109 protein-coding genes and 4 pseudogenes (1 of these 113 cut by a window edge) are annotated in these 112357 nt (G+C 70.2%); 49 read left to right on the forward strand and 64 right to left on the reverse strand.

Features of this window, described 5'->3' with window-relative positions; genetic code table 11:
• The 8 genes from ABGB18_RS05795 to ABGB18_RS05830 form a co-directional block, all read right to left on the reverse strand.
• Nucleotides 1–107, reverse strand: a 107-nt coding sequence (locus ABGB18_RS05795; RefSeq protein WP_347694877.1) for a pseudouridine-5'-phosphate glycosidase, incomplete at its 3' end; no start/stop codon positions are given.
• 14 nt (nt 108–121) lie between these two features.
• Entirely contained in the window at nt 122–352 is a 231-nt protein-coding gene (locus ABGB18_RS05800) for a tautomerase family protein (RefSeq protein ID WP_347694308.1), read from the reverse strand.
• 1 nt (nt 353) lies between these two features.
• Nucleotides 354–4214 carry an amino acid adenylation domain-containing protein gene (locus tag ABGB18_RS05805; protein WP_347694309.1) on the reverse strand — a complete coding sequence of 1287 codons (3861 nt, stop codon included), beginning with the start codon at nt 4212–4214 and terminating at the stop codon, nt 354–356.
• Nucleotides 4211–4861: a uracil phosphoribosyltransferase gene (gene upp / locus ABGB18_RS05810; protein WP_347694310.1), complete on the reverse strand. Its 651-nt coding sequence runs from the start codon at nt 4859–4861 to the stop codon at nt 4211–4213. The genes ABGB18_RS05805 and upp overlap by 4 nt, the downstream gene beginning before the upstream one ends.
• Before the next feature lie 13 nt (nt 4862–4874).
• A complete protein-coding gene (locus ABGB18_RS05815; RefSeq protein ID WP_347694311.1) occupies nt 4875–6044 on the reverse strand; it encodes a questin oxidase family protein in 1170 nt (389 codons plus the stop codon).
• On the reverse strand, nt 6026–6484 hold the full coding sequence (locus tag ABGB18_RS05820) for a DMT family transporter (protein ID WP_347694312.1): 459 nt from the start codon (nt 6482–6484) through the stop codon (nt 6026–6028). The genes ABGB18_RS05815 and ABGB18_RS05820 overlap by 19 nt, the downstream gene beginning before the upstream one ends.
• Nucleotides 6485–6488: 4 nt before the next feature.
• Nucleotides 6489–6977 (reverse strand): DMT family transporter, encoded by a 489-nt coding sequence (locus tag ABGB18_RS05825; RefSeq protein ID WP_347694313.1) that lies wholly within the window; start codon nt 6975–6977, stop codon nt 6489–6491.
• Nucleotides 6974–7723, reverse strand: coding sequence for an HAD family hydrolase (locus tag ABGB18_RS05830; protein ID WP_347694314.1), 750 nt, complete (start codon nt 7721–7723; stop codon nt 6974–6976). The genes ABGB18_RS05825 and ABGB18_RS05830 overlap by 4 nt, the downstream gene beginning before the upstream one ends.
• Nucleotides 7724–7925: 202 nt before the next feature.
• On the opposite strand from ABGB18_RS05830, the gene holA reads away from it, so the two are divergent.
• The gene (holA, locus tag ABGB18_RS05835) at nt 7926–8897 is read left to right on the forward strand and encodes a DNA polymerase III subunit delta (RefSeq protein ID WP_347694315.1); all 972 of its coding nucleotides are present in this window, start codon (nt 7926–7928) and stop codon (nt 8895–8897) included.
• Nucleotides 8898–8911: 14 nt separating this feature from the next.
• Here the strand turns inward: holA and ABGB18_RS05840 are convergent, their stop codons facing one another.
• Complete coding sequence (locus ABGB18_RS05840; protein ID WP_347694316.1) at nt 8912–9457, reverse strand: MarR family transcriptional regulator; 546 nt, start codon at nt 9455–9457, stop codon at nt 8912–8914.
• Between the two features lie 71 nt (nt 9458–9528).
• On the opposite strand from ABGB18_RS05840, the gene ABGB18_RS05845 reads away from it, so the two are divergent.
• A complete protein-coding gene (locus ABGB18_RS05845) occupies nt 9529–10743 on the forward strand; it encodes an MFS transporter (protein ID WP_347694878.1) in 1215 nt (404 codons plus the stop codon).
• On the opposite strand, the gene ABGB18_RS05850 is transcribed toward ABGB18_RS05845, so the two are convergent.
• The 6 genes from ABGB18_RS05850 to ABGB18_RS05875 form a co-directional block, all read right to left on the reverse strand.
• Nucleotides 10703–11398, reverse strand: coding sequence for an ABC transporter ATP-binding protein (locus tag ABGB18_RS05850; protein ID WP_347694317.1), 696 nt, complete (start codon nt 11396–11398; stop codon nt 10703–10705). The genes ABGB18_RS05845 and ABGB18_RS05850 overlap by 41 nt on opposite strands.
• Nucleotides 11391–12311, reverse strand: coding sequence for an ABC transporter ATP-binding protein (locus ABGB18_RS05855; protein ID WP_347694318.1), 921 nt, complete (start codon nt 12309–12311; stop codon nt 11391–11393). The genes ABGB18_RS05850 and ABGB18_RS05855 overlap by 8 nt, the downstream gene beginning before the upstream one ends.
• Nucleotides 12308–14884, reverse strand: a complete 2577-nt coding sequence (locus ABGB18_RS05860) for an FtsX-like permease family protein (protein WP_347694319.1) — start codon at nt 14882–14884, stop codon at nt 12308–12310. The genes ABGB18_RS05855 and ABGB18_RS05860 overlap by 4 nt, the downstream gene beginning before the upstream one ends.
• On the reverse strand, nt 14881–17940 hold the full coding sequence (locus ABGB18_RS05865; RefSeq protein ID WP_347694320.1) for an ABC transporter permease: 3060 nt from the start codon (nt 17938–17940) through the stop codon (nt 14881–14883). The genes ABGB18_RS05860 and ABGB18_RS05865 overlap by 4 nt, the downstream gene beginning before the upstream one ends.
• Nucleotides 17941–18122: 182 nt before the next feature.
• On the reverse strand, nt 18123–18392 hold the full coding sequence (gene rpsT / locus ABGB18_RS05870; RefSeq protein WP_347694321.1) for a 30S ribosomal protein S20: 270 nt from the start codon (nt 18390–18392) through the stop codon (nt 18123–18125).
• A gap of 110 nt (nt 18393–18502) precedes the next feature.
• Nucleotides 18503–19489 carry a hypothetical protein gene (locus ABGB18_RS05875; protein ID WP_347694322.1) on the reverse strand — a complete coding sequence of 329 codons (987 nt, stop codon included), beginning with the start codon at nt 19487–19489 and terminating at the stop codon, nt 18503–18505.
• A gap of 14 nt (nt 19490–19503) precedes the next feature.
• On the opposite strand from ABGB18_RS05875, the gene lepA reads away from it, so the two are divergent.
• From lepA to ABGB18_RS05890, 3 genes are all read left to right on the forward strand, one after another.
• On the forward strand, nt 19504–21375 hold the full coding sequence (gene lepA / locus ABGB18_RS05880; RefSeq protein WP_347694323.1) for a translation elongation factor 4: 1872 nt from the start codon (nt 19504–19506) through the stop codon (nt 21373–21375).
• 64 nt (nt 21376–21439) lie between these two features.
• Nucleotides 21440–21931 carry a GNAT family N-acetyltransferase gene (locus ABGB18_RS05885; protein WP_347694324.1) on the forward strand — a complete coding sequence of 164 codons (492 nt, stop codon included), beginning with the start codon at nt 21440–21442 and terminating at the stop codon, nt 21929–21931.
• Between the two features lie 127 nt (nt 21932–22058).
• Entirely contained in the window at nt 22059–22349 is a 291-nt protein-coding gene (locus ABGB18_RS05890; RefSeq protein ID WP_347694325.1) for a hypothetical protein, read from the forward strand.
• A 61-nt stretch (nt 22350–22410) separates the two neighbouring features.
• Here ABGB18_RS05890 and ABGB18_RS05895 read toward each other — a convergent pair whose 3' ends face one another.
• Both ABGB18_RS05895 and ABGB18_RS05900 read right to left on the reverse strand, forming a co-directional pair.
• A complete protein-coding gene (locus tag ABGB18_RS05895; RefSeq protein WP_347694326.1) occupies nt 22411–23637 on the reverse strand; it encodes a sensor histidine kinase in 1227 nt (408 codons plus the stop codon).
• Entirely contained in the window at nt 23634–24134 is a 501-nt protein-coding gene (locus ABGB18_RS05900) for a hypothetical protein (RefSeq protein ID WP_347694327.1), read from the reverse strand. The genes ABGB18_RS05895 and ABGB18_RS05900 overlap by 4 nt, the downstream gene beginning before the upstream one ends.
• A 182-nt stretch (nt 24135–24316) precedes the next feature.
• Here ABGB18_RS05900 and ABGB18_RS05905 point away from each other — a divergent pair, with 182 nt between their 5' ends.
• Nucleotides 24317–24628, forward strand: a complete 312-nt coding sequence (locus tag ABGB18_RS05905) for an MOSC domain-containing protein (RefSeq protein ID WP_347694328.1) — start codon at nt 24317–24319, stop codon at nt 24626–24628.
• Between the two features lie 54 nt (nt 24629–24682).
• Here ABGB18_RS05905 and ABGB18_RS05910 read toward each other — a convergent pair whose 3' ends face one another.
• Nucleotides 24683–25930 (reverse strand): glycoside hydrolase family 18 protein, encoded by a 1248-nt coding sequence (locus tag ABGB18_RS05910; RefSeq protein ID WP_347694329.1) that lies wholly within the window; start codon nt 25928–25930, stop codon nt 24683–24685.
• Between the two features lie 357 nt (nt 25931–26287).
• Here ABGB18_RS05910 and hemW point away from each other — a divergent pair, with 357 nt between their 5' ends.
• Nucleotides 26288–27508 (forward strand): radical SAM family heme chaperone HemW, encoded by a 1221-nt coding sequence (hemW, locus tag ABGB18_RS05915; RefSeq protein WP_347694330.1) that lies wholly within the window; start codon nt 26288–26290, stop codon nt 27506–27508.
• Here the strand turns inward: hemW and ABGB18_RS05920 are convergent.
• From ABGB18_RS05920 to ABGB18_RS05930, 3 genes are read right to left on the reverse strand one after another with little or no spacing between them, the layout of a single operon-like run.
• Nucleotides 27505–28299 (reverse strand): DUF4870 domain-containing protein, encoded by a 795-nt coding sequence (locus tag ABGB18_RS05920; RefSeq protein WP_347694331.1) that lies wholly within the window; start codon nt 28297–28299, stop codon nt 27505–27507. The two genes, hemW and ABGB18_RS05920, sit on opposite strands and share 4 nt — an antisense overlap.
• Complete coding sequence (locus tag ABGB18_RS05925) at nt 28296–29102, reverse strand: DUF3097 domain-containing protein (RefSeq protein WP_347694332.1); 807 nt, start codon at nt 29100–29102, stop codon at nt 28296–28298. Before ABGB18_RS05925 ends, ABGB18_RS05920 begins: the two co-directional genes overlap by 4 nt.
• A 17-nt stretch (nt 29103–29119) precedes the next feature.
• Nucleotides 29120–29605, reverse strand: coding sequence for a hypothetical protein (locus tag ABGB18_RS05930; RefSeq protein WP_347694333.1), 486 nt, complete (start codon nt 29603–29605; stop codon nt 29120–29122).
• A gap of 499 nt (nt 29606–30104) precedes the next feature.
• Here ABGB18_RS05930 and hrcA point away from each other — a divergent pair, with 499 nt between their 5' ends.
• Genes hrcA through ABGB18_RS05945 form a run of 3 tightly spaced genes read left to right on the forward strand, consistent with a single transcriptional unit; the run spans nt 30105 to nt 32996 of the window.
• On the forward strand, nt 30105–31118 hold the full coding sequence (gene hrcA / locus ABGB18_RS05935; protein ID WP_347694334.1) for a heat-inducible transcriptional repressor HrcA: 1014 nt from the start codon (nt 30105–30107) through the stop codon (nt 31116–31118).
• An 11-nt stretch (nt 31119–31129) separates the two neighbouring features.
• Complete coding sequence (gene dnaJ / locus ABGB18_RS05940; protein ID WP_347694335.1) at nt 31130–32269, forward strand: molecular chaperone DnaJ; 1140 nt, start codon at nt 31130–31132, stop codon at nt 32267–32269.
• A gap of 1 nt (nt 32270) precedes the next feature.
• Nucleotides 32271–32996, forward strand: a complete 726-nt coding sequence (locus ABGB18_RS05945) for a 16S rRNA (uracil(1498)-N(3))-methyltransferase (RefSeq protein ID WP_347694336.1) — start codon at nt 32271–32273, stop codon at nt 32994–32996.
• Between the two features lie 98 nt (nt 32997–33094).
• On the opposite strand, the gene ABGB18_RS05950 is transcribed toward ABGB18_RS05945, so the two are convergent.
• Nucleotides 33095–33775, reverse strand: a complete 681-nt coding sequence (locus ABGB18_RS05950; protein ID WP_347694337.1) for a hypothetical protein — start codon at nt 33773–33775, stop codon at nt 33095–33097.
• Nucleotides 33772–34284, reverse strand: coding sequence for a SigE family RNA polymerase sigma factor (locus ABGB18_RS05955; RefSeq protein WP_080047132.1), 513 nt, complete (start codon nt 34282–34284; stop codon nt 33772–33774). Before ABGB18_RS05955 ends, ABGB18_RS05950 begins: the two co-directional genes overlap by 4 nt.
• Before the next feature lie 281 nt (nt 34285–34565).
• Between ABGB18_RS05955 and ABGB18_RS05960 the strand changes: the two genes are divergently transcribed.
• From ABGB18_RS05960 to era, 10 genes and pseudogenes are all read left to right on the forward strand, one after another.
• On the forward strand, nt 34566–34910 hold the full coding sequence (locus tag ABGB18_RS05960; protein ID WP_347694338.1) for a histidine triad nucleotide-binding protein: 345 nt from the start codon (nt 34566–34568) through the stop codon (nt 34908–34910).
• Nucleotides 34911–35029: 119 nt separating this feature from the next.
• Nucleotides 35030–35734 (forward strand): annotated as a pseudogene (locus ABGB18_RS05965) (PhoH family protein); the annotation flags it as partial.
• A gap of 567 nt (nt 35735–36301) precedes the next feature.
• A pseudogene (locus tag ABGB18_RS05970) lies at nt 36302–36550 on the forward strand (LAGLIDADG family homing endonuclease); the annotation flags it as partial.
• A 261-nt stretch (nt 36551–36811) separates the two neighbouring features.
• Nucleotides 36812–37156: pseudogene (locus ABGB18_RS05975) on the forward strand (PhoH family protein); the annotation flags it as partial.
• Nucleotides 37146–37622, forward strand: coding sequence for an rRNA maturation RNase YbeY (ybeY, locus tag ABGB18_RS05980; RefSeq protein ID WP_347694339.1), 477 nt, complete (start codon nt 37146–37148; stop codon nt 37620–37622). The pseudogene ABGB18_RS05975 and the gene ybeY, both read left to right, overlap by 11 nt.
• The gene (locus ABGB18_RS05985; protein WP_347694340.1) at nt 37619–38914 is read left to right on the forward strand and encodes a hemolysin family protein; all 1296 of its coding nucleotides are present in this window, start codon (nt 37619–37621) and stop codon (nt 38912–38914) included. The genes ybeY and ABGB18_RS05985 overlap by 4 nt, the downstream gene beginning before the upstream one ends.
• A gap of 336 nt (nt 38915–39250) precedes the next feature.
• Entirely contained in the window at nt 39251–39877 is a 627-nt protein-coding gene (locus ABGB18_RS05990) for a hypothetical protein (protein WP_347694341.1), read from the forward strand.
• A gap of 10 nt (nt 39878–39887) precedes the next feature.
• Entirely contained in the window at nt 39888–40208 is a 321-nt protein-coding gene (locus ABGB18_RS05995; RefSeq protein WP_347694342.1) for a cytidine deaminase, read from the forward strand.
• 7 nt (nt 40209–40215) lie between these two features.
• Nucleotides 40216–40686, forward strand: coding sequence for an NUDIX domain-containing protein (locus tag ABGB18_RS06000; protein WP_347694343.1), 471 nt, complete (start codon nt 40216–40218; stop codon nt 40684–40686).
• A gap of 9 nt (nt 40687–40695) precedes the next feature.
• Complete coding sequence (era, locus tag ABGB18_RS06005) at nt 40696–41613, forward strand: GTPase Era (protein ID WP_347694344.1); 918 nt, start codon at nt 40696–40698, stop codon at nt 41611–41613.
• 17 nt (nt 41614–41630) lie between these two features.
• On the opposite strand, the gene ABGB18_RS06010 is transcribed toward era, so the two are convergent.
• The 7 genes from ABGB18_RS06010 to ABGB18_RS06040 are packed head-to-tail and all read right to left on the reverse strand — an operon-like array spanning nt 41631 to nt 46748.
• The gene (locus tag ABGB18_RS06010) at nt 41631–42098 is read right to left on the reverse strand and encodes a hypothetical protein (RefSeq protein WP_347694345.1); all 468 of its coding nucleotides are present in this window, start codon (nt 42096–42098) and stop codon (nt 41631–41633) included.
• Nucleotides 42099–42102: 4 nt separating this feature from the next.
• On the reverse strand, nt 42103–42858 hold the full coding sequence (locus ABGB18_RS06015; RefSeq protein ID WP_347694346.1) for an urease accessory protein UreD: 756 nt from the start codon (nt 42856–42858) through the stop codon (nt 42103–42105).
• A gap of 44 nt (nt 42859–42902) precedes the next feature.
• Nucleotides 42903–43571 (reverse strand): urease accessory protein UreG, encoded by a 669-nt coding sequence (gene ureG, locus ABGB18_RS06020; protein ID WP_347694347.1) that lies wholly within the window; start codon nt 43569–43571, stop codon nt 42903–42905.
• Between the two features lie 16 nt (nt 43572–43587).
• Nucleotides 43588–44427 carry an urease accessory UreF family protein gene (locus ABGB18_RS06025; protein WP_347694348.1) on the reverse strand — a complete coding sequence of 280 codons (840 nt, stop codon included), beginning with the start codon at nt 44425–44427 and terminating at the stop codon, nt 43588–43590.
• The gene (locus tag ABGB18_RS06030) at nt 44427–46145 is read right to left on the reverse strand and encodes an urease subunit alpha (protein ID WP_347694349.1); all 1719 of its coding nucleotides are present in this window, start codon (nt 46143–46145) and stop codon (nt 44427–44429) included. The genes ABGB18_RS06025 and ABGB18_RS06030 overlap by 1 nt, the downstream gene beginning before the upstream one ends.
• Nucleotides 46138–46449 carry an urease subunit beta gene (locus tag ABGB18_RS06035; protein WP_347694350.1) on the reverse strand — a complete coding sequence of 104 codons (312 nt, stop codon included), beginning with the start codon at nt 46447–46449 and terminating at the stop codon, nt 46138–46140. The genes ABGB18_RS06030 and ABGB18_RS06035 overlap by 8 nt, the downstream gene beginning before the upstream one ends.
• Nucleotides 46446–46748: an urease subunit gamma gene (locus tag ABGB18_RS06040; protein ID WP_347694351.1), complete on the reverse strand. Its 303-nt coding sequence runs from the start codon at nt 46746–46748 to the stop codon at nt 46446–46448. Before ABGB18_RS06040 ends, ABGB18_RS06035 begins: the two co-directional genes overlap by 4 nt.
• A 199-nt stretch (nt 46749–46947) precedes the next feature.
• Here ABGB18_RS06040 and urtA point away from each other — a divergent pair, with 199 nt between their 5' ends.
• From urtA to urtE, 5 genes are read left to right on the forward strand one after another with little or no spacing between them, the layout of a single operon-like run.
• Nucleotides 46948–48153 (forward strand): urea ABC transporter substrate-binding protein, encoded by a 1206-nt coding sequence (urtA, locus tag ABGB18_RS06045; RefSeq protein ID WP_347694352.1) that lies wholly within the window; start codon nt 46948–46950, stop codon nt 48151–48153.
• On the forward strand, nt 48153–49001 hold the full coding sequence (urtB, locus tag ABGB18_RS06050; protein ID WP_347694353.1) for an urea ABC transporter permease subunit UrtB: 849 nt from the start codon (nt 48153–48155) through the stop codon (nt 48999–49001). Before urtA ends, urtB begins: the two co-directional genes overlap by 1 nt.
• On the forward strand, nt 48998–50014 hold the full coding sequence (gene urtC / locus ABGB18_RS06055; protein ID WP_347694354.1) for an urea ABC transporter permease subunit UrtC: 1017 nt from the start codon (nt 48998–49000) through the stop codon (nt 50012–50014). The genes urtB and urtC overlap by 4 nt, the downstream gene beginning before the upstream one ends.
• The gene (gene urtD, locus ABGB18_RS06060; RefSeq protein ID WP_347694355.1) at nt 49998–50747 is read left to right on the forward strand and encodes an urea ABC transporter ATP-binding protein UrtD; all 750 of its coding nucleotides are present in this window, start codon (nt 49998–50000) and stop codon (nt 50745–50747) included. Before urtC ends, urtD begins: the two co-directional genes overlap by 17 nt.
• Nucleotides 50725–51414, forward strand: a complete 690-nt coding sequence (urtE, locus tag ABGB18_RS06065; protein WP_347694356.1) for an urea ABC transporter ATP-binding subunit UrtE — start codon at nt 50725–50727, stop codon at nt 51412–51414. The genes urtD and urtE overlap by 23 nt, the downstream gene beginning before the upstream one ends.
• A 155-nt stretch (nt 51415–51569) precedes the next feature.
• Here the strand turns inward: urtE and ABGB18_RS06070 are convergent, their stop codons facing one another.
• Nucleotides 51570–52286, reverse strand: coding sequence for a Mut7-C RNAse domain-containing protein (locus tag ABGB18_RS06070; RefSeq protein ID WP_347694357.1), 717 nt, complete (start codon nt 52284–52286; stop codon nt 51570–51572).
• 26 nt (nt 52287–52312) lie between these two features.
• On the opposite strand from ABGB18_RS06070, the gene ABGB18_RS06075 reads away from it, so the two are divergent.
• Nucleotides 52313–53218: a TAXI family TRAP transporter solute-binding subunit gene (locus ABGB18_RS06075; protein WP_347694358.1), complete on the forward strand. Its 906-nt coding sequence runs from the start codon at nt 52313–52315 to the stop codon at nt 53216–53218.
• Here the strand turns inward: ABGB18_RS06075 and ABGB18_RS06080 are convergent.
• The 5 genes from ABGB18_RS06080 to ABGB18_RS06100 form a co-directional block, all read right to left on the reverse strand.
• A complete protein-coding gene (locus ABGB18_RS06080) occupies nt 53209–54549 on the reverse strand; it encodes a HAMP domain-containing sensor histidine kinase (protein WP_347694359.1) in 1341 nt (446 codons plus the stop codon). The genes ABGB18_RS06075 and ABGB18_RS06080 overlap by 10 nt on opposite strands.
• Nucleotides 54546–55211 carry a response regulator transcription factor gene (locus ABGB18_RS06085; protein WP_347694360.1) on the reverse strand — a complete coding sequence of 222 codons (666 nt, stop codon included), beginning with the start codon at nt 55209–55211 and terminating at the stop codon, nt 54546–54548. The genes ABGB18_RS06080 and ABGB18_RS06085 overlap by 4 nt, the downstream gene beginning before the upstream one ends.
• 9 nt (nt 55212–55220) lie before the next feature.
• Complete coding sequence (locus tag ABGB18_RS06090; protein WP_347694361.1) at nt 55221–56534, reverse strand: MFS transporter; 1314 nt, start codon at nt 56532–56534, stop codon at nt 55221–55223.
• 186 nt (nt 56535–56720) lie between these two features.
• Nucleotides 56721–57797: a GNAT family N-acetyltransferase gene (locus tag ABGB18_RS06095; protein WP_347694362.1), complete on the reverse strand. Its 1077-nt coding sequence runs from the start codon at nt 57795–57797 to the stop codon at nt 56721–56723.
• 48 nt (nt 57798–57845) lie between these two features.
• Nucleotides 57846–58091, reverse strand: coding sequence for a DUF2630 family protein (locus tag ABGB18_RS06100; protein ID WP_347694363.1), 246 nt, complete (start codon nt 58089–58091; stop codon nt 57846–57848).
• Between the two features lie 38 nt (nt 58092–58129).
• On the opposite strand from ABGB18_RS06100, the gene ddaH (ABGB18_RS06105) reads away from it, so the two are divergent.
• From ddaH (ABGB18_RS06105) to ABGB18_RS06115, 3 genes are all read left to right on the forward strand, one after another.
• On the forward strand, nt 58130–58876 hold the full coding sequence (gene ddaH, locus ABGB18_RS06105) for a dimethylargininase (RefSeq protein ID WP_347694364.1): 747 nt from the start codon (nt 58130–58132) through the stop codon (nt 58874–58876).
• A 296-nt stretch (nt 58877–59172) separates the two neighbouring features.
• The gene (leuA, locus tag ABGB18_RS06110) at nt 59173–60879 is read left to right on the forward strand and encodes a 2-isopropylmalate synthase (RefSeq protein ID WP_347694365.1); all 1707 of its coding nucleotides are present in this window, start codon (nt 59173–59175) and stop codon (nt 60877–60879) included.
• A gap of 395 nt (nt 60880–61274) precedes the next feature.
• Complete coding sequence (locus ABGB18_RS06115; protein WP_347694366.1) at nt 61275–61721, forward strand: hypothetical protein; 447 nt, start codon at nt 61275–61277, stop codon at nt 61719–61721.
• A 144-nt stretch (nt 61722–61865) separates the two neighbouring features.
• Here ABGB18_RS06115 and ABGB18_RS06120 read toward each other — a convergent pair whose 3' ends face one another.
• The 3 genes from ABGB18_RS06120 to ABGB18_RS06130 are packed head-to-tail and all read right to left on the reverse strand — an operon-like array spanning nt 61866 to nt 64899.
• Nucleotides 61866–62456 carry a hypothetical protein gene (locus ABGB18_RS06120; RefSeq protein ID WP_347694367.1) on the reverse strand — a complete coding sequence of 197 codons (591 nt, stop codon included), beginning with the start codon at nt 62454–62456 and terminating at the stop codon, nt 61866–61868.
• Entirely contained in the window at nt 62453–64660 is a 2208-nt protein-coding gene (locus tag ABGB18_RS06125; protein WP_347694368.1) for a hypothetical protein, read from the reverse strand. The genes ABGB18_RS06120 and ABGB18_RS06125 overlap by 4 nt, the downstream gene beginning before the upstream one ends.
• Entirely contained in the window at nt 64657–64899 is a 243-nt protein-coding gene (locus tag ABGB18_RS06130; protein WP_347694369.1) for a hypothetical protein, read from the reverse strand. The genes ABGB18_RS06125 and ABGB18_RS06130 overlap by 4 nt, the downstream gene beginning before the upstream one ends.
• Nucleotides 64900–65589: 690 nt before the next feature.
• Here ABGB18_RS06130 and ABGB18_RS06135 point away from each other — a divergent pair.
• Nucleotides 65590–66138 carry an N-acetyltransferase gene (locus tag ABGB18_RS06135; RefSeq protein ID WP_347694370.1) on the forward strand — a complete coding sequence of 183 codons (549 nt, stop codon included), beginning with the start codon at nt 65590–65592 and terminating at the stop codon, nt 66136–66138.
• Between the two features lie 354 nt (nt 66139–66492).
• Here ABGB18_RS06135 and ABGB18_RS06140 read toward each other — a convergent pair whose 3' ends face one another.
• Both ABGB18_RS06140 and ABGB18_RS06145 read right to left on the reverse strand, forming a co-directional pair.
• The gene (locus ABGB18_RS06140; RefSeq protein WP_347694371.1) at nt 66493–66705 is read right to left on the reverse strand and encodes a DUF397 domain-containing protein; all 213 of its coding nucleotides are present in this window, start codon (nt 66703–66705) and stop codon (nt 66493–66495) included.
• A complete protein-coding gene (locus tag ABGB18_RS06145) occupies nt 66693–67520 on the reverse strand; it encodes a helix-turn-helix transcriptional regulator (RefSeq protein WP_347694372.1) in 828 nt (275 codons plus the stop codon). The genes ABGB18_RS06140 and ABGB18_RS06145 overlap by 13 nt, the downstream gene beginning before the upstream one ends.
• Nucleotides 67521–67667: 147 nt before the next feature.
• On the opposite strand from ABGB18_RS06145, the gene ABGB18_RS06150 reads away from it, so the two are divergent.
• Nucleotides 67668–68168 carry an ATP-binding protein gene (locus tag ABGB18_RS06150; RefSeq protein ID WP_347694373.1) on the forward strand — a complete coding sequence of 167 codons (501 nt, stop codon included), beginning with the start codon at nt 67668–67670 and terminating at the stop codon, nt 68166–68168.
• 315 nt (nt 68169–68483) lie between these two features.
• On the opposite strand, the gene ABGB18_RS06155 is transcribed toward ABGB18_RS06150, so the two are convergent.
• The gene (locus ABGB18_RS06155) at nt 68484–69107 is read right to left on the reverse strand and encodes a Uma2 family endonuclease (RefSeq protein ID WP_347694879.1); all 624 of its coding nucleotides are present in this window, start codon (nt 69105–69107) and stop codon (nt 68484–68486) included.
• Nucleotides 69108–69424: 317 nt separating this feature from the next.
• Nucleotides 69425–70117, reverse strand: a complete 693-nt coding sequence (locus tag ABGB18_RS06160; protein ID WP_347694374.1) for a TetR/AcrR family transcriptional regulator — start codon at nt 70115–70117, stop codon at nt 69425–69427.
• 168 nt (nt 70118–70285) lie between these two features.
• Here ABGB18_RS06160 and ABGB18_RS06165 point away from each other — a divergent pair, with 168 nt between their 5' ends.
• Together ABGB18_RS06165 and ABGB18_RS06170 are read left to right on the forward strand one after the other, a co-directional pair.
• A complete protein-coding gene (locus ABGB18_RS06165; RefSeq protein ID WP_347694375.1) occupies nt 70286–71197 on the forward strand; it encodes an NAD-dependent epimerase/dehydratase family protein in 912 nt (303 codons plus the stop codon).
• The gene (locus ABGB18_RS06170; RefSeq protein WP_347694376.1) at nt 71194–72081 is read left to right on the forward strand and encodes a Gfo/Idh/MocA family oxidoreductase; all 888 of its coding nucleotides are present in this window, start codon (nt 71194–71196) and stop codon (nt 72079–72081) included. The genes ABGB18_RS06165 and ABGB18_RS06170 overlap by 4 nt, the downstream gene beginning before the upstream one ends.
• Nucleotides 72082–72117: 36 nt before the next feature.
• On the opposite strand, the gene ABGB18_RS06175 is transcribed toward ABGB18_RS06170, so the two are convergent.
• From ABGB18_RS06175 to ABGB18_RS06190, 4 genes are read right to left on the reverse strand one after another with little or no spacing between them, the layout of a single operon-like run.
• Complete coding sequence (locus ABGB18_RS06175; protein ID WP_347694377.1) at nt 72118–73005, reverse strand: hypothetical protein; 888 nt, start codon at nt 73003–73005, stop codon at nt 72118–72120.
• Between the two features lie 56 nt (nt 73006–73061).
• Nucleotides 73062–74084 carry an acetamidase/formamidase family protein gene (locus tag ABGB18_RS06180; RefSeq protein WP_347694378.1) on the reverse strand — a complete coding sequence of 341 codons (1023 nt, stop codon included), beginning with the start codon at nt 74082–74084 and terminating at the stop codon, nt 73062–73064.
• Nucleotides 74081–75448 carry an APC family permease gene (locus ABGB18_RS06185; protein WP_347694379.1) on the reverse strand — a complete coding sequence of 456 codons (1368 nt, stop codon included), beginning with the start codon at nt 75446–75448 and terminating at the stop codon, nt 74081–74083. The genes ABGB18_RS06180 and ABGB18_RS06185 overlap by 4 nt, the downstream gene beginning before the upstream one ends.
• Nucleotides 75449–75502: 54 nt before the next feature.
• Entirely contained in the window at nt 75503–76582 is a 1080-nt protein-coding gene (locus tag ABGB18_RS06190; RefSeq protein WP_347694380.1) for a substrate-binding domain-containing protein, read from the reverse strand.
• 46 nt (nt 76583–76628) lie between these two features.
• On the opposite strand from ABGB18_RS06190, the gene ABGB18_RS06195 reads away from it, so the two are divergent.
• Nucleotides 76629–77075, forward strand: coding sequence for a MarR family transcriptional regulator (locus ABGB18_RS06195; protein ID WP_347694381.1), 447 nt, complete (start codon nt 76629–76631; stop codon nt 77073–77075).
• 157 nt (nt 77076–77232) lie between these two features.
• On the opposite strand, the gene ABGB18_RS06200 is transcribed toward ABGB18_RS06195, so the two are convergent.
• Nucleotides 77233–78498, reverse strand: a complete 1266-nt coding sequence (locus tag ABGB18_RS06200; protein ID WP_347694382.1) for a Glu/Leu/Phe/Val dehydrogenase — start codon at nt 78496–78498, stop codon at nt 77233–77235.
• A 239-nt stretch (nt 78499–78737) separates the two neighbouring features.
• Here ABGB18_RS06200 and ABGB18_RS06205 point away from each other — a divergent pair, with 239 nt between their 5' ends.
• The 4 genes from ABGB18_RS06205 to ABGB18_RS06220 all read left to right on the forward strand — a co-directional run bounded on the left by ABGB18_RS06205 (nt 78738) and on the right by ABGB18_RS06220 (nt 82939).
• Entirely contained in the window at nt 78738–80261 is a 1524-nt protein-coding gene (locus ABGB18_RS06205) for an alkaline phosphatase D family protein (protein WP_347694383.1), read from the forward strand.
• Nucleotides 80262–80266: 5 nt separating this feature from the next.
• On the forward strand, nt 80267–80992 hold the full coding sequence (locus ABGB18_RS06210) for a class I SAM-dependent methyltransferase (protein WP_347694384.1): 726 nt from the start codon (nt 80267–80269) through the stop codon (nt 80990–80992).
• A gap of 80 nt (nt 80993–81072) precedes the next feature.
• A complete protein-coding gene (locus tag ABGB18_RS06215; protein WP_347694385.1) occupies nt 81073–81648 on the forward strand; it encodes an RNA polymerase sigma factor in 576 nt (191 codons plus the stop codon).
• On the forward strand, nt 81641–82939 hold the full coding sequence (locus ABGB18_RS06220; RefSeq protein ID WP_347694386.1) for a CU044_5270 family protein: 1299 nt from the start codon (nt 81641–81643) through the stop codon (nt 82937–82939). Before ABGB18_RS06215 ends, ABGB18_RS06220 begins: the two co-directional genes overlap by 8 nt.
• A gap of 127 nt (nt 82940–83066) precedes the next feature.
• Here ABGB18_RS06220 and rocD read toward each other — a convergent pair whose 3' ends face one another.
• The 3 genes and pseudogenes from rocD to ABGB18_RS06235 all read right to left on the reverse strand — a co-directional run.
• Nucleotides 83067–84281 carry an ornithine--oxo-acid transaminase gene (rocD, locus tag ABGB18_RS06225; protein ID WP_347694387.1) on the reverse strand — a complete coding sequence of 405 codons (1215 nt, stop codon included), beginning with the start codon at nt 84279–84281 and terminating at the stop codon, nt 83067–83069.
• 2 nt (nt 84282–84283) lie between these two features.
• Entirely contained in the window at nt 84284–85081 is a 798-nt protein-coding gene (ddaH, locus tag ABGB18_RS06230) for a dimethylargininase (RefSeq protein WP_347694388.1), read from the reverse strand.
• Between the two features lie 232 nt (nt 85082–85313).
• Nucleotides 85314–85748 (reverse strand): annotated as a pseudogene (locus ABGB18_RS06235) (Lrp/AsnC family transcriptional regulator); the annotation flags it as partial.
• A gap of 93 nt (nt 85749–85841) precedes the next feature.
• Between ABGB18_RS06235 and ABGB18_RS06240 the strand changes: the two are divergent.
• Nucleotides 85842–88190, forward strand: coding sequence for a GH1 family beta-glucosidase (locus tag ABGB18_RS06240; protein WP_347694389.1), 2349 nt, complete (start codon nt 85842–85844; stop codon nt 88188–88190).
• A gap of 170 nt (nt 88191–88360) precedes the next feature.
• Here the strand turns inward: ABGB18_RS06240 and ABGB18_RS06245 are convergent, their stop codons facing one another.
• The 3 genes from ABGB18_RS06245 to ABGB18_RS06255 all read right to left on the reverse strand — a co-directional run bounded on the left by ABGB18_RS06245 (nt 88361) and on the right by ABGB18_RS06255 (nt 92784).
• Nucleotides 88361–89776: a glycoside hydrolase family 16 protein gene (locus ABGB18_RS06245; protein WP_347694390.1), complete on the reverse strand. Its 1416-nt coding sequence runs from the start codon at nt 89774–89776 to the stop codon at nt 88361–88363.
• A gap of 753 nt (nt 89777–90529) precedes the next feature.
• Nucleotides 90530–91249: a DUF5941 domain-containing protein gene (locus tag ABGB18_RS06250; RefSeq protein WP_347694391.1), complete on the reverse strand. Its 720-nt coding sequence runs from the start codon at nt 91247–91249 to the stop codon at nt 90530–90532.
• Entirely contained in the window at nt 91246–92784 is a 1539-nt protein-coding gene (locus tag ABGB18_RS06255; protein ID WP_347694392.1) for a CDP-alcohol phosphatidyltransferase family protein, read from the reverse strand. The genes ABGB18_RS06250 and ABGB18_RS06255 overlap by 4 nt, the downstream gene beginning before the upstream one ends.
• A 151-nt stretch (nt 92785–92935) precedes the next feature.
• On the opposite strand from ABGB18_RS06255, the gene recO reads away from it, so the two are divergent.
• Both recO and ABGB18_RS06265 read left to right on the forward strand, forming a co-directional pair.
• On the forward strand, nt 92936–93727 hold the full coding sequence (gene recO / locus ABGB18_RS06260) for a DNA repair protein RecO (RefSeq protein ID WP_347694393.1): 792 nt from the start codon (nt 92936–92938) through the stop codon (nt 93725–93727).
• The gene (locus tag ABGB18_RS06265; RefSeq protein WP_347694394.1) at nt 93648–94442 is read left to right on the forward strand and encodes an isoprenyl transferase; all 795 of its coding nucleotides are present in this window, start codon (nt 93648–93650) and stop codon (nt 94440–94442) included. The genes recO and ABGB18_RS06265 overlap by 80 nt, the downstream gene beginning before the upstream one ends.
• A gap of 281 nt (nt 94443–94723) precedes the next feature.
• On the opposite strand, the gene ABGB18_RS06270 is transcribed toward ABGB18_RS06265, so the two are convergent.
• Nucleotides 94724–95272 carry a CGNR zinc finger domain-containing protein gene (locus ABGB18_RS06270; protein WP_347694395.1) on the reverse strand — a complete coding sequence of 183 codons (549 nt, stop codon included), beginning with the start codon at nt 95270–95272 and terminating at the stop codon, nt 94724–94726.
• Between the two features lie 71 nt (nt 95273–95343).
• Here ABGB18_RS06270 and ABGB18_RS06275 point away from each other — a divergent pair, with 71 nt between their 5' ends.
• Nucleotides 95344–96249: a DMT family transporter gene (locus tag ABGB18_RS06275; protein ID WP_347694396.1), complete on the forward strand. Its 906-nt coding sequence runs from the start codon at nt 95344–95346 to the stop codon at nt 96247–96249.
• Nucleotides 96250–96342: 93 nt separating this feature from the next.
• Here ABGB18_RS06275 and ABGB18_RS06280 read toward each other — a convergent pair whose 3' ends face one another.
• From ABGB18_RS06280 to ABGB18_RS06305, 6 genes are all read right to left on the reverse strand, one after another.
• The gene (locus tag ABGB18_RS06280; RefSeq protein ID WP_347694397.1) at nt 96343–96732 is read right to left on the reverse strand and encodes a transcriptional repressor; all 390 of its coding nucleotides are present in this window, start codon (nt 96730–96732) and stop codon (nt 96343–96345) included.
• Nucleotides 96729–97601: a metal ABC transporter permease gene (locus ABGB18_RS06285; protein WP_347694880.1), complete on the reverse strand. Its 873-nt coding sequence runs from the start codon at nt 97599–97601 to the stop codon at nt 96729–96731. Before ABGB18_RS06285 ends, ABGB18_RS06280 begins: the two co-directional genes overlap by 4 nt.
• Nucleotides 97602–97603: 2 nt before the next feature.
• Nucleotides 97604–98380 (reverse strand): metal ABC transporter ATP-binding protein, encoded by a 777-nt coding sequence (locus ABGB18_RS06290; protein WP_347694398.1) that lies wholly within the window; start codon nt 98378–98380, stop codon nt 97604–97606.
• Complete coding sequence (locus tag ABGB18_RS06295) at nt 98377–99291, reverse strand: metal ABC transporter substrate-binding protein (RefSeq protein WP_347694399.1); 915 nt, start codon at nt 99289–99291, stop codon at nt 98377–98379. The genes ABGB18_RS06290 and ABGB18_RS06295 overlap by 4 nt, the downstream gene beginning before the upstream one ends.
• Nucleotides 99292–99409: 118 nt before the next feature.
• Nucleotides 99410–100348 carry a formate dehydrogenase accessory sulfurtransferase FdhD gene (gene fdhD / locus ABGB18_RS06300; protein WP_347694400.1) on the reverse strand — a complete coding sequence of 313 codons (939 nt, stop codon included), beginning with the start codon at nt 100346–100348 and terminating at the stop codon, nt 99410–99412.
• 105 nt (nt 100349–100453) lie between these two features.
• A complete protein-coding gene (locus tag ABGB18_RS06305) occupies nt 100454–101431 on the reverse strand; it encodes a 2-dehydropantoate 2-reductase (RefSeq protein WP_347694401.1) in 978 nt (325 codons plus the stop codon).
• Between the two features lie 174 nt (nt 101432–101605).
• On the opposite strand from ABGB18_RS06305, the gene ABGB18_RS06310 reads away from it, so the two are divergent.
• From ABGB18_RS06310 to ABGB18_RS06340, 7 genes are all read left to right on the forward strand, one after another.
• A complete protein-coding gene (locus ABGB18_RS06310; RefSeq protein WP_347694881.1) occupies nt 101606–102889 on the forward strand; it encodes a molybdopterin molybdotransferase MoeA in 1284 nt (427 codons plus the stop codon).
• An 88-nt stretch (nt 102890–102977) separates the two neighbouring features.
• On the forward strand, nt 102978–104651 hold the full coding sequence (locus tag ABGB18_RS06315) for a thiamine pyrophosphate-binding protein (protein ID WP_347694402.1): 1674 nt from the start codon (nt 102978–102980) through the stop codon (nt 104649–104651).
• 3 nt (nt 104652–104654) lie between these two features.
• Nucleotides 104655–105887 carry a formyl-CoA transferase gene (gene frc, locus ABGB18_RS06320; protein ID WP_347694882.1) on the forward strand — a complete coding sequence of 411 codons (1233 nt, stop codon included), beginning with the start codon at nt 104655–104657 and terminating at the stop codon, nt 105885–105887.
• A complete protein-coding gene (locus ABGB18_RS06325) occupies nt 105888–108002 on the forward strand; it encodes an acetate--CoA ligase family protein (protein WP_347694403.1) in 2115 nt (704 codons plus the stop codon).
• 163 nt (nt 108003–108165) lie between these two features.
• Nucleotides 108166–109572 carry an Nramp family divalent metal transporter gene (locus ABGB18_RS06330; protein ID WP_347694404.1) on the forward strand — a complete coding sequence of 469 codons (1407 nt, stop codon included), beginning with the start codon at nt 108166–108168 and terminating at the stop codon, nt 109570–109572.
• A complete protein-coding gene (locus tag ABGB18_RS06335; RefSeq protein WP_347694405.1) occupies nt 109572–110063 on the forward strand; it encodes a hypothetical protein in 492 nt (163 codons plus the stop codon). Before ABGB18_RS06330 ends, ABGB18_RS06335 begins: the two co-directional genes overlap by 1 nt.
• Nucleotides 110060–111040 carry a TerC family protein gene (locus ABGB18_RS06340; RefSeq protein WP_347694406.1) on the forward strand — a complete coding sequence of 327 codons (981 nt, stop codon included), beginning with the start codon at nt 110060–110062 and terminating at the stop codon, nt 111038–111040. The genes ABGB18_RS06335 and ABGB18_RS06340 overlap by 4 nt, the downstream gene beginning before the upstream one ends.
• Nucleotides 111041–111142: 102 nt before the next feature.
• Here ABGB18_RS06340 and ABGB18_RS06345 read toward each other — a convergent pair whose 3' ends face one another.
• From ABGB18_RS06345 to ABGB18_RS06355, 3 genes are all read right to left on the reverse strand, one after another.
• Nucleotides 111143–111319, reverse strand: coding sequence for a hypothetical protein (locus ABGB18_RS06345; protein ID WP_347694407.1), 177 nt, complete (start codon nt 111317–111319; stop codon nt 111143–111145).
• Between the two features lie 89 nt (nt 111320–111408).
• The gene (locus tag ABGB18_RS06350) at nt 111409–112152 is read right to left on the reverse strand and encodes a GntR family transcriptional regulator (RefSeq protein ID WP_347694408.1); all 744 of its coding nucleotides are present in this window, start codon (nt 112150–112152) and stop codon (nt 111409–111411) included.
• Nucleotides 112153–112239: 87 nt separating this feature from the next.
• Nucleotides 112240–112357, reverse strand: the 3' end of a protein-coding gene (locus tag ABGB18_RS06355; RefSeq protein ID WP_347694409.1) for an MFS transporter. It continues 1187 nt past the right edge of the window; the window shows 118 of its 1305 coding nt (coding positions 1188–1305); the start codon falls outside the window, past its right edge — the gene reads right to left on this strand; the stop codon is at nt 112240–112242.

Raw genomic sequence — 112357 nt, forward strand, 5'->3', positions numbered from 1 at the left:
GTGGCGGCGTTGTCCGGGTAGGGCAGGCCGTGCGTGATGACGTTCGATTCCAGGGCCACCACCGGTCGTCCCTCGGCCAGGGCCTGGGCGACCTCCTCGGCGACCACCAGGGGGATGCCGCTCAACTGCGATACTCCGGAGCCTTGATCAGCCGGTTGGCGCGGCCGGCGATCAGCGGCTCGTAGACGGAGGTGGTCCAGTCGGCGGCCTCCACCGGTTCGAGTGCGATTGACACGGCCCCCTCGTAGGTGCCGAAACTCTCCACGACGAGGGTGGTGAGCGCGTCGGTCAGGCGTTGCCGCTGCTCGGGAGTGAGGTCGACGGGGAAGTGCTGGATGGTGACGTGGGGCATCTCAGAATTCCTCTACGGTGGTTCGGATGGCTTGGGCCAGGTCGGTGACGCCGTGCTCTCTGAGCACTCCGTAGTGGTCGGCGTCGAGATGGATGACGGTGGCCGGGATGTCGTCGGCGATCGCGTAGTCGTCGCCCGCGGCCTTGATGACGGTGACCTGGGTGTCCAGGGTGCGGAAGGCGTACTCGAAGGCGTACGTCCTGGCGACCAGGCGGGTGATCCGGCGGATCAGTGCCCCGTCCAGCTCCGGGAGCAGTTCGCGGACGAAGTCTGCGAACGTGTCCTCGTCGCGGGCCCGTTCCAGACAGCGTTCGACGTCGGGGCCGGTGACGGAGCCGGTGAAGACCGACAGCAGGATCGTCACGTACTCGGGATTGGCGAACGATGCCTCGCGGGGGCGGTGGTTCCCCCGGACCTTCGGGTTGCCCGGGCAGACCAGGACCAGCCCCTCCACCCGCTCGCCGGCCGCCTCCAACTGCCGCGCCGCCTCGTAGGCGACGCGCGCGCCGAAGGAGTATCCCCACAGCGTGTACGGCCCCTCCGCCTGGACACGTCGGATCTCGGCGAGGTCGGCGGCGGCCATCTCCCGGATCGTCGGGTAGGGGATCTCGCCGGGATTGAGGCCGTACGCCTGAATCCCGTAGAACGGGCGGCGGCCCTGGCGGGCGAGCAGGCGCAGGTTCATCGGATAACCGCCGAGCCCCGGCCAGCAGAAGACCGGCCGCCCCCGCGTGCCGCTCCCCAGCGCCACGAGCCGCGATGCCGGGCCGGGCGGGCCGTCGTCGATGCGGGCCGCCAGGTCCGCGAGCCGGGGCGACTCGAACAGCGCCTGGAACGGCAGCCGCGTGCCGTACTCCCGGTTGATCCGGGTCACCAGCGCCACGGCGATGAGCGAGTTGCCCCCGCAGGCGAAGAAGTCGTCCGTGGCCGACACTTCCTCGTACTTCAGCGCCTGCCCCCACGCCCGCGCGAGCCACTGCTCGGTCCTGGTCGCGGGCGCCGTGTACGGACCCACCGGCCGCACGCTCGCCAGGGCCCGCAACGCCGCGGCGTCCACCTTGCCGTTCGCGGTCAGCGGCAGCGCGTCCACGACCAGGACCCGGCCGGGCAGCATGTAGTCGGGCAGCAGCCGGGCCAGCCCGTCTCTGATGAGCTCCGCGGGCCCCTTCATGTGCACCGCGTCCTCGCGCATGTCCTCGCCGAGGATCTGGTCGGCGCTGACCTTGCCGCCGAGCGCGAAGTACACGGCCTCGGCGGGGCCGAGCCCGGCGCCGGCCAGGATGGCCCCCACGCGGCGCGCGGCCGGCATCGGGTGACCGCTCTTCGAGCTGTAACCGGACGACATGAGCCCGATGCCCAGGCCGTTGCGCTGCAGGCGGTGCAACCGGGCGCCGAGCACGACGTACGCCAGCCAGGGTCGCACCCCCCGGCCGACCAGCGCCAGGCCGAAGGCGGCCCGGTCGTGCACCTGCTGGTTGATGGCCACGACGTCGCGGCGCAGCACGATCTCGTCCGAGACCCGCTCCAGCTCGCCGTCCCGCAGGCGATGCCAGCCGGCCGCCAGGTCCGCCACCCGCCCTGGATGCGTCTGCACGTACACCTCGACGCCGGGATCCGGTACGGCCTCCTGCGGGCAGATCTCGAACGTACCCACATAATGATCATCGGCGGCGACCTCCAGCCGCTCCGGCATGGAGGCGATCCGGTCCACCGGCCGGAGGCCGAGACCGTACGCGGGCAGCACCTCGTCGAAGACGCCCACCATGTGACCGGCCTCGAACTCCAGCACCTCGTGAACGTTCTCCCGGTACACCGGCTGGATCGCCGCCCGCCTGCCCGACAGGTGCACCAGCAGCCGCGCCTCCCGGGCCGGGCCGATGCGGACCAGGGTGTGGTCAGCGGGGTGGTAGTAGTACAGGCCGGGGTCGAGGCCGCGTACGGCGCCGTCGGTCTCGAGGTAGAGCTGGGTGGCGTACAGGGCACCGGGGGAGGCATAGGCGTATTTGGGCAGCAGCCGCTGGTCGCTCTGGAACTGACCGAACCAGCGCAGGATCTTCCCGAGCCGCTCCAGGTCCAGGTCCAGGTCCAGGTCCAGGTTCGGGTTCGGGTTCGGGTTCGAGTCCTGGTATGGGCCCGCGGACGGAGATAGGGACGGGGATGGGGATGGGGGCGGGCAAAGGTCCGGGTCGGCGGCGGTGGGTGGCGGGTCGGTGAGGAGTTCGCGTAGGTCCGCGCGCGTGACCGGCCCGCCCTCGAAGAACCGGTAGGACTTGCGGGCGAAGACCGCGCGCCGCTGCCGCGCGCTCTCGTGCCGCCCCGGCAGGGCCACCGCCCCACGCCCCGCCAGGTCCGGTCTGAGGCCCGCGCCGGCGAGCTGCGCCCGCACCTGCAGCCGGTCGGCCTTGGACATGTGATGGGCCGAGCGGTGGCTCTGGTCCATCAGCGTCGCCTCCTGCGGGTCCAGCTCCGCGCAGGCGACGAGCTGCGGTGAGCCGGTACGCTCGTCGGTCACGACCACGGCCGCCGCCCGGCGTACCCAGACGTGCCGCTCCACCGCCCGGGCCACCTCGCCCAGCTCGATCCGGTGGCCGCGCAGCTTGATCTGGTCGTCCGCGCGGCCGGCGAACTGCAGAGTGCCGTCGGGGTTCCAGTACGCCAGGTCGCCCGTCCGGTAGAGCCGCTGGCCGGGCACGAACGGCGAGGGGATGAACCGCTCCCGGGTCTGCTCCGGCCGGCCGAGGTAGCCGCGGGCGAGCTGGGCGCCGCCGATGTACAGCTCGCCGGTCTCCCCGGCGTCCACCGGAGCCAGGTCCCGGTTGAGGACGAAGCAGTGGGTGTTGTCCACGGGTACGCCGATCGGGACCGTTCCAATCCCGTCGCGAGTGGTGCCGGGATCGATGACCTGAGCGGTGGCGTTGATGGTGCACTCGGTGGGCCCGTACAGGTTGATCAGGGAGGCGCCGGGCATCACGGCGAAGAACTCGCGCGCCACCCGTCTGCTCAGCGCCTCGCCGCCGGAGAACACGCGGGTGAGCGTGCTGCAGCGGGACAGGTCCCCGCCGTCGATCAGGGCTTCGAGCAGCGTCGGTACGCACTGCAGCGTGGTGACCCCATACGTGAGGATCGATTCGGTCAGCGCATCCGGATCGCGGTGGGCGCCCGGCGGGGCGGCCACGATCCGGCCGCCGAACGCGGGGGCGAGGATCTCCCATTGGGCGGCGTCGAAGCTCATCGGGGTCTTCTGCAGGATCGTGGTGTGCGTCCCGACATGTCCGTATGTGTGCAGCCAGCGCATCTGAGAGGCGATGCTGTGGTGCTCGATCATCACGCCCTTCGGCCGCCCGGTGCTGCCGGAGGTGTAGATCACGTACGCGAGCGACCGGGGCCGCCAGGGGGTCTGGTCGGGTTGCCAGTCTCCGCCGGAGCCGGCCACGCCGAGGATCCGCGTGCCCTCGGGAGCCAGCCGGGCCAGGTCGCCGGCGAGGTGCTCCTGGGTGACGACGGCCTTCGCCCGGCCGTCTTCGATCATGAAGCGGACGCGGTCACTCGGGTAGTCGGGGGACAGTGGCAGGTAGGCGGCCCCGGCCAGCAGGATCCCCCAGACCCCGGTCACCAGTTCGGCCGAGGACTCGGCGAACAGGCCGACGCAGTCGTCCGGGCCGATCGACAGGTCGCGGAGCCGGGTCGCCAGCCGCCCGGCGTCGCGTACGAGCTCACGGTAGGTGAGCTCGTAGCCGGCGCCCGTGACCGCCACGGCGTCGGGCCGGCTCTCGGCCTGCTGGAGCAGGAGGTCAGGCAGGCAGGCCCCGAGGCCGGCGGGCATCCGGAGCGGGGCGGGGCGGACGGAAGACTTGCTGATCATCGTGCCCCCGTAACGGTGGTGCCGAAGTAGCGGTCCCCGAAGTCGCCGATGCCGGGGACCATGAAGGCGTTCTCGTTCAGCCGCTCCTCGATCGAGGAGACGACGACCTTGATGCGCGGATGGGCTTCGCTGACGGCGCGGAGGCCCTCGGGCGCGGCGATGAAGTCGATGAGGATGATGTTCTCCTCACGCACGCCGGCCTTGAGCAGTACGTCGATGGCGGCGTTCGCCGACCCGCCGGTGGCCAGCATCGGCTCCAGCAGCAGGACGTGGCTGTCGGCGATGCCGGGGGGCAGGTGCGAGTAGTACAGGTGCGGCAGCTTGGTCTTCTTGTCCCGTTGGATGAGGATCTTGCCGATCCGGATGCCGGGGAGGAGCTCGCGCAGCTCTGCCTCCATGCTCTCGCCGGCCCTGACCACCGCGACCGCGCAGACGTCCACGGAGTGTCTGAGGCCCCGGTAGGTGGCGCCCACCGGCGTGGTGACGTCGTGCTCGGCGAAGGGGAGTTGGTCGAGCCCGGCTTCCAGGAGGAGGCGGATGATGCGGCGGGAGTGCAGGACGAAGGAGTCGAGCCCGGCGTGCCGGTCGCGGACGACCGTGTGCAGGGCGCGGAGCTGGCGGGTCTGGGGCAGCAGGTGCACGTTCACGGTGGCGCTCCCGTCACGCGGCAGGCGGCTCGTCGAAGGTGGGTGGCAGCTCCGGCGTGGCGGTGAACTGGGCCGCCGCCACCCGGTAGATCGAGCGCCGGCCGCTGCGCTCCCAGACCTGGCGCAGCACGTATACCAGCTTGGGGTTGTGCTCCTCCCTCTCCAGCACGGCCCGGCCGACGATCACGCGCCACCCCTGTTCCTGCTCGTCGTCCACGTCCGCCGCGAAGAGCCGGTTCAGGGCGGCGAGCTTGGCGCGGGAGGGGAAGTCGCCGCCGGAGAAGACCGTGCCGAGCAGGCCGATCCAGAAGCAGACGATGGCCTGCCGCCGCTGGTCGGCGGGCAGCCGCAGAGCGATCTGCTCCACGGCGTGCAGCGAGGTGACCAGGTGCAGCAGTACGAAGTCGCCCGGACGCGACAGGTAGAGCAGGGAGACCGCGTAATACAGGGGCTCCCAGTCGTTGTCCTCGATCCAGGCCGGCGTGTCGTAGAAGAGGGGGTGACCCTCGCCGAGCGTGCGGGCGATGCGGAACTGCAGGCCCGAGCGGACCAGCTCCGGGTGGATCTCGCCGCGCTCGACGGGTGAGGTGTCGGCGAGGATCCCGCTCACCCAGTGCGCGAGCCCGTCGCGGTCCTCGTCCCACGCCCCGGCCAGCCGCAGCAGCGAGTCCATGGGCGTCGGGTCGGCGGCTCCCGGGGTGACCGCCCGCTCGGGGTGGCAGGTGGCGTAGGAGTAGGCCATGTACGCCAGGCCCTCGATGGCCATCCACCGATGCCCGGCGTCGAGCGCCCAGCCGAGGTGGATGGTGGCGTGCGTGAACGATCCCGTCCAGCCGGGCAGCAGCGCGGGCCCGTAGCGGGCCAGGAGCTCGTCGAGGCCGAGCTCCCGTTCGCGCCGGTCGAAGAAGTCGCAGTAGGACCAGAAGCTGGTACGGCCGCCCAGGTGCGTGTGCCAGTTGTGCTCGTTGATGTGGTGCAGGTCGGGTTTGGGCGGCTCCAGGCCGAACCCGTAGGAGGTCAGCTTGGCGTACGCGTCGTAATAGGCCCTGACCTCGGCGGCCGGAACGCCCAGCCCGGCCAGGGCGATGACCGCGTGCTTGGCGTGATTGGTCAGGTGGCCGTTGAACTCGATGTGGTACGTGCGATCGTCGAGGAGCTCGTCGATCACGTGTCGGTCTTGCACTGCTGGTTCTCCTTCGGACGGAGACGGGCCTTGAGACGGGGGAGGCAGAGTCCCGCGACCACGAGCACCACGCCGGCGAGCCGTACCGGCGCGGGCGGCGACCCCTGCAGCACGCAGTCGATCACCACGGCGGAGAGCACCTGCCCGCTGATCACGAGCACGGAGGCGCTCAGCGCGCCGAGCCGCGGGAACACGTAGCTGTTGACCGCCACAAACAGAGCGCCGAACACCCCGCCCACGTACGCCGCCAGCGGAACGTCCGTAATGTCTGGCCACACGCGCACCACGAGGAGGACCGCGGTCAGGAAGGCAAGCCCCACCACGTGGTTCCAGACGGAGGCCGTGAACGCGCCCGAATGGGTGCTGAGCTGGCCGTTGATCGTCCGGCTGGTGCCGATGAGCAGGCCGTTGAGCAGCGCCAGGGCGATGAAGAAGAGCACGATGTCACGCCCCGCCGAGAACGATCAGCACGCTGCCCGCCAGCACGCATCCGGCGACCGCGAGGTCCGTGCTCGTGACGCGGCGTCTGGGGGTGTGCAGCAGGCCCAGGTGGTCGGCGACGGTGCCGAAGACCACCTGGCCGGTGAGCATCAGGGCGATGGTGCCGGCCAGGGCCAGCTCGCTGTTCACCGCGACCGCGGACAGCACGACGACGAGCGCGCCGGGGATGCCGCCCAGGTAGTACCAGCGGGGGGTGGTGTCCTTCTCGCTCGCGGGCCGCCGGTTGCGCTCCCCCTCGATCGTGGGTGGTCGGGTGCGGCGGCGGAGGGCCAGCATCAGGATCAGCGCGACCACCGCCCCGAGCCCGTGCGCGGCCCAGGAGGCGTAGAGCGCGTCGGTGTGGCGGGCGAGCACGGCGTTGGACAGCGTCATCAGCGTGAGCAGCACGCCGCCCGCGAGCGCGAGCAGCCAGTCGAGGGCGCGCCCGGTCATCCGGCCAGCTCCCCGGTCACGTCACGCAGGTCCGCGCCCTGGAGGTCTGTGTGCCCCAGGTCCTTGTCCCGGGGCCTCACGTCTCGCAGGTGCGCGCCGAGCAGGGCGACGACCTCGCCGAAGGTGTCGGCGAACCACGTGGGCGTGGCGGAGGCCAGCTCCAGACGGTCGTGGATGCCGTACGTCACGGCGACCGAGCGCATTCCGGCGGCATGAGCCATGTGGAGGTCGTGGACGGTGTCGCCCACCATCACCGCGCGCTCGGCCGGTACGCCGAGCGTGCGCATCACCAGCAGCCCGGACTCGGGATGCGGCTTGGGATGCGAGACTCGGTCGGCGCCCACGACGAGGGCGAAGCGGTCGTGGAGTCCGGCGGCCCGCAGGAGCGCGTCCGCGTTGACCTGGAACTTGCTGGTCGCGACGGCCAGGCCGATCCCCTGGGCGCGCAGCTCGTCCAGCCCTTCGGTGACGCCGGGGAAGACCAGCTCCCGCGCACGCGGCAGGATGAGCTCCTTGAACAGGCGTTGGTAGTGTCCTACCCCGCCGGCCACCAGCTCGTCGTCCGCCGGCCTGTTCAGCAGGCCGGCGAAGGCGCGTTCGAGCGGCAGCCCGATGGTGGCGCGGATGGCCGCGGGCGGCGGGGCGGTCACGCCCAAGGCGCCGAACGCCGCGGTGAAGCTTTCCACGATCGCGCGCGGGGTGTCCACCAGTGTGCCATCGAGGTCGAAGACGGTCAGGGAGCGCATGACATCCTCTCCGGCTCCTGGCAGGGGGCCGCGGGGTCGCGGTTACTGGGAGTATCACGGTAGGCAGCTCTCTGTTACGGGTCAACGGATTTTGGAAGTCCCTGATCTTGGTGCGGGCCCGCGGAGATCATCGCCCCGGGAGACGGGGCGGCTCTCGTCGTCGAGTACCGGGTTGTCGGTGGGGCATGGCATGCTGCCTGGTATGGCGGGAACCGATCCAGCACCTGTGACCCTCGTCGTCGGCGAGGAGGAGCTGCTGGCCGAGCGGGCAGTCAGTGGCGTCGTCGCGGTGGCGCGGGGCACCGACTCCGGGGCCGAGGTGCATGACCTCGTGGGCGGGAAGGTCACGGTCGGTGAGCTGACGCAGCTGACCTCGCCGTCGCTCTTCGGCGATCGCTCCATCGTCGTGATCAGGTCTGCGCAGGATCTGGTGAAGGACGTCATCGCCGAGGTCGTGGCCTACGCCAAGCAGCCCTCGGACGAGACCGTGCTGGTGCTGGCCCACCCGGGTGGGGTGAAGGGCAAGGCGCTGGTCGACGGGGTGAAGAAGGCCGGGGCCGCGGTGGTCACGGTGGCCAAGGTCACCAAGGCCGGGGAGCGGCTCGACTTCATCAAGGGGGAGTTCAAGCGGGCCGGGCGCGGGATCGCGGCGGACGCGGCTCAGGCGTTGCTGGACGCCGTGGGCAATGATCTGCGGGAGCTGGCGGCGGCCTGCGGCCAGTTGATGTTCGACACGGAGGAGAAGACCGTCAGCGCGGCCGCGGTGGCTCGCTATCACAAGGGGCGAGCCGAGGTCACCGGGTTCAACGTGGCGGACTCCGCGATCGAGGGACGGCTGGCGGAGGCGCTGGAGCAGGTGCGGTGGGCGCTCGGCACCGGGGTCGCGCCCGTGCTGCTGGTGAGCGCCCTGGCCGGGGGGTTGCGGTCGCTGGCCAAGGTGGGCAGCGCGCCGCGCAACCTGCGGGGCGGGCAGTTGGCGAGCCATCTGGGCATGCCGCCGTGGAAGGTCGATCGGGTGAAACGGCAGCTCAACGGCTGGGGGCCGGAGGGGCTGTCGCGGGCGATCCAGGCCGTGGCCAGCGCGGACGAGCAGGTCAAGGGGGGCGGAGCGGATCCCGCCTACGCCCTGGAGCACACCCTGCAGGTCATCGTGGCCAGCCGCACGGGACGCTAGGCGAGAAGAGGCGGTCACGGGTGGTGGGCTCGGTGGCGGTGGGCTCGGTGGCGGTGGGTTTCTGGTCTGGGTTTCGTGGTGGTGGATTCGGCTCTGAGCAGGAGTTGTTTGAGGAGGCCGTCCAGTAGGGGCTGGTCGGTGGTGGACAGTGCGTCCACCAGGTGGGACTCGACCTCCGCCCGGATCGTCATCGCCTCCGTCCACAGCTCGTGACCCTTGGAGGTCAGCTCCACGTCCACCCGGCGGCGGTCCTGCGTGCTGCGCACCCGCCGTACCAGATCGGATCTTTCCAGGGTGTCCAGCCTGCCGGTCATCCCGGCGGGGGACAGGAGCAGGTCCGCGGCGAGTTCGGACGGCGTCGCGGTGCCGCCGCGGGCCACCAGGCGGTGCAGCGTCTCAAACTCGAAGTCCTGCATGCCCACCTCCGCCAGCGCGGCCTCCTTGGTGTGGGCCAGGTGTTTGACGAGGAACTGCAGGCGCGTGACGATCGCCTCCACCTGCTCGTCGAAGGGCGCCCTGCCGCGCCAGCGGGCCAGGTGGCGATCGACCGAATCCTCCATTTCACGGATCCTACGGTAGCAAGTATTTTGTTGACGAAACATTCGATGGCGAAATACTCTCCCGCATCGTGATGACTCGACTGCTGATCGGGCGAAGTGTCTCCGCGCTCGCCACCGCGCTGATCCCCACGATGCTGACGCTGGCCGTGCTACGCGTGACCGGGGACGCCGCGGCGCTCGGCACCGTCCTGGCCGGCGAGATGGTGCCGATGCTCCTGCTGCTTCCTGTGGGCGGGGTGCTGGCCGACCGGATCCGGCCCGGGCGGGTGCTGCTGATCGCCGATCTGACCCGGTGCCTGTCGCAGGCCGCCATCGCCGCCGAACTCCTGCTCGGCGTGCACCGCCTGCTCGACCTGACCCTGCTGGCGGCCCTGGCCGGGGCGGCCGTCGCGTTCGGCAGTCCGGCGGTGCCGAGGCTGGTGGCCGCGGTGGTGCCCGGGCCCGAGCGGCTGCGGATGAACGCGCGCATCGGCGTGGCGACGAGCCTGTCCTCCGTGGTCGCGCCCTCGATCGCGGGCGGGATCACGCTGGCCGCCGGTCCCGGATGGGCGGCGGCGCTCACGGCGGTGCTGTTCGCGGGTTCGGCGCTGACCCTCGGCGGGGTTCGCGGGGGCTCGCCCTCCGTGGCGGAACGCCGGTCGTTCCGTGACGATCTGGTCGCGGGGTGGCGGGAGGTCAAGGGGCGGCCGTGGTTCCTGGCCTGCGTGCTCGGCCACGGCGTGTGGCATTTCATGGCCGGGCTGTTCCTCACCCTCGGGCCCGTGGCCGCCGTACGGGATCTGGGCGGCGAGGCGAGCTGGATGGTGATCGTGCAGAGCGGGACGGTGGGCTTGGTACTGGGGGTGTTCGCGGTGCCGCGGTTGCCCGTCCGGCGGCCGCTGGTCGCGATCCAGGCGGGGGCGGCGTGCTACCTGCTGCCCCTGGTCGCTCTGGCGCTGCCGGTGCCCGTCGCCGTCGTGGCGGCGGCCTATTTCGTGGCGATGTTCGGGCTGGGGCTGCTCAGCCCGCTGTGGGAGACGGTCGTGGCCGAGGAGATCCCGGCGGCGGCGCTGGGGCGGGTGCGGGCGTTCGACCAGCTCATCTCGTTCGCGTCGCGGCCGTTCGGGCTGGCGGTGGCGGCGCCGCTGGCCGGGGTGACGGGCGTGACGGCGCTGCTGCTGAGCGGGGCCGTGCTGGTCGCCGCCGCCAACCTCGTCGCTCTCCTGCCCCGGTTCGCCACGACGGGCCCCTCGAAGGAGGCGGCGATCACACCAGCGTCGCCTCCTCCCCTACCACGCCGTCCGTGATCTCCAGGACCCGGTCCGCCAGCGTGATCAGGCTCGGGTCGTGGGTGGCGACCAGGGCCGCGACCCCCTCACTCCGTACGAGGGCCCGCAACAGCTCCATGATCTGCCGCCCGGTCTGCGAGTCGAGCTGCCCGGTCGGCTCGTCGGCCACCAGCAATCGGGGCCGGTTCGCCAGCGACCGGGCGATGGCCACCCGCTGCCGCTGCCCGCCGGACAGCTCGTACGGCCGCTGGTTGACGTGCTGCTCCAGCCCGACGAGGGCGAGCAGCATCCGCACACGCTCCTCCCGCTCCGCCACCGGCATCCGCACCAGCCGCATCGGCACCCCCACGTTCTCGGCCGCCGACAACACCGGGATCAGCCCGAACGACTGGAACACGAACCCCACCACGTCCCTGCGCAGCTCCAGTAGGCCCTCCTCGGACATGGCGGTGACCTCGTGCCCGTCCACCACCACCCGCCCGCCGTCCGGTTTGTCCAGGCCGCCGATCTGGTTGAGCAGGGTCGTCTTGCCCGACCCCGACCGGCCCCGGACCGCCACGAGCTCGCCGGGGTGCACCAAGAACGACACGTCCCGCAGCGCCACCACCTCCTTGGGCCCGGTCCGGTAGACCTTGCGCAGCCCCTCCACCACGACCAGCGGCGAATCAGTCACTTGACGGCTCCTCTCGGGCGGGCCACACGCCGATGTGGTCGGTTTCGAGTTCGAGGCGCACCCGGCGCTCCAGGTGCAGGGCGCTCATGAAGTCGCGCGGCAGTTGCAGCCGGCCCACCCGGTCCAGCACGGCGTACTCCTCGGCGATGATCTGCCCCTCGGCGTCCTCGCGCCGCAACGTCTCGCTGCTGGTACGCCCGTCGCGAATGCCCACCGTACGGTCCACCTGCTCCGACACCAGCGGGTCGTGTGTCACGATGACCACGGTCACCCCGAGCTCCCTGTTGGCCCGGCGCATCGCGTCGAACACCTGCTCCGACGTCTCGCTGTCCAGCTCACCGGTGGGCTCGTCGGCCAGGATGAGCTGCGGGGAGTTGGCGAGCGCGACGGCGATGGCCACCCGCTGCTGCTCGCCGCCCGACATCTCGGCGGTCTTCCGGTTCGCGCAGTAGCCGACGCCCAGCAGGTCGAGCAGCTCGGCGGCGCGCCGCTCCCGCCGCCGGCCGGCCAGCTTCATCGGCAGCTCGACGTTCTCCGCGGCCGACAGGTACGGCAGCAGGTTCCTGGCCGTCTGCTGCCAGATGAAGCCCACCACGGACCGCCGGTACCGCAGCCGGTCGCGGGCGCTCATGGACAGCAGGTCCAGGCCCGCCACCCTGGCCACCCCCGCGGTCGGCACGTCCAGCCCGGACAGCACGTTGAGCAGCGTCGACTTCCCGGAACCCGACGCGCCCACGATGGCGACCAGCTCGCCCTTGTCGATCACGAGGTCGAGGCCCTGCAACGCGACGACCTCGACGCCCTCGGTCTTGTAGATGCGCACCAGGTTGTCGCACACGATGTGCGCGTCGCCGCCGAACGCGGCCTTCTGCCGCGTGGCCCTGGCTTCCAGCTCCGACAGGGTCGGGTTCATGAGACGTCTCCCACTCGTAGGACCGCGCCGAGGTTGCGACGGCGGCCGATGGCGGTGTGCGTGTACGCCCCGAGCACGGCGACGGCGGCCAGCCCCGCCGCGAGCGCGCTCGGTGTGAGCAGGTCAAGGGAGTAGTCGCCGACGGGCAGGCCACCGGCGTACGACGACAGGTCCACGCCGGGCCCGAGCGCGACCGGCAGGAGGAGCCCCAGGCCGAGCCCGACCAGCGCGGTGACCAGGATCATGGGCAGGATCTCCAGCACGGTCAGCCGCTGCGCCTGCCGCTCCGACAGCCCGAGCGTCCGCAGGAACGACACCGCCCTGGCCCGCTCCGCGGCCCCGACCACCAGCGCCAGCACGACGGCGACCAGCGCGTACCCGGCCAGCGCGGCCGTCACCACCAGCAGCGTCCAGCGCACCGTGGAGGTCATCGGATCGTCGCGGATGGCGTCGAAGATCTCCGCCTGGGAGGCCACCATGGCGCCCGGGACCAGCCGCCGCAGCTCGGCGGTCGAGGCGTCGCCGCTGATCAGCAACGTGTTCACGTACGGGCGCACCTGGACGCGCAGGGGCAGGACCACGAACTTGCCCTGGGTGTAGAAACCGGGCACCGAGTCGATCACGCCCCGGGTCGGGAGCCGCAGGCGGGACTGCCAGCCGAGCTCCAGCGTGCCCCGCCCCCGCAGCTCCGGCGAGACCAGGACGCCGTCGGACAGCGGCGGCAGGCCGACCGGGGCACCGCCCAGGATCTCCCGCCACTGCCCGACGTCCACGGCGATGGCCTCGGCCCGCTCGGCACCGTACCCGAGCTGCACCTGGCCCGTCTGGGCGGGCAGCACCCGCTCCACCCCGGCGGCCCTGCGCACCTGCTCGATCCGGGCGGCCGGGATCTCCATCTCCGACGTGATCCGGATCGGCGCCCCGACCTGTTCCCAGGCGGCCAGCCGCTGCGTGCCCGCGATCCCGTCGGTGACCACCGCCGCGAACACCGCGACGGCCAGTGCGGGCAGCAGGATCAGCACCGGCAGCACATTCGTGGAACGCGCCCGGGCCGCCCTGGTCAGCCCCAGGAACGGCACGGCCGCCCGGCCGCGCGTCGTCAGCCGTACGAGCAGCCGCAACGGGTAGGGATAGCACCGCAGCGTGACCACCGCGGCCGCCAGTGTCAGCGCGACCGGCACCACCAGCAGGAACGGATCCTGCCCCGCGGTCTCGGCCAGCCCGCGGGCCCGCAGCAGGTACGCCCCGCCCAGCGCCAGCACCACGACCAGCACCTCCAGCGTCACCCGCGGGGCGGAGGGCCGGGTGGCGACCACGTCGTCGCGCCGCTCGTGCAGCGGCGTGCGGTGCGTGACGGCCTGCCGGGCGGCGGCGAACCCGACGGAGGCGCCGACCACGAGCACCGGCCCGGCGTGCACGATCGGCAGCACGGGCCCCGGCACGAGGAACGACAGCGCGTATCCGGCGAGGGCGGCGGGCGCCACCGCGAGCGCGGTCAGCGCCGCCGCGGTGCCCGCCACCTGCCGCAACGACCCGCCGCGCGCCCGCGCCAGGGTGAGCGTGTGGTCCATCCGGTCGGCCAGCAGCCGCACGGCCAGCACGATCACCCCCAGCGCCACCGCCAGCAGCCCGCCCAGCACCAGGTACATCACGGTCTGCGCGGTGGCCAGCGCGGCCAGGAAGTCGCCGAGCAGCTTGGGCAGCCCGGTCTCCAGGTGGTAGGGGGTGCCCGTCGACTGCAGCGTCACCACCCGGCCGAAGTCGGCGACGGCGGTGCCGAGGTCGATGGTGTCCTGCGCGCTCGCCGCCGCGCCGTTCACCGGCAGGACCCAGCGGTAGGTCAGGTTGCGCCCGCTGCCGCTGAGCGCGGTCAGGCCCGCGTCGGACATCAGCGTCGTGGCGTGGATCTCGAGGTCTCCGCCGTTCGGCGGCTGGATCTCGGTGTAGTGGAGGATGTCGGTGTTGTGGCTCCAGTAGCGGTCCCCGGGGTCCTTGGCCTCGAACACGCCGACGATCTTCACGGCGACCTGGTCGTTCTCGCCGAGCACGACCGTCCGGCCCGGCCGCAGCTCCATCTTGGCCGCGGACTCGGCCACGACGCCGACCTCGATCAGCGGGATCGTCGCGCCCTCGTACCGCATGGTCGTGGGCGCGCCGGGCGCGCGGCCCTGGACCCAGCCGACGCGCCGGTCGGCGTCGGACAGCCAGCCGAGGTTGACGTACTGCCCGCCGTTCGAGCCGGTGACCGGCGTGAGCGTGGTCTTGGCGCTCATGTGGCCGCCGGGGGCCACCATCGGCCGCAGGGTGGGCGGCAGGATCTCGCGCCAGCGCCGGTCGCGGGTGACGAACTGGGCGCGCTCGTGCAGGTCCTCCTCCGGCGAGCGCGACTCCACGGTCACCACCAGATCCGACTGCACGGCGGGGGCGCCGGTCAGCGCGCGTCGCAGCGCCTCGTCGAACGACGCCTGCATCACCCTGGGCAGGCCCGCGACCAGCACGCACGCGGTCAGCGCGAGCACGAAGAGCACCGCCATCGGGCCCAGGTGCAGGCGGGCGAGCCGCAGGATCCTCACTGTTCCTCCCGGAGGGCGAGCCCTTGCCTGCGCAGGTTACGTGCCAGCCCGGCGACGATGGCGAACAGCACCGCCGCCACCAGGGCCAGCATCGCCGCCGTGGCTCCCCACGGGATGTCCAGCAGCACGCCGGGGGTGACGGCCGCGGCCTGCCCGGTCAGTACGATGTGCGGCACCACCAGAACGCCCACGACCAGGGCGAGCCCGGTCCCGGCCGCCAGCGACAGCCCGATGACGAACGCCTGCTCGATCGCCAGCAGCCCGAACACCTGCCGGGAGCTCACCCCGAGCGCACGCAGGATCGCGAACTCGGCCGTCCGCTCGCGTGCCGCGACCGCCGCGTTCACCAGGAACCCGAGCGCCGCGAAGATCAGCGCCGCCAGAAAGCCCAGCATCAGCGCCCCCTGCAGCCCGCTGGCCAGCGGGTCGTCCCGCAACGTGGCCGCCAGCTCGCGCTCGTCGAGCGCGGTGACGTCCCACTCCGGCCGGCCCGCGAGCGCCCGCACCGCGGGCCCGGTGTCCGCCGCCGCCAGCCACCACTCCGTGGCGGGCCGCGGCAGCTCCGCGACGCTCAGCCCGTACGCCTGCAGCGTCCCCCAGTCGGCCAGCACGGCCGGCTGCCCCGCGCTGGTCGTCGGCATCGTGTCCACCACGGCCACCACCTTGACCTGGAGGACCTTGCGGTCGATGCTGGCCGGCCCGACCTGCCCGACGCCAAGCTTGACCGAGGCGGCGAGGTCGGCGGTCAGCACGACGGGCAGTGGCCCGGGCGCGGACGGCGGGGCGAAGGCGGCCACGGCGGGGCTCGTCCCGGTCACCTTCATCGTGAGCGCGGGCGCCGCCAGCTCCCGGCCGTCGGCGCTCAGGCCGGTCAGGGTCAGGTTCGCGGGGCCCGGCGAGGTGATGGCGACCAGGCCGCGCAACGACAGCGGGTAGGTGATCTTCCCACTGCGCCCGGCCAGCGGTCGCAGGTCGAGGTCGATCCGGTTGTCACCGGCGCGCAGCACGCCGAGCGGCAGGTCGCGCCAGACCCCGAGCCCGTCGGAGAGCACCAGCCGCAGCGGCAGGTCCGCGTCCACCCGGGCCCGCAGGGTGAGCGTGGCAGGCCGCCCGGGCAGCTCCAGCCTGCCCGCCCGGCCTCCGGCCAGCGCGTGCGACATCTGCCCGACCGACTGCGCCGACAGGTCGGGCCGCAACCGGAACAGCTCGCCCAGCTTGCCCGCCTCGACACCGAGCAGGGCCGCGCTCTCGCCGCTCAGCTCGGTCTGCCCGCGGAAGGCGGGGGAGGCCGCCGAGACGCCCGGCAGCGCGGTGAACGCCGTGCCGCGCCCGAGCGGGCCCAGCTCCCGCCCGTCCGGCGGCCCTGTCAGCCGCAGGTCGGCCCCGGCCTGGTGGCGGGCCTGGTCGGCCTGCGAAGCCCGCCAGGTGGCGGCGGTGGCCAGGGACACGATGCCGATCGCGACGGCCATGGTCAGCAGCAGCGCGGGACCGGCGTACTTGAGCGGGCGCCTGCTGACCTGCCACGCGCCGAGTGCGGGGGCGAGGGTGGGTCTGCGCGAGGTCAGCCGCTCGGCGAGCTTCGAAATGCGCGGCACCAGCCGCAGGCCCAGCATGCCGCCCGTGAGCAGGGCCAGCGCGGGCCCGGAGATGATGAGCGGGTCGATGCCGAGATCACCGGCCGCCGTGGCGGTCACCGGCGCGCCATAGTGCTGTAACTGCCAGATCGCCAGCCCGGCCACGACCAGCAGCGCCACGTCCGCGCCCGCCCGCTGGACCAGCCCGCGCCCGCCGCCGCGGCCGCGCGCGGTCTGCTCCTCCACATATGTGCGCCGCGCGCCCGCCAGCGCGGGCAGCATCAGCAGCACGGCCGCCGCCAGGGCCACGCCGAACGACACGAGGAACGTGCCCAGATCGGCCACGGGCGAAAGGCGGACCCCGGAGGCCCTGATCCACGGCCACTGGTTGACCAGCGTGAGCAGTGGGGGGCCCAGGAACGGCGCCACGATCGCGCAGGGCAGCGCCACCATCAGCGCCTCGCCGCCCGCCAGCGCCGCCAGCCGCAGGGTGCCCGCGCCACGCGAGCGCAGCAGCGCCACCTCCATACGGCGGTGGTCGGCCAGCAGCCGCGCCGTCAGCATGAGCGCGTACGCGGCCAGCAGCAGCAGTTGCAGCACCGGGATGAGCATGGTGGAGCGGGCCACCAGGGACGCGGTGTCGAGCTGGGTGAGCATCTCGGGCAGCCGGCTGGCGGCCACGCAGTTGGCGCAGCCGCCGGCCTTCAGCCGCTCCTGCACCTGGTCGACCGCGGCGGCCAGCGGCCGGAGCTGGGCGGGGGCCAGTGCGCGCAGGTCCGGCTCGGCGGTCCAGGTGGCGTTGACGCTGGTCGCGAAGCGGCTGACGAAGGTCTCGCGCGCCACCATGAGCGGCCCGTACGTGGTGAACTCGCCACGCTCCACGCCCCGGCTCAGCAGTTGCTCGCCGGCCCAGCGCTCGCCGAAGGGGTCGGCGAGCTGGAAGACGCCGACGACGCGGACCTCGACGGGTCGCGGGTCGAGCCGTCCCGTGGTGGTGAACTCCCGGCCGACCTCGAACCCGGTCGCCGCGGCCGCCGACAGCGAGATCGCGACCTCGACCCGGTCGCCGCCCGCGCGCGGCCAGGTGCCGGAGACGAGCTTGGCGTGCCGGTCGAGGCCGTCGTAGCTGCCGAACCTGAGCAGCTCGGGCCGCTCCCGCCGCTCCTGACCGGGCATGGTGTAGGAGTCCGAGCGGAAGCTGGTGGTGATGGCGGGCGGCCTGGTGTAGGCCCTGGCGAGCTCGGCGCGTACGGACCGGTCGAAGCCCGGGAACGTGTCCGCCGTCACGGGGGCGCTGATGGTGGCGGCGGTCTGCTGGTACGAGGCCGTCTCCATCGTCCTGCGGACACCGGCGTCGGCGATGGAGGAGGCGTACATCGTCAGGGCCACCAGCGTGGTGGTCGCCAGCAGGATGGAGCCGAACGCGGCCAGCAGGAGCAACGGCTCGCCGAACGCCCTTTTGACGATCAGCGGCCCCCGCATGTTGTCCCCCTTGCCCTGGTTAGTGCACTTTCGTGCAGGGAGAAGATCGAGGGCAAGGTGATCTTTGCAACGGTGACGGACCCGATATGCCGGTGTGATATCGAAACCGTGACAAAAGGGCGCGCAAACGAGAACGCCGCACCCCTCGGAGGAGTGCGGCGCCTACCCGCCGTGGGCGGATGTTACTTGGCGGCGAGCGCCGCGGCCTGCTTGGCGATCGCGGACTTGCGGTTGGCGGCCTGGTTCTTGTGGATGACGCCCTTGCTGACGGCCTTGTCGAGCTGGCGGGCGGCGGCCTGCTGCAGCGCGGCGGCCTGCGCGACGTCGCCCTGCTCGGCGGCCTCGCGGAACTTGCGGACAGCCGTCTTCAGGGACGACTTGACAGCCTTGTTGCGCAGACGAGCCTTCTCGTTCTGCTTGTTGCGCTTGATCTGGGACTTGATGTTCGCCACGAAGAAGCCTCGGTGAAAGTCTGAGTGATGGATGGGGCGCGCGGGCTCGAGAGAGGGCGCGCCACACACGCAGTTGAACAGGTTACCAATAACTCAGGCGGCTGCTCAAATCAACGCCACCGCGTCATGTATTCTCGCCAGTCCTCTTCGGTGGCGGCGAAGTCCACGTAGAGGGCCAGGCCGAAGCGCTCGCGGCGGCCGTGGTCCGACAGTGCCAGGCGGGCGCCCTCGGCGGCCATCGCGACGCTCTCCGCGTAGTCGCCCCAGGCCGATCCGTGGTCATGGTACGCCGGGGCGCCGACGAAGAGGGACTTGCCGTCGGGGACCAGGTCCAGCGCCAGCTCGGCCTGGCGGACCACGTAACCGCCGTAGAGGGACGGCAGCGGGGTGAAGGAGTCGTAGGTCATGACGGCGACCTGGTCCACCCGGTCCACGACCTGCCTGAAGTAGTCCCCGGACCAGTATTTGTCGTGGGAGAGGACGGCCCGGGCCGCCAGGCGCATGCCGGGGTACGGCTCGATCTGCGGGGTCGAGGTGGACAGCAGGCTGGTGTGCTGCCGGGTCCGCCGCAGCAGGTCGAGGAAGTCGGTGTCGCCGTCGCCGATCGGCTCGAAGTTGTAGTGGATGCCGTCGTAGCCCTGCTTCATGATGGCGGCCACGCCGGCCAGCACGTTCTCACGGGAGGTGGGGTCGTCGAGGTCGAGGCCGTTCTTGACGGTCTGGCCCAGCCAGGCGGAGATGCGGATGGTGGGGAGGTGTTGGTGCATCCATTTCACGAAATTTCGGGCGTTGGGGTATTTAGCGGGATCAAGGCGGCCGTCGTACTCGAAGGGGCCGGAATGTACGAACACGTCCTTGATGCCGGTCGTGCGCAGCCGTACCGCCAACCGTTCGACGTCCTGCTCCGTGCGGCGGCCGTCCACCCACGCGTGTCCCAGCCACAGTGCGTCGTTGCCCGTGCTCTTCGCCCAGGCCGCCGGTGCACCGGTAAACTGGAGACGGAGCGTGGCGGCGAGGAGGCCGACCAGCGCGACCACGATGGCCAAGGCAAGCGCGACCAGGCGCAGGCCGCGGCGGATGACGGTTCGGGTAATCACCCGGGCATGTCACCATGGAAGACTGCCTGTCCTCAACCTTGTCGAAACGGACTTCGGTGCGCACTCAGCCTGGCCAGACCGACCCCGCGTTGATTCGCAACTTCTGCATCATCGCGCATATCGACCATGGCAAGTCGACGCTTGCCGACCGGATGCTGCAGATCACCGGCGTGGTCGACGAACGTTCCATGCGGGCCCAATACCTCGACAGGATGGACATCGAGCGCGAGCGAGGCATCACGATCAAGTCGCAGGCCGTGCGGCTGCCGTGGGACGGCCACGTGCTCAACATGATCGACACTCCCGGGCACGTCGACTTCACCTATGAGGTGTCCCGGTCGCTGCAGGCGTGCGAGGGCGCGATCCTGCTGGTCGACGCGGCCCAGGGCATCGAGGCGCAGACGCTGGCCAACCTCTACCTGGCCATGAACGCCGACCTGCACATCATCCCCGTGCTCAACAAGATCGACCTGCCCGCGGCGCAGCCGGAGAAGTTCGCCGAGGAGCTGGCCGGGCTGATCGGCTGCGACCCGTCCGACGTGCTCAAGGTGTCGGGCAAGACCGGCGAGGGCGTGCGCGAGCTGCTCGACCACGTGGTCCAGACGGTGCCCGCGCCGGTGGGCGAGGCCGGCAAGGCCGCCCGGGCGCTGATCTTCGACTCGGTCTACGACACCTACCGGGGCGTGGTCACCTATGTGCGGGTGGTGGACGGCCACCTGGGCAAGCGCGAGCGCATTCTCATGATGTCCACCAACGCCACCCACGAGACCCTGGAGATCGGCGTCATCTCGCCCGAGCCCAAGCCGGCCGAGCTGGGGTTGGGCGTCGGCGAGGTGGGCTACCTCATCACCGGCGTCAAGGACGTGCGCCAGTCGCGTGTGGGTGACACGGTCACCTCGGTGACCAAGCCCGCCAAGGAGATGCTGGCGGGCTACGAGCATCCGAAGCCGATGGTGTTCTCCGGGCTCTATCCGATCGACGGCGACGAATACCCCGAGCTGCGCGAGGCGCTCGACAAGCTGCAGCTCAACGATGCCGCGCTGGTCTACGAGCCGGAGACGTCGGCCGCGCTCGGGTTCGGGTTCCGGGTCGGGTTCCTCGGGCTGCTGCACATGGAGATCGTGCGGGAGCGGCTGGAGCGGGAGTTCGGGCTGTCGCTGATCTCGACGGCGCCCAACGTGGTCTACCGCGTGATCATGGAGGACGGCACCGAGCACACCGTCACCAACCCGTCGGAGTTCCCGTCGGGCGGGAAGATCTCCCAGGTGTTCGAGCCGGTGACGAAGTCGACGATCCTGGCCCCGGCCGAGTTCATCGGGGCGATCATGGAGATCTGCCAGGGCCGGCGCGGGCAGTTGCTCGGCATGGACTACCTGTCGGAGGATCGGGTCGAGATCCGCTACACGCTGCCGCTCGGCGAGATCATTTTCGACTTCTTCGACCAGCTCAAGTCGCGCACCCGGGGCTACGCCTCGCTCGACTACGAGCCGGCCGGCGAGCAGGAGGCCGACCTGGTCAAGGTCGACATCCTGCTGCAGGGGGAGGCGGTCGACGCCTTCAGCGCGATCGTGCACAAGGACAAGGCCTACGCCTACGGCGTCGACATGGCCAAGAAGCTGCGCGAGCTGATCCCGCGGCAGCAGTTCGAGGTGCCGATCCAGGCCGCCATCGGGGCCCGGGTCATCGCCCGCGAGAACATCCGGGCCATGCGAAAGGACGTGCTGGCCAAGTGTTACGGCGGTGACATCTCCCGTAAACGCAAACTGCTGGAGAAGCAGAAGGAAGGTAAGAAGCGGATGAAGATGGTCGGCCGGGTCGAGGTGCCCCAGGAGGCCTTCGTCGCCGCGCTGTCCACCGATTCCAGCGCCGACAAAGCCAAGAAGTAGGGGTCGGCACCACCCCGGGCATGTCCGTGACGCTCTGTTTTGAGTAGCTATTACGCTGAAAAGCATGGAAGTGGTGCAGACGGCGCGAATGCTCCTTTCGCGGGTCACGGCCGATGATCTCCTTGCCGTTCACGAAATCCACTCCGATCCGCGTACGAGTGTGTACAACCCGGGCGGGCCCAGCCCCGACCTGGAGTCCAGCCGCGCGATGCTGGACCTCTGGCTGGCCGACTGGTCGGAGCGCGGCCTCGGCTACTGGGCCGCGCGGCCGGCGGGCGAGTCGCACGTGATCGGCTTCGGCGGCCTGCGTCGCGCGGTCATGGCAGGCGACGAGGTCCTGAACCTCTACTACCGATTCCGCCCCTCGGCCTGGGGACACGGGTACGCGGTGGAGCTCGCGGAGGCCGCACTCCGGGTGGGCAAGGACCTCGGGACCGTCGTGGCGGTGATCCGCGACATCAACACCCCGTCACGGAAGGTGGCCGAGCGGGCGGGCATGCACAAGGAACGCACGATCCCGTACGGGGGCGTGCCCAACGACGTCTACGTCGCCTGAGCCCCGTAGACCCGGGCTGTTGTGCCCGCGTGCTCTGCCGCGCGGGCGCCTGGGTACTGGTGATCGGTTTCTGTCGGTGGCGGCGGCTACCGTGCTGTTCCGAACACCAGTGCGGCTGGAGGGTGACATGAGTGCTGCTGAGCAATTCGAGCGTGCTGCTGTGCTGGGGGTGGCCGTGGCCGAGGAGACCCGGCGGCTGCTGAAACTCCACATGGTCGCGGACGAGGCCGGGGAGGACGGCATGGTGCTCGTGGACGTGCCCTACCCCGACGCGGCCGTGGTGACGGCGTTGCTGGACGTGGCGGCCGAGTGCTTCGGGGAGCGGGGTGAGTCGGTCGAGGAGACCAGGCAGGCGGCGCTGGAGACGCTGTTGGACCTGGCGGGCTTCGACGGCGAGTCGCAGCTCCGATCGGGCTGAGCCTTGGTCGAGGATCGCGGTGCGGCGGTGCTTCGGGTCGGTGGTGCTGGGGCGGTCGTGGTCAGGCCGGGACCTTCAGGTGCACCAGGAAATGGCCGGCGTGCTCGCCTGCCGACAGCGTTCCGCCCAGTAGTTCGGCGCGTTCGCGCATGCCCACCAGGCCGTAGCCGCCCCCGGGCGAGCCCTCCTGGGCGGAGGCGGGGTTGGTGATGCGCAGGTCGCACCAGGACGGGTCGAAGTCGAGCTCGACCGTGGCCGGGCTGCCGGGCGCGTGGCGGCGTACGTTGGTGAGAGCCTCCTGGGCGGTGCGGACCAGGGCGAGCTCCGTCTCCGGGGAGAGGCGATGCTTGGAGCCGGAGATGCGTACCGTGCAGGTCTGCTGGGTGGTGTTCTCGAAGTCCTCCGCCAGCGTGCGCAGGGCCTCGGGGAGCGCCGGTGGGTCCTCGCGCAGCGCCGACACCGCCCGTCTGGCCTCCTCCAGCCCCGACTTGGCCAGGTCGCGGGCGTGGGTGACCCGGTCGAGGGCCTCGGCCGTGCGCTCCGCGCGGAGCAGCAGCTTGGCGCCCTCCAGATGGACGAGCTGGGCTGACAGCGAGTGCGCCAGGATGTCGTGGATCTCCCTGGCGATCCTGGCGCGCTCGGCGAGCACGGCTTCGCGGGCCTGGGCGGCCCTGGTGGCCTTGCGCTGCTTGGCCGCATAGCTGAGCAGGAAGATCAGGGCGATGCCGAGGATGAGGGTGAAGTCCTCGGTCATGGTGCCTGACAGCAGGTCCGCCACCAGCAGGCCCACCACGGCCAGCACCCCGATGGGCAACGACTGGCGCAGGGGGAAGCGGGTCGCCGCCACGCTGATGGAGATGAGCAGGGCCCCGATCGCCGCGCCGTCCCGAGTGAGCGTGCTGAGGGCGATGGAGAGGAGCACGGTCAGGCTGAGGGTGATCAGCATGGCGCGCTGGTGCGGCGGACCGGGCGGCTGGAGCGGCCTCCACCACGACCGGCCCGACGCCGGTTGCGGGTGGTCGGTGGAGGGTTGGGGTGAGGTCGGTTGCCGGGGGCGGTGGGAGTGCCCGCGGAGGATCAGGCGGTCGGGCTGCCGGAGTGGGGTTCGCAGGGACAGGAACACGTACCCGAGCAGGGTGAGGGCCAGCATGGCGGTCAGGACGGTGATGATGAGGGCGGTGCCGGTGAGGCCCGGCGCGGGAGCCGCCCTCACCTGAGCCACGGTCAGCAAGCCGATCGCCCCCAGCCGCAATGCGGTGGGGACGATTCTGGACGGCGCACGTCTCACCCCACGACGGTATCCGCTCGCCTGCCCGTGCCGGCGAGCGCACGGCCCCGGCGGGCGACGAGGTATGACTGGACGCCGATGGTGATGCCCACGAACAGCAGGATGCTGCCGGCGGTGGGGGCCAGACCGAGGAGGGTTCCAACGTAGAGCAGGGCGAAGCGGGCCGCGATCGAGGCCAGCCAGCCCAGCAGGGTCCAGCCGGTGGCCTTCGACCAGGGGACGCCGGAGCCGTCCAGCCACACGCGTACGGTCGAGGCGCGCCACACGCCGAACGCGGCGGAGACGGCGGCCTCCACGAGGAGCAGGGTCACGCTGGCCGCGAGGTGCCGGGAGTCGATGAGCCCGCCCGGGAGGAGACCCGGGATGAGACCCGCGACGATCATGATGCCTGGGGCGATGAAGACGGCCGGCCGGCCCGTGGGGCGGGCCTGCAACTGGCGGTAGATGACGAAGACGACGGCGAGGAGGACGAGAAGCGAGATTTGTAGGGATTCCACGGGAATGACCGTAGGGAGGCGGGGCTCGCGGCGGATCGGCCCAGGGGTTGACCCGCGCGGATCTCCACCCTGGGGTGGAGACCCCCGGCTGGCGGAACAGGGTCGCGAGAAACGGGTTAGCTGATTACCGTCGCGACTATGCGCATCCTTTCCGTGAATGTGGGCACTCCGGTCGACGCCGAGTGGGCGGGGAAACCAGGGCGGACGGCCATCGACAAGCGGCGGCCACCGGCCGGGTAAGTGTGCTGGCCAACGGGCTGGCCGGGGACGAGCGAGCCGACAAGGAGCACCATGGGGCGCTCAGTCACGCCGTCTACGCCTACGCCGGGGAAGACTACTTCTGGTGGGAGGGCGAGCTGGGGCGGGAGCTGTGCGCGGGGCTGTTCGGGGAGAATCTCACGACCTTCGGTCTCGACGTCAACGGCGCGCTGATCGGCGAGCGGTGGCGGGTGGGCAGCGCGGTGCTGGAGGTGCCGCGCCCGGCCCGGCCTTGATTTCCGCGTGGGACGGTGTGCGGGGGCCGGATCTCGGTGTCGGACGCCCTGATCTCAGCGCAGGACGGCGTACAGGGCCGAGGTGAGGGAGGCGCGTGAGTCGTCCTGGTCGATGGACCAGAGCATCGACCCGCCCAGACCCTTGAGCCGGATGTAGGCGGCCTTCTCCAGCAGCATCGCCGGGTCGTCGTAGGACCAGAACTCGTTGCCGTCGTACAACCACATGGCGCCCGTCCGCAGGTCCCGGTGGCGCTTGCCGGGCTTGGACACCAGGTCCTTGTAGTCCTCCGTGCCCGGAGCCCACTTGCCCGGAGCCGGTCCCGTGGCGGGCTGGTAGAGGCCGTTGCCGCCGCCTGTGACGCCGGTCCAGCCCTGCCCGTACGCGGGCACGCCGACGACGATCTTGCGACCGGGCGCGCCGCGCGACAGGTAGTCGCGCACGGTCTGGTCCACGCTGTACTTCACCGGGTTCGGATCCCGCCGGTCCGTGAACAGGTTGCCGTTGTGGCCGGTCTGCGGCTCCCAGGTGCCGTGCAGGTCGTACCCCTGGATGGTGGCGAAGTCGAGCAGCTTGAACACCTCACGCACCTCGAACCCGGCGTCGATCTTCGCCGCCGCCGCGGGCAGGAAGGCCGAGAGCTGCGCGGCCCGCGAGTACGCGCGCAACTGCGAGCGCAGCTCCGCCACGAACAGTGTGAAGTTCCTCCTGTCCTCGGGCCGGACGATGTTGTCCTCGGCGCCCGCCGAGCCCGGCCACTCCCAGTCCAGGTCGATGCCGTCGAACACGCCGGCCCCCGCGCCCGCCTCCAGCCCCGGCAGGTTGCCGCGCAGCCACAGGTCGATGCACGAGCGCGCCAGCGCGGCCCGGGACTCGGCGGTGAGCACGGCGTCGGAGAAGAACTTGGACCCGGTCCAGCCGCCCAGCGAGATCAGCACCTTGAGCCCGGGGTGCTTGGCCTTGAGCTTGCGGAGCTGGTTGAGGTTGCCGTTCAGGGCCTGCCCGGGCGCGTCGGCGACCCCGTCCACGCTCTGCTCCGCGGGCACCGGCCGCTGCCAGTCCGCCCACGGGTCGGACGAGTAGCAGGCGCCCTCGGCGTTGACGAAGCCGAAGGCGTAGTTGAGGTGCGTGAGCTTGGCCGCGGCGCCCGTGACGTCCACGTCCCTGACGTGGTAATCGCGCCCGTAGACGCCCCACTGGACGAAGTAGGCGACCCGCTTGAAGCCGGTGCGGGCCTCGGCGGGCACGGAGACCGCCGAGAAGCCGAGTAAGAGCGCGAGCGTGATCAGGATCCTCTTCTTCACGGGCGTCTCCCGGGGAACTGAACTTATAGGAAACTTTCCTATAAGTTAGACGCGATCGTAGGTGTGCGGTGCCCCGCCGTCAACGATCCGCGCGACCTCTTCCGGACTCGACACCACCGCCCAGGCGTACGCGGGGGCGGAGAACATCGACAGCACCGCCTCCGCCACCCGCGGGCTGGACGCGGCGGCTGCTGCAGGCGCAGCGCCAGGGTCAGTCCCGAGATCCCCGCGCCGACGATGCCGATGCCCGCCATGTACGCCCCCTCCGCCGTGTGGCACCAGTGGATCACAGGAGGCCCGCAGTTGGGACCCCAAGTCTGGATCGGAGCACTGCCGGGGGACGGGCAAACTGGAGACGTGCCATCCACCCTGCCCGACGGCGATCCCGCGCCCACCTCGGGCGAGCTGCCCGACAGCGCGCTGAGCGGCCTCGGCGAGCGCCCGTTCGGCTTCTACGTGCACGTGCCGTTCTGCGTGACCCGCTGCGGCTACTGCGACTTCAACACCTACACCGCCGCCGAGCTGGGCCCCGGCGCCTCACAGCGGGACTACGCGGACACCGTCGTGGCGGAGGTGCGGCTCGCCCGCCGCGTCCTGGGAGAGGCCGACCTGCCGGTGGAGACGGTGTTCTTCGGCGGTGGCACGCCCACCCTGCTGCCGCCCGAGGACCTGGCCAGGATCCTGGCCGCGATCGACTCGGAGTTCGGGCTGCGGCCGGACGCCGAGGTCACCACCGAGGCCAACCCCGAATCCGTCGACCCCGGCTACCTGGAGAAGCTCCGCCAGGGCGGCTTCAACCGGGTCAGCTTCGGCATGCAGAGCGCCCGCGAGCACGTGCTGCGCGTGCTCGACCGCCGGCACACCCCGGGCCGGGCGGCGACGGCCGTACGCGAGGCGAGGGCGGCCGGGTTCGAGCACGTCAACCTGGACCTGATCTACAGCACGCCCGGCGAGTCCGACGACGACTGGCGGGCCTCGCTGGCCGCGGCGATCGAGGCCGGGCCCGACCACGTGTCGGCATACTCGCTGATCGTCGAGGACGGCACCCGGCTGGCCGCCCGGATCAGGCGCGGCGAGCTGCCGGTGCCCGACGACGACGTGGCGGCCGACCGTTACGAGATCGCCGAGGAGATGCTGGCCGAGGCCGGCTTCCACTGGTACGAGGTGTCCAACTGGGCCGTCTCCGAGGCCGCCCGCTGCCGGCACAACCTGCTCTACTGGACCGGCGGCGACTGGTGGGCGGCCGGACCCGGCGCGCACAGCCACGTCGGCGGCACCCGGTGGTGGAACGTCAAGCACCCCGCCGCCTACGCCCAGCGCCTGGCCGCGGGCGCCTCGCCCGCCCACGCCCGCGAGGTGCTCTCCGGCGACGACCGTGCCGCCGAGCGGCTGATGCTGGAGCTGCGGCTGTCGTCCGGCTACCCGCTCGCCGAGGTGGCGCCCGCCGCGCGTACGCCGGTGGCGAGCGCCCTGGCCCGCGGGCTGCTGGAGCCCGGGGCGTTCAGGTCGGGGCTGATGGTGCTCACGCTGCGCGGCCGGCTGCTGGCCGACGCCCTCATCAGGGACCTGCTGGTCTAGGTGATCATGCGGATGGCGAAGGGATAGCGGTAGTTCTGGCCCTTGGTGGTGGCCATCGCGGCCTGGATGTGGAAGATCAGGGACAGGATCCAGATGATCGGGAACAGCAGGAAACCGATGAAGACCACCATCAGGATGGCCGAGACGACGTAGCCGATGAACATCGTCAGCTGGAAGTTGAGCGCCTCCGCCGCCTGGTCCCTGACGTAGGGGGCCTCGTCCTTCTTCATCAGGTAGATGATCAGCGGGCCGATCCAGGAGACGAGCAGGCCCGAGAGGTGGGACAGCATCGCCATCGTGGTGTCGTCCGTGCCGGGGCGGGGGCCGAAGCGGCCGGGGACGTACGGCTCGCCGTGGCCGTAGCCGGGCGGCTGCGGCCCGGGGCCGTACGCGGGCGGCGGCCCGTAACCGGGCTGGCCGTAGCCCGGCTGCCCATAGTTCTGCTGTCCGTACCCAGGCTGGAGGCCCGGTTGTCCGTATCCGGGCTGGGGGCCCGGCTGTCCGTACCCGGGTTGTCCGTATCCGGGCTGGGGGCCTGACTGTCCATACCCGGGCTGGCCCTGACTTGGTGGTTGCTGCCCATAGCCGTACTCCTGGCCATAGCCAGGAGCGGAGCCGGGTTGCTGACCGTAGCCGGGCGCGGAGCCGGGTTGCCGGCCGTAGGGCTGCTGGCCGGAGCCGGGTTGAGGGCCGGAGCCGTGGTTCGGCGGGGGCAGGTCAGCCGGGGTCACCCGGCGGGTACGGTCGTCGTCCTCGTAGCCGTCGGACGGCTGGGGCGGGTCCTGGCTCATGGTGTCTCCGTAACGAAGTCGATCAGTTCCTCGACCCGGCCGAGCAGCTCCGGCTCCAGGTCCGTGTAGGTCGAGACGGCGCCGAGGATCCGCCGCCACGCGTCCGCGGGCTCCATCCGCCAGCCCAGGGCGGCGATCACGCCCTCCTTCCATGGCACCCCGCGCGGCACATCCGGCCAGCCGGGAATGCGCAGCACGGAAGGTTTGACGGCCTGCCAGATGTCGATGTACGGGTGCCCGACCACGAGCACGTCCGGCGAGGTGATCTCGGCGGCGATCCTGCTCTCCTTGGAACCGGGCACGAGATGGTCGACCAGCACCCCCAGGCGGCGCCCCGGCTCCGGGGCGAACTCCGCCACGATGGCGGGCAGATGGTCCACGCCCTCCAGATATTCGACCACGACGCCCTCGACCCGAAGGTCGTGGCCCCAGATCTTCTCCACCAGGGCGGCGTCGTGCACGCCCTCGACGTAGATCCGGCTCTCCTTGGCCACCCGTGCCCGCAGGCCCTCCACGGCGATCGACCCCGATGCGCTGCGCCGGGGTCCCGCGGGCGCCGCCGCCGGGCGTACCAGGGTCACGGGCTTGCCCTCCAGCAGGAAGGCGGCGGGCGCGAGCGGGAACAGGCGGCGGTTGCCGAACCGGTCCTCCAGCGTGACGGCCTCCTTGTCACAGCCCACCACCGCGCCGCAGAAGCCGCTGTCGGCGTCCTCCACGACCAGATCCTGCTCGGCGGGCACTTTCGGGATCTTGCCCTTGCCCGGCCGACGCCAATTCCCCGCCAGTACATCGCCCTCGTACACACGGGGACCGTAGCAAATCACCCGCCGACCGCAAGGCGCTTGCGGGAGCCGTTCCTGCGTACCAGGACGGCGATCGTGCCGCCGATCGCCACGAGCAGTCCGGCGCCCGGGATCAGGACCAGCGCCGCCAGCCCGCCGAAGACGCCGCCCAGGGCGGCGATCGCCTCGGGGCCGATGCCGTAACGCACATTGGCCTGCTCCTGGTTGGCGCACGTGAGCCGGTAGTCGCCCGCGGCGGGCGCGTTGATCACGAGGATCTGCTCCCACACGTTGCCGCCCTCGGTGAGGGTCTGGGTCCCGGTGGTCTTGGCGAGCCTGGCCTGGCCGGGGCCGCCGGAGATCGAGCACTCGTAGGTGACGGGCGTGTCGCTGGCGAGGTAGATCGCGGGCTTGTCCGCCGGGTCGATCGGCACCGTGACGGTCTCTCCGGAGGCGAACGCCCGGATCGGCGCCAGGCCGGTCACGCTGCCGGTGAACATGACCACGCCCACGACCGTGCACACGAGGGCGACACCCCAGACGAGTGCGATCCACCACAGGCGTGGCCTGACGGCTTTGGGGTCGATTCTTGGGGGAAATTGAGGTAGTTGGCCGTATTGTCCGTACTGAGGTTGCGGGCCGTACCGGGCCGGCGGACCGTATGGAGGCGCGTGCTGCGGGCCGAACTGAGGTTGCGGGCCGTGGCCCGGCTGGGACCCCGGTCGGGGGCCGTACCCGGGCTGGGATCCTGGTTGCGGGGCGTCGCCGGGTTCGGGCTGTTGCTGAGGAGGTTGCTGTTGACCGTGGTCGGGTCCCTGTCCGGGCGGCGGGCCGTACGACGGGGTCTGGGAATCGTCGGTCATGTGCGCAAGTGTGAGGCCTGTCGGTTCTGTGAAGCTAGAAGCAGGATGCCGACCTTGTGTTATCGCACCTTGTGAGTGAGAGCCGTACACTTGGCACTCGGGAACACCGAGTGCTAGTCGACTCGTTTTCCCGAAAGGGACAGAGGCTGGAGGTGAGCACGTGCTCGACGATCGGAAGCTGGCGGTGCTCCGCGCCATTGTCGAAGACTACGTGTCCACCAACGAACCGGTGGGCTCCAAGGCGCTCGCCGAGCGTCACAACCTGAAGGTTTCCCCCGCCACCGTCAGAAACGACATGGCCGCGCTGGAGGAGGAGGGTTACATCACCCAGCCGCACACCAGCGCCGGCCGGGTGCCGACCGACAAGGGCTATCGCCTGTTCGTCGACCGGCTCTCGCAGGTCAAGCCGCTGTCGGCGGCCGAGCGCAGGGCCATCGAGACGTTCCTCGCCGGCGCGGTCGACCTCGACGACGTGGTCACCCGCACGGTCCGGCTGCTCGCGCAGCTCACCAGGCAGGTGGCGGTCGTGCAGTATCCGACGCTCACGCGTTCGACGGTCAGGCACGTCGAGCTCGTGCCGCTCAACGACCGGCGGGTCATGCTCGTGCTGATCACCAACACCGGCCGGGTCGAGCAGCGCGTGATCGAGCTGCCCGAGGTGGTGGAGGACACCCGCATCGCCCACCTGCGCGCGGTGCTCAACGCCTGCCTCGACGGCTGCGGCCTCAGCAACGTGCCCGAGCTGGTCGCCGACCTGCCCGAGCGACTGCCCCTCGAAGACCGGCCCGTGGTGGCCACCATCCTGTCGGTGCTGCTGGAGACGCTGGTGGAGCGGCACGACGAGAAGATCGTCTTCGCCGGCGCGGCCAACCTGGCGGGCGCCGACTTCTCCACCGGACTGCGCGACGTGCTCGAGGCACTGGAGGAGCAGGTCGTGCTCATGCGGCTGCTCGGCGAGACTTCCACCGACACCCCGTCAGCGCTCACCGTGCGCATCGGCTCGGAAAACCCCTATCTGCGCGGCACGTCCATCGTCGCGACGGGATACGGTTCTGGCGACAACCAACTGGCCCGGCTGGGCGTACTGGGGCCCACCAGGATGGACTATCCCGTGACGATGGGCGCCGTGCGCGCGGTGGCACGATACGTCAGCCAGATCCTGGCTGCTTCATAAGAGGTCGATAAGTGGCAAACAGTGACTACTACGCCACCCTCGGGGTGCGCCGTGACGCCAGTCAGGACGAGATCAAGAAGGCCTATCGCCGACTCGCCCGCGAGCTGCACCCCGACGTGAACCCCGATCCCGAGACCCAGGAGCGGTTCAAGGAGATCACGCAGGCCTACGAGGTCCTGTCCGACTCCAACAAGCGCCAGATGTACGACCTGGGTGGCGACCCCTTCGGTGGCGCGGGAGCGGCCGCCGGCGCCGGCGGCTTCGGCGCGGGCTTCCCCTTCAGCGACATCATGGACGCCTTCTTCGGCACGGCGGGCGCCAGCCGAGGGCCGCGCTCGCGCGCCCGCAGGGGCCGCAACGCCACCATCCGGGTCGAGCTCGACCTGCGCGAGACGGCGTTCGGCACGACCCGCGAGCTGGTCGTCGACACGGCCGTGCTGTGCGAGGTCTGCCACGGCGCCGGCACCGCGCCCGGCACCCACCCCGACACGTGTGACATGTGCAACGGGCGCGGCGAGATCTCCCAGGTCACCCGCTCGTTCCTGGGCCAGGTCATGACCTCGCGGCCCTGCCCTCAGTGCGGCGGGTTCGGCAGCGTCATCCGCCACCCGTGCCAGGAGTGCTCCGGCGACGGCCGGGTGCGCACCCGCCGCACGATCAAGGTCCGCATCCCCGCGGGCGTCGAGGACGGCACCCACATCCAGCTCGCCGGCGAGGGTGAGGTCGGCCCCGGCGGCGGCCCGCCCGGAGACCTGTTCCTGGAGATCGTCGAGCGGCCCCACGAGATCTTCGAACGGCGCGGCGACGACCTCCACTGCACCGTCCAGCTCCCGATGACGGCCGCCGCGCTCGGCACCGTGCTGGCGGTGGAGACGCTCGACGGCTCCGAGGAGGTGGACGTCCGCCCGGGCACCCAGGCGGGCCAGGTCATCACCATGTACGGGCGGGGCGTCCAGCGGCTCAACGAGTCCGGCCGCGGAGACCTGCTGATCCACGTCAACGTCGAGACCCCGACCCGCCTCGACACCGCGCAGGAGGAGCTGCTGCGCGAGCTGTCCAGGCAGCGGGGCGAGGAGCGGCCGCCGGGCAAGTTCGCCCCGGGGCAGCAGGGTTTCTTCTCCAGGCTGCGCGACGCCTTCAACGGCAGGTGACGTGACCGTACCGGTGTTCCTGAGCCCCGAGCTGGGCGGCACCGAGCTGACGCTCGGCGGCCCCGAGGGGCGGCACGCGGCCTCCGTGCGCCGCCTGCGGGCCGGCGAGCGGGTCGATCTGACCGACGGGGCGGGGACCGTCGCCGAGTGCGTCGTCCGCGAGGTGCTGAAGGACGCGCTCCGGCTCGACGTGCTCGGCCGCTACGAGGTCACGCCGCCCGCGCCCCGGCTGGTCGTGGTCCAGGGGCTGCCCAAGGGCGACCGGGGCGAGCTGGCCGTCGAGATGATGACCGAGGCCGGCGTGGACGTGATCGTGCCCTGGGCGGCCGCGCGCAGCATCACGCAGTGGCGGGGCGACAAGGTCGCCAAGGCGCTGGGCCGGTGGCGGTCCACGGCGCGCGAGGCGGGCAAGCAGGCCCGCAGGTTCCACCTGCCGCAGGTGACGGAGCCCGCCTCCACCGCCCGGGTCGAGGAGCTGCTCGCGGGCGCGGCGCTGGGGCTGGTGCTGCACGAGGAGGCGGCCGAGCCGCTGTCCGGCCGGCCGTTGCCGCCGGGCGGCGACATCGTGGTGGTCGTGGGGCCCGAGGGCGGCGTCTCGGAGGAGGAGCTGACCCGGTTCAAGGCGGCCAAGGCGGTGCCGGTGCTGCTGGGGGACACGGTGCTGCGGACTTCCACGGCGGGGGTGGCGGCGGCGGCCGTGCTGCTCACCCGTACCGGACGCTGGTGAGTCTCTGAGGCCGTGCTTTCCGAGTTCTGAGCCGTCATGCTGCCGGAGCCTTGAGGTCGTGCCTTCTGAGGCTTAGCGGCGGTTTCCCGGCGGGCTCGTCAGGGGGTCGTGCTGGCGATGTCCATGAGCGGGGAGGCCGCGGGGGCGGGCGAGTCGGTCGGGTGCTCAGGCGGGCAGTCGTCGGGTGGGCAGGACGGCGGCTGCGTGGTCGGCTCAAGGGCCGTCGGTGACGACGAGGGCGTGGGTGAGACCCAGTCCGTGGGACAGTCCTCCGGCGGCTCGACCGGCTCGGTCGGCTCGACCATGGGCGTCGGGCACTCGGTGGGTGTGGGTGTGGGCGTGGGTGTGGGCGACGGCGACGGCCTGTTCGTCGACTCCGCCTTCTTGGTGGGCCGCGGCGACTGTGTTCTCGACACCGGCGGGACGCCGACGTGGGACGGCTCGGGCTGCGGGTGCTCCGGCGGCCGCTGCTGGGAACGGGTGGTGGAGGAGTTGGACGGCACCTTGGAGGTCGTCTCGTTGCCGACTCTCGCGGCGTCGGGTGCCTGGTCGATGATCTGGGAACGCAACTCGGGAACGGCCATCACGATCGTTCCCGCCACCAGTACGGCACTGGCCGCGGCCGCCCCCGCCCGCCACCAGAACAGATTGCGGATGCCGCGCCGCTCGATACGGGCACGGATGATCTCCAGTCCGTCCGGCGAGGGCACGACCGTGTCCGCCTCCGCGCGGAGCGCACGGCGCAGTACGTCGCCGTACTCGTCGGGGGGCTGGGTCATGACATTTTCTCCAGGACGGATCGCAAGGCGGCCATACCGCGTGCCGTGTGGCTCTTGACCGCGCCCTTGCTGATGCCCATGGCATGGGCGATCTCGGCTTCGGACAGATCACCGTAGTAACGCAGAACCAGTGCTTCTCTCTGTCGGGTGGGCAGGGCGCGTAACGCCTCGATGACGGCAGAGCGTTCCAGCTCACCGATCGCCCCATTCTCGGCGCTCGGGGCGTCCGGCAGACCCTTGGGAGCGTACTTCTCGACGACCGCGCGGTGACGCAGCACCGAACGGGACCGGTTGACAACGGATTGACGCAGGTAGGCAAGTGCTTTGTCGGGGTCGCGCAATCGCCGCCAGGCGCCGTGGATGGCGACGAACGCATCCTGCACGACTTCCTCAGCGGTCGCTATATCGCGCACCAGCAACACAGCGAGACGCACCAACGACCGGAAATGCGCACTATAGAGCGCAGTCACGGCCATGTCGGCATCCCACCCGACCGGCACCGCCCCCATTGACCTGTCGGCCAGGAGGGTTTCGGTGGTCACATCAGTGGGACGCGCGGCCTTCCCAGAGGGTTTACGCTGTTCCGGTTCTTGAGGTTTCCCCGGTTCCTTAGGGTGCATTACCCAGTCGTGTCCTCGCCAGGTGGCCCTCGCCCGACCCTGAATCGTCTGTTTTTTTGCTGAAGTGTCGCACACTCACCCTAACCGCGTGGATCTTCCCACGCACGACACAGAGGATTACCGATTCGCAACGGACTGCCGATGTCACCGTGGTAGATAGGGTGCCAGTTGTGAGCGACTGTCTCTTCTGCAAAATCGTGGCCAAGGAAGTGCCCGCGGAGGTCGTCTACGAGACCGACAGGGCGCTGGCGTTCCGCGACATCAACCCACAGGCCCCCACCCACGTACTGGTCATTCCCAAGGAGCACCACGCCGACGCCGCCGCGCTGGCCCGGGCCGACCAGGGGCTCGCCGACGCGGTGCTGCTGGCCGCGCACGCCGTGGCCGAGCAGGAAGGCGTGGCCGACGGCGGCTACCGGGTCGTCCTCAACACCGGCCCCGGGGCCGGCCAGACCGTGTTCCACGTGCACGCCCACGTGCTGGGCGGGCGCCCCCTGACCTGGCCGCCCGGCTAGCCGTGCCCGTGCGGGCCGCACGGGTGATATTGGCGCGAGCAATCAGCCTGGTCCCGGCTACGATGGGCTGAGAAGTACACCGAAAGAGACCCGGGAGGCATCAGGCCGCTGGCCTGCCCATGTCCGAACTACACGAATCCCGACGCTCAGCACCTCCCTCGCGCACTCAAGCCAAGGTGCTGATCCCGGACGAATACCCGATGGTCAGCCTCCTGGGCTCCCGTGACGAGCTGCTGCGCGTCATCGAGGGGGCCTTCAGGGCCGACATCCATGTACGGGGCAACGAGATCACCGTCACCGGCTCCCCCGACGAGAGCGGCACCGTGGTGCGCCTGTTCGAGGAACTGGTCGAAGTGCTGCGCAGCGGTGGCGAGCTCACCCCCGACGCGGTCGAGCGCAGCATCGCCATGCTCCGCATGACCTCCGACCGTCCCGCCGAGGTGCTGTCGCTCGACATCCTCTCCTCACGCGGGCGGACCATCCGGCCGAAGACCGTCAACCAGAAGCGCTACGTCGACGCGATCGACAAGCACACGATCGTGTTCGGCATCGGACCGGCGGGCACCGGCAAGACCTACCTCGCGATGGCCAAGGCCGTGCGCGCGCTGCAGGAGAAGCGGGTCAACCGGATCATCCTGACCCGCCCGGCCGTCGAGGCCGGCGAGCGGCTCGGCTTCCTGCCCGGCACCCTCTACGAGAAGATCGACCCCTACCTGCGGCCGCTCTACGACGCGCTGCACGACATGATCGACCCCGACTCCATCCCCAAGCTGATGGCCGCCGGCACCATCGAGGTCGCCCCCCTCGCCTATATGCGTGGTAGAGCCCTCCCAAATGGGACAGGTGTGCTCACACCGGACGGGTTCCGCTCCATCGGAGAGTTGGAAGTCGGTGACCTCGTCATCGGGTCCAACGGCGAGCCGACTCCTGTGCTCGGGGTTTATCCGCAGGGCGAAAAGAAGATCTACCGGCTCTACAGCCAGGACGGCGCCTCGGTGCTCGCCTCCGAAGACCATCTCTGGGCTGTGCGCACTCGCGACGACGCCAATCGGGGAAAGCCGTGGCGGGTGCTGGAGACGAAGGAGATGATCGGTGACCTGCGGACGGCGCACTACCGCAAGTGGGAGTTGCCGCTGCTGAGCGCGCCGGTCCGCTTCCCGGAGCAGGCGGTCCCCATGGATCCCTATGCGCTCGGCCTGCTCTTGGGCGACGGCTGCGTCACCGGGACGACCACACCGAGTTTCGCCACCAACGACCCGGAGCTCGTCGAGGCGCTTGAGCGTTCTCTCCCTGGCGTGCGGGCGAGGTGGAGAGGCGGGCCCGACTATGTGCTCAACCGGGTGAGACAGCCCGGTGACAGCATGACGATCGCCAATCCGATCACTGACGTCATGCGGCGGCTGCAGCTTTCCGGGTGCGGATCGCACACGAAATTCGTTCCCGAGGTCTATCTCCGCAATACGCCGGAGGTGAGACTCGCGGTGCTGCAGGGTCTGCTCGACGCCGACGGGGGTCCTGTCGCCCAGCAGGACCGCACATGCAGGATCCAGTTCGCCACGGTGTCGCCACGGCTTCGTGACGATGTCGTCTTCCTGGTCCAGTCCCTCGGCGGTGTGGTCTACTGGCGCACGCGTCCGGCGGGAGGGCGTAAGCCGGGCCTGGCGAGGGGGAGGCAGGTCCGCCACCGCCATGACGCACATGTTCTCGACATCCGGCTGCCGGAGGGCATCGAGCCGTTCCGGTTGTCGCGGAAGGCGGAGATCTACAAGGCGTACGGGGGCGGTCGTCCCATGCGCTTCGTGGACCGCATCGAGTCGCGTGGCACGGCGGAGTGTGTCTGCATCCAGGTGGCGGCGGAGGACTCGCTCTATGTCACCGAGGACTTCCTGCTGACGCACAACACGCTCAATGACGCTTTCATCATCCTCGACGAGGCGCAAAACTCCTCGGCCGAGCAGATGAAGATGTTCCTGACCAGGCTCGGGTTCAACTCCAAGATCGTGGTGACCGGTGACGTGACGCAGGTCGACCTGCCTGCGGGGACGCTGAGCGGGTTGCGGGTGGTGCAGGAGATTCTCGACGGCATTCCCGACATTCACTTCGCGCGCCTGTCCAGTGCCGATGTGGTGCGGCACAAGCTGGTCAGCGACATCGTCGACGCCTACGGGCGCTACGACGCGCTGCAGGAGCCCAAGCGTCTCCAGCAGCAACGGGGGAAACGACGGGTGAGCGAACATGAGCATTGAGATCAACAACGAGTCGGGGGTCGGGGTCGACGAGGAGCGGCTCGGCGCGCTGGCGGCTCATGTGCTCCGTGAGATGGGCATCAATCCGCTGGCCGAGCTGTCCGTCGTCGTGGTCGACGAGGACGCCATGGCCGAGTTGCACGAGAAGTGGATGGGCGAGCCGGGCCCGACCGACGTGCTGGCGTTCCCGATGGACGAGTTGCGTCCGGGCGGGGGCGCGCGCGGCGACGCGGAGAGCCCGGCCGATCCGGCGCTGCTCGGTGACGTCGTGCTCTGCCCGCAGGTGGCCGCCAGGCAGGCGGAGGAGGCGGGGCACAGCGCCACGGACGAGTTGGAGTTGCTGTGCACGCACGGCATCCTCCACCTGCTCGGCTACGACCATGCCGAGCCCGAGGAGCACAAGGAGATGTTCGGACTACAGGCCCGGCTCCTGGAGTCGTGGCAGGGGGTGCGCGACCCGCGGTGAACGCCTGGTTGCTGCTGGCCATCGTCCTCGTGATCATCGGTGGCCTGATCGCCGGGGCGGAGACGGCACTGACGCGCATCTCCAGGGTGCGCGCCGAGGAATACGTGCGCGACTCCAGGCGGGGGGCGGCGCGGCTGCGGGCCATCGTGACCGATCCGCCCCGCTACCTCAACCTGCTGTTGCTGCTCAGGCTGAGCTGCGAGCTGGTGGCCACGGTGATCGCGACGCTGCTGTTCATCGACCTGCTCAACGACCAGGGCTGGGCCTATGTGTGGGCGGCCGTCGTGATGATCGTGATCAGCTATGTCGTGGTCGGGGTCATGCCGCGTACGCTGGGCCGTCAGCACGCCGAGCCGGTGGCGCTGGCCAGCGCCCCGATCGTCTACGGCCTGACCCGGATCTTCGGCCCGCTGCCCAAGCTGCTCATCCTGCTGGGCAACGCCCTGACGCCTGGCAAGGGGTTCCGCGACGGGCCGTTCACCTCTGAGGCCGAGTTGCGTGACCTGGTCGACCTGGCCGAGGAGCGCAGGGTCATCGAGCCAGACGAGCGCGAGATGATCCATTCGGTCTTCGAGCTGGGTGACACACTGGTGCGCGAGGTCATGGTGCCGCGCACCGACATGGTCTACATCGAGCGGGGCAAGACCATCAGCCAGGCCCTGTCCCTGGCGCTGCGCAGCGGGTTCTCCCGCATTCCGGTGGTGGGCGAGAACGAGGACGACGTCATCGGCATCGCCTACCTCAAGGACATCGCCCGCAAGATCCATGAGACGGGGGAGGGCGGCGGCAAGGAGACGGTCGAGTCGATCATGCGTTCGGCGGCTTACGTGCCGGAGAGCAAGCCCATCGACCAGCTCATGCGTGAGATGCAGGCGCGCCAGATCCACATGGCCATCGTCATCGACGAATATGGCGGCACCGCCGGCCTGGTCACCATCGAGGACGTGCTGGAGGAGATCGTCGGCGAGATCACCGACGAATACGACCAGGAGGCGCCGCGGGTGGAGTCCATGCCGGACGGCGCCCTGCGGGTGACGGCCCGGATGCCGGTGGACGAGCTGGCCGAGTTGTTCCACGCGGAGATCGAGGTGGACGACGTGGAGACCGTGGGCGGGCTGCTGGCCCACGCGCTCGGGCGGGTGCCGATCGCGGGTTCGCACGCGGAGGTGGCCGGGCTCACACTCACCGCGGAGAGCCTGGCGGGGCGCCGCAACCGCATCAGCACCGTGGTGGTCCGCCGGATCATTCCGCCCGAGGACGAAGTCGTGCCGGCGGCCGCCGAACGCGAGTGAACCGCCGGGCGGTCGCTTGCGGGTGGATCGTTGGGTGGACAAATGAGGCAGGTGCCCGCAAGCGTTCTACAAGCGATCTGCAACCCGGGTCCGGCACTCTCTAATCACGACATCCAGTGCGGTGGGTGTCACAAAGGAGCGACCGAAGGCCGGGTGGGGTTCGCGGCGGACGGTCGCTCCTGGGGGGAACGAACAGCGTCCCGGCCGGGGCGTTGGTCGGCGTAAAGGGTGTTCTCGTCCGGATAACCGGGTGAGAGCACCCTTTTTGCGTATTGGTGGGAACCTCGGTGGATTTCCACATTCGTCGGCGGGGGAGGCTGCGATCCAGGGGGGATCATGAATCGCGAGATCATCGCCTGCGGGATGCTGGCCTGCGCCCTGACCGGATGTGGTGGCGGGGAGACGGCGAGCGTGCTCGACGCGCACGCCACGGCTCAGTTGCGCGCCGTGCTGAGCAGGGAGCCCCGGCTGCCCGACGGTTTCACGGTCAGGCCGGATCAGGCGTGGCGGGTGCCGTTCGGGCAGGCGGACCGCAACTGCCGGGCCATGCTGGAGCCGGCCGGCGGCCAGGCGCCCGGCCGGGAGCTCACCGCCCAGGCGGCGGTCACCTACCGCGGCGATGGGCTGGGGGAGCAGGCCGGGGTGGGGCTGGCACGCTACGCGGGCGACGCGGCCGAGGACCGGCTCGACGACCTGGCCGAGGCGCTGGAGTCGTGCCGGATGGTACGCGGCCCGGACGGCACCGACCTGCGGCCCCAGGAGCTGGAGATCGAGGGCACCTGGGACGAGGCGGTGGCCGCGCGGCTGCAGGGCCGGCTGAACGGCTACCCGTACACCATGGACGTCGTGCTGTCCCGGGTGGACGACACCCTGGTGTCCGTGGTGCACACGGGCATGGACGCCGTGGATACCGGCCGCACCCGCGACGTGGTCGAGGCGGTCATTTCGATGGCCACCGCTTAACCTATGAGCCGTGACGACACTCGATCCTGAAGACAGCAAGATCATCACTCTGGCCCGGTCGACCCGGGCCCGCAACGGCTCCGCGGAGGGGGCCGCTGTCCGCGACGAGACCGGACGCACATATGCGGCCGCGAACGTCGCGCTGGAGTCGCTGACCCTGTCGGCGGTGCAGGTGGCGGTGGCCATGGCGGTCTCCAGCGGGGCGCGCTCCCTGGAGGGCGTGGCACTGGTGACCGAGGGCGAGCCGAGCCCCGCCGACACGGCCGTGGCCGCGGAGCTGGGCGTCAAGACGCTGCTCGTGGCCGGCCCCGACGGCACCTTGCGGGGCTGACATGCCGATGTCGCCGTTTCTGGCGAAATTGCGGGAGAAGGTCGGTTCTGAGCTGATCATGCTGCCGTCCGTGTCGGGGTTCGTGTTCGACGGGGACGGCCGGGTCCTGATGGCCTCGCACGGTGACGTGCACCGCTGGGCGGCCCCCGGCGGCGGCGTGGACCCGGACGAGCGGCCCGAGGACGCCGTGGTCAGGGAGCTGCAGGAGGAGCTCGGCATCGACGTCGAGGTACGCGGCCTGATCGGCGTCTACGGCGGCCCCGCCTTCCGCACGGTCTACCCGAACGGTCACCAGGTGGGCTACGTCATCGCGGCCTACGGTTGCGTGATCGTCGCGGGCGAACCGAAGCCGGACGGCGTGGAGATCAACGACTATCGATGGGTGTCGGAGGAGGAGCTCGCGGGCCTGCGTACGACGGCGTGGACGCCGCTGGTGGCGCCCCAGGCGTTCGCGTGGTGGCGTGCCCATGCCGGTTGATGGGCCAGAATGCAGTATGTGACTTCGCCAGACAGCCATCGCGCCGGATTCGCCTGCTTCGTGGGAAGGCCGAACGTCGGCAAGTCCACGCTGATGAACGCTTTGGTCGGCACGAAGGTGGCGATCACCTCCTCCAAGCCGCAGACGACCAGACGCGCCATCAGGGGCATCGTGCACCGGCCCGACGCCCAGCTCGTCATCGTGGACACGCCGGGGCTGCACCGCCCGCGCACGCTGCTCGGCGAGCGGCTCGACAGCCTGGTGCTGTCCACGCTGACCGAGGTGGACGTGATCGGTTTCTGCGTGCCCGCCAACGAGCCGATCGGCAAGGGCGACCGGTTCATCGCCGACAAGCTGTCGGCGGTCAAGAAGACCCCCGTCGTCGCGGTCGTGACCAAGTGCGACCTGGCGAGCAGGGAGCAGATCGCGGCGCAGTTGCTCGCGGTTTCCGAGGTGGCGGAGTTCGCGGCGGTGGTGCCGGTGTCCGCGCAGTCGGGTGAGCAGCTCGACGTGCTGGCCGACATACTGATCCGGCACCTGCCGGAGTCGCCGCCGCTCTATGAGGACGGGCAGCTCACCGACGAGCCCGAGCAGGTGCTGGTGGGTGAGCTGATCCGGGAGGCGGCGCTGGAGGGCGTCCGCGACGAGCTCCCGCACTCGATCGCCGTGGTCGTGGACGAGATGCTGCCCCGGGAGGGGCGCGACGACCTGCTGGACATCTACGCGCACATGTTCGTGGAGCGGCCCTCACAGAAGGCGATCGTCATCGGGCACAAGGGAGGGCGGCTGCGTGAGGTGGGCACCAAGGCCCGCCAGCAGATCGAGGCGCTGCTGGGCACCCGCGTCTACCTGGACCTGCGCATCAGCGTGGCCAAGGACTGGCAGCGCGACCCCAAGCAGCTTCGCCGCCTGGGCTTCTACGACTGATCGGCCCCGCCGCCCTTCTAGCGTCTGAAGAGGGCCAGGAGCGAGAGCACGACCACCGCCAGCGCGCTGGCCAGCGCGGCGAACCAGCCGAACCTGATCACCGGCTCGATCGACAGCAGATCGCCCAGGTGGAAGGAGACCCGGTCGCCCAGACCGCTGCCACTGCTGACGAACATCACCAGCGCCGGCACCGCCAGCGCCCCGGGAAGGACGGCCAGGGCGGCGATCCTCGGGCGGGTGAGCGCGCCTGCCAGGCCGCACGCCAGCGCCGCCAGCCCGGCCACCAGCGTGTAGACGCCGAGGGTGTCGTCGATGCCGCGCACGTCGTCGGCCACCCCGCCGCCGAGCAGCTCGCTCCTGGCCTCCATGCCGGCCCACGGCAGGACCGCGCAGCACACCAGGAGCGCTCCGGCGACGACCACGGCCAGCGCGTAGCCGCGGCGGGCGCGCGGCCTGGCGGGCGTGGACTGGAGGTAATCGGCCACACGATCACTGTAAGCCGGGGGAGGGCCTCCCACCACCGTACGCAACGGTGTCGTCACCATCGACGGCGGCGCGCTCGCCCCATTCGAGGCGCGAGCGCAACCCGACCGCGTCGGCGGCCAGGGCGGACACCAGCGTGCCGGGGCCGGCCAGCGGCAGCACGGCGACCCCGTCGGCCACCCGTGGCTCCTTGGTGACGGCCGTCAGGAACGTGGTGCCGACGCAGCGGGCCGTCCCGTAGACGGCGGGGGAGGTGTCCAGCGCCGGGTCGCCGACGGTGAACTCCTGTCTGAGCAGCGGCAGGCCGTCGAGGGTGGCGTCGAAGCGGGCGTGGCAGCGGCCCGCGCTCTCGCCGTACCGGCCGAGGACGATCTCCTCCCGCCACAGCACGTTCGCGTCCGGTTCCAGCGTGAGGCGTACCAGGAGGCGGTGCTCGCACCCGGTGGCGAGCACCGTCGGCTCCGGGGTGAAGCGCAGTGTGGCGCCCGTGCCCACCCGGGCGGTGATCAGCAGCTCCGACTCGCCGTCACCGGGCAGGACGAGTGTGCTCGCGACCGAGCCCAGCTCCAGCGTCGTACGCGGGGCGACGTCCACCTCCAGCGCCAGCCGGTCGCCGCCGAGCGGGCCCGCCGCCGTGGAGACGAGGTGCACGGTGTACGGGCCCGTCTGGCGCAACGTCAGCGGGGGCGCCGAGGCCAGGCGCCGGACGACGGTACGGCCGCCGGATGACAGGGCGGTCGCCACGGCGGCACGGGCCCGCATCGCCCGGCGTGATGCCGGGGCCGGTGGTGTGGAGGGCGCGGGCATCAGGAGACGGGGGCAGGGTGGGACCAGGCCGACACCTCGCCGGAGACCCAGGTGGCGACCGTGGTGGCCGTGGGGTCCCGCCTGATCGAGGTGAACATGACCGGCCTGTCGCCGCGCACGGCCGCCGCGTCCCTGGCCATCACGTCCAGGTCGGCGCCGACCATGGCGGCGAGGTCGGTCTTGTTGATGACCAGGAGGTCGGCCGTGGTGACGCCGGGGCCACCCTTGCGCGGCACCTTGTCGCCGCCCGACACGTCCAGCACGAAGATCTGCCGGTCGGCCAGGCCCCGGCTGAACGTGGCCGTCAGGTTGTCACCGCCGCTCTCCACGATCACCAGGTCCAGCGGGCCGAAGCGGTGTTCCAGGGTCTCCACGGCGTCGAGGTTCGCGGCGATGTCGTCGCGGATGGCGGTGTGCGGGCAGCAGCCGGTCTCGACGGCGAGGATGCGCTCCTGGTCGAGCACGCCCGCCCGGCGCAGGAAGTCGGCGTCCTCGGTGGTGTAGATGTCGTTGGTCACCACGCCGAGCGACAACGACCGGCCCAGCGTCCGGCACAGGGCCGCCACCAGGGCCGTCTTGCCGCTGCCGACCGGGCCGCCCACTCCGAGCCGCAGCGCCCGGTCGCGGCCGTCGGGGGCGTGGTGATGGTCCTCGTGGTTGGCGCCCATGTCGCGTGTGTCCTTCCTATGAGACGAACAGCCTGACGTCGGCCGTGGCGTGCCGCTCGGCCAGCAGGTCCAGCGCCGGCGCCGAGTAGGCGGGCAACACCGCCCAGCACGAGCCCTGGCCGCAGTCCTGGTGTGCCGGGCAGGACGTTTGGTGTGTGGTGCGGCGGCTCGCCTGGGCGGTCACCGCGGCGAGGTCGGGAGCGAGGGACGCCAGGAGGCCGTGGACGGCGACCGGGTCCAGGCCCAGGAGCCGGACCGCCGCCGTGGCCGGGCCGCTGACCGCGTGGTAGGCCGCCGCCAGGGCGGCCTCCTCCGGGGTGGCGCCCGCCGCGTGTGCCGCCGCGCCGAGCGCGATCGGGTGGTGCGGGTTGGGTGAATCGGCCGCCAGCCCGTCCAGCACCGGCGACGGCCACACGCGGCGGGCCACCCGCAGCAGCAACCGGCCCTGCGTCCTGGAGACGTCCCGCTGGGCGGGACTGGCGGTCCTGGCATCCACCTCGGCATCCAGCAGCCCCCATCCCGAGGCACCGGAGGGCTCTCCCGAGTCCGGCGCTTCAGGTGGCTCGGCGCTGAGCGTCTCCCGGATGGGTGGCGGTTCGGTGGCGGGGGTCGAGCGCGCCGGTGTGGCGGTGGTGGCGGCCTGAGCGAGGGTGGCCGTGGCGGCGTGGGTGCAGGCGGCGGCCGTGAGGGCGGCTGTGACCGTGCCCGTGGTGTGCAGGCGGCCCCTCAGGAAGGCCGCCAACGTGGGGACGTCGTGGACGGCTCCCGAGGCGATGGCCTGTTCGGTGCCGCCGGAGTGGGCGTGGCCGCCGGCCGGGAGGCGGGAGTCGGTGAGGAGCAGCAGGGCCGGGTGCATCAGAACAGGAAGTAACGCTGGGCCATGGGCAGGCTGGTGGCGGGGGCGGGCTCGATGAGGTCGCCGTCGATGCGGACCTCGAACGTGTCGGGTGCCACCTCGATCCGGGGTGTCGCGTCGTTGAGGGGCATCGTGGACTTCCCGCGTTCGCGTACGTCCTGCACCACGGCCAGCCGGCGGCGTACGGCGAGCCGGTCGGCGAGACCGGACTCCAGCGCCAGGGGAGAGACGAAGTGCAGGGAGGTGGCCGCGGCGGTGACCGGCGTGGCGCCGAACATGGGACGGGGGAGCACCGGCTGGGGCGTGGGGATGGAGGCGTTGGCGTCGCCCATCTGGGCCCAGGCCACCACGCCGCCCTTGAGCACGAGGTCCGGCTTGACCCCGAAGAAGGCCGGGTCCCACAGGACGAGGTCGGCGAGCTTGCCGTGCTCGACGGAGCCGATCTCGGCATCCAGCCCATGGGCGATAGCCGGACATATCGTATATTTCGCGATATATCGCTGGGCGCGCAGGTTATCCGCGGGCCCGTCCCCCAGCACCCCCCGCCGCGCCTTCATGACGTGCGCCGTCTGCCACGTACGGATGATCGTCTCGCCGATCCGCCCCATCGCCTGCGAGTCCGACCCGATGATCGAGATCGCCCCCAGGTCGTGCAGCACGTCCTCGGCGGCCATCGTGGCGGGCCTGATGCGGGACTCGGCGAAGGCCAGGTCCTCGGGGATCGACGGGTTGAGGTGGTGGCAGACCATCAGCATGTCGAGGTGCTCGTCGAGCGTGTTGACGGTGTGCGGCCGGGTCGGGTTGGTGGAGGAGGGCAGGACGTTGGGGTAGGAGGCCACCCGGATGATGTCCGGCGCGTGCCCGCCACCCGCCCCTTCCGTGTGATAGGCGTGGATCGTCCGGTCCCCGATGGCCTTCAGCGTCGACTCGAGAAACCCGGCCTCGTTCAGCGTGTCGGTGTGGATGGTGACCTGCACCCCGGACGTTTCGGCCACGCTCAGGCAGGCGTCGATGGCGGCCGGCGTGGTCCCCCAGTCCTCGTGCAGCTTGAACCCCGAGGCCCCGGCCCGCAACTGCTCCAGCAGCCCGTCGGCGCTGACGGTGTTGCCCTTGCCGAGCAGCGCGAAGTTCAGCGGGTACGCGTCCAGCGACTCCAGCATCCGGCCCAGATACCAGGCCCCGGTGACGGTCGTGGCCTTGGTGCCCTCGACCGGCCCGGTGCCGCCCCCCACGATCGTGGTGACGCCGGACCCGATGGCCTCCTCCAGCAGTTGCGGGCAGATGAGGTGGACGTGGGAGTCGACGCCCCCGGCGGTGAGGATCTTGCCGTTGCCCGCGAGCACCTCCGTGGACGGGCCGATGACCACGTCCACGCCGTCCATGGTGTCGGGGTTGCCGGCCTTGCCGACGGCCTGGATGCGGCCGTCGCGGACGCCGACGTCGGCCTTGACCACCCCCCAGTGGTCGAGGATCACCGCGCCGGTGATGACCAGGTCGGCCGCGCCCTCCGCGCGGGTGGTCCTGGCCTGCCCCATGGACTCGCGTATCACCTTGCCGCCGCCGAACACCGCCTCGTCGCCGGGCCCCGCCGCCCCCATCGACCGGTCCTCGGTGACCTCCACGAACAGGTCGGTGTCGGCCAGCCGGATCCGGTCGCCGACGGTGGGCCCGTAGAGCGCCGCGTATCGGGCGCGCGAGATCCGAGCTCCGTCATACATCGAGCGGCCCCGCCCACTCCGGCCGCAGGCCCGGCACCACCCGGTGACCCGCGATCGGCACCAGGGTCACGTCCCGTTCGACGCCCGGCTCGAACCTGACCGCCGTCCCGGCCGGCACGTCCAGCCGCATCCCCCAGGCCGCCTTCCGGTCGAACTCCAGCCCCGGGTTGACAGCCGCGAAGTGGTAGTGCGACCCCACCTGCACCGGCCGGTCGGCCGTGTTGACCACCCGCACCGTCACCCGCTCGCGCCCGGGGTTGAGCGCCAGGGTGCCCTCGGGGTGCAGGTATTCGCCGGGGATCACGGGATCGGCCTGTGCACGGTGACCAGCTTGGTGCCGTCCGGGAACGTGGCCTCGATCTGCACGGTGTCCAGCATCTCCGGCACTCCCTCCATGACGTCCTCCCGGCCGAGCACGGACCGGCCGGCCTCCATCAACTCGGCCACGGTGCGCCCGTCCCTGGCTCCCTCCATCAGGAACGACGCGATGACGGCGGTGGCCTCGGGGTGGTTGAGCCGCAAGCCCCTGGCCCGCCGCTCGCGCGCCACCCCGGCGGCGACGTGGATGAGCAGCCGCTCCTGCTCGTGTGAGGTAAGCCGCATGGCCGGACCATAGGAACCGGCCGTTTCCACGCTGTTGCCGGGCGATGTCGTGTTCGTTTCGCGCTGCGGCGAACCGCCGTATGTCGGGTTTTGTGCGTTTGTGAATAGTTGGCAATGGCCAATTAACATCCGGGATCTCCCCGGGAAATTTCGCGGAGTCACCTTTCTCGCAGTACCGGTCGGCAGGAAGGAACCCGCCGTGCGCATCCCCCGCCCGATTCTCTCCGTACTGCTCGCCTTACCCCTCGTGGCCTGCGGGTCCGGCGCCGGGACCGCCGCCGACCCCAACGCGATCAAGGTCGGGCTCCTGCACTCGCTCAGCGGCACCATGGCGATCAGCGAGGTCACCGTGCGCGACGCCGAGCTGCTGGCGATCGAGGAGATCAACAAGGCCGGCGGCGTGCTGGGCAAGAAGCTCGTCCCCGTGGTGGAGGACGGCGCCTCCGACTGGCCCACGTTCGCGGAGAAGGCCACCAAGCTCATCCGCCAGGACAAGGTCGCCACCGTCTTCGGCGGCTGGACCTCGGCCAGCAGGAAGGCGATGCTGCCGGTCTTCGAACGCCACAAGGCGCTGCTGTGGTATCCGGTGCAGTACGAGGGCCTGGAGAGCTCCCCGTACATCTTCTACACCGGCGCCACCACCAACCAGCAGATCATCCCCGGCCTGGACTACCTGAGGGAGCAGGGCGAGAAGTCGCTGTTCCTGGTCGGCAGCGACTACGTCTTCCCGCGTACCGCCAACAAGATCATCAAAGCGTACGCGGCCGCGAACGGGATGACGATCCTCGGCGAGGAGTACACGCCGCTCGGCCACACCGAATACTCCACCCTGGTCAACAAGGTCATGGGGGCCAGGCCGGACGCCGTCTTCAACACGCTCAACGGAGACAGCAACGTCGCCTTCTTCAAACAACTCAAGAGCGCCGGGGCCACGGCGGAGAGCATGCCGGTGCTGTCGGTGAGCATCGCCGAGGAGGAGGTCACCGGCATCGGCGTGGACAACATCGCCGGCCAGCCGGTCGCCTGGAACTACTACCAGACCACCGACACCCCGGCCAACGCCGCCTTCGTCAAGGCGTACAAGGCCAGGTACGGCGCCGCCAAGGTCACGAGCGACCCCATGGAGGCCGGCTACAACGCCGTCTACCTGTGGGCCGAGGCCGTCAAGAAGGCGGGCACCACCGAGGTCGAGGCGGTCAGGAAGGCCGCGCCCGGCATCGCGCTGGAACGGCCCGAGGGCCTGGTCACCATCGACGGCGAGACCCAGCACATGTACAAGACCGCGCGCATCGGCGTCGTCCAGCCGGACGGCCTGATCAAGCAGGTGTGGGACTCGGGCGAGCCGATCAAGCCCGATCCCTACCTCAAGGGCTACCCATGGGCGGCCGGGCTGGCGGGCCAGTGATGACGGCCTTCCTCAACCAGCTCCCCATCGGGCTGTCCATCGGGGCGGTGCTGCTGCTCATCGCGCTCGGGCTGACGTTCACGTTCGGGCAGATGGGCGTGATCAACATGGCGCACGGCGAGTTCATCATGGCGGGCGCCTACACCGCGTTCCTGATGGGGGATCTCGTGCCGGCGCTGCCGGTGGCGTTCCTGGTGGCCGGGGTGATGGGGCTGGTCCTGGAGCGGGCCGCCATCCGGCACTTCTACGGGCGGCCGCTGGACACGCTGCTGCTCACCTGGGGCGTCAGCCTGGTGCTGCAGCAGCTCGCCCGCGACCTGTTCGGCGCGCCCAACGTGCAGGTGCCGGCGCCCGCCTGGCTGGCCGGAGGGGTGGGGATCCTGCCCTACAACCGGCTGTTCATCATGGGGCTCGCGGTCGCGGGCGTGGTCGCCGTCTGGGTCTACCTCACCCGCACCCGGCTCGGCCGCCGGACCCAGGCCGTGGTGCAGAACCGGCGGCTCGCCGCCACCAGCGGCATCGACACCGGCCGGGTGGACATGCTGACGTTCTTCATCGGGTCGGGGCTGGCGGGCGTGGCCGGGGTGGCGCTGACGCTCATCGGGCCGGTGGGGCCGGCGCTCGGCACGTACTACATCGTCGACGCGTTCCTGGTCGTCGTCGCGGGTGGGCTGGGGCAGTTGCGCGGCGCGGTGCTGGCGGCGGCCGGGCTCGGGCTGCTCAACTCCTACGCCGAGTTCTGGTCCGACGCCTCGCTCGCCAAGGTGCTGGTCTTCGCCGTGGTCATCGCGTTCCTGCAGGTGCGGCCGCAGGGCCTGTTCGTGCTCAGGTCGAGGGTGCTCACATGATCAGACGACATCTGCCCTTCGCGACGGTGGCCGTGATCGCGCTGGTGGCCGCCCCGCTGCTGCTGGAGCCGTTCCGGCTGGGGCTGCTGGCGAAATACCTGTGCTACGCGATCGTCGCGCTCGGGATCGGGCTGGCCTGGGGGCAGGGCGGCATGCTCACCCTCGGGCAGGGCGTGTTCTTCGGGCTCGGCGGCTATTCCATGGCGATGTACCTCAAGCTCGCCGAGGGCGGCGGGCTGCCGGACTTCATGGTGTGGAGCGGGGTGGAGGAGCTGCCGGCGTTGTGGGTGCCGTTCGCCAACCCGGTCTTCGCCGTCGGCATGGCGATCCTGGGGCCCGTGGCGCTCGCGCTGGTCCTGGGCACACTGGTGTTCCGGCAGCGGGTACGCGGCGCGTACTTCGCCATCCTCACCCAGGCCCTGGCCGCCGCCATGGTCATCCTGCTCGTCGGCCAGCAGGGCCTGACCGGCGGCACCAACGGCATGACGAACTTCTTCGAGCTGTTCGGCCAGGACCTGGCCGAGGACTCCACGCAGCGCGGGCTCTACCTGGTGGTCGCCGGCGTGCTGGGCGTCCTCTACCTGGCCACCCGGCAGCTCGTACGGAGCCGGTACGGCCGGCTGCTCGTCGCGGTCCGGGACGGCGAGGACCGGGTGCGCTTCCTCGGCTACGACCCGGCCCTGGTCAAGACCGTCACCTTCGCCCTCTCGGCGGGCATGGCGGGGCTGGCGGGCGCGCTGTTCGTGCCGGTCGTCGGCATCATCTCGCCCGCCCTGCTCGGCGTGGTGCCCTCGCTGGAGCTGGTCGTCGCGGTGGCCGTGGGCGGGCGGCACGCGCTGGCCGGGGCCGTGCTCGGCGCGGTCGTCATGGGTTACGCCAAGACCGCGTTCAGCGAGCAGTTCGCCGACGGCTGGCTGTACCTGCAGGGCGCGCTGTTCATCCTGGTCATGACTTTGGCCCCGAAGGGCGTCGTGGGGCTGGCGGGGAGGTTGCGCCGTGCTCGAACTACGTGACGTGCACGTGGTGTTCGACGGGTTCCGCGCGCTCGACGGCGTGAACCTGACCGTGCCGGAGGGCGAGCTGCGCTTCCTCATCGGCCCCAACGGCGCGGGCAAGACCACGCTGATCGACGTGATCACCGGCCTGACCAGGCCCGCGGCGGGCAGCGTCCGGTTCGACGGGCACGACCTGGTGGGCCGCAAGGAGCACCGGATCGTGCGGCTCGGCGTGGGCCGCACCTTCCAGACCTCGGTCGTGTTCGAGGAGCTCACCGTGGTGGAGAACCTCGACCTGGCTGCCAGTTTCCGCAGGCCGCTGTGGTCGCTGGCCAGGCGGCGCCGGGGCGTGTCGGAGGCGGTCGCCGAGGCTCTGGCCAGGACCGGCCTCGAAGAGCTCGCCGAACGTTCAGCGGGCGTTCTCTCCCACGGTCAGCGGCAGTGGCTGGAGATCGGGATGCTGCTGGCGCAGCGGCCCCGGCTGCTGCTGCTGGACGAGCCGGTGGCGGGCATGTCCAGCGACGAACGCGAGCGCACCGGTGAGCTGCTCACCGAGATCGCCGACGACCACACGGTGATCGTGGTGGAGCACGACATGGACTTCCTGCGGCGGCACGCATCGACCGTGACCGTGCTGCACGAGGGCCGGGTGCTCGTGGAGGGATCGGTGCAGCAGGTCAGCGCCGATCCCCGGGTGCAGGAGGTCTATCTGGGGAGGAGGCCCACCGATGCTGTCGGTAACCGGCCTTGAGTCGGGATACGGGAGGGCCCGGGTGCTGTTCGGGGTCTCGCTGGAGGTCGAGCCGGGGCAGCTCGTGTGCGTCATGGGACGCAACGGCGTCGGCAAGACCACGTTGCTCAACACCGTCATGGGCGTGCTGCCCGCGACGGCCGGCACGGTCACGTTCGACGGCCGCGACATCACCCGGCTCAAGCCGCACGAGCGGGTGCGGCTCGGCATGGCGTACGTGCCGCAGGGCCATCAGTGTTTTCCCACACTGTCGGTGCTCGGCAACCTGATGGTGACCGCGGAGGCGGCCAGGCAGCCGCGCGCGGCCATCGACGCGGCCCTGGACGTCTTCCCCGCGCTGCGGCCGCTGCTCAAGCGCAGCGCCGGGCACCTGTCGGGCGGCCAGCAGCAGCAGCTCGCCATGGCCCGCGCGCTGGTGACCAAGCCCCGGATGCTCATCCTGGACGAGCCGACCGAGGGCATCCAGCCGTCGATCATCCTGGAGATCGAGGCGGCCATCGAGCGGCTGCACGCCGAGGGGCTGGCGGTGCTGATCGTGGAGCAGTACCTGGACATCGCGCTGCGGCTGGCCGACAGGTTCGTCATCCTGGACGGCGGCCAGGTCGTGCGCACCGGCGCCGCCGAGGACCTGCACGGCGAGGAGGTGCGCCGCCTGCTCGCCGTGTAGGGACGGCAACCTGCTCGCCGTTCCGCGGGCCGCGGTGCTTCGGCACGGTCGGCGTACGGTCCCCGCCGTCCCCGCCGTCCCCGCCGCGCACCTCGAGCGGTCCCATGATGCGGAATTCCATGCGACCTCCTTCCGCGGTGTCCGAGCGGTCCTTCCTAGGATGCCCAGGCGCGGGCCGTCTTGACGATCTCTTCCAGATGTCCGCTGTGCGCGCCGTGCCAGTAGACGTGGCCGCAGACGCCGCACCGGCCGTAGGCATCGTAGTTGCGCCGGGTGCCCGCCCGCAGCAGGGGCTCGACCTCACCCTTCGTGACGGGCACCAGCTCGCCGTTGCACGCCGTGCAGCGCGTCCACGGGGACAGCGGCGGGGAGAAGCGTTCGAGCAGGTCACGTAGCTGGTCGGCGGGGCGGGAGCCGCGCACGTACGCGCCCAGCCACAGGGCGCGCCGGCGCAGCAGGCCGCGGTCCTGGGTGAGCAGCACCCGGCGCTCGGCGTTGGCCTGCGCCACGAGGGCGGGGTCGTCCATGTCGTTGTGGTAGGCGGCGTCGATGCCGAGCAGCCGCAGCCGCCGCGCCAGCGTGCCCAGGTGGACGTCCAGCAGGAAGCGTGGCTCCGCCGGGAGCTGCTGCGGGCGGGGCACCGGGTGGATCTCCACCACGTCGTCGGGCGCGAGCTGGTAGGAGGGCGACACGCCGCGGCCGGCCACGATCATCGGGCCCACCTCGGTCAGCGGGATGCCGATCGACTCGACGTGGTGGCCCAGCGTGGAGGTGCCGTCCGGGGCCACCTCCTGCCACTCCTGGCGGCGGCTCACCGGCAGGAACATCCTCAGCTCTGAGGCGATGCGCAGACTGGCTGTCACAATGTCCATTCTGTGGCACCGGCTAACGTGAATTCATGCCGATATCCCGTCGCGCCTTTCTCGGGTTCGCCGCGCTGGCGGCCGGGTGCTCGGCCGCCGGGGGCCCGGCGCCGGAGCTGCGGCTGGCGACGGGATCCGTCGGCGGGCCGTACGAGCAGTTCGGCGACCGGCTCGCCGTCGAGTTGCGGCGCGAGGGGCTCGCGGTACGGGTGCTGCGGACGGCCGCCAGTGTGCAGAACCTGGCGATGATGGCCGGCGGGCGGGCCGACGCCGGGTTCGCGCTGGCCGACAGCGCCGACGACGCGGTCCGGCTGCGCCACCAGCCGGTGTCGGCACTGGCCAGGGTGTACCTGAACTACGTGCATCTGGTGACCCGGCGGGGCGCGGGCATCGCGGCGGTCGGGGATCTGGCCGGGCGGGCGGTCTCCATCGGGGAGGAGGGCTCGGGCACCGCGGTGACCGCCACCCGCGTGCTCGCCGCGGCCGGCCTCGCGGCTCCCCCCGAGGTCTCCCGGCTGGCCCTGGAGACCTCGATCGAGGCCTTACGGGGTGGCGGGATCGACGCGTTCTTCTGGTCCGGCGGCGTGCCCACACCCGCGCTGGCCTCGCTCGGCGACATCGAGCTCGTCCCGCTGGAGTCCCTGGTGCCGGTGCTGCGCCGCCGCTTCGGTCCCGTCTACGAGCCCGTGTCCGTGCCCGCCCACGTGTACGGCGGCGCGAAGCCGGTCCCCACCGTGGGCACCCCCAGCTACCTCATGTGCCGTACCGGGCTGCCCGACGACCTGGCCTACACCGTCACCGAGACCCTGTTCAGCGCCCGGGACCGTCTCCAGGCCCCCTCGGCCCCGGGCGGCCGCCTGGACAGCCGCTACGCCATCAGCACCGGCGTCGTCCCCCTTCATCCCGGTGCCGCCCGCTACTACCGCTCTGTCTACGGCTGATCCGGGTACGGCTGGTCGGGTCTCAGCTCCACCACCAGCCCGTGCGGCGCGGCGGGCAGCAGCCGCAGCGTGGCCCCGCACGCCCTGGCCAGCTCGGTGGCGATGGCCAGGCCGAGCCCGCTGCCGGGCACGTTCGCGTGTGCCGCCGACCGCCAGAACCGCCCCGGCGCCTCGGCCCGCTCGTCCGGGCCCAGCCCGGGGCCGTCGTCGGCCACCCGGAGCACCCCGTCCACCAGGGTGACGGTCACGGTGCCGCCCGCGGGAACGAACTTCTGGGCGTTGTCGAGGGCGATGTCCGCGATCCGGGCCGCCGCCTCCGGCACAACCGACATTTCTGGAATCTCGGTCACCAGTCGCACCTTCTTCGCCGCATACACCTCCTCCCACTCACGCAGCCGCGGCCCCAGCGGGACCTCCCTGCCCGTGCCGCCCGCCCCCGCCTCCACCCTGGCCAGCGCCAGCAGGTCCGCCACCAGCAGCGTCAGCCGGTCCAGCTCCGCCAGCGCCTCCTGGAACTCCGTGGTGCCCTCGGCCCGCAGATGCGGCTCCAGGTTCTCCAGCCGTAGCCCCAGCACCGTCAGCGGGGTGCGCAGCTCGTGCGAGGCGTCGGCGACGAACGCCCGCTGCCGCTCCATCGCGCCGGAGACCGCGTCGGCCATCGCGTTGAACCGCTCCTCCAGCCTCCGCAGCTCCGACGGGCCGACCCCCGGGTGCGCCCGCGCGTCCAGCCGGCCCCGCGCGATGGCCCGCGTCGTGCGGTCCAGCTCGGTGACCGGCCGCAGGATCCACCGGGCCAGCCGCCGGGCCACCAGCGCCGCGCACGCCAGCGCCACCAGCGCCCCCGTCGCCAGCGCCGCCCACACCAGCGACACGTCCCGCCTGGCCTGGCCGGTGGGCGCCGCCAGCAGGACCACGCCGGACACCTGCGCGTCCCGGCCCGCCGGCTCGGCCAGCAGCACCGTGGCCGGGCCGAACGGGCTGATCGTGGGCAGGTCCTCGGTCGTGCGGCCGGACAGGGCCAGGCGGGTGGCGTCCCGGTCGTCGGCGTCGAATCGGCCTGCGGAGGCGCGTACGATGCCGTCCCGGTCGCGTACGCGCACCGCCGCCCCGTACAGGTCGGCGTAGCGGGTGATCTCGGCGACCAGCCCCGTGCGGTCGTCCTCCCTGGCCGCCTGGTCGGCCAGCTCCGCGAAGCGGGTGGCGTCGGCGCGGCGGTCGAGCAGCAGGCGGTTCGTCCGGTGCGAGGCGTAGGCCAGGCCCAGCGGCACGGCCAGTGCCGCGATGATGAACACGATCAGCGTGGTGAACGTGACCACCAGCCGGGAGTTCACGCCGTCGAGCCCAGCCGGTAGCCGGTGCCGCGCAACGTCTCCACCAGCCCGGGACGGCCCGTCTTCGCCCGCAGGTTGGCCACGTGCACGTCGAGCGAGCGGGACGCGGACAGCAGCGGGTCGCCCCAGATCTCGTCCAGGATCTCCTCCCGGCCGCGCACCACGCCGGGCTCGCGCGCCAGCATCGCCAGCAGGTCGAACTCCCGCCTGGTCAGCGTCACGAGCTCGCCCGCCACCGCCACCTGCCGGGACTCCAGGTCGATGCGGACGTCGCCCACGCACACCACGTCGTCGCGCGGCGGGCGCGGCCTGGTGCCGCGGCGCACCACCGCCTCCATGCGCGCCATCAGCTCGACCGTGCGGAACGGCTTGACCAGGTAGTCGTCGGCGCCCGAACGCAGGCCGCGCAGCACCTCCCGCTCCTCCGTACGGGCGGTGACCACGATCAGCGGCACCGCCGACACCCGGCGCAGGCGGCGCAGCGCGTCGAGCCCGTCCATGTCGGGCAGCCCCAGGTCCAGCAGGACGAAGTCGACGCCCCCCGCCAGGCGGAGGGCGTCGACCGCCAGGCCCGCCCGGGTGACCTGGTGGCCGTGCCGGGCGAGGGCCGTGGTGAGCGCGGAGGCGAGCCGATCGTCGTCCTCGACCAGCAGAACTCGCATGGCGCCAGGTTAGACGGGAGCGGGCGAGGCGTCCCCGGCGGCCCGCTCCGCCCGCGTCAGCGCGACGTCCCTGGTCTCACGCATGACGAGGTAGACGACGAGGGACACCGCGGCGCAGCCGGCGACATACCAGAAGAAGCCGGACTCGATGCCGTTGTCCTTGAACCACAGCGCCACGTACTCGGCGGTGCCGCCGAACAGGGCGTTCGCGATGGCGTAGGGGAGTGCCACGCCCAGCGCGCGCACGGTCGTGGGGAACAGCTCGGCCTTCACCACGGCGTTGATCGAGGTGTAGCCGGTGACGATCACCAGGCCGGCGAGCGAGAGCGCGAGGGCGCCGGCGAAGCCTCCGACCTGGCCGAGCGCCGTCATCAGCGGCACCGTGCCCAGCATCGACCCGATCCCGAACGTGATCAGCAACGGCCTGCGCCCGATCCGGTCCGACAGCGCCCCGGCCGCCGGCTGCAGGCACATGAAGATCAGCAAGGCGAAGAAACTGACCAGTGTGGCCGTCTCCTTCTCCAGGCCGGCCGTGTTCGACAGGTACTTGGTGAGGTAGGTCGTGTAGGTGTAGTACGCGACCGTCCCGCCCATGGTCAGGGCGATGACCAGGAGCGCCTCGCGGCGGTGTGCGAGCAGCTCCCTGATGGTGCCGCGGGAGCCCTGCCCTTCCGCGCGCTCCTCCTCGCCGTACGCCTCCGTCTCCAGAAGACTGCGGCGCAGGTAGAACACGACCGCGGCGGCCAGGGCGCCGACCACGAACGGGATGCGCCAGCCGTAGGAGTTCAGTGCCTCCGTGGACAGCGAGTTCTGCAGGATGATCTGCAGGCCGAGGCCGACGAGCTGGCCGGCGGTCATGGAGACGTACTGGAAGCTGGAGGCGAAGCCGCGGCGGCCCTTCGGGGTGGCCTCGGTGAGGTAGGTGGCGCTGGCCGCGTACTCGCCGCCCACGGACAGGCCCTGCAGCAGGCGCGCCACCACCAGGACCAGGGCGCCGAAGTAGCCGGCCGTCTCGTATGTCGGGGCTATGGCGATCAGCAGGGCGCTGGCGGACATCAGCGTGACGGTGAGCGTGAGCGCCGCCTTGCGGCCCCGGCGGTCGGCGTAGCGGCCGAGCAGCCAGCCGCCGAGCGGGCGCATGAAGAATCCCACGGCGAAGATGGCGGCGGTGTTGAGCAGCTTGGCGGTGTCGTCGCCGTCGGGGAAGAACGACGCGGCGAAGTAGACGGCGAAGCTGCTGTAGACGAACCAGTCGTACCACTCGACCAGGTTGCCGACGGAGCCGCCGACCACCGCCTTCCACGGCACGCGTGCCTTGCTCAAGGTGACCTCCTGGGGGGTATGGGTGCAGGTCAGAGCCTTTCCCCAGAAGGTTGTTCGGGCAAGGTGCGCCGGGCCAGATCTAACCTGCGCTTAACATGAGCTTTGCCCGCGCCATACCGTGGGCCGTCACTGCGGTACGGCGTTCTTCGCTCCGTTCGAGGGCGAGCTCGGGCCAGAACGCATCGGTCAGTTAGCCCCCGGAAGCCGCGTTGTTCCATGCCCCTTTGTCGCATGGCCAGCTGTTCCAGGCTCTTTGTCGGCAACTATTGACCTCGAGTCCGCACTTCGTCCGGCCTCCACCGTCAGACGCCACTCGTTCCACTCGTCGAAGAGCTCGAAGCCCATCGCCTCGTTGATGGCCAGCATGGGGGCGTTGGAGGTGGCGTTCCAGGTGATGATCCGCTCCAGTTGGGGCTCCCGCTCGCGCAGCCAGAGCAGGTTGCCGAGCTTGAGCAGCAGGCCCAGCCGGCGAGCCCGGTGCTCGCCCAGCACCATCGTGTCCGCCTGCGAGCCCCAGCCGTCCGAGCGGTCGGCCTGGAGATAGACGCGCGTATACCCGGCCGGAGCGCCGTCGGAGTCGCGACGGGCGATCATCGTGTAGCAGGTCCGGCCGGTGGCGGGGATGCCCTCCTCGCGGGCGCGCAGGCGTTCGACGTTGAATGCGGCGTCCTCGAGGTCCGCGTCGCGCGGGGCGTCGTTCATGCCGCCCATCAGGGTGACGAGGTCGGGGAGGAGGCCGGGGTCCGCGGGGCCGACACAGCGCTCCAGGCTGTAGCCCTCGACCCGGGGGAGCAGGCGTTCCAGCGCCGCCCAGTCGGCTCTGCGCAGGTCGAGCGTGCGGCGGGCCTCGACGAGCGAGACCGACATGCCGTGGGTCCGCGCGAAGCGCGCGCCGACGCCGGTGGCGGACGTCTCGGCGAGGAGCAGTCGCCTGCCGTGGGCGCGCATGCGGTCCAGGGCGTGCTCGAAGAGCCGCGAGCCGAGGCCGTGGCCGCGCCGCTCGGGGCGTACGACCAGGGGGAAGATCCAGCCCATGTGGGTGTTGTCGAGCCGGGAGAGTGACAGCGCGTAGCCGCCGGCGACCTTGCCCTCCTCGGCCGCCACCCACACCTCGACCCGTTCGCCCGGAGCGTCGGTGCAGACGGTGTGGCGGAAATGGGCCAGGGAGAGCTTGGGGCCGGGGTCGTCGGTGCTGGCGGCCACGTACGCGTCGTGCAAGCCCATGATGAGCTGGTCGTCGAGATCAACGGGCCGGATGCGCATACGGCCAGCAAAGCGCACGAGCGCGGCGCGGGCCAACGCATTTTCCGCCTACTGGCGGTAGTTTTCCACCTCGCTGGCCGAGCGGGCGCTGGCGCCGTCGGGGTCCTCGCCCGCGCTGCGTCTGGCCCGGCGCTGCCTGAGCAGATCCCAGCACTGGTCGAGGGCCGTTTCCAGCTCCTTGATGCGTGCGTGCTCCTGGTCCGAGGTCAGCTCGCCCGCTGACATCTTGTTCCGTAGCTCGTGCTCCTCGGTGACCAGAGCACTGATCCTGGTGAGTATCTCGTTGTCCCGCATGTCCAAGACTCTAACCACTGCGTGATAGAACACGCCTTATGCCTGGTATCGCGCTATTGAGGAAACCCGGCCCCCATGTCTCGGGGGGCATCGTCACGCACATCGAGCGCGAGCCGGTGGATCCCGTACGGGCGCTGGCCCAGCACGACGCCTACGCCGCCGCGCTGGCCGAGAGCGGGTGGCGGCCGGTCTACGCGTCGGCCGCGGACGAGTTGCCGGACGCGCCCTTCGTGGAGGACGCCGCGGTGGTGTCGGGCCGGCTGGCCGTGCTCACCCGGCCCGGGGCGCCGGAGCGGCGGCCCGAGGTGGAGTCGGTGGCGGCGGCCGTACGGGAGCTGGGGTTGACGGCGGTCCGGATCGCCGCGCCCGGCACCCTCGACGGGGGAGACGTGCTGCAGGTCGGCCCCACCGTGTACGTCGGCAGGTCGGCCCGCACCAACGACGCCGGGATCAGGCAACTGGCGTCCCTCCTGCCGGAGCGTCGGGTCGTACCGGTGAACATGTCCGGCGTGCTGCACCTGAAATCGGCGGTGACGGCGCTGCCCGACGGCACGCTCATCGGCGATCCCCGGCGGGTGGAGCTGCCGGGGCTGCTGGTGCCGCCAGAGGAGTCGGGCTCGCACGTGGTGGTGCTGGGCGATGACCGCGTCCTCATGGCCGCCTCGGCCCCGGAGACGGCCGCCCTGCTCGAAAAGCGTGGATTTATCACGATAAAGACTGATATTTCTGAGTTCGAAAAGCTAGAAGGCTGCGTAACCTGCCTCAGCGTCCTCATCCCGGACTGACGCCACCCAACGCGCCCCTCACCCCCCACCGGCCGCTTGCACCCCACCATCGCTTCATCGCGCCGCGGAAGCTGCCATGACCCCGCCGGTCGGACGGCGGGTCGTGGCCGCGCCACCCGATTTCTCAGCATGTGAGATCAAGGACGTCGTCTCCCGAGACGTCTGGTACCGTCGTCTACATGCTGCGCGGACTCCTGCTTAGCCGCCGCGGCGGGGGCCTCTGAGGCCGGCTCCCTCGCCGCGGTGCGAGTCGTGCGCGTCGGCCGCTTCTTCCCGACCGACGAGGAGCAGGATCCATGACCGCCCAGAAGCCCAGCAGCATGCCCGTGCACCGCTACCAACCCTTCGAGCCGATCCGCCTGACCGACCGCACCTGGCCCGATCAGGTGATCACCAAGGCGCCTCGATGGTGTGCGGTGGACCTGCGTGACGGCAACCAGGCGTTGATCGACCCGATGGACTCCCACCGCAAGCTGCAGATGTTCGAGCTGTTGGTGCGGATGGGCTACAAGGAGATCGAGGTGGGCTTCCCGGCCGCCTCGCAGACCGACTTCGACTTCATCCGGCAGATCATCGAGGAAGGCCGCATCCCGGATGACGTCGTCGTCCAGGTGCTGACCCAGGCCAGGCCGGAGCTCATCGAGCGTACCTTCGAGGCGATCGAGGGCGCCAAGCAGGCCATCGTCCACCTGTACAACTCGACCTCCACCCTCCAGCGCCGCGTCGTGTTCGGCCAGGACAAGGACGGCATCACCGCCATCGCCGTCGAGGGCGCCAAGCTGGTCAAGAAGCTCGCCGACGCGACCGACGTGGACGTACGCTTCCAGTACTCGCCCGAGTCGTTCACCGGCACCGAGCTGGAATACGCCGTCGAGGTGTGCGACGCGGTCAACGAGGTCTGGCAGCCCACCCCGGACCGCAAGGTCATCATCAACCTGCCCGCCACGGTCGAGATGGCCACGCCCAACATCTACGCCGACCAGATCGAGTGGATGCACCGCCACCTCAAGCACCGCGACTCGATCGTCCTGTCGCTGCACCCGCACAACGACCGCGGCAGCGCAGTGGCCGCCGCCGAGCTGGGCTACATGGCCGGCGCCGACCGCATCGAGGGCTGCCTGTTCGGCAACGGCGAGCGCACCGGCAACGTATGCCTGGTCACGCTGGGCATGAACCTGTTCTCCCAGGGCATCGACCCCGAGATCGACTTCAGTGACATCGACGAGATCCGCCGGGTCACCGAATACTGCAACCAGCTGCCCGTGCACCCGCGCCACCCGTGGGGCGGCGAGCTGGTCTACACCGCCTTCTCCGGCTCCCACCAGGACGCCATCAAGAAGGGCTTCGAGCACCTGGAGACCGACGCGGCGGCGGCCGGGGTGCCGGTGGACGATTTCACCTGGGCCGTCCCGTACCTGCCGATCGACCCGAAGGACATCGGCCGCAGCTACGAGGCGGTCATCCGGGTCAACAGCCAGTCGGGCAAGGGCGGCGTCGCGTACATCATGAAGGCCGACCACCAGCTCGACCTGCCGCGGCGGCTGCAGATCGAGTTCTCCAAGGTGGTGCAGGCCCGCACCGACAGCGAGGGCGGTGAGATCAGCCCGGCCGCGATGTACGAGATCTTCCGCGACGAATACCTGCCCAACCCGGGCAACCGGTGGGGTCGCCTCAGCCTGCTGGCCCACCGCCACGATTCCACCGTGGACGACAAGGACCACATCGGCGCCGACGTCCGCCTCGACGGCGAGATCCGCGAGATCGACGGCACCGGCAACGGCCCGATCTCGGCCTTCATCGACGCCATCGCCGGAGTCGGCATCCAGGTGCGCGTCCTTGACTACGTCGAGCACGCGATGAGCGCCGGCACGGACGCCAAGGCGGCCTCCTACCTCGAATGCGAGGTCGACGGGCGGGTCCTCTGGGGGGTCGGCGTGGACGCCAACGCCACCACGGCCTCCCTCAAGGCGATCATCTCAGCGGTCAACCGCGCCTCCCACTGATAACCCTTTGCTTAACAACCCGACCGCGCTCTCTCGATCAGAGAGGCGCGGTCGAGTTGTTGTTGCTGAGGGCGTTTCCCGCTGATTGATGATATGCGCGCCAAATGTAGCACCCTTTCGCCCAATTCATATCAGGAGAAAAGTTTTATTCGGACCTGATCGGCCGAAGGAGACTCCGGGCGGTGGTCGGCAAAACCCTGGTAGCGCGCCAGGGTGCGAGCCGATCAATGAGGAAAGTCGCGCGGCCGCGGGCATCGTATGTAAGAATTAACCGAGCCTGCGGGTCGGAAGGGTCTGCGACGAGTCGCCTCGTGGGTTTTGGAGTTCTTCTGGTCGCCAAAAACGAAAAGTAGGCCCTATCTCTTGCCTACGGTGACATGGGGAGTCAGGAAATTATGGCAAACATCATCGCCGAACTCCTGGACAAGCGCGAGATCTTGAAACATCTGACCGGTATCGCAGATGTCGAGGCCGAGTGGGATCTCTACGGAATAAACGCCGATGCCGACGGGTGGATCGGCACCGGCGCCAACGGGATCCGAATAAACGAGACTCAAAGCGAAGGATACCTCGTCAAATATGAACTCTGGGACGGGCCGCCTCCTCCGCTCGTCTCCTGGGACAGGGCCTGGTCCGGAAACGTACGCCTGGCCTCCGGAGTGGTGTTCGCCGTAAACGGTAATTCCGGTAGCGTGTTCTACGGAGCCGAGTTCGACCTTGGCCGGCGGGACAACGTCTGGCAGGTCAGAATCCATCGCAAGTCCCTGGGTTACGAGGAGTTCACGCCGGACCTCGTTAGCTTCACTCTGCTGAAGCTACAGTTTTGGCTTGCGCCGCTGTAGGCAGAGATAGGCGGAATTCTGGGGGTCGCGAAGGCCAAGTCCACCACTGCCTCACCCGAGGCGATCATCTCAGCAGTCAACCACGCCTCCCAGCCTCCCACTGACCATGACACCCGAGCCCTCATCATGGGGGCTCGGGGGCTGTCAGGTGTGAAGGCTGCAGTTGTACACCTCGCCGTAGCGTTTTTGAGCGATGCGCATGAGTTCGGTCATGTCTTTAATCGCATCCCTGCCTTCGGCGACCTGGGGTAGGTATATGTCGATCAATCGCTCTTTGCTGCCGCAACGGAACTTTGCACTTACTTGGTACGGTTGGTCGGTGAGTGGCGGGTTGGGTAGGTACACGGCCATGCCGTCGCCGAGGTCGGTAGGGAGCACAACGCCGTCGTGCCTGCCATAGACCTTACGCCTGTCATCCATAAGAAAATCCAGATGTTCGCGAGACATCCCGGGCCCCTCCTGCATCCACCACACCTCTAGAGTCTGGGAGGTCGCAGCAGGCACTCGACAGTCGCCGTTCCTCTCATTGCCGTCGTTTTTCTCGACAAGGGATCCGGTGACACCACTGACGAGTCGAAACGCCCGCTCGGGGATAAGGGTACAGACGTATGGCGCGGAATCCACAACCTGCTGGAGGACGGGGACCGGTGTGGAGATGATGTCGGTCTCCGGGGTGCAGGCTGGGGCAAGCAACGTGAGAGCAGCCAGGGCGAGAGGAATACGAGCATGCCTCATTTGCTATCTCCGAAGGAGGAGCGGATATCAAGACCGAGATAGTCGTTCACATCACCTGTTGTGCGGAAGGTGTTTCTGAAACTATCGAGCAGCTCATTGCTTCCGCCAGCTTTGCGGGCCCACTCAAGGAGCTTGCTGTATTCCTGGGGACTCATCTCGACAAAGGGCTTGAGTGTCGGCGGAGTTCCAGCTGCGAAGGGCTGTTTTTCCAGGTCCAGTGAGTCGAGCGAACCCTTGTTCAGCATGGCTGTGGCGAGCATCTGCTCGGCCAGCCTCTCCACCGCCAACCGGTTGTCCCCGAGCGTCCGGTGCGTCTCGTCCAAGCCCCGCCCGTGTTTGGACAACTGCTGGGCGACCTGCTTGGCGATCTCGTCATACGCGGCTCCGGCGACATTGTCGTACGCCTTGCCGACCAACTCGCCGAAGGCTCCGGTGGCCAGTTGGCCCACCTGTCTGGCTCCTGGCACCGGGAGCAGCCCGATCGCGTTGCCCACCATGGTCTTCAGCGCTTCGTCCGCCTTCTTGTCGTCCAGGCCCTGGGCGATGAGTACTTGGCGGCGGATTTCCACGATGTGGCCGAAAGGACGTGCCTCCGCCACGGTTCGATCTGTCAGGAACTGCTTGATGTCGGCCTTGTCGACCCGTCCATCCCCGTCGAAGTCGTACTCCCTGACGTCGGCCTTCGTGAAGCCGAACTGCTCGGCGTTGGAGACGTCGAGTCCAACCGGAGGTACGGTGTCGAGCGCCGCTCGCATATGCTCCGTCTGTGCTCTCACCAGCGCCTCAAAGGCGGCGTCGTCGGCGGTAGCCAGCGCCAGCGCATAGGACATGTCCTTGGCCGCGACCTGGCCGAAGGTCGCATGGTCCAGGAGAAGTCGGGAAAGCTGGTCGATGTGGGCTGAGATTGCGCGGGCGAGTGGGTAGCTCAGAGGTGCGTACCGATTGAATATGTCCCTGTTTCTGATCTCAAGGTTGCCGTTGTCGGCTTTGCCGAAGGCGCCGCGTACCTCGTCGGCGAGGACCTTGGTCATTTCGGCGGCCAGCTTCTGGGAGGTCGCGTCCTGGCCGGTCGTCGCGGTCACCAGCATGTCGTTGAACGGCTTGTGGTCGCCTAGATAGGTGGAAGCGCCCCACCGAGTCGTCAGCAGGTAGTCCAGCACCGACTCCTTCCACCCGGCCGGGGTGTGGCTCAGCAGTGCGTGGGATGCCTCCCGGCTGGACTTCGCCGCGTGGAAAAGATCGTCCACGACCGATGCGGTGGCCTTCATACCCGGACTGCCTGCTTGAACGTCCGGCCTCAGCATGTGGCCCAGGCCGAGAGCGCCGGCCAGATCGACGATGGGGACCTGAACTCCCCCGAAGGCATGGCCCAACAGGTCCTTGCTCGCCGCCCATTGGTCCTTGCGCTGCTCGTGCTCGTAGACGATCACGTCGCGCCCGACGACCTCCATGAACTCCTTCGAGAACGGCGGCTTCCCGTCGTGGGCACGCCAGATGAGAGCCTGTCCCTGGTAGCCCGAGTACGTCGTGCTGCCTGACGCATGCTGGGCCCGGCCCTCCTTCACCAGATCCCTGAGGAAGTCGGCGCCCACGTACGCGGGATTCTTCGGATCGGTTCCTTTGGCCAGAGCCGTGCTCAGCATGGCCAGGGCCTTCTTGCCTTGGCTGGAGAGCTGGGCCACAAGCTTGGCATCTTCGCGGCGCCTGGCGTCGCGCAACTGCGCGGCGAGCGAGCCGGGCAGCCGTGTCACGCCTCGGGCGCCCAGCACGCCCAGGAACGCCTTGACGAACTCCGCGTCCCCAGCTCGCGTCGCATATTTCTCCAGCTCGGCCACTGCCTTGGCGTCCCCGTCCGTGGCCTTCAGGGCGGCACGGCCCGCCAATGTCCCGTCCAGCAGACCCTTGGCGGCCTCCAGACCGTCAGGCATCTCCAGGAAACTCCCTGCAGGCGTGCTCCTGCCGAAGGTGACCTTCTGCCGCTGCAACTCGTGGACCAGTTTCTGCCGCCGCCGCAGATCCTCGGCTTGGGTCGTGACCCGCCCGGCCAACTGCCGCAGCCGCGCCGCCGGAGAGGTGTCGAGCCCGGCGCCTTGCAACTCGCCGTGCAGAGCCCGCGCCAGCTCCTCCAACCGCGTGGCCGCCTCGGTGTGCTTGTTGGCCATCGTGTCGAATTCGGGCTGCTTGACCCCGGTGAAGTCGGTCATGGCGCGTCCTGAAGCGTTGCCAGTTTCTGGTTCGCGCTGTGCAAGGCCTGCTTGAGCATGTCCCACAGCTCTCGCTGGTCGGCATGTACTTGAGCGTCGAACCGGGCGCCCGTCGGCCCCACCCATGCATCGTTCTCCATCAGGCGGCAGGAGAGGTTGAGCGTCCACCAGTGCTCGTCCGACAGCCGCTGGATCCGCTCCACCACGGCTCGCATCGCCTGGCGGTCGAGGTCGGCCACGGTGATCCCCCTGCACGGTTCGCTGCATCAGAACAGATCAGGAGGCGGCATCCTCCCGGCAGGTCCCACGCTAATCAACAGGACATCAACAGAACAAGCATAAATGAAGTGAAAGGCATAGCGGGTTCGAATTTAGTTCGAGAATGAGAGATTGTGCCTGGTTGGGGCTGGTCAGGTTGCCTGCTAAGGGGAAGGGCGGACGCGGTGTCAAGGGTCACTGTCTGGTAGAGATGTGATCTTTTGCCGGTCTTGTCGGATAAGAATTGACTGCGACCAATGGATCTCTTCCCCCTAATGAGAGTGAAACCCGGCGGCCGTTCGTTGAACATCAACTGAAACAGTCTGGGTGGGACAGAGGCCGGCTTGTCGACGAGTACACCATTACGGACGGGAAGGTCCTTGTCGCCGGAGGCAGACCGAGGCGGGGAGCGCAACTGCGAGCCGATTACGTGCTCGAATATCGTCCGGGCCTGCCCATCGCGGTGATGGAGGTCAAGCGGACGTCTATCAGCGCCGATGACGGCGTTGAGCCGGCCAAGCGGTACGCCAGGAAGTTGGAGGTGCCCTTCCGCCTACGCGACTGCCATGACGCGCCGGGAGCGGGCTCGACGAGTGCGCAGGGGGCACAGTGAGTTCCTGTACTCCTTTGCGGAGGGCGCAGGGAGATCCTTGATCGTTACCATTCGGGGGGTGGAGCTTCGAGAAGAGCGGCCGGGCGACGCGGGCGCTGTGCGTCACGTCCATTTACGAGCGTTCGGCGACCACGGCAAAGTCGTGGCCGACTTGGTCGACACCCTGCGCCACGGCATCCGGCCCGGCGGGGGGATCGCGCTTGTGGCCGAGGCCGCCGGGCAGGTCGTGGGGCACGTCATGTTCACCCGCAGTCTGCTCGATGCCCCGCGGCGGCTGGTCGACGTGCAGGTGCTCAGCCCGCTGGGCGTGCTGCCTGAGCGCCGGCGGCAGGGCATCGGCTCGGCCCTGGTCCGCGCTGGGCTCGCGACTCTCACCGAAACTGAAAGCCCCCTTGTCTTCCTGGAAGGCGACCCCGGCTACTACTCCCGCTTCGGGTTCACCTCGGGGGCGGATCTCGGCTTCCGCAAGCCGTCCCTGCGCATCCCCGACGCCGCCTTCCAGGTGATCAAGCTTTCGGCGTACGAGCCGTGGATGACGGGGACGCTGGTCTACTCGGAGCCGTTCTGGCGTCATGACGCCGTCGGACTCCGTGACCCCGACGGCTGACGACGCCGGTCAGGATGCGCGTTGGCCTGCGTGGCTACGGCGGCGGCACGGCCAATCAAGCCGGGCACGAACCCGGGCGAGGGTCCGGCCCCGGTTGGCGAGACCAACAGGTCAGCGCGCCGGTGCATCGGCAGCGCGTGGACGACCAGCACATATACGCACCAGGCCTGCAGATTCACGCCGAGACTGACTGGTGCGGCGCCCACTCCCGCCGGGCGCGCAGCAGTGTGCACCCGGCCGCACCGGCAGGCGACCGTGTGCAGATTGTGCTGGAGCCGCCCGGGCCACCACCAGCGCAATCTCGACCTGCTGGTGGGCGGCGGAGGGTCTCCTCCGCAAGGCGGTCGGTAAGAGCTAGTCGAATTCGCCATCCTTCACGCCCTCGATGAAGGCGTTCCACTCGCTCGGGGTGAAGATCAGCACGGGGCCGATCGGGTTTTTGCTGTCGCGGACACCCCGGCGTCCTCTTGAGAGTTCGGCGACCTCGACGCAGTCACCGCCGTCGGGGCCCGATCGGGTGGACTTGCGCCATGCGGCAGTGCTGAGTTCCTGAGTCAGGTCTTCCATCGCTGCAGGGTCTCCTTGATCAGTTCTAGGGATTCGCCTTGGGGGAGTGCGTCGGAGCGAATCGCCTCATATCTGTATGTTAGGACTTTCACGTCCTCAGGTCGCTCCGTTACCCGGCTCATGATTCCAGCGGATTCGACATATGCCGTGTCGAAGACGCCATGAGCTTGAGCGATAGAGAATCCGCCGGCAAGGCCAGTCGTGCAGTAGGCCTTTAGTGGGAGAACCTGGATCGTGGTCCGGGGCGCTTGCCCTGCCTCCAAAAGTTGAGTCAGTTGTGCCGACATCACAGAGAAGCTGCCGATGGGGCGATGCAGAACGGCTTCGTCGATGACGACCCACAATAGGGGCGGCTTGGGGCGTTGGAGGATGCTCTGACGCTCCATCCGCGCGATCACTCGCTCTTCGACCTGCTCGGGGGGCGCACCGACCTCCCCGCTCAGTACGGCCCTCGCATACCCCTCGGTCTGGAGCAGGCCCGGCACGACGAGCGGCGCCCAGGCGCGGATCGCCTCCGCCGTGGCCTCCACGTCGAGCCAGGGCCGGAACCACGGCGGGGCGGACGCGTGGCTGACCATCGGCCAGAGCCGCATCAGCGCCCCCTCCGCCTCCAGCGCCTCGTCGCAGTGGCGGGCGAACTCCTCAGTCGGCGACCGCCTGGCGGTCTCGATCATGCTGATCGTGCCGACAGAGTAGGACACCGCTTTCGACAGTCGGATCTGGGACCAGCCACGGGCTTTGCGGTGGCGTCGCAGTTCGAAACCGAAGAGTGCGGTCGGTGAGTCGGCGGGGCATAGCTCGCTTTCCTTCGGCATCTGAGCTCCTGGGGGATCGCCGCATTTCAACGAAGCTTTCACGGAATGGTTGATGGCTTAGCGAAGTCAATCAACTACTGAATGTAGCGAAACGCTGCGATGGTGGGAAGGCCGATCAGGGCCGACTTCTTCGAGTGGGGTGAAACCATGCAAGCAGCAAGCGCGGAGCCGAAGGTCATCGGTTCAATACATCTGCCGGGCATACCCGAATCCGTTTCGCACGCACGCTCCGAAGTGCGCAGATGGCTCGGCGACGAGCACCCTGCGATGGACGATGTCGTCCTGGCGGTGTCCGAGCTGGTGACGAACGCGCTCCAGCATTCCGGCGCCAGGCCGTATGACCTCATCGGCGTCGCCCTCAGCGTGACGGAGGAGATGGTTTACCTGGAGGTGCGCGATCCCGGCTCCGCGTTCTCGGGGCCTCACATCCGCCAGGAGCCCGCCGCGGAGGATGGCCGGGGGTTGTTGATCGTCCATGAGATCTCTCAGGACTGGGGCGTCCGCGAGCACGGCCGTGGCCTGGGCCGTACCGTCTGGTGCGCCATCCGTTCGGCTCTTCCGCGCCCGAACTGGTCGCCGGATCGGTGGGCCGATGCCACCTTGACAGACTGCTCGGCCAGGGTCGACCTCCCGGAGGGGAGTGGCTGAGCCGGGCAGGAACGTCCGGCCGAGACCCTCTCCATGGCTCCCGGCTGGGCCGGCCCCCGATGGACGCGCCTTCCCACCTTTCATCGGGGGCCCTTCGGCGTCCCCGCTGTCGCGCCGCAGGGCGTACGGGCTCGATGGATCAGTCGGTGACAGGGGCGAACAGCCCGGAGTGCGCCAGGCTCCACGAAGGAGGCGGAAGCTGAGCGGCGACCTGGGCGACAACTCGTCGTCTATGACCGGAGTGTTGCCCTCAGCCTCTCACGAGCAGGGCTGACCGAGCGTGCCGGGGATGACCGCAACGCCGGACCCTTTTAGTCAGAATCGCAGCTCCGCCCAGTCAATGGTGAGGGGGAGCGGGTTGGTGATCGCGGGGGCCGGATCGGCCTCCTTCATCAGCGTTCCCACGTGCTTGTAGAGCATCGGGGCGAGATCGAGCCGGTAGCGTTCGATGATCGACACGCCCGTCTGGTCGAGGCGGACGATCCAGTAGTGGGGGATGCCTGCCTTGGCGTATTCGCCGAGCTTGTCGGTCGTGTCCTGAGTTTCTGAGCCGGGTGACACGATTTCGACGACCAGCAGCGCGTGTTGCGCACGGAGCCTCTCGGCGCGCTCGCGGTCCAGGCAGTGGTACATCACCACATCCGGGCGGCGGTTCAGCAAGGGGGCGTCTCGCAGCCGGAGATCGGCGTCGTTGTTGACTGTGACGCACTCGTGCCCGCGGCTCATGGCCTGCCTGGCGTGGCGCTCCAGGAGATTGGCCAGTCGCCTGCCCGCGGTCTGGTGGTCGGGCGTCGGAGCCTCGCAAAAGACCACATAACCGTCCACGATCTCGATTGCCCTGGCGATCTCCTCCGGAAGTTCCTCGTATTCCTCCGCGGTGACACGACTGGGTTGAGGGCGGATGCTGTGGAGCCGGCTGCCTTCCGGCAAGACTGTCATCGGCAACTCCTTCAGGCGGCAAGGCCAGCTTACGTGCCACGAGCGGAGTGCTGGCCCTGTTCCGGTCGCGGGTCAGGCTGGGCTGAGCCGGCCCAGCGCGGCCTTCTCGCCGTGGCGCTCCCGCCAGGCCGTCGGGTAGAGGCTGAGCACTGCCTCCGCGATCGTGCACGTCATGACATCCCCCAGGAGACTCGAACGGCACCGGCCCGTTCGACGCGGCGCGGGGTGGCGAGCTGCTCGCGCAGCGCCTCGCGCCCGCCCTCGGTGATCCGGTACGGCTTGCGGCGCTTGGCCGACTCGACCGCCTCGATCCAGCCCTACTGAGCAAATCCCAGGGTCTCCGCCAGCAACCGCATCGAGTGCCGGAAGGCCGTGCGCCGGTCCTCGATGGCGTTCTGGAACTGGCCGAACACCTCGAAGTTGACCCACCCGTACAGTGCCGTCCAGGTCGAGACGGCCTGCCAGATGACGCTGTCGGGGACCCCGCGCATGAGCTCGCGGAATCCGGCCGCCTCCGCCTCCAGCGCGGGGGGCGGCTCGGTGGTGGGTGTCCTCATCGCGCCCGCCTGCCAGGCGTCGGAGACGATCCGGCCCAGTACGGTGACGTCGCGCACCCGGGCCGCGACCGTGTCCGGCGGGGCCTGGTAGCCGGGCACGGGGGAGCCGTAGATCAGCGCGTATTCGTGCGGGTGGGCCACCGCCCAGTCGCGCACGGCCTCGCAGGCGGCCAGCCAGCGGCGCAGGTGGTCGTCGCGGGGGCAGTCGGCCTCGGCCTGCTCCACGGCCGCGCCGACGGCGTTGTAGCCGTCGATGATCAGGGTGGTCAGCAGGTCGTCGCGGCACGGGAAATAGCGGTAGATGGCCGAGGAGACCATGCCCATCTCCCGCGCGACGGCGCGCAGTGACAGGCCGCCCGCGCCCTCCGTGGCGAGCTGGCGGCGCGCGATCTCGGTGATCTCCCTGGTGAGTTCGGCTCGGACGCGTTCTCTGGCGGTGCGGCTGGCTGTCATGGCCGGAGCTTATCAGAGCGGCGGAAAGAAACGAGAGCACTGCTCTTGACGAACGGCGCTCTCATGGGAGAGCATTGCTCTCGTTGGCCTGGTCGCCCCGGCCGCCGTCTTCTTTATCGTCTTTGCTATGAATGCGGTTCTTCGCATCGTCTGGAAGCAGGTCTGATCATGGGTAAGCATGTCGTCGTGGGCTCCGGCCAGGTCGGTTCGCAACTGGCAACCAAGCTGATCGCCCAGGGGCACGAGGTCACCGTCGTGACCCGCTCGGGCAGCGGTCCCGAAGGGGCGGTCAGGGTCGCCGCCGACGTCGCGGACCAGGCCAGGATGACCCAGATCGCCACGGGTGCGGACGCCCTGTACAACTGCGTCAACCCGCAATACCACCGCTGGCTGACCGACTGGCCGCCGATGGCCGCGTCGTTCCTGGCCGCGGCCGAGTCCAGCGGCGCGGTGTACGTGATGCTCGGCAACCTCTACCCGTACGGGCCCGTCTCGGTCCCCATGACCGAGGACCTGCCGCTCGCCTCCAGCAGTCCCAAGGCGATGGTGCGCGCGAAGATGTGGCGGGACGCGCTGGCGCTGCACGAGGCGGGCCGGATCAGGGCGACCGAAGTGCGCGGCTCCGACTACTTCGGACCAGGTTCCACCGACCAGTCCTACCTGGGCGACCGGTTCCAGGTGCCGCTCCGGGCGGGGCGGACGATCCAGGTCCCCTACCCCCTCGACATGCCGCACAGCTGGACCTACCTGCCCGACGTGGCCGACGCGCTGATCGTGGCCGGTACGGACGAGCGGGCCTGGGGCCGGCCCTGGCACGTGCCCACGGGCGACCCGCTGACCTTCCGCCAGATGGGCGAGCGGATGGCCGCCGTCCTGGGCCGCCCGGCGCCCAAGATGGCACAGTTGCCGTGGCCGCTGGTGCGGCTGGCGGGCCTGTTCTCGCCGATGCTGGGCGAGTTGCGGCACATCCGCTACCAGTTCACGGCGCCGTACGTGCTCGACTCCTCGGCGTTCCAGCGGACGTTCGGTCTCGCGCCTACCCCGATGGAGGCGGCGCTCAAGGCTACGCTCGACGCGTGAAGATAGCCATGATCGGCCTGGGCGACATCGCGGAGAAGGCCTACCTTCCCGTGCTCGCCGCTCAGCCCGCCCTCGATCTGCACCTCTGCACCCGCAACCAGGCCCGGCTGGACCGGCTCGGCGACACCTACCGGGTCGCCGCCCGGTCCACGAGCCTGGACGAGGTGATCAAGGCGGGGGTCGACGCGGCCTTCGTGCACGCGGCCACCGAGGCCCATCCGGGGCTCGTCGAGCCGCTGCTCAGCGCCGGGATCCACGTCTACGTCGACAAGCCGATCGCCTACACCCTGGCCGAGTCCGAGCGCCTGGTACGCCTGGCCAAGACCGAGGACAGGTCCTTGATGGTCGGCTTCAACCGGCGCTACGCACCCGGATATGTCGGACTTGCCGCCCTTCCCCGTCATCTCATCTTGATGGAGAAGAACCGCGACAATTACCCCGACGTCCCCCGACGGGCGATATTTGATGACTTCATCCATGTGGTGGACACCCTCAGATTCCTCGCCCCGGGCCCGGTCACCGGCACCACCACCCGGACCCGCGTCAAGGACGGCCTGATCGAGCACATGGTCCTGGAGCTCTCTGGCGCCGGCTTCACCGCCATCGGCGTCATGAACCGGGCGAGCGGCGCGAGCGAGGAGTCCTGCGAGGTCATGGGCGACGGCGTCAAGCGCCGCGTGGTCAACCTGGGCGACGTGATCGACTACCGCGACGGCGAGACGCTCACCAGGCGGCCCGACTGGGTGCCGGTGACCAGGCAGCGCGGCATCGAGCAGATCTGCCTGGAGTTCCTCGCCGCCGTGCGGGCGGACCGCAGGATCAGCGCGGACGACGCCCTGACCACCCACGCCATCTGTGAGGACATCGTCAGCCAGGCCGCCTGAGCCACATCGGCCCCCAGCCCTCAGTCTGCCCTGCCCTCAGCCGGGCCGCCTGAGCCGCATCGAACCCTCGGCCGGGCTCTCGGCGGCGGCGTCACGCCCGGCCGGCGGCTGCTTGAGCCGCATCGTCTCGTCGGCGCGGGCCAGCATGCGCTCGAAGACCCGGCCGCCCAGCCTGGTGATCACGGTGTAGCCCTTGGCGTCGCTCAGCGGGCTGGAGGACGACACGACGCCCGCCAGCGCGCCGCCGTACAGCGCGGGACCACCGCTGCCGCCCGCGGCGGCGTGGCAGTTGCGGGTGACCAGCAGGCCGGGGCCGTGGTGCAGGCCCTCGACGGCGTCGCCCACGCACCGGTGCATCGTCAAACCCGGATACCGCTTGCCCACCGGGTAGCCGAGCAGCTCCAGGCCACGCAGCCTGGTGCCCTCGGAGGTGGGCATCGGCCGCAGCCCGCGCCCGGTCACGGCCTCCAGCGGGCGCGCCCGCCGTACGACGCCGACCAGGCCGACGTCGTACGGCAGCAGGCTGGGTGAATACGGCTCGCTGCGCCACCGCTCGGGCACCCAGACGCGCTCGGCGGGCCAGATCCCCAGCCGCGGCCGCCCCCCGTCGTATCCCGGCAGGAAGGCGAGGTTCCTGAGCGGCCGGCCGTCGTGATACAGGCAGTGCGCGGCCGTCAGCACCAGGCTACGGCTGCGCGAGCCGACCACCGTCCCCCCGCACACCACGTCGGTGCGTGTGACCGGGTCGCGGCCGAGCACCACCCCGGTGAGCCGCCGCGCCCCCGTGTAGGGGCGCGGGACCGGTGCGTATCCCAGGCGGTCGCCGTCGGGAGTCAGCACCCTGGGGACGGGCACGTCACGTTGTGACGCCTCGGTCACGGCGGCTGGATCGAGCAGGACCACGGACAGCACCAACCTGAGCACCTTCCCACTCTACGGGGAAGATGATCAATGCTCTGACCTGCGACACTAAGGTTTGGTTAACTTGTGTATCGCGCTCCCAGCCCGCGCAGCCGCGCGTGCACCGACTCGTAGGCCCCGGCGTCGCCCCGGGCCCACGCCTCGCCCAGGACCGCCTTGGGAAGTTTGGCGACCATCGTGTAGTTCGTGTCGCACACGTTCCCGACCGGCGCCCGCCCGGCCTGGCTGACGAGCTGGTAGGCGTCCAGCGTGTCCAGCCCGGTCAGCTCAGACGTCCACGTCACCATGTCGTGCTGGCTGATCCGGTAGGCGTCCTCCAGCGGCCGGGCCGAGCCCGTGGACATCAGGTGCAGGTCGTCCTCCATCCGTGGCCAGGGCGTCGCCACCCCCTTGATCAGCTCGACCGCGACCACGGTGTTCATGGCCGACTCGACCGCGGTCCCGCAGACCTCGCCGTGCCCCTGCAGCCCGTGGCCGTCGCCGATCGAGAACATCCCGCCCTCGACGTTGACGCCCAGGTAGACGGTGACCCCCGCGCGCAGCTCGGGGGTGTCCATGTTGCCGCCGTGCGCGTCCGGGGTGATCGTCATGCGCGTCTCGTTGGCGGCGGGGGCCACGCCGACCGTGCCGTGCATCGGGTCGAGCGGCAGCGCCACGCTGAAGTCGCTGTTGCGGGCGTGGTAGACGGCCACGCCGTTCGCCAGGTCGATGTCGTACCGCCAGACCCGCTCCTCCAGCGGCGCGTGCAGCATCGCCGTGGTGTGGGTCGCGGTCAGCGCGCCGAAGTGCGGGAACGTCGTGGAGACCGCCCAGTCCCTGGCCGGCGTGATGGAGATGAAGTGCAGCGCCAGCGTGTCGCCGGGCTCGGCGCCCTCCACGTGGAAGGGGCCGGTCACCGGGTTCAGGTACGGGAACTCGCACACCCGCGAGGGCAGGTCGTCCACGCTCGTCACGCGGCCGCCGAAACAGTCCTCGGTGTACAACTCCATGATCGTGCCCGGCCGCACCTTGCCGATGGCCGGCCGCCCGCCGAAGGTGTAGCTCAGCTCCTCAGGCGTGGGGTGGTAGGAGACGACGTTCACTGAACCTCCGAGGGGAGTACGGGCCTGCGGCCGGTCGCGTAGGAGATGCCGAGGACGATCAGGCCGATGGCCAGCCAGATGCCGCCCACCCACTGGGCGGCGACGTTCTGGTTGATCACGACGGCCACCAGGATGACGAAGCCGATCACGGGCACGACCAGATGTGCCAGCCAGTTGGTGCTGCGCTGCCGGATGACGTAGTGCACGATCACGGCGATGTGCAGCAGCAGGAAGGCGGTCATGGCGCCGAAGTTGACCAGCGAGGTGAGCTCGCCGATGCCGTTGACCCTGGTGCTCATGAAGACTCCGAGCACCAGCGAGATCCCGGCGACCAGGAAGGTGGCGTTGACCGGCACCCGGTGTTTCTCGCTCACCTTGGCCAGGAAGGAGGGGAGCTGGCGGTCGCGGGCCATCGCGTACAGCAGGCGCGAGGTGGCCGCCTGTGCGACCAGCGAGTTGGCGAAGCCCCACGCGACGGCGGTGGCCACGGCGGTGAGCACCGACAGCCAGTGCCCGCCGATGAACTCGGCGGTGTCGTAGAACGCGCTGCCCGCGGGGTCGCCGTCGGCGATCAGGGCGCCGCGGTTCGGGGTGAGCAGCGCCGCCACCCAGGTCTGCACCACGAACAGCACCGCGGCCAGGCCCAGCGCGGCCACCATCGAGCGGCCGAGGCGGCGGGCGTCCTCGCGGTTCTCCTCCGCCAGGGTGGAGATGCCGTCGAAGCCCAGGAACGACAGCACCGCCACCGACGCGGCGGCGAACACCACCGACCAGGTGAACGAGGACGACTCGAAAACCGGCGTGAACGCGCCGGTCTGCGCCTTGCCCTGGGCCAGCGCGATGCCGGCGACGACCAGGAAGATCGCCAGCACGACCAGCTCGGCCACCAGCATGATCCGGGTGATCCGGGCCGTCATCTGGATGCCCAGGTAGTTCACCACGGTGTTGAGCAGGACGAACAGCACCAGCCACCCCCAGACGGGGATCACCGGCACGAACGAGTTCATGGCCACGCTGGCCACCAGGTAGAGCAGGGACGGTATGAGGACGTAGTCGAGCAGGATCGCCCAGCCGGCGATGAAGCCGACGGGGGCGGCGATGCCCCGGCCGGCGTACGTGTAGACGGACCCGGCCATCGGGAAGGCCCTGGCCATCTGGGCGTACGACAACGCCGTGAACGCCATCGCCAGCAGGCCGACGATGTACGCGAGTGCCACCATCCCCTTGGAGATGAAGAAGACGTTGCCGAAGATCCCGAACGGTGCGATGGGCACCATGAAGATCAGGCCATAGATCATCAGATCGGCGAAACCGAGGGAACGCTGGAGTTCCTGGCGGTAGCCGAACTGTTCGATTGTGCTCACGAACGGCTCCTAAGCTGCAAGGGGGGTGATTACGCAGATTAGAGCCAAAGTTTTCTAGTGAAAAGGTTTCTGTAGAAAGAAGTCCAGGCCATCGGCCCTGCCGAGGTGCACGGGATGCCGGATCTGCCTATCGAGCAGGGTGAGTGTGCCGCGCGCACTGGTGATGGTGGTGCCGTCGGCGACCGCGTCCAGCGCGGGCACCGCCAGCGAGCCGGCCCGCGCGCACAGCGCGGCCAGCATGGCGACGGCCTCGTAGCAGCCGTGGCCGTGCGCGTTGAGCAGGGGGGCGTCGGGGCCGAACCGGGCCGCGTACCGCTCCGCGAAGCCCTGGCCGGCCTCGGTCGGCAGGGCGCGGAAGTAGCCCATCGACGCGTACAGCTCGCCGGTGCCGTCGCCGCCGATGCCCAGCAGGCCGTGCTCCTCCAGCGCGCCGCACAGGCGGGCCGTGTCGAGCCCGGCGGCCGCGTACGCCCGGTTGAAGGCCATCAGGTCGCTGCCGATCAACGTCAGCAGGATCGCGTCCGGCCTGGCGTCGGCCACCCGGTCGAGCCAGCGCACCGCCTCGCCGTACCGGACGAAGCTCTCGCCCACCACGCTCGCGCCCCGGGCGTGCAGCCGGCGCCGCGCGCTGGCGTGCACCCGGCGCGGCCAGATGTAGTCGTTGCCCAGCAGGAACCAGCGGCGCGCCCGCCGCGTGCCGGCCAGCCACTCGACGCCCGGCGCGAGCTGCCTGTCCGGGGTCTCGCCGAGGAAGTAGACGCCCGGCGCGTGCCCCCCGCCCTCATACGGCGGCGCGTAGACGAACGGGACCCGCCCGGCGACCGCGGTGACCACCTCGACGCGTACGTCGCTCGCGTGGGCGCCCGCGACGGCCTGCACCGTGCCCGACCCGACCAGCCCGGACACCTCGGCCGCCACGTCGGCCGCGGGCCGCCCGCCGTCGATCAGGACCAGCTCGACCGGCCTGCCGAGGATGCCCGCGGCGGCGTTGAGCTCCTCGGCGGCCAGCACCGCGCAGTTGATCGCGCAGGGGCCCATCAGGCCCAGCACTCCGGACACGGGCACGACCAAGCCGATCCTGATCGCGTCCGAGGGCAGGACCCGCGCTTCGAAAGGATCGACTGTCGCCGCCACGCCGCCGAGTATCCTCCCTCTAAGCCCCCCGACGAAAGGACCTTCCATGACCGCCTCCGGCCTTGGGTCCTCGCTCGCCTACCTGCTCAGCCGCGCGGAGCGCGGCGTCAACCGAGGGCTGGCGGCCGTGCTCGCCGGAGAGGACGTCACGGTCGAGCAGTGGCGCATCCTGCGGGCGCTGGCCGACGGGCGGGGGGTCTCGATGGGAGAGCTGGCCGAGGCGGTGCTGATGCCGCACCCGACGCTGACCAAGGCGGTCGACCGGCTGATCGACCGGGCGCTGGTCTATCGCGGGCCGTCGAAGGGGGACCGGCGGCGGGTGGCGGTGTTCGTCTCCGGCCGGGGGGCCGAGTTGCTCGCGCGGGTGGACGGAGCGGTGGCCGAGCATCACCGGATGATCGCGGGCGCGTTCGGGCCGGAGCGGACGGAGCAGCTCATGCGCGACCTGGAGAGCCTGGTGGCGGCCCTCGACTACGCCGAGCTCAGACTCTGACCTGGCTGATGGTCCAGCCCGGGGAGGGCGCACGACGGCCCAGGCCAGCGCCTCCCCTTCCGGCATCGAGTCGTGGAGCCTCAGGCCGCGCCCGCGGGCCCTCCCAGGCGCACCACCCGGGAGACAGCCCTGAGGCCCGTCTCCCGAGCGCATGCCGTCAGTGGCACAGGCCGCGCACCTGGTGGGCTTCGGCCACCCGGCCCACGGCGATGACGTGCGCCGCCTGCCGGAGTGTCAGGCCGCGGTCGGCGGCCAGCGACGTGACCTCGGAGAAGGCGCCCCGCATGAGGTCGCTGAGCTTCAGCTCGACCTCACCCGGGCTCCACGAGCAGGGCTGCAGGCTCTGCACCCACTCCAGGTGGGACACGATCACCTCACCCGCGTTGGCCAGGATGTCGGGCACCACCGTGGTGCCGCCCGCGTGCAGGATCTCGTCGGCCTGCGGCGTGACGGGGCCGTTGGCGCCTTCCACGACCAGGCGGGCGCGCACGCGCGGCGCGTTGGCCTCGGTGATCGCCCCTTCGAGCGCCGCCGGGATCAGCACGTCCACGTCCAGCTCGAACAGGTCGTCGCGGGCGAGCGCGTCGGCGTGGCGATAGCCGGCCACGCCGCCGGACTCGGCGGTCCAGGCACGCAGGCGGGCGATGTCGAGGCCGCCGCCGGAGTGGACGGCGCCCGTGGCGTCGGAGACGGCCACGACCTTGCAGCCGGCCTCGGCGAGGAACTGGGCGAGCGGCGCGCCCACCTTCCCGAAGCCCTGCACGGCCACGGTCGTGCCCGCGGGCGCCCGGCCGAGCGCCGCCAGCACCGCGATCCGGACGCCGCGCGCGGTCGCGTCGGCGCGCCCGGACGAGCCGTCCGGTGCCATGGGCTCGCCGGACACCGGGTAGCCGGTGTTGAGGTTGTAGGCGTCCCTGACCCAGGTCATGGTGCGCTCGTCGGTGCCGACGTCGGCAACCGGGATGTCCTTCTCCGGGCCGATCAGCGGCAGGATCTCGTTGACGTAGCGGCGGGTCAGCCGCTCCAGCTCACGGTCGGTGAGCCGGGCCGGGTCCACGGCCACGCCGCCCTCGGCACCGCCGTACGGGATGCCGGCCAGCGCGCACTTCCACGTCATCCACATGGCGAGCGCGGTGGTCTCGTGAACGTCGGCGCCGGGATGGAAGCGCAGCCCGCCCTTGGCGGGGCCGCGTGAGACGTTGTGCTGGACGTGGAACCCCTGGACGACGTCCAGGCGGCCGTCCTCGCGCCGCACCGGGACCGAGACGGTCATCGAGCGGCGAGGCGTGGCCAGCATCGTGCGCAGCCCGTCGTCCAGCCCGAGCTGGTCGGCGGCCTGGCCGAGCTGGTGGAGAGCGGAATCGAGGGCCTGATGACCCGAGGTGATCAGGGCCGGCGTCGTTGACGGCACCATGATGCTCATGGAAGAGAGTCCTCCTGATGTTTACGCCCTGTTTGAGGGAAAGCGCCATTGCCTTCCACTTTTGGGCCTAGTCGTCACGATCATCCTAGGGCGGGGCGTTTGACCTTGCCGAGTTTTTTGGTAGAAATCCAGGCCGTGATCGAGATGCCGTGGACCGTGCCACTCTGGCAGGCTTGCGGGCGAGAGTGTGCTGAAACATTGAATCAGGGGGTGGGATGCCCGCACTCGTGGTGGGACCAATGCTGCGTTATGTCGATTCCGGCAGCGCCTCGATCTGGGTGGAGACCGCCGAACCCTGCACGGTCACGATCGAGGCGGACGGCAGGTCTTACCGGTCGCCTACCTTCACCGTGCACGGTCACCACTACGCGATCGTGGATCTGGTTGCGTTGTCCCAGGATATCGCGTCCTATTCGGTGAGCCTCGACGGGGAGCGGGTGTGGCCCGAGGAGGGCCGGCCGCCGAGCCGGATCAGGCTGCTGCCGCCCGACGGCGTGCGCCGGCTGGCGTTCGGCTCGTGCCGCACCAGCGTGCCGCACGACGTCGCGCACGTTCTCACGCACGGCGACGACGTGCTGCGTGCCTACGGCTGCCACCTCGCCCAGGTCGCCGACGGGGAGTGGCCCGACCTGCTGCTGCTCCTGGGCGACCAGGTCTACGCCGACAACCCCTCGCCCGAGATGCTGGAATACATCCGCTCCCGCAGGGACACCGAGCCGCAGGGCGAGATCGCCGACTTCGAGGAATACGCGGAGCTCTACCGCCTGGCGTGGACCGACCCCGACATCCGGTGGCTGCTGTCCACCGTGCCCACCGCGATGATCTTCGACGACCACGACCTGCGTGACGACTGGAACACCTCGCAACCCTGGCGCGAGCAGATGGCCAGGACCTCGTGGTGGCGCCGCCGGGTCGTGTCGGGGCTCGGGGCGTACTGGATCTACCAGCACCTCGGCAACCTCTCCCCGGCCGAACGCGCGGAGGACCCGCTGCTGCGGGCGTTGATGGACGGCGACGACGGCGGCGCGCTCGACGCGTTCGCCGAGAAGGCCGACGCCGAGCCGAGCAGCAACCGCTGGAGCTACGCCCGCGACCTCGGGCGCGCCCGCCTCATCATGGTCGACACCAGGTGCGCCAGGCAGCTCACGCCCGGCGACCGCCGCATGCTCGACCCGGGGGAGTGGGCCTGGCTGCTCGAACAGGTCACGGAGCCGGCCGAGCGGCTGATCATCGGCTCGTCCATCCCGTTCCTGCTGCCGGAGGGCGTGCACCGGGTGCAAAACTGGAACGAGGCCCTCAGCGACGGCAAATGGGGCGGCCTGGTGCGGCGGTGGTCGGAGAAGTTCCGGCAGGCCATCGACCTGGAGCACTGGGCGGCGTTCCGGCGCTCGTTCGAGGATCTGGCGCGACTGCTGGGCGGGCTCGGCAAGCCGGTGCTGATCCTTTCGGGCGACGTGCACTACTCCTACCTCGCCAAGGCCAACCCGGCCCCGGTCTACCAGGTGGTCTGCTCACCCATCCGCAACCCGCTCAGCCGCCTGCTGCGCTGGGCCAACGTGTTCACCCAGTTCTCGATCGCCACGCTGGTGGGCGGGCTGCTGGCGCGGCTGGCGGGCATCCCGCCGTCGCCGTTCAGGTGGCGGGTCACCAAGGGCCCCTGGTTCCAGAACGCGGTGGCCACGCTCACCCTCCCCGACGTGGTGACGTGGTACGAGTCCACCGGCGACCGCGTCAGACCGATCGACTCAGCGCTTCTACGCTGAACCCCGTGCATTCTTCCCATGACGCCGCCTACTCCGCGACCGTGCCGTTCTACGACCTGTTCCACGAGGACGGGCATGTGCCCGCGATCCGCCGGACCCTGCCACCGCTGCTGGCCGGCGTCCGGCGCGGTGTGATCGAGATCGGCGCGGGCACCGGTCTGATCACCGAGGTGATCGCCCGAGAGACACCCGCGGAGGTCTACGCCGTCGAGCCGTCGCTCGGCATGCGCTCCGTCCTGGTCTCCCGGCTGGCGGCCGACCCCGCCACGCTGAGCCGGGTGACCGTGCTGCCGTGCGGGGCGCTTGACGTGGAGGTGGACGAGCCGGTCGAGGCGATCGTGATGATCTCCGTCCTGCAGAACTTCGCCGCCGTCGACCGGGCCGAGCTGTGGCGGGTGCTGGCCAGGCAACTGGAGCCGGGCGGGCGGCTGGTGTTCAACTGGCGCGACCGCGCCCCCGCCGTGCCCGGCGAGGCGCAGGTGCTGGGGTCGTACCAGGTGGGCCGGCACGTCTACGAGATCTCCGGACAGGTGCTCGACGTCGCGGGCGAGAGCGTCACCACGCGTTTCGTCTACCGGATCCGCCAGCGCGGCGTGGCGATCAGTGAGGACGAGATGGTCAGTACGAACCACTGGCCCCCGTACGAGCGCCTGGCCACCGAGCTGCGAGCGGCGGGTTTCACCCCGGACGAGGCCCCCGACGGCCTGCGGATGTGGCGGCTCGTGAATTAGTGGGAACCGGGCCCCGGCATGCGGCCAAGAACAGGGTGACCGCATGAGAGAGGACCGGCACTGTGGTGGGTGTTCAGGATGTGCCTGAGACGCTTGATGACTCGACGCTGATCGGCCATTCGATCGCCGATCCGGAGAGCTTCGCGGCGCTGTTCGACCGGCACGCCGACGAGATCCACCGGTACGCGGCCCGCCGCCTCGGGGCGGAGCTGGCCGACGACGTGACGGGGGAGGTGTTCCTCGTCGCGTTCCGGAGCCGGGCGCGGTACGACCGTTCGTGGCCGGACGCCAGACCCTGGCTGTACGGGATCGCGACCCGGGTCGTCGCCCAGCATCGCAGGGCCGAGCGCCGCAGGACGGCGGCCCTGGCCAAGGTGGGCGTGGAACGCCCCGGCACGTTCGACGACCGCAGCGCCGACCGGGTCACCGCCGAGCAGCTCCAGCCCCGGCTGGCCCGGGCGCTGACGGGGCTCAACGCGGGTGAGCGGGATCTGCTGCTGCTGGTGGCCTGGGCGGACCTGAGCTACGAGGACGCCGCGCTCGCGCTCGGCGTGCCGATCGGCACCGTCCGGTCCAGGCTGCACCGGCTCCGCGCCAAGGTCCGCAGGGCATTCGGCGGCACCGACCCCTTCGCAGAGGAGGCCCAGCATGGATGAGGACGAGATCCGCGCGTTCGCGGAGGGCAGGCCCGCCGTGCCGCCCTACGGCGCCGAGGCCCGGGCGCGGGCCCGCGAGCGGCTGCTGGAGCAGGCTCGCGGCGCGGGCCGCTTTCGCCTGCCCCGGTTCGGCTGGCAGGCCGCGGCCGCGTTCGGGGTGACGGTCGCCCTGGTGGGCGGGGCGGCGGTGACCCTGTCGGGCAGGGGCCCGGACGGCGTCACCCCCGCCACGTCGGCGACCCAGGCGGCGGCCGGGGCACCGGACGACCTGGACCCACGCCCCGGCCAGTTCATCCTGGTGGAGTCGGACGTCATGTATCCCCTCTTCAGGATCGGGCGGAGCGGTGTGGACTCGCGGGAGCTCACCCGCGAGCACCGGAAGGTCTGGCAGTCGGTGGACGGAAGCGCGGACGGCCTGCTCCTGGTGGAAGGCCGCGCCTCCAGGCCGTGGCCGGACGAGTCGCTGCCCGAGGCCGCCGCGAAGGAGCAGCGGGGCTCCGCGTACATCGCACTCCCGGCCTGCCCGGGGGATCAGTACCGCCCGGACTATGCCTCCCTGAGCACCCTGCCGTCGGAGGCGGCCGCGATGCGCGCGTACGTCTACCGGGCGAGCGCCGCCCAGGTGAGCAAGGCCCAGGGCAAGCGCGTCGTCGGCACGGACGAGGCCGCCTGGGCGCACGTCAAGGGACTGCTCGAGGACACGTACCTGCCCAGGGCGCAGCGGGAGGCGCTGTTCGAGGCCACGAAGACGATCCCCGGAGTCGAGGTGACCGAGGGGGTGGCGGACGGGGCGGATCGCGAGGGAGTGGCCCTCGGCCGTCCCGACGTGGGAGGAAAGCTCACCCAGCTCATCTTCGACCCCACCACGCGCCAGTACATGGGGCTCCGGAGCACGGTCACGGACGCCGGACAGGCCAATGCCCCGGTGGGCAGCGTCGTGAACCTGACGGCCCAGTACGACGCGTCGGTGGTGGACGAACTGCCGGACGTGAAGACCCGCCCAATGAACGGCGGCACCTGCCACACCCCGAGTAGGCCACCGAGTGACGAAGCGTTCCCCATGGAGGCGCCGAGTGACGAAGCGTTTCCCACGGATGCGCTGAGCGAGGACGGGTTCTCCATGGAGGCGCCGAGTGACGAAGCGTTTCCCACGGATGCGCTGAGCGAGGACGGGTTCCCCATGGAGGCGCCGAGCGAGGACTCGGTGCCCGTGGAGCCACCGGGAGAGGCGTATCCGGTGATCACCCGGACGGTGACGGCATCACCGGAGCCGCCCCCGGCCGGCGATTGAGCACTTAGGTCGGCAACAGCGCGCACGTATCGGCGCCCGACCCTGTGAACCTCAGGAGCGTTCCCCTGGACAGGGCCCAACCACCGACGGTGGTTGGGCCCTCCCGTGCGAAGCCGTAAAAAATGGGTTATTTGATGGTGAAAGAGGAGATCGCGCCGGAGAGCTGCTCGATCGCCCAGATGAGGTCTTCCTCGGGGACGACGATCGGCGGAGCGAGGCGGATCGTGGAGCCGTGCGTGTCCTTGGCCAGCACCCCCCGCTCCAGCAGCGCCTCGGACACCTCGCGCCCCGTCGCCAGCGCCGGGTCGATGTCGATGCCCGCCCACAGCCCGCGCCCGCGCACCTCCACCACCCCCCTGCCGACCAGCTCGCGCAGCCGTGTGTGCAGCACCTCGCCCAGTTTGGCGGCCCTGGCCTGGTACTCGCCGGTGTTGAGCAGCTCGATGACGGCGATGCCGACCGCGCACGCCAGCGGATTCCCGCCGAACGTGGACCCGTGCTGCCCCGGCCGGATGACCTCCAGCACGTCCCGGTCGGCGGCGACGGCCGAGACCGGTACGACGCCGCCCCCGAGCGCCTTGCCCAGGACGTAGACGTCGGGCACGACCCCTTCGTGGTTGCACGCGAACGTCTGCCCGGTCCGCCCCAGCCCCGACTGGATCTCGTCGGCGATCATCAGGATGCGCTCGGCCGAGCACAGCGTCCGTACCTCGCTCAGGTAGCCGTCCGGCGGCACGATCACCCCCGCCTCGCCCTGGATCGGCTCGACCAGCACCGCGACGGTGTTGGCGTCGATGGCCTGCCGGATCGCCTCCGCCGAGCCGTAGGGCACGATCCGGAACCCCGGCGTGTACGGGCCGAAGTCGTCGCGCGCGTCCGGGTCGGTGGAGAAGCTGACGATCGTGGTGGTGCGGCCGTGGAAGTTGTTCTCCATGACGATGATGTTGGCCAGCTCCGGCTCGACACCCTTGACCTGGTAACCCCACTTGCGGGCCACCTTGATGGCGGTCTCGACGGCCTCGGCGCCGGTGTTCATGGGCAGGACCATGTCCTTGCCGGTGAGGTCGCCGAGCCCGGCGCAGAACCGCGCGAACTGGTCGTGGTGGAAGGCACGGCTGGTCAGGGTCAGGCTCTTGAGCTGCTCCTGGGCGGCCTCGATGATCTTCGGATGGCCGTGGCCGAAGTTGAGCGAGGAGTAGCCGGACAGGCAGTCCAGATACTTCTTGCCCTCGACGTCGGTGACCCAGGCCCCGTGCGCCTCGTGGATCACCACGGGCAGCGGATGGTAGTTGTGCGCGCTGCGGCGCTCGCTCAGCTCGATCAGCTCTGCGCTGCTGGTCATGATCAGTTTTCCCCCCTGATCTCAAGTGTGCAGCACTTGGGGCCCCCGCCCGCCTTGCGCAACTCGGACAGGTCGACGGGGATGACCTCGTAGCCGCGCCGCTTCAGCGTGAGCTGGAGGTTGGAGGCCTCGTAGTTGACGACCACGTTCGTGCCGTCGCTGACCGCGTTCAGGCCGAGCACCTCGGCGTCCTCGGCGGTCGCGAGCACCGCGTCCGGGAACATGCGGCGCAGCACCTCCTGGCTGCCCTCCGAGAAGGCCGCCGGGTAGTACGCGACGTTGTGCCCGTCGAGCGGGAACAACGCCGTGTCCAGGTGGTAGAAGCGCGGGTCCACCAGCGTCAGGGAGACCACGGGCCGGCCGAGGCGTTCCTGCGCCTCCTGGTGGGCGGCGAGGTCCGTGCGGAACCCCGTGCCGGCCAGGATGATCTCGTCGAGGGTGAGGAAGTCGCCCTCGCCCTCGTTGACGTGCCGTGGCTCGTGGGCCGGGTAGCCCCGCTCGGTGAACCACCGCAGGTAGGCCGGGCCCTCCGGGCCGCGCTGCGGGTAGGTGAACCGGGCGCCGTAGACGCGGCCGCCCACGACCAGGGCGCCGTTGGCGGCGAACACCATGTCGGGCAGCCCGTCGATCGGGTCGATCAGGCTGACCCGGTGCCCGAGCTCCTCGTACGCCGCCTTGAGGCCCTCCCACTGGCGGACCGCCAGGTCGCGGTTCGCGCCGGCCTCGGGATGCATCCACGGATTGATGGCGTACTCCACCGTGAAGTACTCCGGACGACACATGAGGAAGTGTTTGGGCATGCAGCGCTCCATCATTCGCTTACCAGGGGAAATCCCCCTTGTGGGGACGGAGACAGCCTAAGAATGTATGTTTATGCAGGCCAAGCGGTCCACATTGCGTGTTCGCGCGTGTCTGTTGCTTCTTTCAGCCGCCGGCGTGCGATCCGTTGCGCGGCTCCGGCACCTGCTCGTGGCGCGCCTCCGGCACGTGCTCGTGAAGGGCGTGGGGAGCCTCCGGGACGGCGGCTCCCGGTGGGGTGTCCACCAGCCGTGACAGCACGATGGAGCTCTTCGTCCGCACCACGAACGTCTCGGCGGCGATCCGTTCGATCACCCGCTCCACGTGCCGCACGTCCGTCGCCCTGATGTGCAGCAGCGCGTCCGCCTCGCCGGTGATCGTGGCGGCCGCCACCACCTCGGGGAACTTGGCCACCGCCAGCGCGATGTCCGAGGGCTTGGTCTTGCCCTGGCAGAACAGCTCCACGTACGCCTCGGTCGTCCAGCCGAGCGCCTGCGGCGCCACCCGCGCGCTGAACCCGGTGATCGCCCCCGCCCCCCGCAGCCGGTCCACCCGCCGCTTGACCGCGGACGCGCTCAGCCCCACCTGGTGCCCGATGTCGGCGTAGGTAGCCCGGGCGTCGTCCACGAGCGCCGCGATGATGTCACGATCGAGCCGGTCCAGTTCCACGCGCCTTGTATACCGCCTGGCCAGGCTGGCGCGCGACGAGCGGCGCGCGGGACACTGGGCGCTTCTGACAGTCATCGGAGGGTATGCGCCACCATGAGCACCGCAAGTTTTCCCCAGGGGTTCGTGTGGGGAGTGTCGACGTCGGCCTTCCAGATCGAGGGGGCCACTTCCGCCGACGGCCGCGGCCCCTCCATCTGGGACACCTTCTCCTCCGACCGGGCCGAGGCGTGCGACCACTTCCACCGCTTTCCCGAAGACGTGCGGTTGATGAAGGACCTGGGAATGGCCGCCTACCGCTTCTCGGTGAGCTGGCCGCGCGTCTTCCCGGACGGCGTCACGCTCAATCCGGCCGGGCTCGACTTCTACGACCGGCTGCTGGACGAGTTGCTCGCCGCGGGCATCACCCCGTACGCCAACCTCTACCACTGGGATCTGCCGCAGGCGCTGGAGGACGCGGGCGGCTGGCCGTCCCGCGACACCGCCCGCCGTTTCGCCGGCTACGCCACCGCGGTCGCGGAAAGGCTGGGTGACCGGGTCGGCACCTGGTTCACGGTGAACGAGCCGTGGGTGGCGGCGTTCCTCGGCTACGGCTCCGGGATTCACGCGCCGGGCCGGAAGTCGGCCGCCGACGCCTTCACCAGCGCCCACCACCTGCTGCTCGCCCACGGCCTGGGCCTCCAGGCGCTGCGCGCGGCCGGCGCCGCCAAGGTCGGCGCGGTGATGAACATCTCGCCCGTCATGACCCCGGCCCAGGTGAGCGACTTCGGCCGGCCGCTGTCGGAGGAGGACGCCGAGGCCGTGGCCAGGATCGACACCCTGGCCAACCGGCAGTTCCTGGACCCGCTGCTGCGCGGCGAATATCCCGCCGACCTGCTGCCGGTCATCGAACGCGCCGTGGGTCTCGACCACATCCACGACGGCGACCTGGCGGCCATCGGCCGGCCCATGGACCTGCTCGGCATCAACTACTACGCCCCCCTGGTCGTCCAGGCGCAGCCCAGCGAGCCCGCCGATCCGGCGTTCCCCGGCAGCGAGGGCATCCTCTTCTGTACGGTGCCCACGGCCGTCACCGCCATGGGCTGGCCGATCGTGCCCAACTGCCTTTCCCTGCTGCTCGGGCGCATCTCCCGCGACTATCCGGGCATCGACCTGATGATCACGGAGAACGGCGCCGACTTCGTGGACGTCGTGACCGGCGACGGGATCCACGACGTCGACCGCATCAATTTCATCGAGGAGCACCTGCGGGCTCTCCGCGCGGCCATCGCGGACGGCGCCCGCGTCCGCGGATATCTCGTCTGGACGTTGCTCGACAATCTCGAATGGGCCGACGGATACCAGCGCAAGTTCGGCCTCGTCCACGTCGACTTCGCCACCCAGCGGCGGCGGATGAAGGACAGCGCGCTCTGGTACCGGGACGTCATCCGCCGCAACGGACTGGCGGACACCCGGCCCAGACGGCCCACCCTGGAGACCGTGGCCGCCCGCGCCCAGGTCTCCAGGGCCACGGTCTCGCGCGTGGTCAACGGCGAGGCGTCGGTCAGCCCGGAGGTCCGGTCCTCCGTGCTGCGGGCCGTCCAGGAGCTCGGGTACGTGCCCAACGCCGCCGCGCGCAGCCTGGTCACCCGGCGTACCAACGCGATCGCCCTGGTCCTGTCCGTCCCCAGGAACGGCGGGGACCCGCTGACGGCCGCCGTCGTCCAGTACGTCACCAGCATGCTGGAGGGCGCCGGCAAGCAGATCACCCTCATGCTCGCCGACACGGCCGAGAGCCACCGGCGCATCGTCCAGCACGTGGAGGCCCGGCTGGTGGACGGGGTGGTGCTGCTGCCGCCCGACCGGGCCGACACGCTCGCCGAGCGGCTCTCGCGTACCGGCGTGCCGGTCGTGCTGCTGGGCAAACCGGCGGTGGCCTCGCTGGTGCCGTACGTGGACGTGGACAACGAGGGCGGCGCGGCGGCGGCCACCGAGCACCTGCTCTCCCGGGGCCGGACCCGCCTCGGCATGATCTGCGGCCCCATGGACCTGGTCACCGTCCAGGACCGGCTGGCCGGGCACCGGGCGGCGCTGCGCCGCGCGGGCGCGCAGCCCCTGCTCGCCCTGGCGGCCGACCTCGACCGCGCCTCGGGCGCGGCGGCGACCCGCCAGCTGCTCGGCGACAACCCCTCCCTGGACGCCGTACTCGCCGCCACCGACCAGCTCGCCATCGGGGCGCTGCGGGCGGCGCGCGAGGCGGGGCGGCGGGTGCCCGAGGACCTGGCGGTCGTGGGCTTCGACGACATCGACGCCGCCTCGGCCACCACGCCGGCGCTCACCACCGTGCGCGTCCCGGTGGCGGACCAGGCGCTGGCCCTCGCGCGGCTGCTGCTGTCGCGGCTGGAGGGCCGCCACACCACCTCGGTCGTGCTGCCGACCCGCCTGGTGGTCAGGGAGTCTTCCTAGAGGTACTCGAACAGGTGGGGAACACCTTGGACACCTTCGACAGGAGGTATTCCCCGTAGGTGCCGGTGAGTCGACCTGACCGTCCCAGCGGTGTCGCCCCGGGGACGCCCCGCCCCAGCTCGCGGCGCGGGGGCGGGGCGTGCGTCAGGCGGGAGTGGCGCTCCCGCGGGTCAGGAGGTGGAGAAGGTGAACCAGTTGACGTTGACGAAGTCGGCGGGCTGGCCGCTGCTGAAGGTCAGGTACACCGTGTGCGTTCCCGTCACCGCCGAGATGTTCGCCGGCACGGTGCGCCAGCTCTGCCATCCGCCCGTGTTCCCCACCGCGAGGTCCCCGATGGGTGCCGCTGTCGGGCTGTCCAGGCGGACCTGCACCAGGCCACTCACCCCGCCGCCCGCGCCCGAGGCCACTCTGGCCTTGAACTGCCGGGCGGCCTGCGTGCCGAAGTCCACCCCGTCGAACCGCAGCCAGTCTCCGTTCGAGACGCCTCCGACGTTCTGCCCACCGCCCGTGTCGGTGGTGGTCTCGACGATGGTGCCCGACTGTGCCTGGTATCGCTCGGCCTCGATCGTCGAACGGGCGTCGACGCCTCCGGGCGGCACCGTCGGAGTGACGGTCGGGGTGACGGTCGGCGTTGATCCGGCGCCGCTCTGCCACACCGCCACGTAGTCCACCACCATGGGCCGCCCGGGCACGGTGGCCGCCGTCGGCGTTCCGCTGCCGGCCACGCCGTTGGGGAAGCCGCCGCCCATCGCCACGTTCAGCAGCAGGAAGTAGCCCGCGTGCCCCGTCATGTTGTTCCAGGTCGTCGCGTCGAACCGGGACTGGCTGATGGTGTGGAACTGCTGCCCGTCCACGTACCACCGCAACTGGTCGGGACTCACGCTGCGGTCCCACTCGAACCGGTAGGTGTGGAACCCCGCCTGGCATGTCGATCCGGGGCAGGCCCGGCTGGCGCCGATGCCGTTGGTCTCGTTGCACGGCCCGCCGGGGGTGACGCCGCAGTGCAGCACGGCCCAGACGGAGTTGATGCCGTTGACGTTCTCCATGATGTCGAACTCGCCGATCGCGGGCCAGTTCCAGTAGTTCCCCCGGTATGGCGACCCGAGCGCCCAGAACGCCGGCCAGTATCCCAGGGCGGCGCTGCCCGTCACGTTGGGCATCTGGATGCGGCCCTCGATGCGCAGGATGCGTCCGTCGGCGGGCTTGAAGTCGGCCCGCCTGGTCTCGATCCGGGCCGAGGTCCACTCGCCCGAGCCGCTGCGCAGGGGCGTGATGCGCAGGTTGCCCGCGCCGTCGAGGCCGAGGTTGGCGGTACTGGAGGTGTAGTTCTGGATCTCGCCGGTGCCCCAGTTGCCCGGACCGCCCGGGTACGAGTGCCCGGTGTCGATGATCCAGTTGGCCGACGAGGGCAGGGTGTTCGCCGAGCCGTCGAAGTCGTCCGACCAGACGAGCGACCAGCCCGACGGAGGGGGCGGGACGGAGGCGGACGCGCTGACGGCCACCTTGACGAGCAGGCCGGCGAGTGCCACGAGCACCACGGCCACCGCCGCCAGCCGGCGTCGATGTCGGATTGTCGTTGTCGTCATTGGTTCGCTCCAGGGGGTATGGAGGCAAGATGAGAGCGCTCTCACGGTGATGTGAACACAGGGTTTACCCCCTGTCAACAATCCGCACCGACCGTGCAGTGGTTGCAATGAGGCCACCCAGGGAGAGCGCTCTCCGACCTGCCGCCTCCGTCACCTGCTCACGGGCCCGGGCGCAAATCTCCGTCACGTACACGGGCTGGAACTCCGGATCGGTGAACTCGCCCAAGGGATGCTCGCGAGCGTCCCGCATCCCCTGCCGGCGCGCCTCCTCCCGCTCGGCCGGCGGGTCACCCCGCTTGAACAGCCGCGACAAGAACGCTATCCGCGTCTCCTGGCTCCGGCCCCACCGGCACCCGGCCCCAGTGTCCCTGAAACCCAGACTGATCGGCTGCTTTCCGGAATGGCGTCGATGCCACCGGACGTTGGCGCCACCCCCGCACGCGGGCAACCGCTTGACCATGTCGAAGGCCCACCTGGCGCCGTTACGGCGGCCGACCCCGCGCCGGTCAGCGGGCGTCACCCTGGAGGCCCCCGGCCATGTACAGCGGTAGGCGCCCACCGTGCGAAGCCGTACAGGAACCCAAGCTTCTACTGAAGCGAAAGCTTCGAGATTCTGTGCGGCGCCGTAGAGAAACGAAAGCTTGAGATCACCTACGGCGCCGCACGGAAACGAAAGGCTTTCGAGATCACCCAACGTGCGGCGCCGCACAGAGGCGGCGCCGCACGTTGGGTGAAGGAAACGGGAGAAGCGGGTCAGCCCTTCTCGGCCTCGCCCGTGGCCTGCTCCATGGCCTCCTCGGGAGAGGCCTCCAGGTCCTGCTCGGCGTCGGCCCCCGCCTGCGCGGAGGCCTTGTCCAGGCGGACCCAACTCGTCACGCTCTCCACCGCGAACAACACGAAAAGGTAAGCCGTCAGCACTGCCAGCACCGGCGTCACCTGACCGACGGCGGCGCCCACACCGATGATCAACAGGCGCAGCTCCCAGCCCAGCCCCGCGTGGAAGACCCACCTGGGCGGCCAGATGCTCTGCCGCGTCCGATAAACCGTGTCGTAGGTGTGATAGCCCACGACGTAAACCAGCACGAACAGCAGCCACTTGGGCGCCTCGGCGGCCAGGCCGACGGCGATCAAGGTGAAGAACTCGGTGCCGCGCAACAGCGGCGGGGTGAGCCAGTCGAAGCGGCCCAGGTGGTTTCGCGGCGTCGTGGGCAGCACGAGCACCAGCATGATCGCCACCGGTAGCAGCAGGATCGGGCCGGGCTGGAGCACCCCCGCGACCGTCAGGGCGACGATGGCGAGCAGGGCGACAAGCGTGGCGGGCACGGGGGGCAGGCCCCGGCCGAGCTTACCGCCGAGGGCGTGGGCGAGCGGCCCGTCGTCGCGGTAGGCGAGCAGGCGGGCGGTCTGGATGCGGCGGCGTTCCTCGTCGGGGTCCGGCGTGGGGGTGGCCATGGCCTGCGGTTGGGTGATCATACGAGCGACCTCATGAGGCGTCCGGTGAGGGTGTAGATGGCGGCGACGGAGCCCCAGATCACCAGCGTGAGGAAGGTGATCCGGGCGTCGAAGAGGGCGGCGGTGATCGCGATGGCCGCGAACCGCTCGCCGATGGGGAACACGATCATCTTGCGCGCCCAGTGGACGGCGCGGTATTTGCCGGCCTTGGTCCACATCTTGAGCACGCGCCGCAGGCCCTGGGTGCGCTCGACCTTCCGGCGGACGAGCGCCTGGCGCAGGTCGCGGTCGTCGGGCACGTCGAGCGCCAGTGTGGGCAGCTTGGCCGGCGGTTTGCGGCGGTTGGCGATGCCGAAGGAGAAGTCGAGCAGGTGGCGTATTGACTGCAGTCCGATCGCGGTCAGTGCCAGGATCCAGATGTCGTCGCCGTTGCCGGAGACCACCCAGCCGACGGCCAGGCCGGCGAAGACGACGTATTCCTTGAAGCGGTCGAACGTGGCGTCCAGCCATGCCCCCAGCACGCCGAACTTGCGGGCGTAACGCGCGACCTGACCGTCCACGCAGTCGAAGACGAAAGCGAAGTAGATCAGCACGCCGCCGAGCACCATCAACGGCCGGTCGCCGGTGGCGAAGCAGGCGGCCGCGGCGACGCCGAGCGCGATCGAGATCAGCGTCACCTGGTTGGGCGTCCACCCGCGCCGGGCGAACCAGCGGGCGATGAAGCGGGAGTAGGTGGAGACGAAGTAGGTGGTGAAGAAGCCGTCGGCGCCCTTGACCGCGTTGTTGAGCCGGGAGCGGTCCTCGTTCATGCCGGCCATCTCCGGCACGGCCTCGTTGACCTCCTCCTGGGTCGTGACCCTGCGGTAGAACAGGTCACGGCGGCCCCGGATGCCGACCGACACGCCGTTGCGCACCAGGCCGAACACCACGAGCTGCACCAGGTCGTCGTCCGGGCCGAACACGTCGGCCATGGCCGCCAGCTCGCGGCACGTCTGCGCCAGCATCGGCGCGTTGCGCGCGCTCACGTGCAGCGGCCCGAGCACCACTCCGTTCGGCCTGGTCACGGCGTGCCGGGCGGTGCCGACCGAAACGACGCGTGACTTGCCGATGCGGACGCGTACGGGCAGTCCCTCGACGCGGTTGTGCCCGATCTCGGGCTCGGCCTCGTCGATCGGGACGTATTCCTCGGGGCCGTTGTCCTCTGGTGCCTCTGGTGCCTCCTCGGCCACCGCCGAACCCCCGCGCGGCTCCTTGGCGACGAGCGCCAGCGCACCGCGCTTGGTCTTGCTGATCTGGTAGATCAGCTCGTCGTGCACGACTGAGTTCTCGGGGATGATGAAGAGGTTCTCCGTTGCGGACTCTGCGACGTCGGCCAGGGCCCGCAGGGCGGCGGCCACGTCACCGGACTCGATCGTGGCGGGCCGCGGATCCATGGACGTGAGCTGGTTGCGCAGCCGTTCGCCCACGGTGGGATTGCCGGGCATGGTGGCCAGCCTCAGGCCGGTCGGAGAGGTGTCGGGGCCGGGCGAAGAGCCCAGCAGGACCACGCGGGTCATGACTCCCTTTCGAGGCGGTATCGGGGGGTTGAACAACGGGTGATGCGGGGACAGACGTAAAAGTGTAGTGAGGGTCACGCAAAGTCGCGTCACCAGAGGATGCCCGTAACGTCCCGCGTGCCGATATAGCGGGCAGCCGTAAGATGTCCGAGTGAGTCTCTACCGTGACGAAGGCGTGGTCCTGCGGACGCAGAAGCTCGGGGAGGCCGACCGCATCGTCACCATTCTGGCCAAGCGCACGGGCAAGATCCGGGCGGTGGCCAAGGGCGTGCGCCGCACCACGTCACGCTTCGGCGCCAGGCTGGAGCCGTTCACGCATGTCGACCTGCAGTTGCACACCGGCCGCACGCTCGACGTCGTCACCCAGGCGGAGACCATCAGACCGTATGGCGAGGCCCTGACCGGCGACTATCCCCGCTACACCGCGGGCAGCGCGATGCTGGAGACGGCCGACCGGCTGACGCACGGGGAGAAGGAGCCGGCGCTACGGCAGTTCCTGCTGCTGGTGGGCGGGCTGCGCACGCTCGCCGAGCACGGCCACGAGGCCAGACTGGTGCTGGACGCCTACTTCCTGCGCTCGCTGGCCGTGGCGGGCTACGCTCCCACGCTCGACGCGTGCGCCAAGTGCCGGGCCCCGGCGATCAGGGCGTTCGCCATCGTCGCAGGTGGCGTGGTGTGCGGGGGCTGCAAGACGCCCGGCTCGGTGATCCCCGCCGGGGAGACGATCGGGCTCATGACGGCGCTGCTGCGCGGAGACTGGGCCACCGCCGACGCCTCGGAGCCCCGCCATCGCAGCGAATGCAGCGGACTCGTGGCCGCTTATCTGCAGTGGCACCTTGAGCACGGAATACGCTCTCTACGACATGTTGAAAGGGAGCTTCGTGAACCTACGACCACCATCCCCGCATCCGTCGGGAGCGACGCCGCCGCCGATTCCCCGTGATCTGGTGCCCCAGCACGTGGCGATCGTCATGGACGGAAACGGCCGCTGGGCCAAGGCCCGCAACCTGCCACGGACCGAGGGCCACAAGGCGGGCGAGTCCTCGCTGTTCGACGTCATCGAGGGGGCCCTGGAGCTGGGGATTCCTTATCTGAGCGCCTACGCGTTCTCCACGGAGAACTGGAAGCGGTCGCCCGACGAGGTGCGCTTCCTCATGGGGTTCAACCGCGAGGTGATCAGGCGGCGGCGTGACGAGCTCAACGCCATGGGCGTCCGGGTCCGCTGGTCCGGCCGGCCGGGACGGCTGTGGAAGAGCGTCATCTCCGAGCTGCAGGCCGCCGAGGAGATGACCGTCTCCAACCGCGCGCTGACGTTGCAGTTCTGTGTCAATTACGGCGGGCAGGCCGAGGTCGTCGATGCGGCGGTCCGGCTGGCCGAGGACATCGCGGCCGGGCGGATCAAGCCGGGCAAGGTCAACGAGAAGGTGTTCGCCCGCTACCTCTACCAGCCGGAGATCCCGCCGGTGGACATGTTCCTGCGCCCGTCGGGGGAGCAGCGGACCTCCAACTTCATGCTGTGGCAGTCGGCCTACGCCGAGATGGTGTTCCTCGACCGGCTGTGGCCGGACTTCGACCGCAGGGACCTCTGGGAGGCCTGCGAGATGTTCGCCAAGCGCGACCGGCGCTACGGCGGCGCGATCCCCAACCAGGTCAGCTGACCTCCCATGGCGTCACGGCCCGCCGTCAGCGGGCCAGGTCGCCGCGCGTGACGCCGTAGTGCCCGCGCCGCGGCCGGGCGCCCTGCTCCGGCGCTCCAAGGCGCGTGTTTGGCGCGAGAGGCGCGTGTCGGGGCCTTTGTGCGGTCTGTGGGTGTACGGAGGCCGTGGACGGTCTGTGCGCCCTCGTACGGTCTGGGGAGGTATGGGGCCGTGAAAGGGTCTGTGCGCCCTCGTACGGTCTGGGGCTAGGTATGGGGCCGTGGACGGGTCTGTACGTCCTCTTACGCCCGGCGGCGGGCCCGGTAGGCGGCGACGTGCATGCGGTTGCCGCACGTGCGGCTGTCGCAGTAGACCCGGGACCGGTTGCGTGACTCGTCCACGAAGACCCGCTCGCAGTCCGGGGCCGAGCAGGTGCGCAGGCGCTCGGCCTCGCCCTCCACCAGCAGATGGGCGAGGGCCACGCCGCAGTCGGCCGCCAGGTGCTCGGCGAGCTCGGCGTCCGCGGCGAAATAGTGCACGTGCAGGGGGTGGCCGTCGTGCTCGGTGAGCCTCGGGGTGATGCGGGTCTCCGACAGCAGGGCGTTCAGGATGCGGACGGCGGTGGGGAGATCGGGGGCCGTGAACACGCGGTGGAAGGCCTCCCGCACCATCCTGACCTGGCTCAGGTCGCGCGGCGTCAGCGTGGCGACGCCGCTGATCTGGTGGGCCTGCACGAATGTCCGCAGTTCGGCCAGGCTGGCCAGGCCCTCGTCTCCGCCTGTGGACGGCGAGGTGTTGACCAGCTCGACGACGGTGGCCAGAGAATGGACCATGTCATGGCCAAACGGCATGTTGACTCCTGTCCGCGCCGGGTTCTAGCGTTGTCGCAGCGTATCTCCTGCATGGGCGTCCGGGGGTTTCCATGAGTGCACATCGGCGTATCGTGCTGATCGCGATCGTCGGTGCGCTGATCATTTCGGCCTCGGCACCCCTCGTACGGTTATCCGGTGTATCGCCGGCCACCTCGGCATTGTTCCGTTGCGCGTACGCCGTGCCGCCGATGCTCCTCCTGGCCTGGCTGGAGCGGCGCAGGCTGGGGCCGCTGCCGTTCAAGGGGGCGCTGGCGGCCTGGGCGGCGGGGGTGTTGTTCGCGCTCGACCTGTTGTTCTGGCATCACGCCATTGACTACGTGGGCGCGGGGCTGGCGACCGTGCTGGGCAACCTGCAGGTGTTCATCGTGGCGTTCGCGGCCTGGGGGCTGTTCGGGGAGCGGCCGTCCCGGCGGCTCGTGATCAGCACGCCTGTGGTGTTCGCCGGGGTGGTGCTGATCTCGGGGATGTTCGACAGTGCCGCCTACGGGAGCGATCCGGCCATGGGGGTGTGGGCGGGGGTGGCCACGTCCCTCTCCTATGCCGCGTTCCTGCTGCTGATGAAGCGGGGCGGGGCCGATCGGGCCGCGGGGCCGCTGGCGCACGCGACCGTGGTGGCCACCCTGACGATCGCGCTGCTCAGCCCGGTGTTCGGGGGTGCCGACTTCGTACCGGAGTGGCCGGCGCACGGGTGGCTGTTGCTGCTCGCGCTGGGGCCCCAGGTGGTGGGGTGGTCGCTGATCACGTTCACGCTGCCGCGGCAGCCCGCCGCCCTCACCGCGCTGTTGCTGCTGATCCAGCCGATGACCACCGTGGCGCTGTCCGCCGTGGTGCTCGGCGAGCGGCCCTCGCCGCTGCAGCTCGCCGGCTGCGCGGTGATCGTGCTGGGCGTCCTGTACGGCTCCCGCCGCAGGCCCGAGCCCGCCCCCGCCGAACGGACCGAGTCCTCCGTCACGTGAAGGCAGGCGGGTGCGCCCTGAGCCGGAGTGTGCGGCCGGTGCCCCGGTCAGCCGGTGCGGGCGCGCCTCGATCGGCCGGTGCGGGTGCCCCGGTCAGCCGGTGCGGGCCGCGGCCGAGCAGGACGAGCAGGTGCCGAAGACCTCCACCGTGTGCGTGATCTCCGTGAACCCGTGCTCGGTCCCCACCATCTCGGCCCACCGCTCCACCGCGGGCCCGGCGACCTCCACCGTGTGCCCGCACCGCCGGCACACCAGGTGATGGTGGTGGGCGTCGCTGGCGCACGCCCGGTAGACGGACTCGCCGTCGTCGGTACGCAGCACGTCGACCTTGCCCCCGTCGGCCAGCGCCTGCAGGGCGCGGTAGACGGTGGTCAGGCCGATCTTGGCGCCGTGCAGCCGCATCTCGGCATAGACGTCCTGCGCGCTGCGGAAGCCCTCGCTCTTACGGAGGGTGTCGTGCACGGCATCACGCCTCGTCGTCATGCGACCTCCTCCACGCGCAGCTTCCGCCGCTCGCTCACTGTGGACTCCTGCGTACGAACTCGCCGTACGAATCTACCGACCCCGAGGGCCAGGACGAAGCCGGCGAGCGCAAGAAGCACGATCGCGGCACCAGGAGGCACCTTGGTGGAGTAGGTGGAGGCCACCAGGCCGCCGACGGAGGCGATCACCCCGAACAGCATGGCCAGCAGCATCGTCGTGCGGAACCCCCGGGTGAGCTGCTGGCTGGTCGCCACCGGGATCACCATCAGCGCGCTGACCAGCAGCAGCCCGACCACGCGCATGGCGACGACGACCGTGAGCGCGGCCGTGACGGCGATCAGCAGGCTGAGGAAGCGCACCGGCAGGCCGCTGGCCCTGGCCATCTCCTCGTCCTGGCAGAGCACGAACAGCTCCCGGCCGAAGATCGCGACGACCGCGATCACGGCGGCGGCCAGCCCGGCGATGACCCAGATGTCCTGGGTCGTGACGCTGGCGATGGCGCCGAACAGATAGGAGTTGAGCTTGGCGGTGCTGCCGCCGGGCGCGATGCCCATCAGCATCACGCCGCCCGCGATCCCACCGTAGAACAGCAGCGCCAGCGCCACGTCACCGCTCGTCCGCCCGCGCGCCCTGACCAGCTCGATGGCCACGGCCCCGGCGACGGACACGATCACGGCGGTCAGCACCGGCGCGCTGCCGGTGAGGAACCCCAGCGCCACGCCGGTCAGCGCCACGTGCCCGATGCCGTCGCCGAGCAGGGACAGTCTCCGCTGCACGATGAACGTCCCCACCGCGGGTGCGCACAACCCCACCAGCAGCGCTGCGATCAGCGCGAGCTGGAAGAGCTGCTCGTGCAGAAGCTCCAAGATCATTATGACTCTCCCTGCCACCCGGTGAGCGGTCCCGGGATGGTTTCCGTGGCGTGCGGGTGCTGGTGCTCGTGCCCGGGCAGCGCGCAGTCGCCCTCGGGCCGCGGCGGGGGGCCGTCGTGCGCGACACGTCCCTCGCGGATCACGACGCCGCGCGTGATGATCGGCTCCAGCGGGCCGAGCTCGTGCGCGACCAGCACCACCGTCTTGCCGTCGAGCACCAGCCCGGCCAGCGTGTCGGCGAGCAGTTGCTGCGTCTCGGCGTCCACGCCGGCGGTCGGCTCGTCCATCACGTACGTGTCCGGCTCCCCGGCCAGCGCCCGGGCGATGAGCACCCGCTGCTGCTGCCCGCCGGACAGCGACTGGACGGGGTCGCCGGCCCGGTCGGCCAGCCGGACGGTCTCCAGCGCGCCGGACACGGCGGCCCGGTCGGCCGGGCTGGTCCTGTGCAGGCGCCTCTGCCGGGCGATGCGGCCGGAGGCGACGACCTCGCGCACGGTGGCCGGCACGCCGCCGCCGACCTGGAGCCGCTGCGGCACGTAGCCGATGCGCCACCAGTCGCGGAACCTGCCCGGCGGGGAGCCGTAGACCAGCGTCTGGCCGCCGGTCAGCGGAGTGAGGCCGAGCAGTGCCCGGACCAGTGTGGACTTGCCGGAGCCGTTGGCGCCCAGGAGGGCGACGACCTCGCCGGGACTGACGGTCAGATCGACTCCCCGGAGGACGGGCTTGCCATCGAAGGAGACCCGGCCGTCGGTCATCGCGAAGGCCGTTTCGCTCATGCCGTACACCCCAGTGCTGTTTGTAGGGTTTTGAGGTTATCGCGCATGGCGGACATGTAGTCGCCCGAGGGCTTGCTCTCGAGCGGGTTGAGCACGGTGGTCTTCGCGCCCACCTGGTCGGCCAGCACCTCGGCGACCTTCGGGTTGACCAGGGCCTCGGTGAAGATGGTGGTCACGCCCTCGGTCCTGGCGAGCTTGCCCACCTCCGAGAGGCGTGCGGGCGAGGGCTCCTGCTCGGGGTCGAGGGTGATGCCGACCTGCTTCAGCTTGTAACGGTCGGCGAGGTAGCCGAACGCCTCGTGCGCGGTGACCAGCGTCTTCGTCCGGCAGGTGGCCAGGCCCGCGGCGAACTCCCGGTCCAGTGCCCCGAGCGCGTCCGCCGTCTTGGCGGCGCGGTCCTTGAACGCCTGCGCGTGCGCCGGGTCGGCGGCCGCCAGGCGCTCGCCGAGCTTGGTGGCCACGGTGGCCAGGCGGGCGGGGTCGAGCCAGATGTGCGGGTCGTAGGAGACCGTGTGCTCCTCCTCGCCCTCCTCCGCGTGGTCGCCGGCGGGGAGTGTGGCGACGGCTGTGGCGGCGTCGAAGCCCGTGTCCTGGTCCACCGCGTCGTCCACGGCCGGCTGCACGCCCTTGATGTAGACGGTGAGGGCGGCGTCCTGGATCTCGGTCACCTGCTTGATGCCCAGTTCCAGGTCGTGCGGCTCGACGCCGGGCGCGGTGAGCACCGTCACCGCCACGTCCGAGCCGCCCACCTGCTCGGTCAGCCACTGGAGCGGGTAGAAGGCGGCGACCACGTGGGGCTTGGTGCTCCCCTGGGCGGCGGTCTCGCCGGAGGAGCCGCAGGCGGCGGTGGTGAGCAGCGCGGCTCCGGCCAGCAGGCAGATGGCGTGTGACCTGGAAAATCCTGACATCATGGGAGTCAGTATGCGCCAAAATGAAAATGATTGTCAAAATCCACCCGGGCCGGCAGTCCCGGGTGGGAATGCCGGACGGCGGGCTGGGGGCCAGGCGGCGCCCTCCGGCATCCCGCCATCACCCCGGTGACAGTGCGCCGGCTGAGCCATGGCCGGCGCCCGAAGTGACGTCTTCACCCCCTCTCGGTGCGGCGACCCCATTCGAGGCGGTGGCTCCGTTCGGTGCGGTGGTGTGGTCGCCCGGCGGGCGCAGGCGGCGCTCGCCGGTGTAGACGTTCATCGAGTTGCCGCGCAGGAACCCGATGAGCGTCAGCCCTTCCTCCGCGGCCAGCTCGACCGCGAGTGAGGAGGGGGCGGAGACCGCGGTGAGCACCGGGACCCCGCCCATGACCGCCTTCTGCACCAGCTCGAACGACGCCCGCCCGGACACCATCAGCACGGTGCCCCGCAGCGGCAGCCGCCCGTTCCTGAGTGCCCAGCCGAGCAGCTTGTCCACGGCGTTGTGGCGGCCGACGTCCTCGCGTACGCACAGTGGCTCGCCGTCGGCCGTGAACAGGCCGGCCGCGTGCAGGCCCCCGGTTCGGTCGAAGACCCGCTGGGCCGCGCGAAGACGGCCCGGCAGCTCCGCGACGGTCGACTGCGCCAGCTCGACCGGGTCGTCTCCCGCGCTCCAGCGAGCCACGGTGCGTACCGCCTCCAGCGACGCCTTGCCGCAGACGCCGCAGGAGGAGGTGGTGTAGAAGTTGCGCGGCTCGGGCGCCGGGATGCCGGGCGCGAGGCGTACGTCGAGCACGTTGTAGGTGTTCTCGCCGTCCACCGTCGCGCCCGCGCAGTAGCGCATCGTGGCGATGTCGTCGGGCGAGTCGACGGCTCCCTCACTGACCAGGAAGCCGGCGGCCAGGTCGAAGTCGTCGCCGGGGGTGCGCATGGTGACCGTCAGCGGCGTCCCGTTGAGCCGGATCTCCAGCGGTTCCTCGGCGGCCAGCGAGTCGATCGTGCGCGTGCGGACGGTGTCCTTGACGCGCAGGATGCGCCGCTTGACGGCGACCCTAGACATGAACTCTCACCTCAGACCTGGCCATGGCCCCGGGCGGCGCTCGGTGGCGAAGTCACCTTGAGCCGCATAGTCCTCCATTCAGTATGCGATGTACGGTATGCCCAGCTAGACGGCTCGGACAAGGTTCTCGTTCAGCAGGTCGCTCACCGCGTGGATCGCGCGCAGCGTCGGGACCTCGGCTCTGGTGAGATCGGCCAGCTCGACGACCGCCGCGAGCAGCACGTCGAGCTCCAACGGTTTTCCCTTCTCCAGGTCCTGGAGAGTCGAGGTTTTGTGCTCGCCCGCCTTCTCCGCGCCACGCAGGCGGCGCTCGATCGAAATGCCGGGATCGCAGCCCACCCTGTTGGCCACGTCCACGGTCTCTCGCATCATGGCCATGACCAGCTCCCTGGCGCCGTCGTGACGGCAGATGCCGGCCATGGTCGCCCTGGCCAGGGCGCTGATCGGGTTGAAGGAGATGTTGCCCATCAGTTTGATCCAGACGTCGCGCCGCAGATCACGCTCCACCGGACACTTCAGCCCGCCCTCGATGGCGGCCTGGCTGAAGCTGGAGCACCGCTCGGTCAGCTCGCCGTTCGGCTCGCCGATGGAGAAGCGGGTGCCCTCGAGATGCCGGATCACGCCCGGCTCCTCGATCTCGGTGGCGGCGTAGACGACGCATCCGATCGCCCGGTGCAGGGGCAGCGCGGCCGTGACCGCGCCGCCGGGATCGACGCTCTCGATGCGGTAGCCCTCGTAGGGGCCCTTGAGCCCGTGGAAATACCACCACGGGATGCCGTTCTGCGCGGCGATGATGCTCGTGGTCGCGTGCAGAAGCGGCCTGATCATGGGGCCCGCCGAGGCGTAACTGTTCGCCTTGAGGCCCAGGAAGACATGGTCCACCGGACCGACCTGGGTCGGGTCGTCGGTGGCGTGGGGGTGGGCGACGAAGTCGCCCCTGGGGGAGAGCACCCGCACACCGGCATCACGTATCGCCTGCAGGTGCGCGCCTCTCGCGATGAGGTGCACCTCGGCTCCCGCCCGGTGGAGGGCGGCGCCCACGTATGCGCCGATGGCGCCGGCGCCAAGAACAGCGACCTTCATGCTGCGCTCCGTTCTCGCGTCGGATTTTTTTCCGCACGGGGCCCCGTGACGTGCGATGGGCCGCTGATGCGGCCCACTGTGCATTCGGTATACAGTATGGAAAAAGTCGGGTCAAGGAGCTTGCCTATGACCGTTGTGCGGCATGAACCAGTGGTGGAAGCGATGTCATGGGGCATGGCGCGGGCCCTCGCGGCCCGCTCGGCCCGCCCGTCTTCGCCCGTTTCATTGCCCCTTTCCGAGGCTCTCGGCTGCCGGTTGGCCGCCCCGCTGACGGCGCTCGTCGCCGTCCCCGGGGTGGACGTCTCGGCGATGGACGGCTACGCGGTGGCGGGCCCCGGCCCGTGGCGGGTGGTCGGCCGCGTCCTGGCCGGGGGAGTGCCGCACGACGGCGAGTTGCGCCCGGGGGAGGCGGTGGAGATCGCCACCGGCGCCCCGACTCCGGTGGGGGCCGAGTCGGTGCTGCCGTACGAGCAGGCGCAGGCGGCTCCGTCATGGGTGGACGGGGTGGCGGAGCCGTCGTGGGTGGACGGGGTGGCGGAGCCCGGGCGGCACATCCGCCGCCGGGGCGAGGACATCCCCGAGGGCGCCGTCGCGCTGGGCGCGGGCACGGTGCTGACGCCGGTGGCGCTCGGCCTGGCCGCCGCCCTCGGGCACGACACGCTCCGGGTGCGCCCCAGGCCCCGCGTGTGCGTCCTGGTCACCGGGGACGAGGTCGTGCGCGAGGGCCTGCCGGGGCCGGGCCGGGTGCGTGACGCCATCGGCCCGTTCCTGCCGGGCCTGGTGGAGTGGGCGGGCGGCCGGGTCGCGGACACGGTCAGCCTGCCCGACGGCCGGCAGCCGCTCCACGCCTGCCTGGCGAGGCCGGCCGTCGGCGCCCTGCCGGACACCACGTTGCCCGAGGCCGCCCGCCTCGAAGCCGCCCGCCTCGCATCAGCGTGCGCCGGAACCGCGCGTCCCGGGAGCGTGCCGTTCACCGACGAATCCGTGCCGTTCGCCGATGTCGTCGTGGTGTGCGGGGCCTCGTCCAGGGGGCCCGCCGACCACCTGCGGAAGGTGCTCGGGGGCCTCGGGGCCGACGTGCTCGTGGACGGCGTGGCCGTGCGGCCCGGGCACCCGCAACTGCTCGCCCGTCTGCCGGACGGGCCGCTGGTCGTGGGCCTGCCGGGGAACCCGTTCGCGGCGCTGTCCGCCGCGCTCACGCTGCTCGCGCCCGTCCTGCGCGAGTTGGCCATGACCCCGGCCCGCGTCGAGTCCAGCGCGCTGGCCGGGGCGGTGCGGGCGCATCCGCGCGACACCCGCCTCGTGCCCGTGCGGCGATCCGCGCGGGGCGCCGTTCCGGTGGGGCACGACGGGCCGGGCTCGTTGTGGGGCGCGGCGCTGGCCGACGCGCTGGCGGTCGTTCCGCCGGGGTGGGCCGGTGAGCAGGTGGAGCTGATCGAGTTGCCCCCAGGGGGCTAGACAGTCCGTTCGGGAGGGAGTAAGCATTGCGTTCATACGGTATGCAGTATGCGGAAGACATCGAGCTTCGTCGTCGGGAAAGGGTGGCATGATGTCGGAAACGATCTCTGGCGGTCATCTCGTAGCCAAGGCACTCAAGGCTGAGGGCGTAGATGTGATCTACACGCTCTGTGGTGGCCACATCATCGATATTTACGACGGTTGCGTCGACGAAGGCATCGAAGTCATCGATGTGCGTCATGAGCAGGTGGCCGCGCACGCCGCCGACGGCTACGCCCGCATCACCGGTAAGCCGGGCTGCGCGGTGGTCACGGCGGGGCCGGGCACGACCGACGCGGTCACGGGCGTGGCCAACGCCTTCCGCGCGGAGAGCCCCATGTTGCTCATCGGTGGACAGGGAGCTCTGAGCCAGCACAAGATGGGCTCCCTGCAGGACCTGCCGCACGTGGACATGATGAACCCGATCACCAAGTTCGCCGCCACGGTGCCGAGCACGGAGCGGGTGGCCGACATCGTGTCGATGGCCTTCCGGGAGTGCTACAACGGCGCGCCCGGGCCGTCGTTCCTGGAGATCCCGCGTGACGTGCTGGACGCCAAGGTGCCGCTGGAGAAGGCCCGCATCCCCGAACCGGGACGCTACCGGGCCTCCACCCGCCAGCAGGGCGACCCCGCGGCGATCGAGCGGCTGGCGGACATGCTGGCGCACTCGGAGAAGCCGTGCATCCTGCTCGGCAGCCAGGTGTGGACGTGCCGGGCCACCGACGCGGCCATCGACTTCGTCCGGACGCTGAACGTGCCGGCGTACATGAACGGCTCGGGCCGCGGCACCCTCGGGCCGGGAGACCCGCACCACTTCCAGCTCAGCCGCAGGTACGCCTTCACCGAGGCCGACCTGATCATCATCGTCGGCACCCCGTTCGACTTCCGGATGGGCTACGGCAAGCGCCTGTCGCCGACCGCCACGGTGGTGCAGATCGACCTCGACTACCGCACCGTGGGCAAGAACCGGGACATCGACCTGGGGATCGTCGGCGACGCCGGCCTCATCCTGGCGGCGGCGGCCCAGGCGGCCAGCGGCCGCATCGGTGACGTGGTGGGCAAGCGCAAGGCATGGCTGGACGAGCTGCGCGCGGTGGAGACCCAGGCGTACGAGAAGCGCCTGCCCCGCCAGCACTCCGACGCCCAGCCCATCGACCCCTACCGCCTGGTCCACGAGATCAACGAGTTCCTCACCGAGGACACGATCTACATCGGCGACGGCGGCGACATCGTCACCTTCTCCGGCCAGGTCGTCCAGCCCAAGTCGCCCGGCCACTGGATGGACCCGGGCCCGCTGGGCACGCTGGGCGTCGGCATGGCCTTCGCGATGGCGGCCAAGCAGGCCAGACGCGACAAGGAGGTGCTGTGCCTGTTCGGTGACGGCGCCTTCAGCCTCACCGGCTGGGACTTCGAGACGATGGTCCGCTTCGACCTGCCGTTCATCGGCGTCATCGGCAACAACTCGTCCATGAACCAGATCAGGTACGGCCAGGCCGCCAAGTACGGCGAGGACCGTGCCCGGGTGGGCAACACCCTCGGCGACATCCGCTACGGCGACTTCGCCAAGCTGCTCGGCGGCTACGGCGAGGAGGTGCGCGACCCGGCCGAGATCCGTCCCGCGCTTGAGCGGGCCCGGGAGTCGGGCAAGCCCTCACTGATCAACGTGTGGGTCGACCCGGAGGTCTACGCCCCCGGGACCATGAACCAGACCATGTACAAGTAGGGGATTGGCGACATGAAGGCTCTCGAAGGTGTCCGCGTCCTCGACATGACCCATGTCCAGTCAGGTCCGTCCGCCACCCAGCTCCTCGGCTGGCTCGGCGCCGACGTGATCAAGCTGGAGGCCCCGACCGGCGACATCACCCGGCAGCAGCTCCGCGACGTGCCCGACGTCGACAGCCTCTACTTCACGATGCTCAACTGCAACAAGCGCAGCATCACCCTCAACATGAAGAGCGACCGCGGCAAGGAGATCTTCACCGAGCTGGTGAAGAGCGCCGACATCATGGTGGAGAACTTCGGGCCGGGCGCCGTGGACCGCATGGGCTTCACCTGGGAACGCCTCCAGGAGCTCAACCCCCGCCTCATCTACGCCTCGATCAAGGGCTTCGGCGCCGGCAAGTACGCCAAGTTCAAGGCGTACGAGGTGATCGCCCAGGCCATGGGCGGCTCGATGAGCACCACGGGCTTCGAGGAGGGCCCGCCGCTGGCCACCGGGGCGCAGATCGGTGACTCGGGCACCGGCGTGCACGCGGTGGCCGGCATCCTGGCCGCCCTCTACCAGCGCGAGCAGTCCGGGCGCGGCCAGCGCGTACAGGTGGCCATGCAGCACGCCGTGCTGAACCTGTGCCGCGTCAAGCTGCGCGACCAGCAGCGGCTCGGGCACGGCCCGCTGCGCGAATACCCGAACAAGTCTTTCGGCGACGAAGTGCCGCGCTCCGGCAACGCCAGCGGCGGCGGCCAGCCGGGCTGGGCGGTGCGCTGCGCGCCCGGCGGCCCGAACGACTACATCTACGTGATCGTCCAGCCGGTGGGCTGGAAGCCGATCTCGTCCATCATCGGCCGCCCCGAGCTGGCCGATGACCCCGAGTGGTCGACGCCCGAGGCGCGGCTGTCCAAGCTGGACAAGATGTTCCAGCTCATCGAGGAATGGACGATCCGCCACGACAAGTGGACGGTGCTCGACCGGCTCAACGCCGAGAACATCCCCTGCGGGCCGATCCTGTCCACCAGGGAGCTGGTGGAGGACGAGAGCCTGCGCGAGGAGGGCATCGTCGTCGCGGTCGAGCACCCCGAACGCGGCGAGTTCGTCACCGTCGGCAGTCCGCTGCAGCTCTCGGACTCCCCGGTGGAGGTCCGCACGCCGCCCCTGCTCGGCGAGCACAACCAGGAGATCTACGGCGAGCTCGGCGTGAGCGCGGACGAGCTCGCCGACCTGAAGACGAACGGAGTCATCTAAGTGTCTGTCCGGGAAGTACTTGAGAAAGCGCTCGCCGAGGGGCGTACGGCGCTCACCGCGCCGGAGGGACGCGAGATCTGCGAGGAGTACGGCATCACCACCCCCGGTGAAGGCCTGGCCACCTCGGCCGATCAGGCGGTGGAGATCGCCGAGAGCATCGGTCTCCCGGTCGTCCTGAAGATCGTTTCCCCCGACATCCTGCACAAGACCGAGGCCGGCGGCGTGCTGGTCGGCCTGAAGACCGCCGAGGAGGTGCGGGAGGGCTACGACCAGATCCTGGCCAACGCCCGCGCCTACAACGCCGAGGCGAAGATCGACGGCGTCCAGGTGCAGCAGCTCGTCGGCGGCGGGACCGAGGTCATCATCGGTGCCGTCACCGACCCCACCTTCGGCAAGGTGGTCGCGTTCGGCCTGGGCGGCGTCCTGGTGGAGGTCCTGAAGGACGTGACCTTCAGGCTTGCCCCGCTTTCGGCTGACGAGGCCCTGGGGATGCTGGACGACATCAAAGCGGCGGAAGTGCTGCGTGGTGCCCGCGGGGCCGAGCCCGCCAACAGGGAGGCGCTCTCGGCGCTGATCGAGCGGGTCGGCAAGCTGGTCACCGACTTCCCCGAGATCACCGAGGTCGACCTCAATCCCGTCTTCGTGGACGCGAAGGGCGCGGTCGCCGCCGACGTGCGCATCCTCATCGGCGAGAAGCCGGCCGAGCCCACCAGGCTGCCGAGGGAGGAGATCCTGCGGCAGATGACGCGGATCTTCAAGCCGCGCTCGGTCGCCGTCATCGGCGCCTCCGCCGAGAAGGGCAAGATCGGCAACTCGGTCATGAGCAACCTCATCAACGGCGGCTACCAGGGGGAGATCTTCCCGATCAACCCCAAGGCCGACGAGATCATGGGGCGCGCGGCGTACAAGAGCATCGGTGACGTGCCCGGCGACGTGGACGTGGCCGTGTTCGCGATCCCGGCCAAGTTCGTGGCCTCGGCGCTGGAGGAGGTCGGGCAGAAGGGCGTGGCCGGGGCGGTCATGATCCCCTCTGGCTTCGCCGAGACCGGGAACGTCGAGGGCCAGAAGGAGATCGTCGAGATCGCCAAGCGGCACGGCGTGCGCATGCTCGGCCCGAACATCTACGGCTACTACTACACGCCGGAGAACCTCTGCGCGACGTTCTGCACCCCGTACGACGTCAAGGGCAGCGTGGCGCTGACCTCGCAGAGCGGCGGCATCGGCATGGCCATCCTGGGCTTCAGCCGCACCTCCAAGATGGGCGTCTCGGCCATCGTCGGCGTCGGCAACAAGGCCGACGTGGACGAGGACGACCTGCTGACCTTCTTCGAGCAGGATGACAACACCAAGGCCGTGGCCATGCACCTGGAGGACCTCAAGGACGGGCGCGGCTTCGTCGAGGCCGCCCGCCGGGTGGTCAAGGAGAAGCCGGTCATCGTGCTCAAGGCCGGGCGCACCGCCATGGGCGCGCGGGCGGCCGGATCCCACACCGGGGCGCTCGCCGGTGACGACAAGGTGTACGACGACATCCTCCGGCAGGCCGGGGTGGTGCGCGCGCCGGGCCTCAACGACATGCTGGAGTACGCCCGCGCGCTGCCGATCCTGCCCGCCCCCAAGGGCGAGAACGTCGTCATCATCACCGGCGCCGGCGGCTCGGGCGTGCTGCTGTCGGACGCCATCGTGGACGCCGGGCTGACCCTCATGGACATCCCGGACGACCTGGACGTGGCTTTCCGCGCCTACATCCCGCCGTTCGGGGCGGCGGGCAACCCCATCGACATCACCGGCGGCGAACCGCCCTCGACCTACGAGAACACGGTCCGCCTGGGGCTGGCGGACGAGCGGATCCACGCGCTCGTCCTCGGCTACTGGCACACGATCGTGACGCCGCCGATGGTGTTCGCCGAGTTGATCGCCCGTGTCGTGGCGGAGGAGCGGGCCAAGGGCAATGTCAAGCCGGTCGTGGCGTCGCTGGCGGGCGACACCGAGGTTGAGGAGGCCAGCGAGTACCTGTTCGAGCACGGCGTGGTCGCGTACCCGTACACGACGGAGAAGCCCGTCGCGGTCCTCGGTGCCAAGTACCGATGGGCGCGGGCAGCCGGGCTGCTGCGCTAAGAGCCGAGCGCGGTAGCCGAGGCGAGGGGGCTCATTCGGGGCGCATTAGAAAGGCAACAACCCCCCAGGAGGTCCGTAGGTGGACACATCGAACACACCACCGGCGACGGCCACGCCGCCGGTCGAGGACGACAGAGTATGGAAAGCGGGCCGGCTTGATCCGATGCCCATTAGGAAGCTCCCCGACGCGCCTCCCTCGGTGCACATCATCGGGCCGACGGTCTTCCTGGTCGCGCTGGGCGTGGGCATCGGCGAGTCGTACATGTGGCCCCGGTTGGTGCTGCTGTTCGGGCCGGAGATCAGGTGGCTGTTCCTGATCGGCGTCACCCTTCAGGCAGTGGTCATGCTGGAGATGGCGCGTTACGCCATGGCCACGGGGGAGAGCATCTTCTCCGGCGCGGCCAGGGTCTTCAAGCCGCTGATGTGGTTCTTCTTCATCGTGGCGATCGCCGTCTACATCTGGCCGGGTCACGTGTCCGCGGGAGCGGCGGCGTTCGAACAGATAACCGGCATCCCATGGGTGATAACAGCGATAGCCGGCCTGGTCCTGGTCGGCGTGGTCTTCAGCCTGGCCAAGGTGATCTACAACCTGCTGGAGAACGTGCTGTCGTTACTGATCGGCGCGCTCGTGCTCGGCACCGCCGTGATCGCGGCGATGGTGGGCTCCTGGGGTGACGTGGCCGACACGATCACCGGCATGTTCTCCATCGGCTACCTCCCGCAGGAGGCCATGTCCGCGGCGTGGTTCCCGGTGATCGTCGGAGCGTGCGCGTTCGCCGGTCCCTCGGGCATGCAGCAGATGTGGTACACGCTGCACCTGCGTGACTCCGGGGCCGGCATGGGCGCGCACATCCCGAAGGTGCGCGGGCTGCGGCACGCGGGCGAGGAAGAGGAGATGCCCGCCCGCGGGTTCATGTTCGACACCGACGACCCGGCCGAGATGGCCAAGTGGAAGGGCTGGCGGCGCTGGGTCACCTTCGACGCCCTGCTGCTGTTCTGGGGCGTCACCATGCTGGTCACGATCTCCTTCACGGTGATCGCCCAGTCGGCGGCGCGGCTGAACCCGGGCGTGCAGGAGGCCCTGCAGCGAGACGACCGCGAGGCCGCGCTCTCGGCCATGTCCGACGCCGTCTCCGCGGCGGGCAGCTCGGTGCTCGGGGTGGTGTTCCTCGGGTTCATCGCGCTGATCGGGTTGAACGCGACGCTGGGCCTGTTCGACTCGTTCTCCCGCGGGCAGGCCGACATGACCTACAACTTCGTTCGCGGGGCGAAGAAGATCGGTATGTCCCGCCTGTACGGCGTCTTCCTCTGGGCCGTGATCATCTTCGGCATCCTGATCCTGTTGTTCGGCCCGGCCGACGGACCGGACGAGATCCTGGACACGCTGGCGTTCCTGTCAACGTTCGCGATGGGCGCGTACTGCGTGACGCTGCTCCTGGTGAACAACCGGATGCTGCCGAAACCGATCAGGCCCAAGTGGTGGAGCAACGCGATCATCGGGTTTGGCGCGGTGTTCTACCTGGGGCTGCTGTTCTACTGCCTGTTCGCCTACGGTGTGGCGATCGGCTGATGATGATCGAACGGCAAAGCCTCGAACTCGCCCTGCCCGGGGCGTCGATCGGAGCCGCAGCCGGTGCCATGGCCGGTGGGCTTGTCCTCTTCGCGGGGCAGCCCATCGGCGTGGCCGCGCTGTCGGCGCTGGCACTCGCCATACCGCTCGCCGTCTTCGGCGGCCTGTACGGCGTGCTGCTCGACCAAGGCGTGTTCAGACCGGGCACCTTCGGACCCATCGGCCTGTTCTGGATGGTCGGGTTTCCCCTGTCCCGTTTGGTCCAGGAGAGCCTGTTCGGAGTCGGCCTCGCGGAGGGCGTGCTCCCGTTCCTGGGCTACCAGGCGATGGTCGGCCTGGGCTTCGCGATCGGCTTCGTCTGGATGCATGAGCGGCTCATGCCGCACTGGCTCGTACGCCGTGCTCCGGACAACCCGCGCGCGGAGGCCCTGCTCGGCCTCTACCTCCAGTACGCCGACGCGATGCGCGCGAGAAAGAGAGGGCGCCGGTGAACCTGCCTCTCTGGATCTGGCTGGCCACGATCGGCGGCTTCTGCCTGGTCCTCGCGCTGGACTTCTACCTGGTGGCCCGCAATCCGCGCGAGCCCTCCTTCAAGGAGTGCCTGGGCTGGGTGACGTTCTACGTGGGCCTATCCGTGGCCTTCGGCATCGGCTTGCTGCTGGTGTCGGGGCCGGCACACGGGACGGAGTTCTTCGCGGGCTGGATCACCGAGTATTCACTCAGCGTCGACAACCTCTTCGTCTTCCTGCTGATCATGAGCCGCTTCCAGGTACCACGGAAATACCGCCAGAAGGTGCTGCTCGTCGGCATCATCCTGGCCCTGGTCATGCGGGGCGCGTTCATCGCGGCGGGAGCCGAGGCGGTCCAAAGATTCGACTGGCTCTTCTACCTGTTCGGCGCCTTCCTCGTCTACACGGCGTGGAAGCTGATCGGGCACGAGGAGGAAGAGGCCGAGTTCTCCGAGAACATCGCGCTGCGCACGGTGCGCCGGGTGCTTCCTACGACGGACACCTACCAAGGCGCCCGGCTCACCGTGCGACACACGGGCCGCAGGATGGTAACCCCGATGTTGATCGTCATGGTCGCCATCGGGACTACCGACCTGCTGTTCGCGCTGGACTCGATCCCGGCCATCTTCGGGCTCACCAAGGAGCCCTACCTGGTCTTCACGGCCAACGCCTTCGCCCTCATGGGGCTGCGGCAGCTCTTCTTCCTCATCGGCGGCCTGCTCGACCGGCTCGTCTACCTGAGCAAGGGGCTGTCGGTGGTGCTGGCCTTCATCGGCGTGAAGCTCATCTTGGAGGCGCTTCACCACGACGGAGTGTCATGGGCGCCGGAGATCCCGATCCTGGTCTCTCTCGGCGTGATCATCGGGACTCTCGCCGTGACCACGGTGCTGAGCCTGATCAAGTCCGCCCGTGATGCGAAGAAGGCGGAGGTGGTGGAACCGGAACCCGTGGACCGCTGAAGAGTGCCGTGCGTGGGGGCGCGGGTCGAGCGCCCCTGCCGCGGCTCAGCGCTGTGCTGTCTCTGCGCCGCCTTCTTCTCCTGAACGGGTGCCTTCTGCGAGCTAGGGTTGCGGGCTCTTGCTCGCCTCGTGCTCGACGGACCACCGGTGGAGGTGACGCTCCGCCTCGTCCGTCGCGTACTGCTTCCTGAGCGCCATGCCGAGTCCGAGGCCGATCTTCCTGCCGTCCGCGGACTGACCCAGCGGATCACTGAGGAGAAAGCGCTTGAACGCCTTCATGGTCATGCACCTCCCATTTCGTTGGCTCCATCCTCTACCCAAGGATTTGCGGAGCATTACCTTCATGTAAACGTCGGATCAACCCATCATCATCCCGCTTGCGGCGTGCGCGGACGGCGCCGGCGCACCGGCTTGGGCGCGGGCTCGACGGGCTCGCTCTCCCGCTGCTCCATGTAGGAGGCGCGGGTGTGCTCGGTGTGCTCGCGCATGATCTTCGCGGCGCGCTGCTCGTCCCCGGCCTCGATGGCATCGATCAGCGCCGTGTGCTCGTCCCACGAGGCCATGCCGCGCTGACGGGCCACCGGCGTGTGATACCACCGCACCCGCCGGGCCACCTGGCTGGCCAGCTCGGCCAGCACGGCGTTACCCGACAGGGCGGTGACCAGGGCGTGCAGCTCCGAGTTGATCGCCACGGCGGAGTCGACGTCGTCGGACTGCACCGCCGCGATGCCGCGCGCGCACAGGGAACGCAGTTGCCGCACGCCGTCCTCACCCGCGTGGCCGGCGGCGAGCCTGGCGGACTCGGTCTCCAGCAGGGTGCGGACGGCGAGCAGTTGGTCGGCCTCCTCCAGCGTCGGGACGTGCACGAACGCGCCCTGACCTGGATGCAGGTCGACCCAGCCCTCGCCGCTGAGCTGCTGCAGCGCTTCGCGGACCGGCTGCCTGGAGACGCCGAGCAGCTCGGCCAGCTCGCTCTCGACGAGGTGCTGGCCGGGCTTGAGCTGCCCCGAGACGATGAGCTCTTGGATAGCCTCGATGACGCTCTCTCTGAGCGTCGCGGGACGGGGGATCTTGGTGGCCGCCGTCTGACCGGCCTGATCCGACAGCAACATGTTCGTGTCTCCAGGGCTGCGTTTAAAAGTTTTTCGTCGACTGCCTACAGCATACCGTCCAGGGGTTGTGCCTGGCGGTGAGTCTCATCACAAGGGGAGGGTCACGGGCAGGCCGGGCACGCGCAGGCGGGGCGTGGCGAGCGCCGGGAGGGCCGCGAGCGCGGCGGCGGCGACGAGAGCGGTCACGGGAGCGCTCAGCGCGACC

It is taken from the genome of Nonomuraea sp. B12E4 (assembly GCF_039871825.1).
In the GTDB taxonomy this organism is placed as follows: domain Bacteria; phylum Actinomycetota; class Actinomycetes; order Streptosporangiales; family Streptosporangiaceae; genus Nonomuraea.

Bases quoted from the DNA above. Each gene is read 5' to 3' on its own strand.
- ABGB18_RS05800 (WP_347694308.1), bottom strand. From the start codon at position 352: ATGCCCCACGTCACCATCCAGCACTTCCCCGTCGACCTCACTCCCGAG.
- ABGB18_RS05805 (WP_347694309.1), bottom strand. From the start codon at position 4,214: ATGATCAGCAAGTCTTCCGTCCGCCCCGCCCCGCTCCGGATGCCCGCC.
- ABGB18_RS05825 (WP_347694313.1), bottom strand. From the start codon at position 6,977: ATGACCGGGCGCGCCCTCGACTGGCTGCTCGCGCTCGCGGGCGGCGTG.
- ABGB18_RS05830 (WP_347694314.1), bottom strand. From the start codon at position 7,723: ATGCGCTCCCTGACCGTCTTCGACCTCGATGGCACACTGGTGGACACC.
- holA (WP_347694315.1), top strand. From the start codon at position 7,926: ATGGCGGGAACCGATCCAGCACCTGTGACCCTCGTCGTCGGCGAGGAG.
- ABGB18_RS05840 (WP_347694316.1), bottom strand. From the start codon at position 9,457: ATGGAGGATTCGGTCGATCGCCACCTGGCCCGCTGGCGCGGCAGGGCG.
- ABGB18_RS05845 (WP_347694878.1), top strand. From the start codon at position 9,529: ATGACTCGACTGCTGATCGGGCGAAGTGTCTCCGCGCTCGCCACCGCG.
- ABGB18_RS05855 (WP_347694318.1), bottom strand. From the start codon at position 12,311: ATGAACCCGACCCTGTCGGAGCTGGAAGCCAGGGCCACGCGGCAGAAG.
- ABGB18_RS05865 (WP_347694320.1), bottom strand. From the start codon at position 17,940: ATGCGGGGGCCGCTGATCGTCAAAAGGGCGTTCGGCGAGCCGTTGCTC.
- lepA (WP_347694323.1), top strand. From the start codon at position 19,504: ATGGAAGACTGCCTGTCCTCAACCTTGTCGAAACGGACTTCGGTGCGC.
- ABGB18_RS05885 (WP_347694324.1), top strand. From the start codon at position 21,440: ATGGAAGTGGTGCAGACGGCGCGAATGCTCCTTTCGCGGGTCACGGCC.
- ABGB18_RS05890 (WP_347694325.1), top strand. From the start codon at position 22,059: ATGAGTGCTGCTGAGCAATTCGAGCGTGCTGCTGTGCTGGGGGTGGCC.
- ABGB18_RS05920 (WP_347694331.1), bottom strand. From the start codon at position 28,299: ATGAGCCAGGACCCGCCCCAGCCGTCCGACGGCTACGAGGACGACGAC.
- ABGB18_RS05950 (WP_347694337.1), bottom strand. From the start codon at position 33,775: ATGACCCAGCCCCCCGACGAGTACGGCGACGTACTGCGCCGTGCGCTC.
- ABGB18_RS05955 (WP_080047132.1), bottom strand. From the start codon at position 34,284: ATGGGGGCGGTGCCGGTCGGGTGGGATGCCGACATGGCCGTGACTGCG.
- ybeY (WP_347694339.1), top strand. From the start codon at position 37,146: ATGAGCATTGAGATCAACAACGAGTCGGGGGTCGGGGTCGACGAGGAG.
- ABGB18_RS05990 (WP_347694341.1), top strand. From the start codon at position 39,251: ATGAATCGCGAGATCATCGCCTGCGGGATGCTGGCCTGCGCCCTGACC.
- ABGB18_RS06000 (WP_347694343.1), top strand. From the start codon at position 40,216: ATGTCGCCGTTTCTGGCGAAATTGCGGGAGAAGGTCGGTTCTGAGCTG.
- era (WP_347694344.1), top strand. From the start codon at position 40,696: ATGCAGTATGTGACTTCGCCAGACAGCCATCGCGCCGGATTCGCCTGC.
- ABGB18_RS06015 (WP_347694346.1), bottom strand. From the start codon at position 42,858: ATGCGGGCCCGTGCCGCCGTGGCGACCGCCCTGTCATCCGGCGGCCGT.
- ureG (WP_347694347.1), bottom strand. From the start codon at position 43,571: ATGGGCGCCAACCACGAGGACCATCACCACGCCCCCGACGGCCGCGAC.
- ABGB18_RS06025 (WP_347694348.1), bottom strand. From the start codon at position 44,427: ATGCACCCGGCCCTGCTGCTCCTCACCGACTCCCGCCTCCCGGCCGGC.
- ABGB18_RS06030 (WP_347694349.1), bottom strand. From the start codon at position 46,145: ATGTATGACGGAGCTCGGATCTCGCGCGCCCGATACGCGGCGCTCTAC.
- ABGB18_RS06040 (WP_347694351.1), bottom strand. From the start codon at position 46,748: ATGCGGCTTACCTCACACGAGCAGGAGCGGCTGCTCATCCACGTCGCC.
- urtB (WP_347694353.1), top strand. From the start codon at position 48,153: ATGACGGCCTTCCTCAACCAGCTCCCCATCGGGCTGTCCATCGGGGCG.
- urtC (WP_347694354.1), top strand. From the start codon at position 48,998: ATGATCAGACGACATCTGCCCTTCGCGACGGTGGCCGTGATCGCGCTG.
- urtE (WP_347694356.1), top strand. From the start codon at position 50,725: ATGCTGTCGGTAACCGGCCTTGAGTCGGGATACGGGAGGGCCCGGGTG.
- ABGB18_RS06070 (WP_347694357.1), bottom strand. From the start codon at position 52,286: ATGGACATTGTGACAGCCAGTCTGCGCATCGCCTCAGAGCTGAGGATG.
- ABGB18_RS06075 (WP_347694358.1), top strand. From the start codon at position 52,313: ATGCCGATATCCCGTCGCGCCTTTCTCGGGTTCGCCGCGCTGGCGGCC.
- ABGB18_RS06085 (WP_347694360.1), bottom strand. From the start codon at position 55,211: ATGCGAGTTCTGCTGGTCGAGGACGACGATCGGCTCGCCTCCGCGCTC.
- ABGB18_RS06095 (WP_347694362.1), bottom strand. From the start codon at position 57,797: ATGCGCATCCGGCCCGTTGATCTCGACGACCAGCTCATCATGGGCTTG.
- ABGB18_RS06100 (WP_347694363.1), bottom strand. From the start codon at position 58,091: ATGCGGGACAACGAGATACTCACCAGGATCAGTGCTCTGGTCACCGAG.
- ddaH (WP_347694364.1), top strand. From the start codon at position 58,130: ATGCCTGGTATCGCGCTATTGAGGAAACCCGGCCCCCATGTCTCGGGG.
- leuA (WP_347694365.1), top strand. From the start codon at position 59,173: ATGACCGCCCAGAAGCCCAGCAGCATGCCCGTGCACCGCTACCAACCC.
- ABGB18_RS06115 (WP_347694366.1), top strand. From the start codon at position 61,275: ATGGCAAACATCATCGCCGAACTCCTGGACAAGCGCGAGATCTTGAAA.
- ABGB18_RS06120 (WP_347694367.1), bottom strand. From the start codon at position 62,456: ATGAGGCATGCTCGTATTCCTCTCGCCCTGGCTGCTCTCACGTTGCTT.
- ABGB18_RS06125 (WP_347694368.1), bottom strand. From the start codon at position 64,660: ATGACCGACTTCACCGGGGTCAAGCAGCCCGAATTCGACACGATGGCC.
- ABGB18_RS06140 (WP_347694371.1), bottom strand. From the start codon at position 66,705: ATGGAAGACCTGACTCAGGAACTCAGCACTGCCGCATGGCGCAAGTCC.
- ABGB18_RS06145 (WP_347694372.1), bottom strand. From the start codon at position 67,520: ATGCCGAAGGAAAGCGAGCTATGCCCCGCCGACTCACCGACCGCACTC.
- ABGB18_RS06150 (WP_347694373.1), top strand. From the start codon at position 67,668: ATGCAAGCAGCAAGCGCGGAGCCGAAGGTCATCGGTTCAATACATCTG.
- ABGB18_RS06155 (WP_347694879.1), bottom strand. From the start codon at position 69,107: ATGACAGTCTTGCCGGAAGGCAGCCGGCTCCACAGCATCCGCCCTCAA.
- ABGB18_RS06160 (WP_347694374.1), bottom strand. From the start codon at position 70,117: ATGACAGCCAGCCGCACCGCCAGAGAACGCGTCCGAGCCGAACTCACC.
- ABGB18_RS06165 (WP_347694375.1), top strand. From the start codon at position 70,286: ATGGGTAAGCATGTCGTCGTGGGCTCCGGCCAGGTCGGTTCGCAACTG.
- ABGB18_RS06195 (WP_347694381.1), top strand. From the start codon at position 76,629: ATGACCGCCTCCGGCCTTGGGTCCTCGCTCGCCTACCTGCTCAGCCGC.
- ABGB18_RS06200 (WP_347694382.1), bottom strand. From the start codon at position 78,498: ATGAGCATCATGGTGCCGTCAACGACGCCGGCCCTGATCACCTCGGGT.
- ABGB18_RS06205 (WP_347694383.1), top strand. From the start codon at position 78,738: ATGCTGCGTTATGTCGATTCCGGCAGCGCCTCGATCTGGGTGGAGACC.
- ABGB18_RS06220 (WP_347694386.1), top strand. From the start codon at position 81,641: ATGGATGAGGACGAGATCCGCGCGTTCGCGGAGGGCAGGCCCGCCGTG.
- rocD (WP_347694387.1), bottom strand. From the start codon at position 84,281: ATGACCAGCAGCGCAGAGCTGATCGAGCTGAGCGAGCGCCGCAGCGCG.
- ddaH (WP_347694388.1), bottom strand. From the start codon at position 85,081: ATGCCCAAACACTTCCTCATGTGTCGTCCGGAGTACTTCACGGTGGAG.
- ABGB18_RS06240 (WP_347694389.1), top strand. From the start codon at position 85,842: ATGAGCACCGCAAGTTTTCCCCAGGGGTTCGTGTGGGGAGTGTCGACG.
- ABGB18_RS06245 (WP_347694390.1), bottom strand. From the start codon at position 89,776: ATGACGACAACGACAATCCGACATCGACGCCGGCTGGCGGCGGTGGCC.
- ABGB18_RS06250 (WP_347694391.1), bottom strand. From the start codon at position 91,249: ATGATCACCCAACCGCAGGCCATGGCCACCCCCACGCCGGACCCCGAC.
- ABGB18_RS06255 (WP_347694392.1), bottom strand. From the start codon at position 92,784: ATGACCCGCGTGGTCCTGCTGGGCTCTTCGCCCGGCCCCGACACCTCT.
- ABGB18_RS06265 (WP_347694394.1), top strand. From the start codon at position 93,648: ATGTTGAAAGGGAGCTTCGTGAACCTACGACCACCATCCCCGCATCCG.
- ABGB18_RS06270 (WP_347694395.1), bottom strand. From the start codon at position 95,272: ATGCCGTTTGGCCATGACATGGTCCATTCTCTGGCCACCGTCGTCGAG.
- ABGB18_RS06275 (WP_347694396.1), top strand. From the start codon at position 95,344: ATGAGTGCACATCGGCGTATCGTGCTGATCGCGATCGTCGGTGCGCTG.
- ABGB18_RS06280 (WP_347694397.1), bottom strand. From the start codon at position 96,732: ATGACGACGAGGCGTGATGCCGTGCACGACACCCTCCGTAAGAGCGAG.
- ABGB18_RS06290 (WP_347694398.1), bottom strand. From the start codon at position 98,380: ATGAGCGAAACGGCCTTCGCGATGACCGACGGCCGGGTCTCCTTCGAT.
- ABGB18_RS06295 (WP_347694399.1), bottom strand. From the start codon at position 99,291: ATGATGTCAGGATTTTCCAGGTCACACGCCATCTGCCTGCTGGCCGGA.
- fdhD (WP_347694400.1), bottom strand. From the start codon at position 100,348: ATGTCTAGGGTCGCCGTCAAGCGGCGCATCCTGCGCGTCAAGGACACC.
- ABGB18_RS06305 (WP_347694401.1), bottom strand. From the start codon at position 101,431: ATGAAGGTCGCTGTTCTTGGCGCCGGCGCCATCGGCGCATACGTGGGC.
- ABGB18_RS06310 (WP_347694881.1), top strand. From the start codon at position 101,606: ATGGCGCGGGCCCTCGCGGCCCGCTCGGCCCGCCCGTCTTCGCCCGTT.
- ABGB18_RS06315 (WP_347694402.1), top strand. From the start codon at position 102,978: ATGATGTCGGAAACGATCTCTGGCGGTCATCTCGTAGCCAAGGCACTC.
- ABGB18_RS06330 (WP_347694404.1), top strand. From the start codon at position 108,166: ATGCCCATTAGGAAGCTCCCCGACGCGCCTCCCTCGGTGCACATCATC.
- ABGB18_RS06335 (WP_347694405.1), top strand. From the start codon at position 109,572: ATGATGATCGAACGGCAAAGCCTCGAACTCGCCCTGCCCGGGGCGTCG.
- ABGB18_RS06345 (WP_347694407.1), bottom strand. From the start codon at position 111,319: ATGAAGGCGTTCAAGCGCTTTCTCCTCAGTGATCCGCTGGGTCAGTCC.
- ABGB18_RS06350 (WP_347694408.1), bottom strand. From the start codon at position 112,152: ATGTTGCTGTCGGATCAGGCCGGTCAGACGGCGGCCACCAAGATCCCC.